This is a genomic window from Homoserinimonas flava (assembly GCF_054969005.1).
Genome location: NZ_JBUEQS010000002.1, coordinates 598,180 through 695,454, shown reverse-complemented (window position 1 = coordinate 695,454; position 97,275 = coordinate 598,180). Strand labels below are relative to the sequence as shown.

General features: G+C 65.1%; 91 protein-coding genes, 1 tRNA gene and 3 rRNA genes (1 of these 95 only partly in view). 16 read left to right on the top strand and 79 right to left on the bottom strand.

Annotation, left to right across the window (positions count from 1 at the left end; all coding sequences use genetic code 11):
* The first annotated feature begins 105 nt into the window (after positions 1–105).
* A complete protein-coding gene (locus ACY48M_RS08740) occupies positions 106–582 on the top strand; it encodes a hypothetical protein (protein WP_462819874.1) in 477 nt (158 codons plus the stop codon).
* Positions 579–2,558: a hypothetical protein gene (locus ACY48M_RS08735; RefSeq protein ID WP_462819873.1), complete on the top strand. Its 1,980-nt coding sequence runs from the start codon at positions 579–581 to the stop codon at positions 2,556–2,558. The genes ACY48M_RS08740 and ACY48M_RS08735 overlap by 4 nt, the downstream gene beginning before the upstream one ends.
* A gap of 224 nt (positions 2,559–2,782) precedes the next feature.
* Here the strand turns inward: ACY48M_RS08735 and ACY48M_RS08730 are convergent.
* Positions 2,783–2,856: transfer RNA gene (locus tag ACY48M_RS08730), tRNA-Pro, on the bottom strand.
* Positions 2,857–3,283: 427 nt separating this feature from the next.
* Between ACY48M_RS08730 and ACY48M_RS08725 the strand changes: the two genes are divergently transcribed.
* Both ACY48M_RS08725 and ACY48M_RS08720 read left to right on the top strand, forming a co-directional pair.
* Positions 3,284–4,498: a TetR/AcrR family transcriptional regulator gene (locus ACY48M_RS08725; protein ID WP_462819872.1), complete on the top strand. Its 1,215-nt coding sequence runs from the start codon at positions 3,284–3,286 to the stop codon at positions 4,496–4,498.
* Positions 4,495–5,613, top strand: a complete 1,119-nt coding sequence (locus ACY48M_RS08720) for a TetR/AcrR family transcriptional regulator (protein WP_462819871.1) — start codon at positions 4,495–4,497, stop codon at positions 5,611–5,613. Before ACY48M_RS08725 ends, ACY48M_RS08720 begins: the two co-directional genes overlap by 4 nt.
* Before the next feature lie 46 nt (positions 5,614–5,659).
* On the opposite strand, the gene ACY48M_RS08715 is transcribed toward ACY48M_RS08720, so the two are convergent.
* The 42 genes from ACY48M_RS08715 to infC all read right to left on the bottom strand — a co-directional run bounded on the left by ACY48M_RS08715 (position 5,660) and on the right by infC (position 52,060).
* Positions 5,660–6,259, bottom strand: a complete 600-nt coding sequence (locus tag ACY48M_RS08715; protein ID WP_462819870.1) for an NUDIX domain-containing protein — start codon at positions 6,257–6,259, stop codon at positions 5,660–5,662.
* Between the two features lie 41 nt (positions 6,260–6,300).
* Positions 6,301–7,380: an LLM class flavin-dependent oxidoreductase gene (locus ACY48M_RS08710; protein WP_462819869.1), complete on the bottom strand. Its 1,080-nt coding sequence runs from the start codon at positions 7,378–7,380 to the stop codon at positions 6,301–6,303.
* Positions 7,381–7,409: 29 nt separating this feature from the next.
* Positions 7,410–8,501: a serine hydrolase domain-containing protein gene (locus ACY48M_RS08705; protein ID WP_462819868.1), complete on the bottom strand. Its 1,092-nt coding sequence runs from the start codon at positions 8,499–8,501 to the stop codon at positions 7,410–7,412.
* Positions 8,502–8,585: 84 nt separating this feature from the next.
* Positions 8,586–10,100 (bottom strand): ribosome biogenesis GTPase Der, encoded by a 1,515-nt coding sequence (der, locus tag ACY48M_RS08700; RefSeq protein WP_462819867.1) that lies wholly within the window; start codon positions 10,098–10,100, stop codon positions 8,586–8,588.
* Positions 10,101–10,140: 40 nt separating this feature from the next.
* Positions 10,141–10,866: a (d)CMP kinase gene (gene cmk, locus ACY48M_RS08695; RefSeq protein ID WP_462819866.1), complete on the bottom strand. Its 726-nt coding sequence runs from the start codon at positions 10,864–10,866 to the stop codon at positions 10,141–10,143.
* Positions 10,839–11,933: a prephenate dehydrogenase gene (locus tag ACY48M_RS08690; RefSeq protein WP_462819865.1), complete on the bottom strand. Its 1,095-nt coding sequence runs from the start codon at positions 11,931–11,933 to the stop codon at positions 10,839–10,841. Before ACY48M_RS08690 ends, cmk begins: the two co-directional genes overlap by 28 nt.
* A complete protein-coding gene (locus ACY48M_RS08685; protein WP_462819864.1) occupies positions 11,930–12,781 on the bottom strand; it encodes a pseudouridine synthase in 852 nt (283 codons plus the stop codon). The genes ACY48M_RS08690 and ACY48M_RS08685 overlap by 4 nt, the downstream gene beginning before the upstream one ends.
* Positions 12,768–13,373, bottom strand: a complete 606-nt coding sequence (gene scpB / locus ACY48M_RS08680; protein ID WP_462819863.1) for an SMC-Scp complex subunit ScpB — start codon at positions 13,371–13,373, stop codon at positions 12,768–12,770. Before scpB ends, ACY48M_RS08685 begins: the two co-directional genes overlap by 14 nt.
* On the bottom strand, positions 13,363–14,190 hold the full coding sequence (locus ACY48M_RS08675) for a segregation and condensation protein A (RefSeq protein WP_462819862.1): 828 nt from the start codon (positions 14,188–14,190) through the stop codon (positions 13,363–13,365). The genes scpB and ACY48M_RS08675 overlap by 11 nt, the downstream gene beginning before the upstream one ends.
* Positions 14,191–14,194: 4 nt before the next feature.
* The gene (locus ACY48M_RS08670; protein WP_462819861.1) at positions 14,195–15,091 is read right to left on the bottom strand and encodes a ParA family protein; all 897 of its coding nucleotides are present in this window, start codon (positions 15,089–15,091) and stop codon (positions 14,195–14,197) included.
* A gap of 129 nt (positions 15,092–15,220) precedes the next feature.
* Positions 15,221–16,138, bottom strand: a complete 918-nt coding sequence (gene xerD, locus ACY48M_RS08665) for a site-specific tyrosine recombinase XerD (RefSeq protein ID WP_462819860.1) — start codon at positions 16,136–16,138, stop codon at positions 15,221–15,223.
* Positions 16,139–16,208: 70 nt separating this feature from the next.
* Positions 16,209–18,011, bottom strand: coding sequence for an outer membrane protein assembly factor BamB family protein (locus tag ACY48M_RS08660; protein WP_462819859.1), 1,803 nt, complete (start codon positions 18,009–18,011; stop codon positions 16,209–16,211).
* Between the two features lie 112 nt (positions 18,012–18,123).
* Complete coding sequence (locus ACY48M_RS08655; protein WP_462819858.1) at positions 18,124–18,711, bottom strand: NUDIX domain-containing protein; 588 nt, start codon at positions 18,709–18,711, stop codon at positions 18,124–18,126.
* A gap of 5 nt (positions 18,712–18,716) precedes the next feature.
* Positions 18,717–20,414: a CTP synthase gene (locus tag ACY48M_RS08650; protein WP_462819857.1), complete on the bottom strand. Its 1,698-nt coding sequence runs from the start codon at positions 20,412–20,414 to the stop codon at positions 18,717–18,719.
* Between the two features lie 28 nt (positions 20,415–20,442).
* On the bottom strand, positions 20,443–22,146 hold the full coding sequence (gene recN, locus ACY48M_RS08645) for a DNA repair protein RecN (protein ID WP_462819901.1): 1,704 nt from the start codon (positions 22,144–22,146) through the stop codon (positions 20,443–20,445).
* A gap of 34 nt (positions 22,147–22,180) precedes the next feature.
* Entirely contained in the window at positions 22,181–23,161 is a 981-nt protein-coding gene (locus tag ACY48M_RS08640) for an NAD kinase (RefSeq protein ID WP_462819856.1), read from the bottom strand.
* A gap of 32 nt (positions 23,162–23,193) precedes the next feature.
* Positions 23,194–23,997 (bottom strand): TlyA family RNA methyltransferase, encoded by an 804-nt coding sequence (locus ACY48M_RS08635; protein ID WP_462819900.1) that lies wholly within the window; start codon positions 23,995–23,997, stop codon positions 23,194–23,196.
* 76 nt (positions 23,998–24,073) lie between these two features.
* The gene (locus tag ACY48M_RS08630) at positions 24,074–24,283 is read right to left on the bottom strand and encodes a hypothetical protein (protein WP_462819855.1); all 210 of its coding nucleotides are present in this window, start codon (positions 24,281–24,283) and stop codon (positions 24,074–24,076) included.
* A 38-nt stretch (positions 24,284–24,321) separates the two neighbouring features.
* Positions 24,322–25,314 carry an HAD-IIA family hydrolase gene (locus ACY48M_RS08625; protein WP_462819899.1) on the bottom strand — a complete coding sequence of 331 codons (993 nt, stop codon included), beginning with the start codon at positions 25,312–25,314 and terminating at the stop codon, positions 24,322–24,324.
* Positions 25,315–25,345: 31 nt separating this feature from the next.
* A complete protein-coding gene (locus tag ACY48M_RS08620; protein WP_462819854.1) occupies positions 25,346–26,350 on the bottom strand; it encodes a hypothetical protein in 1,005 nt (334 codons plus the stop codon).
* Between the two features lie 105 nt (positions 26,351–26,455).
* A 5S ribosomal RNA gene (gene rrf / locus ACY48M_RS08615) occupies positions 26,456–26,572 on the bottom strand.
* 128 nt (positions 26,573–26,700) lie between these two features.
* A 23S ribosomal RNA gene (locus ACY48M_RS08610) occupies positions 26,701–29,816 on the bottom strand.
* Between the two features lie 463 nt (positions 29,817–30,279).
* A 16S ribosomal RNA gene (locus ACY48M_RS08605) occupies positions 30,280–31,804 on the bottom strand.
* The 16S, 23S and 5S rRNA genes sit together here, the layout of an rRNA operon.
* Before the next feature lie 611 nt (positions 31,805–32,415).
* Positions 32,416–33,747, bottom strand: a complete 1,332-nt coding sequence (locus ACY48M_RS08600; protein WP_462819853.1) for a hypothetical protein — start codon at positions 33,745–33,747, stop codon at positions 32,416–32,418.
* A 47-nt stretch (positions 33,748–33,794) separates the two neighbouring features.
* Complete coding sequence (tyrS, locus tag ACY48M_RS08595; RefSeq protein ID WP_462819852.1) at positions 33,795–35,099, bottom strand: tyrosine--tRNA ligase; 1,305 nt, start codon at positions 35,097–35,099, stop codon at positions 33,795–33,797.
* Between the two features lie 56 nt (positions 35,100–35,155).
* On the bottom strand, positions 35,156–35,767 hold the full coding sequence (locus ACY48M_RS08590; protein ID WP_462819851.1) for a DNA-3-methyladenine glycosylase: 612 nt from the start codon (positions 35,765–35,767) through the stop codon (positions 35,156–35,158).
* A 4-nt stretch (positions 35,768–35,771) separates the two neighbouring features.
* Positions 35,772–37,196: an argininosuccinate lyase gene (argH, locus tag ACY48M_RS08585; RefSeq protein ID WP_462819850.1), complete on the bottom strand. Its 1,425-nt coding sequence runs from the start codon at positions 37,194–37,196 to the stop codon at positions 35,772–35,774.
* Positions 37,196–38,137 carry an ornithine carbamoyltransferase gene (gene argF / locus ACY48M_RS08580; RefSeq protein WP_462819898.1) on the bottom strand — a complete coding sequence of 314 codons (942 nt, stop codon included), beginning with the start codon at positions 38,135–38,137 and terminating at the stop codon, positions 37,196–37,198. The genes argH and argF overlap by 1 nt, the downstream gene beginning before the upstream one ends.
* Positions 38,138–38,151: 14 nt before the next feature.
* A complete protein-coding gene (locus tag ACY48M_RS08575; RefSeq protein WP_462819849.1) occupies positions 38,152–39,339 on the bottom strand; it encodes an acetylornithine transaminase in 1,188 nt (395 codons plus the stop codon).
* Positions 39,339–40,286, bottom strand: coding sequence for an acetylglutamate kinase (argB, locus tag ACY48M_RS08570; protein ID WP_462819848.1), 948 nt, complete (start codon positions 40,284–40,286; stop codon positions 39,339–39,341). Before argB ends, ACY48M_RS08575 begins: the two co-directional genes overlap by 1 nt.
* Positions 40,286–41,443, bottom strand: coding sequence for a bifunctional glutamate N-acetyltransferase/amino-acid acetyltransferase ArgJ (argJ, locus tag ACY48M_RS08565; protein WP_462819847.1), 1,158 nt, complete (start codon positions 41,441–41,443; stop codon positions 40,286–40,288). Before argJ ends, argB begins: the two co-directional genes overlap by 1 nt.
* On the bottom strand, positions 41,440–42,486 hold the full coding sequence (gene argC / locus ACY48M_RS08560; RefSeq protein WP_462819846.1) for an N-acetyl-gamma-glutamyl-phosphate reductase: 1,047 nt from the start codon (positions 42,484–42,486) through the stop codon (positions 41,440–41,442). Before argC ends, argJ begins: the two co-directional genes overlap by 4 nt.
* 215 nt (positions 42,487–42,701) lie before the next feature.
* A complete protein-coding gene (gene pheT / locus ACY48M_RS08555) occupies positions 42,702–45,197 on the bottom strand; it encodes a phenylalanine--tRNA ligase subunit beta (RefSeq protein WP_462819845.1) in 2,496 nt (831 codons plus the stop codon).
* Positions 45,197–46,234: a phenylalanine--tRNA ligase subunit alpha gene (pheS, locus tag ACY48M_RS08550; RefSeq protein WP_462819844.1), complete on the bottom strand. Its 1,038-nt coding sequence runs from the start codon at positions 46,232–46,234 to the stop codon at positions 45,197–45,199. The genes pheT and pheS overlap by 1 nt, the downstream gene beginning before the upstream one ends.
* A gap of 44 nt (positions 46,235–46,278) precedes the next feature.
* Positions 46,279–47,205, bottom strand: a complete 927-nt coding sequence (locus tag ACY48M_RS08545; protein ID WP_462819843.1) for an amino acid ABC transporter permease — start codon at positions 47,203–47,205, stop codon at positions 46,279–46,281.
* A complete protein-coding gene (locus ACY48M_RS08540) occupies positions 47,202–47,849 on the bottom strand; it encodes an amino acid ABC transporter permease (RefSeq protein WP_462819842.1) in 648 nt (215 codons plus the stop codon). The genes ACY48M_RS08545 and ACY48M_RS08540 overlap by 4 nt, the downstream gene beginning before the upstream one ends.
* A gap of 105 nt (positions 47,850–47,954) precedes the next feature.
* Positions 47,955–48,830: a glutamate ABC transporter substrate-binding protein gene (locus ACY48M_RS08535; protein WP_462819841.1), complete on the bottom strand. Its 876-nt coding sequence runs from the start codon at positions 48,828–48,830 to the stop codon at positions 47,955–47,957.
* Between the two features lie 37 nt (positions 48,831–48,867).
* On the bottom strand, positions 48,868–49,683 hold the full coding sequence (locus ACY48M_RS08530) for an amino acid ABC transporter ATP-binding protein (RefSeq protein ID WP_462819840.1): 816 nt from the start codon (positions 49,681–49,683) through the stop codon (positions 48,868–48,870).
* 104 nt (positions 49,684–49,787) lie between these two features.
* Positions 49,788–50,603: a TrmH family RNA methyltransferase gene (locus ACY48M_RS08525; protein ID WP_462819839.1), complete on the bottom strand. Its 816-nt coding sequence runs from the start codon at positions 50,601–50,603 to the stop codon at positions 49,788–49,790.
* A 26-nt stretch (positions 50,604–50,629) separates the two neighbouring features.
* Entirely contained in the window at positions 50,630–51,016 is a 387-nt protein-coding gene (gene rplT, locus ACY48M_RS08520; RefSeq protein WP_462819838.1) for a 50S ribosomal protein L20, read from the bottom strand.
* A 33-nt stretch (positions 51,017–51,049) separates the two neighbouring features.
* On the bottom strand, positions 51,050–51,253 hold the full coding sequence (gene rpmI / locus ACY48M_RS08515; RefSeq protein ID WP_462819837.1) for a 50S ribosomal protein L35: 204 nt from the start codon (positions 51,251–51,253) through the stop codon (positions 51,050–51,052).
* A gap of 60 nt (positions 51,254–51,313) precedes the next feature.
* Entirely contained in the window at positions 51,314–52,060 is a 747-nt protein-coding gene (infC, locus tag ACY48M_RS08510; RefSeq protein WP_462819836.1) for a translation initiation factor IF-3, read from the bottom strand.
* Between the two features lie 224 nt (positions 52,061–52,284).
* Here infC and ACY48M_RS08505 point away from each other — a divergent pair, with 224 nt between their 5' ends.
* Positions 52,285–52,656 carry a DUF1844 domain-containing protein gene (locus ACY48M_RS08505; protein ID WP_462819835.1) on the top strand — a complete coding sequence of 124 codons (372 nt, stop codon included), beginning with the start codon at positions 52,285–52,287 and terminating at the stop codon, positions 52,654–52,656.
* A 20-nt stretch (positions 52,657–52,676) separates the two neighbouring features.
* Here ACY48M_RS08505 and ACY48M_RS08500 read toward each other — a convergent pair whose 3' ends face one another.
* The 6 genes from ACY48M_RS08500 to ACY48M_RS08475 form a co-directional block, all read right to left on the bottom strand.
* Entirely contained in the window at positions 52,677–53,459 is a 783-nt protein-coding gene (locus ACY48M_RS08500; RefSeq protein ID WP_462819834.1) for an SseB family protein, read from the bottom strand.
* Positions 53,456–54,205, bottom strand: a complete 750-nt coding sequence (priA, locus tag ACY48M_RS08495; protein WP_462819833.1) for a bifunctional 1-(5-phosphoribosyl)-5-((5-phosphoribosylamino)methylideneamino)imidazole-4-carboxamide isomerase/phosphoribosylanthranilate isomerase PriA — start codon at positions 54,203–54,205, stop codon at positions 53,456–53,458. Before priA ends, ACY48M_RS08500 begins: the two co-directional genes overlap by 4 nt.
* A 131-nt stretch (positions 54,206–54,336) precedes the next feature.
* Positions 54,337–54,975 carry an imidazole glycerol phosphate synthase subunit HisH gene (gene hisH / locus ACY48M_RS08490; protein WP_462819832.1) on the bottom strand — a complete coding sequence of 213 codons (639 nt, stop codon included), beginning with the start codon at positions 54,973–54,975 and terminating at the stop codon, positions 54,337–54,339.
* 40 nt (positions 54,976–55,015) lie between these two features.
* The gene (hisB, locus tag ACY48M_RS08485; RefSeq protein WP_462819831.1) at positions 55,016–55,639 is read right to left on the bottom strand and encodes an imidazoleglycerol-phosphate dehydratase HisB; all 624 of its coding nucleotides are present in this window, start codon (positions 55,637–55,639) and stop codon (positions 55,016–55,018) included.
* A 108-nt stretch (positions 55,640–55,747) separates the two neighbouring features.
* On the bottom strand, positions 55,748–56,857 hold the full coding sequence (locus ACY48M_RS08480) for a histidinol-phosphate transaminase (protein WP_462819830.1): 1,110 nt from the start codon (positions 56,855–56,857) through the stop codon (positions 55,748–55,750).
* Positions 56,858–56,900: 43 nt separating this feature from the next.
* Positions 56,901–57,236 carry a LysM peptidoglycan-binding domain-containing protein gene (locus ACY48M_RS08475; RefSeq protein WP_462819829.1) on the bottom strand — a complete coding sequence of 112 codons (336 nt, stop codon included), beginning with the start codon at positions 57,234–57,236 and terminating at the stop codon, positions 56,901–56,903.
* A 291-nt stretch (positions 57,237–57,527) separates the two neighbouring features.
* On the opposite strand from ACY48M_RS08475, the gene lexA reads away from it, so the two are divergent.
* The 3 genes from lexA to ACY48M_RS08460 all read left to right on the top strand — a co-directional run bounded on the left by lexA (position 57,528) and on the right by ACY48M_RS08460 (position 60,119).
* Complete coding sequence (gene lexA, locus ACY48M_RS08470; protein WP_462819828.1) at positions 57,528–58,208, top strand: transcriptional repressor LexA; 681 nt, start codon at positions 57,528–57,530, stop codon at positions 58,206–58,208.
* Between the two features lie 139 nt (positions 58,209–58,347).
* Complete coding sequence (locus ACY48M_RS08465) at positions 58,348–59,274, top strand: ABC transporter ATP-binding protein (protein WP_462819827.1); 927 nt, start codon at positions 58,348–58,350, stop codon at positions 59,272–59,274.
* Positions 59,271–60,119: an ABC transporter permease subunit gene (locus ACY48M_RS08460; protein WP_462819826.1), complete on the top strand. Its 849-nt coding sequence runs from the start codon at positions 59,271–59,273 to the stop codon at positions 60,117–60,119. The genes ACY48M_RS08465 and ACY48M_RS08460 overlap by 4 nt, the downstream gene beginning before the upstream one ends.
* A gap of 90 nt (positions 60,120–60,209) precedes the next feature.
* Here ACY48M_RS08460 and hflX read toward each other — a convergent pair whose 3' ends face one another.
* Complete coding sequence (hflX, locus tag ACY48M_RS08455) at positions 60,210–61,742, bottom strand: GTPase HflX (RefSeq protein ID WP_462819825.1); 1,533 nt, start codon at positions 61,740–61,742, stop codon at positions 60,210–60,212.
* 42 nt (positions 61,743–61,784) lie between these two features.
* Between hflX and ACY48M_RS08450 the strand changes: the two genes are divergently transcribed.
* Complete coding sequence (locus ACY48M_RS08450) at positions 61,785–62,393, top strand: class I SAM-dependent methyltransferase (protein ID WP_462819824.1); 609 nt, start codon at positions 61,785–61,787, stop codon at positions 62,391–62,393.
* A gap of 13 nt (positions 62,394–62,406) precedes the next feature.
* On the opposite strand, the gene dapF is transcribed toward ACY48M_RS08450, so the two are convergent.
* The 17 genes from dapF to dapB form a co-directional block, all read right to left on the bottom strand.
* A complete protein-coding gene (gene dapF, locus ACY48M_RS08445) occupies positions 62,407–63,282 on the bottom strand; it encodes a diaminopimelate epimerase (protein WP_462819823.1) in 876 nt (291 codons plus the stop codon).
* Positions 63,283–63,330: 48 nt separating this feature from the next.
* Positions 63,331–64,266: a tRNA (adenosine(37)-N6)-dimethylallyltransferase MiaA gene (gene miaA, locus ACY48M_RS08440; RefSeq protein ID WP_462819822.1), complete on the bottom strand. Its 936-nt coding sequence runs from the start codon at positions 64,264–64,266 to the stop codon at positions 63,331–63,333.
* Positions 64,253–65,803: a tRNA (N6-isopentenyl adenosine(37)-C2)-methylthiotransferase MiaB gene (miaB, locus tag ACY48M_RS08435; RefSeq protein ID WP_462819821.1), complete on the bottom strand. Its 1,551-nt coding sequence runs from the start codon at positions 65,801–65,803 to the stop codon at positions 64,253–64,255. Before miaB ends, miaA begins: the two co-directional genes overlap by 14 nt.
* Before the next feature lie 42 nt (positions 65,804–65,845).
* A complete protein-coding gene (locus ACY48M_RS08430) occupies positions 65,846–66,280 on the bottom strand; it encodes a hypothetical protein (RefSeq protein WP_462819820.1) in 435 nt (144 codons plus the stop codon).
* Positions 66,281–66,324: 44 nt separating this feature from the next.
* Positions 66,325–66,978 carry a regulatory protein RecX gene (locus tag ACY48M_RS08425; protein WP_462819819.1) on the bottom strand — a complete coding sequence of 218 codons (654 nt, stop codon included), beginning with the start codon at positions 66,976–66,978 and terminating at the stop codon, positions 66,325–66,327.
* A gap of 4 nt (positions 66,979–66,982) precedes the next feature.
* A complete protein-coding gene (gene recA, locus ACY48M_RS08420; RefSeq protein WP_462819818.1) occupies positions 66,983–68,062 on the bottom strand; it encodes a recombinase RecA in 1,080 nt (359 codons plus the stop codon).
* 291 nt (positions 68,063–68,353) lie between these two features.
* On the bottom strand, positions 68,354–68,575 hold the full coding sequence (locus ACY48M_RS08415) for a DUF3046 domain-containing protein (RefSeq protein WP_462819817.1): 222 nt from the start codon (positions 68,573–68,575) through the stop codon (positions 68,354–68,356).
* Positions 68,576–68,598: 23 nt separating this feature from the next.
* Positions 68,599–68,949, bottom strand: coding sequence for a helix-turn-helix domain-containing protein (locus ACY48M_RS08410; RefSeq protein ID WP_462819816.1), 351 nt, complete (start codon positions 68,947–68,949; stop codon positions 68,599–68,601).
* Between the two features lie 138 nt (positions 68,950–69,087).
* A complete protein-coding gene (locus tag ACY48M_RS08405) occupies positions 69,088–69,567 on the bottom strand; it encodes a CinA family protein (RefSeq protein ID WP_462819815.1) in 480 nt (159 codons plus the stop codon).
* The gene (gene pgsA, locus ACY48M_RS08400) at positions 69,564–70,106 is read right to left on the bottom strand and encodes a CDP-diacylglycerol--glycerol-3-phosphate 3-phosphatidyltransferase (RefSeq protein ID WP_462819814.1); all 543 of its coding nucleotides are present in this window, start codon (positions 70,104–70,106) and stop codon (positions 69,564–69,566) included. Before pgsA ends, ACY48M_RS08405 begins: the two co-directional genes overlap by 4 nt.
* Positions 70,107–70,179: 73 nt before the next feature.
* Entirely contained in the window at positions 70,180–72,882 is a 2,703-nt protein-coding gene (locus tag ACY48M_RS08395) for an FtsK/SpoIIIE family DNA translocase (protein WP_462819813.1), read from the bottom strand.
* A gap of 85 nt (positions 72,883–72,967) precedes the next feature.
* Entirely contained in the window at positions 72,968–74,644 is a 1,677-nt protein-coding gene (locus ACY48M_RS08390; RefSeq protein ID WP_462819812.1) for a ribonuclease J, read from the bottom strand.
* 95 nt (positions 74,645–74,739) lie between these two features.
* Complete coding sequence (gene dapA, locus ACY48M_RS08385) at positions 74,740–75,717, bottom strand: 4-hydroxy-tetrahydrodipicolinate synthase (RefSeq protein WP_462819811.1); 978 nt, start codon at positions 75,715–75,717, stop codon at positions 74,740–74,742.
* A gap of 99 nt (positions 75,718–75,816) precedes the next feature.
* Positions 75,817–76,350 carry a dihydrofolate reductase gene (locus ACY48M_RS08380; RefSeq protein ID WP_462819810.1) on the bottom strand — a complete coding sequence of 178 codons (534 nt, stop codon included), beginning with the start codon at positions 76,348–76,350 and terminating at the stop codon, positions 75,817–75,819.
* Positions 76,347–77,156 carry a thymidylate synthase gene (locus tag ACY48M_RS08375; protein ID WP_462819809.1) on the bottom strand — a complete coding sequence of 270 codons (810 nt, stop codon included), beginning with the start codon at positions 77,154–77,156 and terminating at the stop codon, positions 76,347–76,349. Before ACY48M_RS08375 ends, ACY48M_RS08380 begins: the two co-directional genes overlap by 4 nt.
* 10 nt (positions 77,157–77,166) lie before the next feature.
* Positions 77,167–77,613, bottom strand: coding sequence for a hypothetical protein (locus ACY48M_RS08370; RefSeq protein WP_462819808.1), 447 nt, complete (start codon positions 77,611–77,613; stop codon positions 77,167–77,169).
* A gap of 4 nt (positions 77,614–77,617) precedes the next feature.
* On the bottom strand, positions 77,618–78,379 hold the full coding sequence (gene dapB / locus ACY48M_RS08365; RefSeq protein ID WP_462819807.1) for a 4-hydroxy-tetrahydrodipicolinate reductase: 762 nt from the start codon (positions 78,377–78,379) through the stop codon (positions 77,618–77,620).
* 42 nt (positions 78,380–78,421) lie between these two features.
* On the opposite strand from dapB, the gene ACY48M_RS08360 reads away from it, so the two are divergent.
* Positions 78,422–78,916, top strand: coding sequence for a GNAT family N-acetyltransferase (locus ACY48M_RS08360; protein ID WP_462819806.1), 495 nt, complete (start codon positions 78,422–78,424; stop codon positions 78,914–78,916).
* Here the strand turns inward: ACY48M_RS08360 and ACY48M_RS08355 are convergent.
* Together ACY48M_RS08355 and ACY48M_RS08350 are read right to left on the bottom strand one after the other, a co-directional pair.
* A complete protein-coding gene (locus ACY48M_RS08355) occupies positions 78,913–79,515 on the bottom strand; it encodes a histidine phosphatase family protein (RefSeq protein ID WP_462819805.1) in 603 nt (200 codons plus the stop codon). The genes ACY48M_RS08360 and ACY48M_RS08355 overlap by 4 nt on opposite strands.
* Before the next feature lie 7 nt (positions 79,516–79,522).
* Complete coding sequence (locus tag ACY48M_RS08350; protein ID WP_462819804.1) at positions 79,523–80,863, bottom strand: M16 family metallopeptidase; 1,341 nt, start codon at positions 80,861–80,863, stop codon at positions 79,523–79,525.
* Positions 80,864–81,238: 375 nt separating this feature from the next.
* Here ACY48M_RS08350 and ACY48M_RS08345 point away from each other — a divergent pair, with 375 nt between their 5' ends.
* On the top strand, positions 81,239–81,907 hold the full coding sequence (locus tag ACY48M_RS08345) for a TetR/AcrR family transcriptional regulator (RefSeq protein ID WP_462819803.1): 669 nt from the start codon (positions 81,239–81,241) through the stop codon (positions 81,905–81,907).
* A gap of 54 nt (positions 81,908–81,961) precedes the next feature.
* Here the strand turns inward: ACY48M_RS08345 and ACY48M_RS08340 are convergent, their stop codons facing one another.
* Positions 81,962–82,876 carry an aldo/keto reductase gene (locus ACY48M_RS08340; protein ID WP_462819802.1) on the bottom strand — a complete coding sequence of 305 codons (915 nt, stop codon included), beginning with the start codon at positions 82,874–82,876 and terminating at the stop codon, positions 81,962–81,964.
* A 76-nt stretch (positions 82,877–82,952) separates the two neighbouring features.
* Here ACY48M_RS08340 and ACY48M_RS08335 point away from each other — a divergent pair, with 76 nt between their 5' ends.
* Entirely contained in the window at positions 82,953–83,258 is a 306-nt protein-coding gene (locus tag ACY48M_RS08335) for a hypothetical protein (RefSeq protein ID WP_462819801.1), read from the top strand.
* A gap of 87 nt (positions 83,259–83,345) precedes the next feature.
* Here ACY48M_RS08335 and ACY48M_RS08330 read toward each other — a convergent pair whose 3' ends face one another.
* Positions 83,346–85,601 carry a polyribonucleotide nucleotidyltransferase gene (locus tag ACY48M_RS08330; protein ID WP_462819800.1) on the bottom strand — a complete coding sequence of 752 codons (2,256 nt, stop codon included), beginning with the start codon at positions 85,599–85,601 and terminating at the stop codon, positions 83,346–83,348.
* 354 nt (positions 85,602–85,955) lie between these two features.
* On the opposite strand from ACY48M_RS08330, the gene ACY48M_RS08325 reads away from it, so the two are divergent.
* Positions 85,956–86,999, top strand: coding sequence for an NAD(P)-dependent alcohol dehydrogenase (locus ACY48M_RS08325; protein WP_462819799.1), 1,044 nt, complete (start codon positions 85,956–85,958; stop codon positions 86,997–86,999).
* A gap of 24 nt (positions 87,000–87,023) precedes the next feature.
* Here the strand turns inward: ACY48M_RS08325 and ACY48M_RS08320 are convergent, their stop codons facing one another.
* A complete protein-coding gene (locus tag ACY48M_RS08320) occupies positions 87,024–88,157 on the bottom strand; it encodes an LLM class flavin-dependent oxidoreductase (RefSeq protein ID WP_462819897.1) in 1,134 nt (377 codons plus the stop codon).
* Positions 88,158–88,311: 154 nt separating this feature from the next.
* Here ACY48M_RS08320 and ACY48M_RS08315 point away from each other — a divergent pair, with 154 nt between their 5' ends.
* Together ACY48M_RS08315 and ACY48M_RS08310 are read left to right on the top strand one after the other, a co-directional pair.
* On the top strand, positions 88,312–89,364 hold the full coding sequence (locus ACY48M_RS08315; protein ID WP_462819798.1) for a M4 family metallopeptidase: 1,053 nt from the start codon (positions 88,312–88,314) through the stop codon (positions 89,362–89,364).
* 5 nt (positions 89,365–89,369) lie between these two features.
* Positions 89,370–89,663 carry a protealysin inhibitor emfourin gene (locus ACY48M_RS08310; protein WP_462819896.1) on the top strand — a complete coding sequence of 98 codons (294 nt, stop codon included), beginning with the start codon at positions 89,370–89,372 and terminating at the stop codon, positions 89,661–89,663.
* Between the two features lie 83 nt (positions 89,664–89,746).
* On the opposite strand, the gene rpsO is transcribed toward ACY48M_RS08310, so the two are convergent.
* Complete coding sequence (gene rpsO / locus ACY48M_RS08305; protein ID WP_462819797.1) at positions 89,747–90,016, bottom strand: 30S ribosomal protein S15; 270 nt, start codon at positions 90,014–90,016, stop codon at positions 89,747–89,749.
* A 198-nt stretch (positions 90,017–90,214) separates the two neighbouring features.
* Between rpsO and ACY48M_RS08300 the strand changes: the two genes are divergently transcribed.
* Positions 90,215–90,973 (top strand): lysophospholipid acyltransferase family protein, encoded by a 759-nt coding sequence (locus ACY48M_RS08300; RefSeq protein WP_462819796.1) that lies wholly within the window; start codon positions 90,215–90,217, stop codon positions 90,971–90,973.
* An 11-nt stretch (positions 90,974–90,984) separates the two neighbouring features.
* On the opposite strand, the gene ACY48M_RS08295 is transcribed toward ACY48M_RS08300, so the two are convergent.
* The 6 genes from ACY48M_RS08295 to ACY48M_RS08270 all read right to left on the bottom strand — a co-directional run.
* Positions 90,985–91,761, bottom strand: a complete 777-nt coding sequence (locus tag ACY48M_RS08295) for a lysoplasmalogenase (protein WP_462819795.1) — start codon at positions 91,759–91,761, stop codon at positions 90,985–90,987.
* Positions 91,762–91,854: 93 nt separating this feature from the next.
* On the bottom strand, positions 91,855–92,421 hold the full coding sequence (locus ACY48M_RS08290; RefSeq protein WP_462819794.1) for a type 1 glutamine amidotransferase domain-containing protein: 567 nt from the start codon (positions 92,419–92,421) through the stop codon (positions 91,855–91,857).
* Between the two features lie 122 nt (positions 92,422–92,543).
* Entirely contained in the window at positions 92,544–93,350 is an 807-nt protein-coding gene (locus tag ACY48M_RS08285) for a nuclease-related domain-containing protein (protein ID WP_462819793.1), read from the bottom strand.
* A 254-nt stretch (positions 93,351–93,604) separates the two neighbouring features.
* Positions 93,605–94,282 carry an alpha/beta hydrolase gene (locus ACY48M_RS08280; RefSeq protein ID WP_462819792.1) on the bottom strand — a complete coding sequence of 226 codons (678 nt, stop codon included), beginning with the start codon at positions 94,280–94,282 and terminating at the stop codon, positions 93,605–93,607.
* Entirely contained in the window at positions 94,279–95,457 is a 1,179-nt protein-coding gene (locus tag ACY48M_RS08275; protein ID WP_462819791.1) for an acyl-CoA dehydrogenase family protein, read from the bottom strand. Before ACY48M_RS08275 ends, ACY48M_RS08280 begins: the two co-directional genes overlap by 4 nt.
* Before the next feature lie 37 nt (positions 95,458–95,494).
* On the bottom strand, positions 95,495–97,275 hold the 3' portion of the coding sequence (locus tag ACY48M_RS08270) for a HelD family protein (RefSeq protein ID WP_462819790.1). Its footprint extends 475 nt past the window's final position; only the last 1,781 of its 2,256 coding nucleotides appear in the window; the start codon falls outside the window, past its right edge — the gene reads right to left on this strand; it ends in the stop codon at positions 95,495–95,497.

Here is a 97,275-nt window from a genome sequence, read left to right as displayed (position 1 = left end):
CGGCTCGATCCACGACCTCACACCCGTCGAGTTGGAGCACATCGACTACGCTCTGATCGAACCCCTCGAACGAACGGGTTGACACCAGCAATACGCTCTCCAGACATGCCGGGGCGATTCAGAGCGCTGCTGGCCTTGGCTGCCGGAGCCGGGCTGACCGCGCAACAGATCATGGACGCGCAGGTCAGCGACATCGAGCTCACCGACGGTCGCGCGTTCGTGACCCTTCGCGAACCCATCGAACGTCGAGTACCTGTGCGCGCATCGTGGGTGCAGCCTCTGAGCCAGGCGATCGGCGGTCGAACCGCAGGTGACCTCTTCCACGCCTATCGACTAGACGAGTATCCGCCCCACCAGTTGCAGCAGTTCCTCACCAAGAATCGAGGAGAACTACGACCATCTGTTGCTCGACTGCGCTCAGGGTGGATCGTCTCCCTCATCAACGCGAACCTGCCCATCGACGTGCTTCTGGAGGTCACCGGATTCACGACACCAGCCAGCCTCTCCCCCTACCTTCGCCATACCCAAGCCCATAGCGCCACCGACTGGCTCGCCCCCATCACCGGCGAGGTCAACGCATGATGGCCACAATCGACGACCACGAGGACGAGCGCTTCGGCGGGTTCACCGAGGTCGAAGTCGACCAGCGCGGTCGACTAGAAACAGAGATCAGCCACGCCGATGTCGTTCGCGCCGCGACCAGGATCATGAAGTCCGGTGTCCTGACGCTGCTTGAAGATTGGGATCAGATTGACAATCCGGTGCCCGGACGGGGCGGGCGTCCAACCGAGATCCCCCGCGGCGCGATCCTGGTCGGGATGCTTCTCCTGGCTTCGGAGAAGAACTCCCTGTGGATCCGCAATCTCAACCGCGTTCTCTACCGCCGCCTCACTCAAGAGTCGCGCGACTACCTCGGACTTCCCACTCCGGTCGCATCATTCGGCATTGCTTCACGCGAAGAGAAACGATGGGAGAAAAACGTTGGCAACTCATTCCACCGAATCCTGCGACTCATGGACCCCTACCCGATGAAGCGATACGTGAACCTCGCCTACGGCCAAATCAGAGACGTTCTGGCCGCCCACGACAAGCACCGCGAACATATCGCGCGAGCACGCCTCAACGAGTTCACCAACGCCCTGCTGCACATGACCTACCGCGAGCAGCCACGTCACACACGCAGGGTCAGCAACCAGCTCGACATCTCCTTCGACCAGACCGTCATTCGCTCCGCAAGCCTGGCCAAGCAGTACGCACCAAAGCGCTTGGAGGCGCTGATCGCCGCGGAGGTCGCGGCAATTGCTAGCGGTGACCTCGACGAAATCCAGCGACTCTCGAAAACCAGCACTGTCGACCCGTTCGCCGGATTCCACGCCAAGAGTGAAGACAACCGCTCTGACCTCACTCCCGGCAGCAGAGACGCCACGTCCCCCGTGAAGCGCGGCGGTAAGGACACGGAGTACACCTGGGGATGGGAGGTGAACATCGCTGTCCGGGTGGACTCGGAGGCGCCCGGAGCCAGGCGGTTTCCGCAGCTCGCCGTGGCGGCCACCCTCAGCATGCCTAACGTCGGTGTCTCCGAAGAAGCCGTCGAACTCATGCGCATAGCCGGACAGATCGGACTCACTCCAGGTCTCGCCGACGCCGACAAACAGTACTGGGCCAACGCGCTACCGTCCCGGCTGCACCTTCCCGCACGGGCGTTGGGCTGGACCCCGTCAACCGAATACAGAATCGACCGGCTCGGCCCTCAGGGGAAGCACGGCGAGCTCGGGACGAAGGACGGCGTCATATTCATCGAAGGTCTTCGCTTGTGCCCCGGCACGCCGAAGGCGCTGCAGATGGCCTCGGTTGACCATGAGAAGAAGCAGAATGGCGTCGATGACGAGGTCTATAAGGTCCGAATCGAGAATCGGCGCGCGTTCCAGGTTCGGGCGAAAGAGCGTCCCGATGCCAAGGGGCGCCAACCCGTCAGTTGCCCCGCCCGGAGCAACAGCCCGACCGTCAGCTGCCCAATCTTCGAACTCCTCATGGAACGTGAGGGTAAGACTCTTCCTGCGGTCGCTGAGAAGGAGCGCATTCGCGTTGACGAGGCGGATGCTCCTGACATGAATTTCCTTCCCAAGATCTGCCGCCAGCACTCCGTGACACTGCAGCAGGAGGACGACATTCGAACCAGCCAAGGTTTCCAGTACAAGAGTGACGAGTGGAATGAGTTCCACAAGCACGCTCGGAACAGCATCGAAGGGCTCAACGGCAACAGCAAGGATGACGGCCAGGAGAGCATCGATAGTCCCTCGCGGCGTCGGGTCCGCGGATTCGCAGCAGCTGGGTTCTTCATGGCGTTCCTGCTCACCGTCTACAACCTGCGCGCCATTGCCACCTTCCTGAAAGAAGAAGCCGTCGCAGCGCTGAAGGACCAACCGAGCGAGCCCGGCGAGAAGAAGTGGCGCCGCCGCGACCGCGTGAGCATCAACCGGTACACAGGAACACTCCCGAGCGATCCCATCATCCTGCTCTACCACCAAGGCGCATTAGCGTCTCCACTCAGAACCTAGGCACCCCCGCCCCGAGTTCCCGCACCATACGCCGCATACAGATCGATACAACGCGCCCGGAAACGGGCGCGTTTCGTGGTTTAACCCTCCGGGGCGCCGAAAATCATCAAAGCGGCGAAATCAGACAGTATGAGTCGCTCCGCAAACGACGAAATCCCTCCCGGCATCTGCCAAAAGGGATCTCACTCTGAGTATTTGGGACGGTTTTTGGTTCGACCCTTTTGTCGGGCTGACAGGATTTGAACCTGCGACCCCTTGACCCCCAGTCAAGTGCGCTACCAAGCTGCGCCACAGCCCGTGGCTTGTCGCCATCGACCCTGTGTGGGGTGCGTTGGCAACCGAGATAGCTTATCGCGTTTCGCCGCAGCATCCGCACATCTGACGGAGCCCGGAACCGTGACGCGACCCCGCGGCTCGAGCGCACCGACGGTGTGCGCGGATGGCGGCAAAACAGTGGGGCACGAATACCTACCATTCCGAAGCAAGCTTGTACCCCGTTTCATGGTGAGACAGGCTAGTCTGCTCCCCCGGACTGGGGGACAACGTACCCCCTTTTCCGGCGGTCTGCGTGGTTCACTTGGGCAACGGCATCACCCGGAGGGACGCAACGATGTCAATGACGATTTTTACCCCGCACAGCGCACCGTCCAGCGAGCAGCGCAAGCGCAGTGATGCGCGCGTCACAGAACCCTCCATCGTTACCCGCACGGGTGGGAGGTGATCAGATGTCCGAACTCCGCAACGCCCAGCCCGCACCGCAGCAGGATGCCAGCGCCCCAGACGCGCGTGCGTACATCATCGACGCGGCCGCGACCGTCTTCGCCACCCGCGGCTATCACGGCACCACCCTCGACGAGATATTCGCCGCAGCGCGCGTCGACCGGACCACCTTCGATGCACTCTTCGCCGACAAGTACGAGCTCTTTCGCGAGGTTGCACTCCGCACGACGTTCGCGCTCCTTCGCGCCACCGACGGCATCGAAACCAACGACCCACGCCAGGCTCGCGCCATCCTCACCCGCGTCATCGACCAGTCCGTCGCGGTCACGATTGCCACACGCTCCACAGGGGGCTTCTACCGCTCCGAATACCGCTACCTCACGAGGCCAGATGCGCAGATGTTGAGCGAGCAGATCGGCGAATTGCGCCGCCGCTTCCGTCAACCCTTGATGCTCCACCGCCCGCAGCTCAGCGAAGCCGACGCCAACCTGCTCGCCGCGGCCGCGCAGAGCATCATCGCGAGCATCACCATCCACGAGACAAGCATGCCGGCGCCAAAACTCCAGACGCTGCTCAGCGTCACCGCGCTGCGCCTCCTCGACAGCGAACCGGCCGCGTGTGACCCGTTCGGCTGGGTGGCAACCCACCCGGAATGGCAGAGCGACACGAGTGAGGCCGGTCGCATCCTCGCGGCCGCCGTCGACCTCTTCTACGAACGGGGTTTCTCCACCGTCACCTTCGACGACATCGCGGCGAGCGCCGGTGTCACGCACGACACCATCCGGCGCCACTACGTCAACACGTCAGACCTGCTGAGCACTGCGTGCCGACGCGGCTACGAATCACTCGAGCTCGACACCACACGCGCCATCGCCTCGACCGAGTCACCCCGCGACCGCCTCGGTGCCCTCAACTGCGCCTACGTGCGCCACTACTTCGCCGACTACAAAGTCATGTCGATTTACCTTGCCGATGCCCGCAACCTCGACGACCAGAATCGGCCATCGATGCTGGCGATGCAAGACGACTCCGTGCGCCTCTGGACGAGCGTCATCATGGATGCTCGCCCAGAGCTTTCAGTCACTGAATCTACGTTCCTGGCCTTCGCGGCCCTCAGCCTGGTGAGCGACCTCGGCAGGCTTCTGCGTTGGGTCGACGACGACACGGTCAAAGCAAAGATCGAGAAGTGCACAAGCACGGTCATGGTGTTGGCACGATGAGCGCCATAACCCGCGACCGCACCCTCGATGCCACCATGCCTGCACCCGGAGGCTCCGGAGAGTTCCCCGACAGCTACGAGCGCTTCTCGACCGGCCTGCTCCGCGCCGTCGAAACACTGAAGACCGCGACAGACCACCTCACTTCCCTGCCAAGCGATGCCCGGCAGGCCAGGGCCCAACTCACCGCCATCGTCGAAGCGACCGCACAGGCGACCATCGACCGCGGGAATGTGAGCGGCTTCCACCGGTCACAGGTTCGATACCTCACCGCCGCCGACCGCGACCGTCACCGCGTCATTGTCGACGAAATCCAAGAACGTATCTACCGACCACTCTCCATCATGCGGCCTGAACTCAGCCGCGACGACGCATTGCTCCTCGCTGGTGCGGCACACAGCACCATTGCGAGCATCACGCTGCACCCGACAACCCTGCCTGAGCCGAAAATGCTCACCCTGCTCACCGTCACCGCACTCCGCATCCTCGACAGCAGGATCGGCAGGCCAGACGACCTCGAGGTGGATTACGCGTCCGTCGCGCTCCCCTGGCTCAACAACCCGACCCCGCAACACCGGGCCATCGCGAAGGCTATGCACCTCTTCGCTACGCGCGGATACGCCGCAGTGGCGATCGAAGATATCGCTGCGGCGTCCGACGTGCCGGTCGAGACCATCACGCGCGACGTGGGCTCAAAGTACGACCTCATGCATGCAGGCTGCGTCATCGGCTACTCGTATCTGCGGGCCACCAACGCCGCAATGCTTGCACTGCCGGGCGGGCCGCGCCGGGTGCTCTCGGGGCTGTGTGGCTCGTATGTGCACCACTCCTTCAGGGACCCCAACAGCATCACGGTGTTCGTCAGCGAAGCGCGCGACATCCCCGGAGCGTGGCGCGACGACATCTTCGACCTGCAGCGCGAGTTCTTGGACATCTGGACTCGCGCCCTCTGCGAAGCCCGAGCGGAGCTCACCCAGCCTGAGGCAGCCTTCTTGGCCTTCGCGGCCCTCGGCATCGTCAACGACCTCGGTGGCGCAATCGGCTGGCACGACAGCATCACCATCAGGGCCAAAATCACCCGCGTGCTCATGGTGGCGATGGCCTCCACCGGCCACTAAGCCTCGGCGCGCAAGCCGACAGCACGCACGCCGACAGACGACAAGCTCAGAGGCGGGCCCGCAAGGTTGGCCACGCGTCCGCGAAATACGGATGCAGCGGCAACGCATCGACGGCCTCGAGAGCAACCCAGCGAAGGTCGAGGCTCTCCGGGTCTGCGATGCGCGGCTCGAAGGCTCTCGTCACTGTGACGACAACCGTCGTGTACGACCAAAACCCCAGGTCGAGCACGCTTTCGAACAGCGGGTGGAGCGCGTCGCCCGGCACGGCGGCCTCCTCTGCGGCCTCACGGACTGCGGNGAAGGCTCTCGTCACTGTGACGACAACCGTCGTGTACGACCAAAACCCCAGGTCGAGCACGCTTTCGAACAGCGGGTGGAGCGCGTCGCCCGGCACGGCGGCCTCCTCTGCGGCCTCACGGACTGCGGCGTCGTAGGCGGATTCGCCGTCGTGTCGTGCACCACCCGGCAGCCCCCAGGTGCCACCGAAGTGGCTCCAGCCGGCGCGGTGCTGCAGCAGCACCCCGCGGGCGGGGTCGTGGGCGAGGAGCCCTGCGGCGCCGAAGACACCCCAAAACCGGCTGCCGTCGACGCCTTCGACCCAGCCGTCGCCCGAAGCGCGTGGTCGAAATGGGGGCGTGTGTGTCACCCCTCCACTCTCTCATGCGCGGGCGTGGTGGTTCGGCGTGTTCAGCCGTGTGACGTCAATTGCGCGGCGAGCAGCCGGAGGGCCTCGACCCGTCCAGGTGACGTGTTGTGCGCGTCATCGTCGTGCGCCGACATTCCGGGCACGAGCATGACCTCGTCGACGCCGATCTCCGTCGCCAGCTTCTGGATGCGAGCTGCCGCCGCCACGGGCTCGTCAATGACCCATCGCCCCAGCATCTGGTCGACGAGCTGTTGTTGTGCGGGAGCGAGGGTGATCGCTGCCGCCTCCTCGATGGTGGCGAGCGGGCCGAGCGGCTGCCCGCTGCGCAGCCGTGCCATCTGCTGGAGCGATGGCAGCGCGGCAGCGCTGGCCTCGGCGGCGGTCTGCGCGACCGAGACGTTGAGCGTGAGGAACGTCGTGGGGGTCGCAGCGCCCTCCCCTGGGGTGAAGCCGCTGCGGTACAGCTCGACGATGCGCTTCGTTCCTTCGCCGGAGAAGTGATGCGCAAACACGTACGGCAGCCCGAGCTTCGCCGCGAGCCGCGCCGAATAGTCGCTCGATCCGAGCAGCCAGGTGCTCGGCACGCTCGCCGCCTTCGGGGTCGCACTGAGGGCGTAGTTGCGGCCTCCGGGCAGCTGCAGGTTCGCGCCATCCGCATCGAGCAGCACCTGGATTTCCCCCACGTTGCGCTCGAACTCATCGACGTTGCTGGTGGTGCCGCTCGATCGCAAGAACGAGGTGATGACGGGGTCGCTCCCTGGCGCGCGGCCAAGGCCGAGGTCGATGCGCCCAGGGAACGCGGCCTCGAGAATCGCGAACTGCTCTGCCACGACAAGCGGGGAATGGTTCGGCAGCATGACGCCGCCGGAGCCGACCCTGATGCGCGACGTGTTCGCCGCAAGGATGCCCATGAGCACCGCGGGGTTCGTCGATGCGACGGCCGGCATGTTGTGGTGCTCGGCAACCCAGAATCGCTCGAAGCCGAGCTCATCGGCGACGCGAGCGAGCGTGATCGACGCTGCGATCGCATCCGCCGAGCTCTGCCCGCTTCGCACCGGAATCAGGTCAAGCACAGAGAGGCGAAGCGGATGCTGCGGCATGGTGTCAGTCAACGAGGTCATCCTTCTCGACAACCGTCGAGGGCCGCAACCTATTCCGTCAGGCGGCGGAGCTCGCGTGTGGCGAGCACGAGGCGGGTGACGAGTTCGCGACTTGCCGTCGGGCGCTGGATCTGCCCAAAGGTGCCCGAGATGTAGAGCCCGTCTGCTGGCGACAGGTATAGCACCGATCCGGTCGAGCTTGGGTGGCCGAGCAGCTCGACCGGGCGCGGGCCGGCCTGGAGCGTCGGCACGCGGTGACGGATGAGCCCGATGCCGGCGGAGCTGGTGACGGTGAGGCGGCGCCACTCGCGCGTCATGAGTTCGACTGCGTCGCGGTCGAAGAGCGCCCCGTCGAAGAGGGCGCGGAGAAACACGATGCCGTCTTCTGCCGTCGAGACGATTCCGCCCTGCGCTCGCACTGACGCCATGGTGAGCGGCAGGCGCACCGCTCGGGTGCCGTGGAGCAGGGGCGCGACGCCGTCGTAGCGATCGAGGTCGTTGAGGGAGAACGGCCAAGTGGCGGTGAGTCCGAGCGGGCCGGTGATGCGTTCCACGACCGCGGCCTCCCAGGGCATGGATGTGACGGCATCGATGATGTGGCCGAGGAGCGCATAGTTGGTGTGCGAGAAGTGGGCGCGTCGCGGGGCCCCCGGCGGGAACGCCGGTCGCATCGCCCGTACGACGCCGAGCGCCTGGCCGAAGGTCCACCCGCGGTCTCGCGAGAGCGCATCATCGAAGACCGATCCCCCGTCGTGTCTCGGCTGCATGAGATAGTTCGCGAGCCCCGAGGTGTGCATAAGCAGGTCCCGCACCGTGATGCGCTCAGTGTAGTCGTGTTCGCGGTAGACGTGGATGCCCGCGATGAGGTCCCCGTCGAGATACGCCACGATGGGGTCGTCGAGCCGCAGCATCCCTTCCTGGTGCAGCTGCAGTATGAGTGCCGCGGTGTAGAGCTTGGTGACGGAGCCGATGAAGTACGGCCGAGGCGTCGGGCCGGCCGGTGTAGCTGTGTCGTTGGCGGTGTCATAGAGCATCGACCACCCCGTCTCGGGGAAAGCGAACGCGAACGAGAGCGCGCCGACATCCGAGTGCGCCGCAAAGCGGTCGAGCACCGCGCGAACTCGGGTCTCGACGGCAGTCACGAGCGTGATTCTAGGCCCGCATGACGGTCGCACACCAACCCCCGTTGAGGGGTCCTCACTTCAAGAGGGCGGGCGCGGCGAGGGCTACGAGCGCTTGCGCTTCTCGCGCACGCGCATGTTCACGTTGATCGGGGTGCCCTCGAAGCCGAAGATCTCGCGCAGGCGACGCGTGATGAAGCGGCGATACTGCGGGTCGAGGAACCCGGTGGTGAAGAGCACAAACGTTGGCGGCCGGCTCGAGGCCTGCGTGCCGAAGAGGATGCGGGGCTGCTTGCCACCACGCACGGGGTGCGGATGCTCGGCCGTGAGTTCCGCGACGAGCGCGTTGAACTTGCCGGTCGGAATGCGCGTGTCCCACGATTCGAGCGCCGTTTCGAGCGCCGGGACAAGCTTTTCGAGGTGGCGACCCGTCTTGGCTGAGATGTTGACGCGCGGCGCCCAGGCGACGTGCGACAGATCGCGCTCGATCTCCTTCTCGAGGTAGATGCGACGCTCATCGTCGAGCAGGTCCCACTTGTTGTAGGCGAGCACGAGGGCGCGACCGGATTCGAGCACGAGGTCGATGATCTTGAGGTCTTGCACGCTCACCGGCTCGGTGACATCGAGCACGACGACGGCAACTTCGGCCTTCTCGAGCGCGGCACTCGTGCGCAGCGAGGCGTAGAAGTCGGCACCCTGCGAGAGGTGCACGCGGCGACGGATGCCGGCGGTGTCGACAAAACGCCACACCTTGCCGCCGATCTCCACCTGCTCATCGACGGGGTCGCGCGTTGTGCCGGCGAGCTCGTTGACAACAACGCGCTCCTCCCCCGCTGCCTTGTTCAGCAGACTCGACTTGCCGACGTTGGGGCGGCCAAGGATGGCGACGCGACGCGGGCCACCGACCTCCTCCTTCGCAACGGCAGACACCTTGGGCAGCACGCTGAGGGCGTGATCGAGCAGGTCGGCGACACCGCGGCCGTGCAGCGCCGACACGGGCCATGGCTGCCCCAGCCCGAGGCTCCACAGCTCCGAGGCGTTCGGCTCCTGGCGCACATCGTCGATCTTGTTCGCGACAAGGATGACGGGCTTGTTGGTCTGGCGCAGCATCCGCACGACGTGCTCGTCGGTCGAGGTGGCACCGACGTTCGCATCGACAATGAAGAGCACGGCGTCGGCGAGATCGACAGCGACCTCGGCCTGCATGGCGACGGATGCATCGATGCCGCGAGCATCCGGCTCCCACCCGCCCGTATCGACGAGCGAGAATCGACGCTCGTTCCACTCCGCCTTGTAGGTGACACGGTCACGGGTCACGCCGGGGGTGTCCTCCACGACGGCCTCGCGGCGGCCGAGGATGCGGTTCACGAGCGCGGACTTGCCAACATTCGGCCGGCCGACAATCGCGAGCACTGGCAGCGCCGGGAGGTACACGACCGCGTCGGGGTCGTCGCCGACCGCGTCGAGGATGTCGAGGTCTTCGTCGTCGAGGTCGTAGTCGGTGAGGCCGGCACGCAGCGCGTTGGCGCGGATGATCGCTTCGTCGTCGGTGATGGCGGCGAGGCGTCCGGCGAGCTGCTCATCGAGCTCCGGAAAGTCGTCCTGATCGTGGTCTGCCATTGTGGGGTCCTTTAGGGATTTCGATACGGCCCTGACGGGCCTACTCAATCGGCGTCAGCGTTGCCGGGGGGCCTACCCGACCTGCGCGCTGCACGAGATCGACCACCGCCTGGATGGTCTGATCGAAGTCGAGATCGGTTGAATCGAGGGCGGTCACACCCTCGGCGGCGTTCATGAAGTCCACCACCCGGGAATCCTGGGCGTCGCGCGAACTGAGGTGCTTCGCCACGTCATGAGCCGACTGCCCCGTGATTTCAGCGGAGCGCCGTGCCATTCTAGCTTCTTCGGATGCTGTGAGCAGAATCCGCACGGGGGCATCAGGGCACACCACGGTCGTGATGTCTCTGCCCTCCGTGATGATGCCCGGCTTGTCACTCTCCGCGATGACGTGCCTGAAGAGTTCGACGAGGTACGCGCGCACCGGAAGGATGCGGGCGATCGCGCTCACGACCGACGAGATTCGCGGCTCACGGATCGCCGCCTCGACGTCGACACCGCCGACGCGCACGAAGTAGTCATCGGGGTCGATGCCGATCGCGTAGTCGAAGTCGGCGAGCGCATCGACGACGGCCGCCTCGTCGGCGGGGTCGATGCCGCGGTCGAGCACGAACCATGCGAGCGAACGGTAGGCGGCGCCCGTGTCTTGGTAGTCGAAGCCGAGCTTTCGCGCGGCGGCTTTGCTCACACTGGACTTGCCGCTGCCGGCCGGGCCATCAACGGCCACGATGGTTTTTTCGGTCAACGGTATGCCCCCACAATTTTCCATCCGCGCGATTCGAGCTCGCGCACAAGTCGATCTTCCACCTCAGGCAGCACGGCAATCTCGGCGAGCCCGATTTCGGCGCCAGGCGAATGCTCAAGCCGCAGGTCTTCCATATTCACGCCGGCCTCACCGATCTCGGTGAGCAGCCTCGCGAGCTCGCCAGGGTGGTCGTCGACCTTGACGACGATCTGCGCGAAGCGACGGTCCTGGCCGTGCTTGCCGGGGATCCGCGCCACCCCGGCGTTGCCGCCGGCGAGGATCTGCGCCAGGGAGCGTCGCGCGCCGCTCGCCTCCTGGTCGTCGAGTGAGTGGAGGAGCACATCGAGGTCGGTGCGCAGGTCGCGCAGCACTTCGATGATGAACTTCGAGTTCGCCCCCATGATCTGCACCCAGAGCTCGGGCGCGCTTGAGGCGATGCGCGTCGTGTCTCGCAGGCCCTGGCCTGCGAGCGAGAGCGAACGCTCCTCGGCATCGACGAGGCGGCGCGCGAGCAGCGTCGCGACCGCCTGTGGGGCATGGGAGACGAGGGCGACGGCCCGGTCGTGCTCCTCGGCCGACATCGCCACCGGCACGGCACCGAGGTCGTGCGCGAGGTGTTCGATGATCGCAATCTGCGCCGCCGGGATGCCCGCGTGGGCGGTAATGACCCACGGCCGGCCGATGAACAGGTCCGCGCGCGCCGAAATTGCGCCGCCCCGCTCGCGCCCCGCCATGGGGTGCGAGCCGATGTAGCGGGTAAGGTCGGCCCCCACCATGCTCAACTCGGCGAGCGGCGCGACCTTCACGCTCGCGACATCCGTCACCAGCGCGCTCGGAAACGCCTGAAGCTCCTGCGCGACAACCTCTGCCGTGAGATCAGGGGGCACAGCGACGACAATGAGCGCTGGGCTATCGGTGTCGGCGGCGTTGCGCCCGGCACCGTAGTCGATCGCAAGGCTGAGGTTTGTTGGCGACGCGTCGGCAACGATGACATCAATGCCCTGGGCCCGCAGGCCGAGACCGACGCTCGCCCCGAGCAGGCCAGCCCCAACCACCCGAACCGGGCCGATCGTGCGTGCTGTCGCGTTCACCGCGTGTGTCCGTTCGTTGAATCCGACTCTGTCGCGTCTGCGACTCCCGCCTCTGCGACTCCCGCCTCTGGCGAGGCATCACGAGCGATCGTGAGCAGCTGCCCGAGCTCCGCCTTCGTGAGGTCGCGCAGCTCACCTGACGCCAGCGTTCCGAGGTGCAGTGGCCCGAACTGCCGGCGCACGAGGTCAACCACCGGGTGCCCGACCTCCTCGAGCATGCGACGCACGATGCGATTGCGGCCAGAGTGCAGCGTGATCTCGACGATCGACTCATCGCCACCGCCGCCGCTCGAGAGCAGCCGTGCCTTGTCGGCCGCGATCGGCCCATCCTCAAGGTCCACCCCTCGTGTGAGCTTGCCGATCGTTTGCGGCGTCACCCTTCCCTGCACCTTCGCAATGTACGTCTTCATGACCCCAAACGACGGATGCGCGAGCACGTGGGCAAGTTCACCGTCATTGGTGAGGATGAGCAGGCCAGACGTCTGCGCGTCGAGGCGACCGACGTTGAAAAGCCGCTCGTCGAACTTCGAGACGTAGCGCTGAAGGTCCGGTCGCCCACGTTCGTCCTGCAGCGAACTCACGATGCCGACGGGCTTGTTGAGCATGAGGTAGCGGCGCGAGGTGTCGAGCTGGATCGCGGTGCCATCGACGGCGACGCGATCGTCGGGCATGACCCGTCGGCCGAGCTCGGTGACCACCTCGCCATTGACCTCGACACGGCCCGCCGAGATGAGATCCTCCGACACGCGCCGTGAGGCGACTCCGGCCGCCGCCATGAGCTTCTGCAACCGCACGCCGTCGGGCTGTTCGCCCAGGCCGGGACGCGCCGGACCATTATCGGAGGTCATCGAAACCCTCCGAACCGTCGGCGAGCAGCGGGGAAATCGGCGGCAACTCGTCGAGCGAGTTCACGCCGAGCTGTGTGAGCAACAGGTCGGTCGTGGCGTAGTGGATCGCACCCGTTTCGGCATCAGTAAACGCTTCAGTGATGAGCCCTCGCCCGAGCAGCGTGCGCACAACCGAGTCGACGTTGACGGCGCGGATCGACGCGATCGACCCGCGCGTGATGGGCTGCTTATAGGCGATCACGGCAAGGGTTTCGAGGGCGGCCTGCGAGAGGCGGCTCGGGTTCTGGGTGAGCACGAAGTCCTTCACGATGGCGTCATGCTCTGCCCGCACGTAGATTCGCCAGCCGCCGCCAACCTCGCGGAGTTCGAAGCCGCGACGCGGGGCACCCGCCGTGCCGTCGTAGTCGGCGACGAGAGCCGCGATGGTCTCACGCACGGCGTGGACCGGGGCACCGAGGGCTGTCGCGAGCCCAACAATCCCCTGGGGTTCGTCGACGACCATGAGGATGGCCTCAAGCCGCTCGCGCAACTCCGACGCTGTCGGCGGGGCCACCTCCTGCGTCTCGAGCACATCGTTCGTTTCAGTTGCCATAGTCTGCCCCCAGGTTGGCGAGGTTCTCGTCTGACCAGTGTTCGGCGGTCCAGCGCACCGTGAGCTCACCGAGCGGTTCGATCTGCTCGAACGAGATCGCGGCGCCGCGGTAGAGCTCGAGCACCGCGAGGAAGCGGGCGATGATGACGCCCTTCTGCTCGGCGCCCGCGATGAGCTGCCGGAACGTTTGCGGCTCGCCCCGACGCAGCATCGAGACGACGTATGCCGCCTGCTCGCGGATGCTCACGAGCGGCGCGTGCAGGTGGTCGAGCCCGACGGTCGGCAGCTCGCGCGGCGCAAGCGCGACGGCGGCGAGCGCCGCAAAATCGTCTGGCGAGAGCGTCCACACGAGCTCGGGGGTCGACTGCCGAAACTTCTCTTCGAGTCGCACCGACCGCACCGTGCGGGTCGACTCGGCGAGCAGGTGCTCGTCGAACCACGACGACGCCTCCTTGAACGCGCGGTACTGCAGCAGTCGCGCGAAGAGCAGGTCACGGGCCTCAAGCAGCGCGACATCTTCGGCATCGACGAGTTCGCCCTGCGGCAGCAGCCCGGCGACCTTGAGGTCGAGCAGGGTCGCCGCAACCACGAGAAACTCGCTCGCCTCGTTCATCTCCTCATGCGAATCGAGCGTGCGCAGGTAGGCGATGAACTCAGTCGTCACGAGGCTCAGCGACACCTCGGTGATGTCGAGCTCGTGTTTGCCGATCAGGGTGAGCAGCAGGTCAAAGGGCCCGTCGAAGCCGCCGACCGCGACGGTGAAGACGGGAGCGACGGATGCTGCATCCGCACCATCCGCGTCAGGGACCGCCGGCATGGCGCTAGGCGACCGCGCCACGATGAATCAACTCCCGGGCGAGCTGACGGTACGCCTCCGCTGCCGCATGCTCGGGGGCGAACTGGGTGATCGGGGCTGCCGCTACCGAGGCATCCGGAAACTTGATGGTTCGCCCGATGACGGTCTCGAAGACACGATCGCCGAACGTCTCGACGACACGCTCGAGCACCTCGCGAGAGTGCAGGGTGCGAGCGTCGTACATGGTCGCGAGGATGCCATCGAGTTCGATCGCCGGATTGAGACGGTCGCGCACCTTGTCGATCGTCTCGATGAGCAGGGCGACACCGCGGAGCGCGAAGAACTCGCATTCGAGCGGGATGAGTACACCGTGGCTCGCCGTGAGCGCGTTGACCGTGAGCAGGCCGAGCGAAGGCTGGCAGTCGATGAGCACGACGTCGTAGTCGTCTTTGACCTTGCGCAGCACGCCGGCGAGGATCTGCTCGCGCGCGACCTCGTTGACGAGGTGCACCTCTGCCGCCGACAGGTCGATGTTTGCGGGGATGACGTCGAGGTTGGGCGTGCCCGTCTTCTGGATCGTCTCGCGGGGGTCCTTGATCGTGCCGAGCAGCAGGTCGTAGATGTTCGGCACATCGTGCGTCTGCACGCCGAGGCCGGCCGAGAGGGCGCCCTGCGGGTCGAAGTCGACCGCGAGCACGCGGCGACCGTAGTCTGCGAGCGCGGCGCCGACGCTGATGGTCGTCGTCGTCTTGCCGACGCCACCCTTCTGATTGCAGAGGGCGATGATGCGGGCCGGGCCGTGACCCTTGAGCGGTGCGGGCACATCGAACGACCGCTGCGGGCGACCGGTCGGGCCCGGCTTCTTGCCGGCCGCGAAGTCGACACCGTCGAGTTCGGCCGACTTGTCCCGCTGTGCTGTCATCCCGACATTCCTAACCTCAAGTGACCGGATGAACGCCCGGTCTGCGTGCGTGCCGACGTCCACGATTGTACTGTCCGGTCGCCCCCGCGGCCCGCTGCACGCACCGCGTTCGCAGGAGTCCGTGTGTGGCTATCGCGCCCTGGGGTGGGCCATCGTGTACATGTCGCGAAGCGTGTCGGCGGTCACGAGTGTGTAGAGCTGGGTTGTGGCAACCGAGGAGTGCCCGAGCAGTTCTTGCACGACGCGCACATCGGCACCGCCCTCGAGCAGGTGCGTGGCAAACGAGTGCCGCAGCGTGTGCGGCGACACCTCCGCCGTGATGCCCGCGAGTTCAGCACGGTTCCGGATGATGAGCCACGCGTTCTGGCGAGACACCCGCGACCCTCGCACGCCGAGAAACAGTGCGGGGCTCGCCGCACCCTTCACCGACATGCCCGGCCGCGCGCGCACAAGGTAGGCGGCGATCGCACGTCTGGCATAGCTGCCGAGCGGCACGATGCGCTGCTTGCCGCCCTTGCCGAGCAACCGCACCATGTCGCCATCGCCCGCGTCGAGCACATCATCGACGTTGAGCCCGACCGCCTCCGAGACACGGGCGCCCGTGGCGTACAGCAACTCAAGCAGTGCGCGGTCGCGGAGTGAGACAGGGTCGTCGCCGCCGGCCGCCGCGAGCAGCGCCTCCACGCTGGCGAGAGGGATGGCCTTCGGCAGGCGCAGCGCGAGCTTGGGGGGTTTCGTGTCGGCCGCGACATCCGTCTGCAGGTGCCCCTCCTCGAGGCAGAAGCGGTGGAGGCCGCGCACGGAGGAGATGATGCGTGCCGCCGAGGATGCGCTCCGCCCGCCCAGTGCGAGTGACTGGCTGAACGCTGAAACGTCGGCGCTCGAGACGACCCCGAGCTCCGTCACCCCTCGCGACCCCAAGAAGTCGGCGTAGAGCGCGAGGTCGCGACGGTACGCCGCGATGGTATTCGCTGCGCGCCCGCGCTCGATACCGAGGTGCCGGAGATACCGGTCGACCAGGGTAGCGATGGGCGGTGCAGGGGTCATGCTGGTGACGGACTCCGAGACGGTAGGGCTGACATCGTCAGGCTACCGCCACGGAGTCCGTCGCACCGCGCTACTCGAGCCCGCTGAGCTCGCGCTTGTCGGTGTCGAGCAGGAGCAGTCGATCACCGATGCTTACAACGGTCTGGTCCTCGTCGAGGTCGAACGACCACACGTCGCCCTTCTCGGCCGTCGCCATCGCAACCAACTCGTCTTCGCCCTCGACGTAGAAGTAATCGGTGCCGAACCACACGCCATACACCTCGTCGAACTTGTCGTTGTAGATCTCCTCACCGTTGCCCGCATTGATCACGACGATGCGCTCCGACGGGTTGCCGGCGATGACACGATCGCCCATGACGGCACCGATCCCGGTGAGCTCGTCGCCGTATTCGTCCTCCCACATCGGCTCGCCGTTCGAAGGATTGATGCGCTGGATGTTGTCGTACCCGTCGCTCGTCTCGTCGCCGATGAAGATGGCTCCGTCGACGCTCGTGTACCACTCGGCATCGATCGCGTCGTCCCAGACCGAGTCGCCGGTCTCGAAGGAGAACCCTTCGATCTCGTACTCGTCGCCATCGGTCTCGACTCGGATGAGCTGGTCACCGGCGAAGGTGTAGCTCACACCCTCGTCTCCGATGTCGTCACCCCACTCGGCCGCATCGCCGTCCTCGGCCTGGAACACTTCGCCGCTGTCGGCACCGAAGACGGCGACCCACTCGTTGCGCACGCCGTAGATTCCGTACGGCTCGTCGACGCTCTCCTCCCACGTGGGGTCAGCTTCGAGGTCGCCGACATCGAGTCGCTGCACGGAACCGTCGCCGTCCTCGTCGGTGATGAGGGCGAAGAGCGCACCGCCGACCGCGACGACATCGACGCCACCGTCGACCTCGAGCACGGAGTCGACCGCGCCGGAGTTGCGGTTCACCGATGCGATGATCGACTCGCTCTCCGCGTTGCTCACCGAGACCACAATGTGCGACGAGCCCGTGACGTCGGTCGCGTCAATGACGCTCTCAGCATCCGCGTCAGTCTCGGCCGCGAGATCGAGCGTCCAGAGCGCTTCGCCGTCCGCGAGATCGATCAGGGTGACGACGGGGGTGTAGTCGGGCTCGACTGGAGCCTCGACCTGATTCGCGCCGCGCTCGAGACCGTCCTCGCCGTCGTAGAACCCGTCGATATAGCCGAGGTAGTCTTCGCCCTCGTACCACTCGTCGAGAAAGTAGTCGGCGTAGTCGGGGTACTCGAGGGTGTAGGTCTCGTCGTCCCACCATGCGTCGTAAGCGATCTTGTACTCCGCACCAGCGTCATAGCCAAGGTCGTAGTGCTCCTCGTAGCCCTCATACCAGCCGTAGCTCGAGTCCTGGTCGTCGTAGTACGCGGCGGAGTCGAACTCCGCCCAGACGAGCGCCTGGCCGTCGCCGACATGAGCAACCCCGGGCTGGCCGTAGAGGTAGTCGGCGTCGGCATCTCCCGCGAAGTCGAAGGTCCATGCCTCGTCGGGCTCCTCGGCGATGTCCCGCACGCCGGCAGACGAGGTCGAGCCACCGAAGATCGCCGGCAGCACGAGGACCACTATTGCAACGATCGCGCCGACGAGAAGAAGGAATGCGCCGACGCCGAGCCCGATCCACAGGCCGAGCTTCGACTTCTTCGGCTCCGCAGCGGCCGCAGCAGCGGGCTGGCCGCCATTGGCCGGCGGTGACGGTGGCGTCGGGGCCGCGGGCGCCGCGGATGCCACGGGCACAACTGGTTCCGTCGGCGCAGCAGGCTCCACGGGCGCAACCGGCTCCACGGGCGAGACGGGTGTCACCGGTTCTTTGGGTTCGCTGGGCTCGACCGGCCCTGCACTCGGGTCATCTGGGGTGGCGGACATGGTTCTGCTCCTCAACCGAGCGTGATGCGCTCAACTCCGTGGGTGATGGGAATCTCTGAGTCAGGCTGGTCCCCCCGCACGCGGTCGCACCAACAAAACTCTAGGCAAACGCTCAGAGTGTATCGGAGAGTGCGAGTGCTGCGGCGACGAGAATCCCGTTTCGAACCTTGCCAGCACGGATCGCTGCCAGCACGGTTTCCAACGTGACCCAGCGCAGCTCCATGTCGGCCTCCTCTGCGTCCCGCTCGAAGTCGTGCGCAACCGTGGTCAGACCGCGCGCGAGGTAGACCCGCACCAACTCGTTGCTTCCCCCTGGCGATGTGAAGATTTCGATGAGGTGTGACCAGTCATCCGCCCGGAGGTCGACCTCCTCCTCGAGCTCACGCTTTGCCGCGTCGAGCGGGTCTTCGCCTGCCACATCGAGAAGACCAGCTGGCAGCTCCCAGTCACGCATGCCGATCGGATGACGGTACTGCTTGATGAGCAGCACACGATCGGCGTCGTCAACAGCGAGCACGGCGACAGCACCGGCGTGGGCCACGTACTCGCGCACGATCTCGGTGTCGCCATAGGCGAAACGATCGCGGTGCACATTCCACACCGCACCGTCGAACACCACGTCCGAGCTCACAAGCTGTTGCGGGCTCGGCTCATCAGCGAGCGATGGCTCCTGTGCAATGCCGTGCTGGTCGTCGGCCACGACGCTCAGACCGCCGTGGTCTCAGAAACCTCGAACAGTCTACTCGCGCGCTGGCGATCGAGTGCCGCCGTCACAAGACCAGAGAACAGCGGATGCGCGCGGTTCGGCCGCGACCGCAGCTCCGGGTGCGCCTGCGTGCCCACGTAGTAGGGGTGCACGTCGCGCGGCAGCTCGACGAATTCGACGAGGGTGCCGTCCGGCGAGGTGCCCGAAAACCAAAGCCCTGCGTCGGCGATCTGCTCGCGGTAGGTGTTGTTGACTTCGTAGCGGTGCCTGTGCCGTTCGGAGATGTTCGGGGCGCCGTACACCTCAGCAACGATCGAGCCTTCCGCGAGTGCCGCCTCGTACAGGCCGAGACGCATCGTGCCGCCGAGGTCTCCCCCGGCGATGATGTCGACCTGTTCCGCCATCGTCGCGATAACGGGGAGTGGCGTCCCTGGGTCGAACTCGGTCGACGATGCCCCTTCGAGCCCTGCGACATCCCGCGCGTATTCGATCACCATGCACTGCAGTCCGAGGCACAGTCCGAGTGTCGGGATGCCGTTCTCACGGGCGAATCGCAGGGCGCCGAGCTTGCCCTCGATGCCGCGCACGCCGAAGCCGCCCGGCACGCAGATGCCGTCGAGGTGCGAGAGCATGCGCGCCGCACCCTCCGGCGTCTCGCACTCATCGGAGGGAACCCATTCGATGCGCACCCGTGCGTCGTTCGCAAAGCCCCCGGCCTTGAGCGCCTCTGTCACCGAAAGGTAGGCGTCGGGCAGGTCAATGTACTTGCCGACGAGCCCGATCGTGACGTCGTGCTTGGGGTTGTGCACGGTCTCGAGCAGTTCGCTCCAGCCAGTCCAGTCGACGTCGCGTGCCGAGAGGCCGAGGTGCTCGATGATGTACGCGTCGAGGCCTTGCTCGTGCAGCGTCTCAGGGATGTCGTAGATGCTCGATGCGTCCGGGCAGTTGACGACAGCCTCGGGGTCGACGTCACACATGAGCGCAATCTTGCGGTTCATGGTCTCGGGCACCGGGCGGTCCGAGCGCAACACGATCGCGTCGGGCTGGATACCGATTGATCGCAGCGCAGCCACGGAATGCTGGGTCGGCTTCGTCTTCTGCTCGCCAGCGGCACTGAGGTATGGCACGAGTGAGACGTGCACGAAGAAGCAGTTATTGCGGCCGAGTTCGTGCCGCACCTGGCGCGCCGACTCGATGAACGGCTGCGACTCAATGTCACCGACCGTGCCGCCGATCTCGGTGATGATCACATCGGGGCGGGGGCTGCCATCGGCCGGCTCCTGCGCCTGCAGGCGCATGCGGCGCTTGATCTCGTCGGTGATGTGCGGAATCACCTGCACGGTGTCGCCGAGGTATTCGCCGCGACGCTCCCGCGCAATGACGGTCGAGTAGATCTGACCGGTGGTGACGTTTGCTGCCTGATCGAGGTTGATGTCGAGAAAGCGCTCGTAGTGGCCAATGTCGAGGTCGGTCTCGGCACCATCGTCGGTGACAAACACTTCGCCGTGCTGGAACGGGTTCATGGTGCCCGGATCGACGTTGAGATACGGATCGAGCTTCTGCATGACGACCCGGAGGCCGCGGGCCGTGAGCAGATTGCCCAGACTGGCTGCAGTGAGGCCTTTGCCGAGAGAAGAGACGACACCTCCGGTGACGAAGATGTGCTTGGTTACGCCCGCATTCGAATTGTCCGCCACGGGGTTGCAGCCTATCATCGCCGAACGGCTACGACGCTGCAGACATCCCCAGGAGTTCGCGTGCGTGCTCGAGCCCGCTCTGCGAATCCGGCAGCCCTGAGAGCAGCCGCGCCATTTCGGCCGCACGCTCATCTCCTTCGAGCTGGCGCACACTGCTCGCCGTGACACTGCCGTCACTGTCTTTCACAACCGAGAGGTGGTTGTTGGCGAATGCAGCGACCTGGGCAAGGTGCGTCACGACAATGACTTGCGAACGCTCGGCGAGGCGAGCGAGGCGTCGTCCGATTTCGATTGCAGCGGCGCCACCGACCCCGGCATCAACCTCGTCGAAGACGAAGGTGGGCACCGGGTCGGTGCCGGCGAGCACGACCTCGATGGCGAGCATGACGCGAGAGAGCTCACCGCCGGATGCCCCCCGACCGAGCGGCCGCGGCTCGGAGCCCGCGTGGGGCTGAAGGAGTATTGCGACCTGGTCTTTGCCGCTGTGCCCGAACTCGGCGCGCTCGGTGACGTCGACAGTGAGCGTTGCTTCTGGCATTGCGAGCGCCGAGAGTTCGGCACTCACATCATGTCCAAGCCGGGCCGCAGCATCGACCCGGATCACGTGAAGACGCTCGGCGAGTTGGGCAACGGCCTTCCGGTCGCCATCGACCGAGGCCGTGAGACTCGTGATGCGGTCAGCGTCACCGTCGAGCTCCACGAGCCGACCGCTGCCCTCGTCGAGGAAGGCGATGACCTCGTCGAGGGTCGGGCCGTACTTGCGCATGAGGGTGGTGAGTTCCGCGCGGCGTTCCTGCAGGCGCTCCAGCTCGACAGCACTGTCGACATCGAGCCCACCGAGGTAGCTCGCGAGTTCAGACCCGAGCTCAGAGACAACGAAGGAAGCGTTGGTGATTGCGTCGGCGATGGGGGCGAGACTCACATCGTGCGAGGCGACCCGGTCGAGTTGCCGTCGGGCTGAATCGAGGAGTGTCACGGCGGCCGGCGCGTCATCGACGTCGCCCGAAACGAGCTGACGCGCGGCCTCGGCCGCAAGACGAAGGTCTTCGAGATTGCCGAGCCGCTCGATGCGCTCCTCAAGCTGTCGGTCTTCACCTGGCTGCGGCGCTGCGGCCTCGACCTCCTCAAGAGCGATGCGAAGATTTTCGGCCTCTCGGGCACGGCGGTCACGTTCGGCCACGAGCACCTCGAGCTCGCCCTGGCTCTCCTGCCACCGCTGGAACACCATCTGATACTCATCGAGGGTTGCGGCGAGCGACTCTCCCGCATATCGGTCGAGCGCCTCGCGCTGAGCGGTCGTCGACTTGAGACGAAGCTGCTCAGATTGTCCGTGCACGACGACGAGGTCTGCGCCGATCTCACCGAGCACCCCGATCGGGGCTGAGCGTCCGCCGACGACGGCCCGGCTGCGGCCCTCGGCCGTCACAGTGCGGCCCATGATGAGTTCGGCCTGACCGCCCCCGATCGGGTCGAGATCGCCGCCAGCCTCTCCAACTCTCTCAGCAACGGCACCGTCTGAAGACACCAGCCAGCGCCCCTCCACTACCGCCGAAGCGTGCCCCTTGCGCACGACACCGCTGTCCGCGCGGGCGCCAAGCAAGAGCCCGAGCGCTGTCACCACCATCGTCTTGCCAGCCCCGGTCTCGCCGGTGAGCGCGGTGAACCCTCGACCGAGCGGGAGTGTCGCCTCGCCGATGACGCCGAGGTTGCGAATCTGGATCTCCTCGATCACGGCAGCCACCCCCTGCGCACGCTCGCGGCCCGAGTCACGCGTCGCCACCCTGCACGGGCAGGTCACGCGTGTTCGTATCGAGTTGCTCCGGCCCGCGCCATCCGGCAACGGGAAGCTGGAACTTGTTGACGAGCCGATCAGTGAATGGACCCTGGTGCAGCCTCGCGAGACGGACTGGCAGCGTCGAGCGTCGCACCACGACCCTGGCCCCCGGCGGAAGATCCCACGTGCGCCGCCCGTCGCACCACAGCACCCCGGTGCCCTGCGTCCGGTCGAGCACCTCGACAGCAAACACCGAATCTGGCCCGACCACGAGGGGGCGGGCGAAGAGTGCATGCGCGCTGAGCGGCACGAGAAGCATCGCATCGAGCTCCGGCCACACGATGGGCCCGCCGGCCGAAAACGAGTACGCGGTCGAGCCTGTCGGAGTCGACATCACGATGCCATCGCACCCGAACGATGAGACCGGGCGGCGGTCAACTTCGACAACCACTTCGAGCATCCGCTCGCGACTGGCCTTTTCGACGGTCGCCTCATTGAGCGCCCAGGTCTCGTAGGCGACGCGGTCGCCGACCTTGACCCGCACGTCGAGCGTCATGCGCTCTTCTACGAGGTAGTCGCGCGAGAGTGCCCGTCGCACGGTTTCGGCAAGGCCGTCGCGCTCGCTCTCGGCGAGAAAGCCGACATGGCCGAGATTCACACCGAGGACGGGCGCCGAGCAGCCCCGCAACAACTCCGCGGCCCTGAGAATGGTGCCGTCACCGCCCAGCACAATCGCGAGCTCGAGCGTGTTGGTGGCAACATCGTCGCCGAGCACCCGGATGCTGCTGAGGCTCGCGTCGTAGTCGATAAGGTCGAGCCGCTCGGCGCTGGTCGCGACGGCGTTGACCCCGCCGGCCACAAGCTCGCGACACACTTGTGCAGCGGCGGCGAGCGATTCATCCCGGCCAGTGTGCGACACCACGAGGATGCTGCGCGCGCTCGTCTCTGCCGACGTGCGGTCAAGTGCAGCCACTCAGTCGCTCCTTGCGGGTCTGTCGAGCCGTATCACCGGGTCAATGTCGAAACGTGCTCCAACCATTCTGTCGGATTGACGCCGCTGCCGCTGAGGTGCACAACGTACTCGTGGTTTCCTGCGCCACCAAGAATTGGTGAGGAGATGACGCCGTTCGTGCCAAGGCCTGCATCCCACGCACTCCACAGCACCCCGGTAACGGCATCGGCGCGAAGACCAGCATCACGAACGATGCCCTCCCGGATGCCACCACGCCCAACTTCGAACTGCGGTTTCACCAGCAGCACGAAGTCGGCCGCCGTGCCGACCGTCTCGACGAGCGCGGGGATCACGAGGGGAAGCGAGATGAACGAAAGATCAGCGACAACAAGATTGGGCCGCCCAGTGCCCAGAATGCCGGAAGCGCCGGATGCGTCTGCGAGCGAGCTCTGCGACAGGTCGCGGGCGTTGAAGCCCTCAATCACCGTCACGCGGCGGTCTGCTGCAATCTCGCCCGCGAGCTGACCGTGCCCAACATCGAGCGCGATCACATGCTTCGCCCCACGCTCAAGCAGTACCTGCGTGAACCCGCCGGTCGAGGCCCCAACATCAAGAGCAGAACGGCCGGTCACAGCAATCGCGAACGCGTCGAGGCCCGCGATGAGCTTGTGCGCGGCGCGGCTCACATAGTGATCAGCCGCCTCCACCTCAATGCGACTCGCGGCGGTGACGCGCTGTGATGACCGCAGCGCCGACGCCCCATCCACGCGAACCACACCGTCGGCGATGAGCCGTGCGGCGTGCGTGCGAGAGCGTGCCAGACCCCGACCGGCCAGAGCCGCATCGAGGCGCGTCACAGCACCCGGAGTGGCAGCCGGCGCCGCGGCATCCGGAATCACGCCGGGTTCCACTCCGCTCTGCTCGGATCCCATGTCAGCGATCGCGCGACTCGCCGCCCTCAAGTGTCGACCTCAGCTCGTCATGCACCTGCACGAACGCCTCGGCCCGCCGCTCGAGAGGCTGATCTTCGATGAGTCGCAGGCGTGAGACGAGGCCGTCGGCATCATCATCGGTCGCCAAAGGAGCGTCGAACGGTGCTTCATTCGCCGCGTCTGCAGCGTCGTCGATCGATGCGTCACTCATACGGCAATTTCACCACACCGTCAGCGTCGCAGCGCCCCTCAGCGTGCGATTCGCAGCGCGTCGAGCAGCGCGTCGGTGACGTCAACCGCATAGATTGCCATGCCCGAAGACCACACGGCCGCAGAAGCCGCCCGCACGAGGTCGGTGTGCTCGCCGGCCGCGACGAGCTCCAGGCGGCGCCCGTCGAGTCGAACCGCAGCCTCTCGTACGCGGATCTCCCCCGCAGCGGTGCGCTCGACGGCCGGATACGGAACGCTCAGCTCAGTGAGATCACGAAGGATCAAGTTCGGCCGCATCGTCGCGTCGGCGGCGAGCAACTGCCGTGCCCCATCGATGCCGGTGAGCACGAGCGCAGAGCGGATGCCGGCGCGATTCGCCCCCACGATGTCGGTGTCGAGGCGGTCACCGACAAAGAGCGCGCTCGTCGAAGCGAAGCGCTCAAGCGCCGCTTCAAAGATCGGTGTCTCCGGCTTGCCCGCGACGACCGGCAATCGACCCACCGCGGTGTGCACAGCCGAGACGAGCGTGCCGTTGCCGGGGGCGATCCCGCCCTCGACCGGGATTGTCCAATCGTTGTTTGTTGCAACCCACGGGCGTTCGGAGTTCTCGCCCTGGAGAGCGAACGACGCCTCTGCGAGCTGCTTCCACCCGAGCTCAGGTGAGAAGCCCTGCACGACGGCAGCCGTCGCGGGGCTCGCACTCATCACGGGAGTGAAACCCGCGCGCTCAACCTCGACGATGAGGCCCTCGCCGCCCACGACAAGGATCTCCGCCCCGGCCGGCGCGAGCGAACTGAGCAGTCGCGCGGCGGCCTGCGACGAGGTGACGACGTCAGCTGCGGTCGCCGAAAGCCCGAGACGCCGCAGATGATCGGCTACTGTCTCGGCAGTCCTCGACGCGTTGTTGGTGATGTACCCGACGCGTACTCCAGCGTGGAGGAGACTTTCGATGGCGCCTTCGATTGCGGCATCGCCCTTGTAGACGACACCATCGAGATCGACCAGGAGTGCATCGACACCGTCGAGGGGCACACGGCCATCCTCAGCGGATGCGACGACCGCCTCAGTCGATCGGCCGGCCGTCGCTGTCGGGGTCTGTGACGTCGATCTCTTCTTCAAAAACTTCAATGAAATCCTCATCTGTCTGCTGAGTTCCACCATCGAGCGCGTCGGCGGCGACATCTGCCCGCCCATACCACGTTTCAGCGTCGTCGGTGCGTCCCAGCTCCTCGAGTACTGCAGCGTATGCGGCGAACAGCGTCGGGCTCCAGCTGAATGCCCTGTTGGGGTCGAGCTGCGGAATCTCCAACTCGCTCAGCGCGGCATCCAACTGACCGAGGTCGAAGCGGGCTCCGGACATCGCAATCGCGAGTTCGACCTGCACATCGGTTGGCAGGCTCGCCCGTGGAACAGAGCGGCCAAGCTCGAGGGCACGGTCCGGTCGTCCGAGGCCGTGCTCGGAGTCGACCATCATGGGGAGCTGGTCGTCTCGCCCCGAAATGCGACGATAGGTGCGCAGTTCACGCAGGGTCAGCGCAAAGTCGCCGACGGCGTAGGCCGTGATCGCAAGGGATTCGCGGACGACAGCAATGCGCCCCGCTTTGCGAGCTGCGGATGTCGCATGCCGATGTGCGAGCTCTGGATCTTCGTCGATCAGGCGAGCCGCCATCACAAGGTGCATCGCAACTACGTCTGCGTTCTCCTTCGCCAAGGTTTTAAGCTGCGCGCGGGCGACGCGGTCAAGCTGGTCGGCACGGACGTCGGCTGGGATCTCGGGGTCGTCATGCCGGTTGCGTACAGAGCGGATGCCGTAGGGATCGCGATCTTCGATCGGTTCTTGCTCGCGTGCACTCCGGTCGCCGCGGGCGGGCGTGCCATCGCGCGTCCACACCCGCTGCCCGTCGCGCTGGCCGTCCCGACCACCCTTCTGCCCATCGCGACTCTGACCATCGCGACCACCCTGCGGCGGGCCGCTACGGCGGGGCGCCCCCTTTGCGGGGCCGCCGCGGTCCGGGCGGGCACCTTCAGGCTTGCCGCCCGGGCGCTTGTGACGGTCTGCTTCGCTCACTGTTGCTCCAGTTTTCGTGCTTCTGAACGCGGCTCCGGCGAAGAACGCCGGCTGCTGCGTTAACGCAAAATGGCCACCCCGATGGGGTGGCCATTTCACAAAGAAGTCCGGCGGTGTCCTACTCTCCCACAGGGTCCCCCCTGCAGTACCATCGGCGCAGAGAGTCTTAGCTTCCGGGTTCGGAATGTAACCGGGCGTTTCCCTCTCGCTATGGCCGCCGAAACACTATTGATTTATGTATCAGTTCATAGCCGCACACGCTATCGAGCCGAAGCTCAACCGCGGTGTGCGGGATGATCCCCGACCGTAAATCGGGAACCACAAAGTGGACGCAAGCACCTTTGTAAGGTGTTATCAAGTTATCGGCTTATTAGTACAGGTCAGCTACACGAGTCTTTAGTCCTCGCTTCCACATCCTGCCTATCAACCCAGTAGTCTAGCTGGGAGCCTCTCCCCCTAAGGGATGGAAATCTCATCTTGAAGCTGGCTTCCCGCTTAGATGCTTTCAGCGGTTATCCATTCCGAACGTAGCTAATCAGCGGTGCTCCTGGCGGAACAACTGACACACCAGAGGTTCGTCCATCCCGGTCCTCTCGTACTAGGGATAGATCTTCTCAAATTTCCTGCGCGCGCAGAGGATAGGGACCGAACTGTCTCACGACGTTCTAAACCCAGCTCGCGTACCGCTTTAATGGGCGAACAGCCCAACCCTTGGGACCTACTCCAGCCCCAGGATGCGACGAGCCGACATCGAGGTGCCAAACCATGCCGTCGATATGGACTCTTGGGCAAGATCAGCCTGTTATCCCCGAGGTACCTTTTATCCGTTGAGCGACAGCGCTTCCACAAGCCACTGCCGGATCACTAGTCCCGACTTTCGTCCCTGCTCGACTTGTCAGTCTCACAGTCAAGCTCCCTTGTGCACTTACACTCGACACCTGATTGCCAACCAGGTTGAGGGAACCTTTGGGCGCCTCCGTTACTTTTTGGGAGGCAACCGCCCCAGTTAAACTACCCACCAGGCACTGTCCGAGAACCGGATTACGGTTCATCGTTAGATATCCAATATGACCAGAGTGGTATTTCAACAATGACTCCACCGACACTAGCGTGCCAGCTTCACAGTCTCCCACCTATCCTACACAAGCCACACCGAACACCAATACCAAGCTGTAGTAAAGGTCACGGGGTCTTTCCGTCCTTCTGCGCGTAACGAGCATCTTTACTCGTAGTGCAATTTCGCCGAGTTCGCGGTTGAGACAGCTGGGAAGTCGTTACGCCATTCGTGCAGGTCGGAACTTACCCGACAAGGAATTTCGCTACCTTAGGATGGTTATAGTTACCACCGCCGTTTACTGGGGCTTAAATTCGCAGCTTCGCTTACGCTAACCGCTCCTCTTAACCTTCCAGCACCGGGCAGGCGTCAGTCCGTATACATCGTCTTGCGACTTGGCACGGACCTGTGTTTTTAGTAAACAGTCGCTTCCCACTGGTCTCTGCGGCCTTCAAACGCTTTCGGAGCTAGTCCTAATACGCCTCAGGCCCCCCTTCTCCCGAAGTTACGGGGGCATTTTGCCGAGTTCCTTAACCACGATTCTCTCGATCTCCTTGGTATTCTCTACCTGAACACCTGAGTCGGTTTGGGGTACGGGTGACTAAAACCTCGCGTCGATGCTTTTCTTGGCAGCATAGGATCACTGATTTCGCCCATTCGGGCTACCCATCGGGTCTCAGGCTATATGAGAGACGGATTTGCCTATCTCTCGCCCTACATCCTTAGACCGGGACAACCATCGCCCGGCTCAGCTACCTTCCTGCGTCACACCTGTTAATACGCTAACCGCACCAGAACGGGGTCGAGCGTTAGGCCGGCCGCATCACCCCGAAGGGATCCGTCAGCCGGATTAGGACTCTTAGCACTACTGGATTAGCTTGGGCGGTTTTTCGTCAGTACGGGAATATCAACCCGTTGTCCATCGACTACGCCTGTCGGCCTCGCCTTAGGTCCCGACTTACCCAGGGCGGATTAACCTGGCCCTGGAACCCTTGTTCTTTCGGAGGACGGGTTTCTCACCCGTCTTTCGCTACTCATGCCTGCATTCTCACTCGTGTAGGCTCCACGGCTGGTTTACACCGCCGCTTCACTGCCCACACGACGCTCTCCTACCACTCCGTACGGCTGAACCACGAAGGCTTACCTAAAATACGAAATCTACAACTTCGGTGGTGTGCTTGAGCCCCGTTACATTGTCGGCGCGGAATCACTTGACCAGTGAGCTATTACGCACTCTTTCAAGGGTGGCTGCTTCTAAGCCAACCTCCTGGTTGTCTCTGCAACTCCACATCCTTTTCCACTTAGCACACGCTTGGGGACCTTAGTTGGTAGTCTGGGTTGTTTCCCTCTCGACGATGAAGCTTATCCCCCACCGTCTCACTGCTGCGCTCTCACTTACCGGCATTCGGAGTTTGGCTGACGTCAGTAACCTTTTAGGGCCCATCGGCCATCCAGTAGCTCTACCTCCGGCAAGAAACACGCAACGCTGCACCTAAATGCATTTCGGAGAGAACCAGCTATCACGAAGTTTGATTGGCCTTTCACCCCTATCCACAGCTCATCCCCTCAGTTTTCAACCTAAGTGGGTTCGGTCCTCCACGACGTCTTACCGTCGCTTCAACCTGGCCATGGATAGATCACTTCGCTTCGGGTCTAGGACATGCGACTGAATAGCCCTATTCAGACTCGCTTTCGCTACGGCTTCCCCACTCGGGTTAACCTCGCCACATATCGCTAACTCGCAGGCTCATTCTTCAAAAGGCACGCTGTCACCCCTGCTATGGAGGCTCCAACGGTTTGTATGCAAACGGTTTCAGGTACTATTTCACTCCCCTCCCGGGGTACTTTTCACCTTTCCCTCACGGTACTTGTCCGCTATCGGTCTTCTGGGAGTATTTAGGCTTATCAGGTGGTCCTGACAGATTCACACGGGATTTCTCGGGCCCCGTGATACTTGGGATACTTCTCGCGCCATTGGAACATTTCGACTACGGGGTTCGCACCCTCTATGACCAGGCTTTCAATCCTGTTCGTCTATATTCCTTTGTAACGTTTGCAGTACGGCAGTAACTGCTGAAAAGTCCCGCAACCCCGACCATGCAACGCCTGCCGGCTATCACACATGATCGGTTTGGCCTCTTCCGATTTCGCTCGCCACTACTCACGGAATCACTGTTGTTTTCTCTTCCTGTGGGTACTGAGATGTTTCACTTCCCCACGTTCCCTCTACCCGCCCTATATATTCAGGCGGGAGTCACTAGGTCACATTGCTGCGCCCAGCGGGGTTTCCCCATTCGGAAATCCTCGGATCAAAGTTCGATTATCAACTCCCCGAGGCTTATCGCAGATTTCTACGTCCTTCTTCGGCTCCAGAAGCCAAGGCATTCACCGTTTGCACTTAGAAACTTGATGACAAAAATTACACAAAGATCAGCATTTCGCGTTGAATAAACAACGCTATTGCAAATCAATTGAAGACATCACGCGCTCCACATCGACTCCAGCCCGAAGGCCTTCGTCAAGGTTTTGCGCGAGTGTCTAAGATGCTCGCGTCCACTGTGTAGTTCTCAAAATACGGGCGGTATCCCCTCATCGCGGCCGTTGGCCACTCAGACAGGGATCCAGAGGAGTTCGGTCGACCAGGGTGTTGCCACCCGTGCCGGCCCGGTCCCTCAGGACCCAACAGCGTGCAAAAGACCAGGAGTCAGACTCGAACTGTTCCTTCTCTCCGAAGAGAGCGTACTGAGTTCAAGGCTTTCGCCTGGCCACAATGTCAATGTTCCACCCATGAGCGCCACCGGAGAACGTATGTCTCCGAAATGGCTACGAGGTCATTAGCCCCTGTATACAGAGGGCATCCTCGAGTGCTCCTTAGAAAGGAGGTGATCCAGCCGCACCTTCCGGTACGGCTACCTTGTTACGACTTAGTCCTAATTACCAATCCCACCTTCGACAGCTCCCTCCTTGCGGTTGGGCCACTGGCTTCGGGTGTTACCGACTTTCATGACTTGACGGGCGGTGTGTACAAGGCCCGGGAACGTATTCACCGCAGCGTTGCTGATCTGCGATTACTAGCGACTCCGACTTCATGAGGTCGAGTTGCAGACCTCAATCCGAACTGAGACCGGCTTTTTGGGATTCGCTCCACCTTACGGTATTGCAGCCCTTTGTACCGGCCATTGTAGCATGCGTGAAGCCCAAGACATAAGGGGCATGATGATTTGACGTCATCCCCACCTTCCTCCGAGTTGACCCCGGCAGTCTCCTATGAGTTCCCACCATTACGTGCTGGCAACATAGAACGAGGGTTGCGCTCGTTGCGGGACTTAACCCAACATCTCACGACACGAGCTGACGACAACCATGCACCACCTGTTTACGAGTGTCCAAAGAGTTGACTATTTCTAGCCCGTTCTCGTATATGTCAAGCCTTGGTAAGGTTCTTCGCGTTGCATCGAATTAATCCGCATGCTCCGCCGCTTGTGCGGGCCCCCGTCAATTCCTTTGAGTTTTAGCCTTGCGGCCGTACTCCCCAGGCGGGGAACTTAATGCGTTAGCTGCGACACAGAATCCGTGGAATGGACCCTACATCTAGTTCCCAACGTTTACGGCATGGACTACCAGGGTATCTAATCCTGTTCGCTCCCCATGCTTTCGCTCCTCAGCGTCAGTTACGGCCCAGAGATCTGCCTTCGCCATCGGTGTTCCTCCTGATATCTGCGCATTCCACCGCTACACCAGGAATTCCAATCTCCCCTACCGCACTCTAGTCTGCCCGTACCCACTGCAGGCTGGAGGTTGAGCCTCCAGTTTTCACAGCAGACGCGACAAACCGCCTACGAGCTCTTTACGCCCAATAATTCCGGATAACGCTTGCACCCTACGTATTACCGCGGCTGCTGGCACGTAGTTAGCCGGTGCTTTTTCTGCAGGTACCGTCACTTTCGCTTCTTCCCTACTAAAAGAGGTTTACAACCCGAAGGCCGTCGTCCCTCACGCGGCGTTGCTGCATCAGGCTTTCGCCCATTGTGCAATATTCCCCACTGCTGCCTCCCGTAGGAGTCTGGGCCGTGTCTCAGTCCCAGTGTGGCCGGTCACCCTCTCAGGCCGGCTACCCGTCGTCGCCTTGGTGGGCCGTTACCTCACCAACTAGCTGATAGGCCGCGAGTCCATCCCAGACCGAAATTCTTTCCAGCTCCTAGCCATGCGGCTGAAGCTCGTATCCGGTATTAGACGCCGTTTCCAGCGCTTATCCCAGAGTCTGGGGCAGGTTACTCACGTGTTACTCACCCGTTCGCCACTAATCCAGCCAGAGCAAGCTCCGGCTTTCATCGTTCGACTTGCATGTGTTAAGCACGCCGCCAGCGTTCATCCTGAGCCAGGATCAAACTCTCCGTAAATGTTTGATTGCACGGCGACCGAAGTCGTCGGCACATCTAGTGTGACGAGCCGCCGGAATGGGCGAACACATCACAAGTTTGAAACTGACAAGACAAACATCATTGCTGACATTTGATTTGTTGTTTAATGTTTTTCCAAAGGAATCTCCTCTGTGGTTACCGCTAGAAACGGCACCTACAGACGAGGTTTTTGGCATTTGACATTGTGCACGCTGTTGAGTTCTCAAGGATCGGACGCTCCCGGTGCTGCACCTCTCGGTGTCGCTGCCGGGGCAACTTCTCAAACTTACCACTTTCGTTCCGCTTGTCAAATCGACTCGCCTGTCTTCTCGAGACAGACTCCGGGCGCTCTAATGAGGCCCAGTCGCAGTGACCAGCTCGATCAGCCGAAGCTGATCTGAAAGTGGGTTTTTCATCCTAGACCCGAAGAAATCGTTCTGCAAGAGAACGTCTCCATGAAGGAGTTCTTCGGTGGCTTTCGCCTTTGGATTTAGTCCCTCTTGAGGCCGGGAAGCTCTTCGGCTTTCCGCACCTTTGGGGTGACAAGTAAGTACTTTACGGTCGTCCTGACGGCGGGGCAAATCCCGACTGCATCCCGGGCGTGTCGCGCCCTACTCCCCCGTATTTGCCTCAGCCAAGGCCTCGCCGCAGTACTCCGTCACGTACTCGTCGATGGTCGTGATGTCCGCCTCGGAGTGGAGGTCGAGTATGTCGCCGGGGCGATTCGGGGTCGCCAGGCTACTCGCGAACCCAACCATGCTGTCAATGCGCGCGCTGAACGTTTGCACCGGCTCGGCGATGCCGGCTGGCGCGAGCGGCACGAGACCCTGCCAGATCGCGGCATAGTTCGAGATCGCGGGGACGTAGCCAGCGGGGTCATCGAGCTGCGGCCATCCGTAGTCAGGATCGCCAGAGTCGAACAGCGTTGGGTATGCCGCAAGCGCAGTGCAGAACTCAACACTCTCGGCGACAATGCCTGCCCTCGCCGCCGCAGCCTCATCGGCGACCCGCTGAGCCTCGATTGCCTCCTGACGCTCGAACCACAGCACCGTGCCCGCGATCACGAAGACGAACGTCATGGCCACGGAGATCCATACCGCCGCCCGGGACTTCGCCGACGACCAGCCGCGGTAGGCGCGGCCTCGTGCTGCAGCGACGAGGCCGAGCACGAATCCAACAGGCGGCAGCAGAAAGGCGAGGACGAATGCGGACCAGTCGACGACCGCCAAGTCTCGAGGTGGCTCGACGGCAACGGGACGGAGCGTGCCAAGCACAGGATGCCCTCCCCCGCTGCGATCAGGCTCTGCGCGAGAGTCGGGCACAGAAGACTCGCTCACGAACGGTGCCGAACCGTTTTGCTGTGGCACGAAGGTTTCGGGAGTGAAGGCCTGCGTGACCGGCATTGCCGAGGAAGGGCTCGGCTCGGCAGCGGGCTGCGAGAGAACGGAAGTCGGCTGCCCCGAACTCTCGTCTGCCTCGGATGCGGTGTTCGGCACGAAAAGATCGGCGGTGCTGAAGGCATGAGTGACGCGGGGAACCTCACGCCCAGGCGGCTCAGCGAGCGGCGGAGGTGTGTAGACGGGGGTGGGATCGGCGATCGGCGCCGACGCTGGCCCCGCGTCTGCAGGCTCGGGCTGTGGCACATCTGCTGACGCCGAACGGAAGCGCGAGTCATCGACGTGGGGCGCCTCCGGCTCGGCAGGCTCGAACGAGCGCGGCTCGAAGCCGAGGCTCTCGAAGGCGCTCAGGCCTCCGGTGTCGAGGCTCGGGCTGCCGGGCTCTGGCGTTGCCGATGCCGATGCCGGCGCCGCAGCATCCGCCTGCTCTGCTTCGAGTCGCTGCGCCTCGTCCCGCGCAGACTCACGGAGACGGCGGCGGTCGCGCCGCAACTCTCCGCCGACGCCCGCGTTGGTGGCCCCGCCACCATCAGACTGCTCGTTCACACGTTCCCCTCGATATTCCGGCCCCAGTGTAACGAGGCAGGCTGCGCCTAACCCGCGATGACCCCAGCGAGCGTCTTCTTGCCACGGCGGAGGACAGCGAAACGCTCGAAGAGCAAGCGCCCATCGACCGACTCGGCGGCATCCGTCACCTTGGCGTTGTTGAGGTAGACCCCACCCTGCTCGATTGCGCGCCGCGACTCACCGAGGCTCTTCGTGAGCCCGGCATCGACCAGCAGCTGTGCCACGGTCACCCCCGGCGACGCAACGGCCTTCGGGAGCTCTGCCAGCGCAGACTCGAGCGTCGAAGCATCCAAGGCCGAAAGATCGCCCTGGCCGAACAGGGCGTCCGCCGCAGCGATCGCCGACTCGGTCGCGGCGACCCCGTGCACGAGCGACGTGACCTCGAAGGCGAGCCGTCGCTGCCCCTCCCTCTTGAACGGCGCGGAAGCGACCGCCTCAGCAACCGCCTCGATCTCGGCCCTGGAGAGGAACGTGAACACCTTGAGCCGATCGACCACGTCGGCGTCGTCGGTATTGAGCCAAAACTGATACATCGCATACGGGCTCGTAAGCGCCGGATCGAGCCAGACCGCGTTGCCCTCACTCTTGCCGAACTTTGTGCCGTCAGAATTCGTGATGAGGGGCGTGCCGATCGCATGAACACTCACCCCTTCGGCCTTGTGTACGAGATCGGAGCCGCTCGTGAGATTGCCCCACTGGTCTGAGCCACCGGTCTGGAGGACGCACCCGTAGGTGCGGTACAACTCGAGGAAGTCCATGCCCTGGAGCACCTGGTAGCTGAACTCGGTGAAGCTGATGCCGGCATCCGAATTGAGCCGGGCGCTCACTGCATCCTTCTTCAGCATCGTGCCAACCCGAAAGTACTTGCCGACGTCGCGAAGGAAATCGATCGCCGAAAGCGGCGCGGTCCAGTCGAGATTGTTGACCAGGCGCGCGGCGCTCTCGCCCTCAAAGTCGAGGAACTTCGAGACCTGCCCCTGGAGGTAGCCGACCCACTCGGCGACCACCTCTGGAGTGTTGAGGGTGCGCTCTGCGGTCGGCTTCGGATCGCCGATGAGACCTGTAGAACCGCCGACCAGCGCAAGCGGGCGATGGCCGGCGAGTTGAATGCGGCGCAAGAGCAGCAACTGCACAAGATTGCCGAGATGCAAACTCGGCGCCGTCGGGTCGAACCCGCAGTAATAGACAATCGGAGGCCCGGCGAGGAGATCCCTCAGCGCCGCCTCATCGGTTGAGACGTGGATCAGACCGCGCCACCGCAGCTCATCCCAAAGGGTCCCGAACGAGTCATCGTTGCGTTGCTGACGGAGGATCTCGGCGGGCGTTGACACCGGACCAACTTATCAGCGCCCCCACGGCACTCCGTGCAGGCACACGACATGCGCAATCAGGGGCGAACCCTCGGCACATGAGCGCGGTATGGCGACACCGAGGTCTCACCAGGAACCCAGAAGCGCCAGGGGAAGGCCTCGGTGCCGCCGGGACCTGAAACGCCCGTCCGCGGGCCCGAGGCCGGCTCGGGCGGTGCGTCGGCGAGCGTGAGCTGGACGCGAGAGCGGTCGAGATCTGCTCCTCCATCGGCGAGCGTAATGCCAAGCGCCACCGTGAGCCGCGCCGGACCCCTCGCCAGCTCATGGTCGGCTCGAGCGGTGGGACGGCGCGCACGCGCGAGCCCCACGCCCTCCACTATTTCTCCCGCCCGGATAAGACACGCGGAGGCCACTCCCTCCGACGAGCAGACGATATTCGCGCACGTGTGCATCCCGTAGGTGAAGTAGGTATAGAGGCGACCGGGCGGGCCGAACATGACCGCATTGCGGGGAGTCTGGCCCCGGAACGCATGCGACCCCGGATCGTCCTCTCCGCGATACGCCTCCACCTCGGTAATCCGTAGCGCCACCCGGCCATCGTCGCCCTCGACTGAGAGCAGCGAGCCCAGTAGCCGTGGCGCGACCGTGAGCGCATCGTCGGAGAGGATCTGCGCGAGCGGCGACGCCATCGGGTCAGCGCTCCGCGAGCACCCGGACGCGCTCGGTGAGGAGTGCGAGCTGCTCGGCCACCCGCGCCGGTGCCGTGCCGCCAACACCGTTGCGACTCGAGACCGCACCCTCGATCGTGAGCACCTCGCGAACCGCGGGAGTGAGGCGCGCATCGATCGACGCGTAGTCCTCGTCGCTCGGCTCATGCAGTTCGACACCCTGGCGTTCGCAGTGGGCGACGAGGGCACCGCTGATCTCGTGGGCTTCTCGGAACGGCACGTGCTGCCGCACAAGCCACTCCGCAACATCCGTCGCGAGCGAAAACCCCTGCGGCGCGAGCTCGGCCATGCGTGCGGTATTGAACCGCAGCGTCGCCACCATGCCCGTGAAGGCGGGGAGCAGCACCTCCAGCGTCTCGACCGAATCGAACACCGGCTCCTTGTCTTCTTGAAGGTCGCGGTTGTACGCGAGCGGAAGCCCCTTCAAGGTTGCCAGCAGGCCCGTGAGATTGCCGATGAGCCTGCCCGACTTGCCGCGTGCGAGTTCCGCAATGTCGGGGTTCTTCTTCTGCGGCATGATCGATGAGCCCGTCGAATAGCCATCGTGAAGCGTAACGAAGTCGAACTCTCGCGTGTTCCAGAGGATGATCTCCTCCGCCAGCCTGGAGAGGTTGATGCCAATCGTCGAGGCAACGAAGGCGAACTCTGCCACCACGTCGCGACTCGCGGTCGCATCGATCGAATTCTCTGATGGCCCCGACAAGCCGAGCTCGGCAGCGACGAGCGCCGGGTCGAGCCCGAGCGAACTGCCGGCAAGCGCGCCGGAGCCATACGGCGACACCGAAGCCCGTGCCGACCAGTCGCGGAGCCGCTCGAGGTCGCGCACCAGCGGCCACGCGTGTGCGAGAAGGTGGTGTGCGAGGAGCACGGGCTGTGCGTGCTGAAGATGGGTGCGGCCCGGCATGATCGCATCCGGGTGCGCGTCGGCCTGCGCGGCAATCGCGTCGATCAACTGCACGACGTGGTGCCGGATGACCGCGGCATGGTCGAGCAGGTAGAGGCGAACGAGCGTGGCAATCTGGTCGTTGCGGCTGCGGCCCGCCCGGAGACGGCCGCCGAGCTCCGGCCCCGCGATCTCGATGAGATGGCGCTCAAGGGCACCGTGGACGTCTTCATCGGACTCATCCGCGATGATCGCCCCTGACTCGACATCAGCTGCGAGCCGATCGAGTGCCGCGTGCATCGCATCCAGTTGGGTCTCGCTGAGATATCCGGCGGCGGCGAGCGCCTTGGCATGGGCTCGCGAACCGAGGATGTCGTAGGGTGCGAGCTGCCAGTCGAAATGAGTCGACTTGCTCAGCCGTGAGAGCTCCGGCGACGGGCCGTCGCTGAAGCGGCCGCCCCAGAGGGAACCCGCGTTGGTCGAGCCTGTCGAACCATGCTCGGTCATCACGACACCGCCCCCTGGCCACTGCGTTCGAACAACCACACCATGAGGGCCTTCTGCGCATGCAGTCGGTTCTCTGCCTCATCCCAGATGACGCTCTGCTCACCGTCGATCACCTCGGCGGTCACCTCATAGCCACGGTCGGCCGGCAGGCAATGGAGGAAGATCGCGTCCTTCTTTGCGAGGGCCATGAGTTCTGCATCGACACGATACCCACCGAGGGTCGCAACGCGCTTCGCCTTCTCCTCCTCCTTGCCCATCGACACCCACGTATCGGTGACGACGACATCGACACCGGCGACCGCGGCACGGGGATCGGTGAACAGCTCGATCGAACCACCGGTGGTCGCCGCGATGCGCTCGGCATCTGCGACGACGGATGCCGCTGGCTGAAAGCCTTCTGGCGAGGCGATGCGCACGTGCATCCCGGCGGTAGCACCTGCGAGCAGGTACGACTGGGCCATGTTGCAGGCACCATCGCCAAGGAACGTGACGGTCTGTCCCTCGAGTGCGCCGCGATGTTCACGAATCGTGAGGAGGTCCGCGAGGAGCTGGCACGGGTGGAAGTCATCCGAGAGCGCGTTGATCACCGGCACCGTCGTGCCCTCGGCCATCTCTTCCAGCCCCGCCTGACCGTAGGTACGCCAGACGATCGCGGCGACCATCCGTTCGAGCACGCGCGCGGTGTCTGACGCTGTCTCTTTGCCACCGAGCTGGCTGCTCGCCGTGCTGATGATGAGCGGCACGCCGCCGAGGTCGGCGATTCCGACCGCGAACGAGACCCGAGTGCGCGTCGATGACTTGTCGAAGATTACGGCCACGGTCTGCGGCCCCTCCAGCGGGCGGCGCGAGAAGCGCTCCGCCTTGAGGGTGACGGCGAGGTCGAGGATCTCGAGCTGCTCCGCCTGGCTGAGGTCGTCATCGCGAAGAAAGTGTCGTGTCACTGTGCTGTTCTGATTCACTGGGCCGCCTCCAACGCGGTGGTGAAGAGCGTGGCGAACTCCTCGAGCTCGACGTCGCCCACGATGAGCGGCGGAGCGATACGGATGCTGGACTCATTGGCCGCATTAATGATGAGGCCAGCATCAAGGGCAGCGGCGGAGACCTTGTTTGCGATGGGCTCCGTGAGCCCGACGCCGATGAGGAGCCCACGACCGCGGACCTCCTCGACGAGCGGCGAGCCAATGCCGCGGATGATCTCGCGCAGTTCGTCGCCGCGGCGCGCTGCGTTGGCCACAAGCCCCGACGCCTCGATCTCGCCGAGCACAGCGTTCGCCGCCGCGGTTGCGAGCGGGTTGCCGCCGAAGGTGCTGCCGTGGTGGCCGCGTTTGAACAGTTCGGATGCTTCACCGAACGTCACGAGGGCCGCGATCGGCACACCACCGGCGATGCCCTTCGCGATCGCCACAGCGTCAGGAACGATGTCGAACTGCTCATAGGTGAACCACGTGCCGGTGCGGCCGACCCCGGTCTGAATCTCGTCGAGGATGAGCAGGGCGCCGTGCTCGGTGGCGAGTTCGCGGGCGCGCCGGATGAAACCGTCTGGCAGGTCGACAACGCCGGCCTCGCCCTTGATGGGTTCGAAGATGACGGCCGCGACGGTGTCATCCATCGCGTGTTCGAGTGCTTCAACCGTGCTGTCGATGTGCTCAACGCCGGCGAGGAGAGGCCCGAAGGGATCGCGCAGCGCGGCCTTGCCCGTGAGCGAAAGCGCGCCCATCGTGCGGCCGTGGAACGCGTTCGTGAGCGCAAGGATGCGCGTGCGGCGGCCACCGTCGTTGTTGAGCCTCGCGAGCTTGACCGCTGCCTCCATCGACTCGGCGCCGGAGTTGCAGAAGTAGACCCTGCCCTGCTCCCCCGCACCAGTGATGCGCTTGAGGCGCTCGGCGAGTTCGATTTGCGGGGGCGTTGCGAAATAGTTCGACACGTGCGCGAGCGTCGAGATCTGGCTCGTCACGGCATCGACGAGGGCGGGGTGGGCGTGGCCGAGTGAGTTCACAGCAATCCCGGCGAGGAAGTCGAGATACCGCTTGCCGTTTGTGCCCCACACGTAGCAGCCTTCGCCTCGCTCGAGCATCGTGAGGGGTGTCGCATGCGAGCCCATCATGGCTGCGCTGAACCGGCTGCTCCAGTCGTGATTGTTCACTACTTCGCCTTCACTGTCGTTGTTGTTGTCTCTCCGTGCCCCGCTGCTGCCTCGACGCGGTCGTCGCGGATGACCTCCGTGCCGACACCGCTGCTTCGAAACACTTCGAGGAGGATGGAGTGCGGCACACGGCCGTCGATGATCGCGGCCTTATCGACGCCGCCATCGACGGCCTCAAGGCACGCTGTCATCTTGGGGATCATGCCGGATTCGAGGCTCGGCAGCAGCGCCATGAGCTCGGTCGTGGTGATCTGGGACACGAGCGAGTCGCGATTCGGCCAGTCGGAGTAGAGCCCCGCGACATCCGTCAGCACCACCAGTTTTACCGCGGCGAGCGCGACCGCGACCGATGCTGCGGCCGAGTCGGCGTTGACGTTGAGCACCTGCCCCGCCACATCATCGTCTGGCGCGACCGAGGAGACGACAGGGATTTTGCCCGCGTCGAGCAGCGCGTGAAGCACGGCCGGGTCAACACCGACGACCTCGCCGACGAGGCCGAGATCGACGGGTTCCCCATCGACGATCGTGCCGCGCCGGTGGCCCCGAAAGAGCCCCTGTGTCTCACCGGAGACCGCCTGCGCAAGATCACCGTGCTGATTGATGAGTTCGACGAGTTCGCCGCTCACCTCGCGGGTGAGCACCTCGCGCACAACCTCCATCGCGTCGGGGCTCGTGACCCTGAGGCCACCCCGGAACTCGCTCTCGATGCCGCGCTCAGCCAGCGCCCGCGAGATCTGCGGCCCGCCACCGTGCACGACGACGGGACGGACGCCGACATGGTGCAGATACACCATGTCCTCCGCGAAGGCGCGCTTCAGTTCGTCATCGACCATCGCATTGCCGCCGAACTTGACAACAATGATGCGACCGCGAAACAGGGTGAGCCACGGCAGTGACTCGATGAGCGTCTGCGCCTGCACGGCGTTGAGATCGGTAGGCTCGCCCATCAGCTTGAGTATGCGCTGTTCTCGTGCACGTAGTCGTGCGTGAGGTCGTTGGTGCGGATCGTCGCGGTGGCGTCGCCCACTTTGAGGTCGATCAACACGTGCGTCTGCCGCGGACTGAGATCGACGCTCTCCGAAGGCTCATCGGGTTCGCCGGCACGGCAGACCCGCACGCCGTTCATCGACACATCCACCGCGTATGGGTCAAACTCGGCAGCCGTGGTGCCGATCGCCGCAAGCACGCGACCCCAGTTGGGATCGTTGCCAAACACGGCGGCCTTGAAGAGGTTGTTGCGCGCGACCGAACGGCCGACCTCGACAGCGTCATCCTCGCTTGCGGCATGGACAACCTCGATCGAGATCTCGTGACTCGCGCCCTCTGCATCACCGTGGAGCAGGCTCGCAAGCCCGTCACACACCTCGGTGAGACGAGCGGTGAACTCCTCGACATCCGGCGAGACTCCGGATGCACCGCTCGCCATGACCGTCACCTGGTCGTTGGTTGACATGCAGCCATCAGAGTCAAGCCGATCGAAGCTGACTCGCGTCGCACGGCGCAGCGCAGCATCCAGCGTGGAAGCCTCGACGCTCGCATCGGTCGTGATGACGACGAGCATGGTCGCGAGGCCCGGCGCGAGCATCCCGGCCCCCTTTGCCATGCCACCGATGCTCCAGCCTTCGGCCTCGACGACAATCTCTTTGGGGCGCGAGTCTGTTGTCATGATCGCGAGGGCCGCATCATGCCCTCCCTCGGGGCTCAGCGCGGGAGCCGCCGCAGCGACCCCCGCGAGCACGCCGTCGCGGAACGACTGGTCGCCGACCCCGATGAGCCCGGTCGAGCACACGAGCACGTCACCGGCGGAGATGCCGAGCACGGAACCAACCGCCTCGGCCGTGTGATGGGTGGTCTGGAAACCGAACGTGCCCGTGTAGCAGTTGGCCCCGCCGGAGTTGAGCACAACGGCCGACACAACACCATCAGCTACCGCTTGCTGCGACCAGAGGATGGGGTTGGCCTTCGCCCGGTTGCTCGTGAAGACGGCAGCCCCCGCGAACTCGGGGCCAAGGTTCTGCACGAGCGCGACATCGAGGGCGCCCGTCGATTTGAGACCAGCGGCGACACCGGCAGCGACGAAGCCCTTGGGGGCGGTGACACTCACGGGGCGACTCCGTCCACGACGAGGCCGGTCGCTTCTGGCAGGCCGAGGGCGATGTTCATGGATTGGATTGCCGCGCCCGCCGTGCCCTTGACGAGGTTATCGATCGCACTGATCACGACCAGCCGGTCCGCGGCCTCGTCGATGCCGAGCCCGATGAGCGCGGTGTTCGCGCCGAGCACGTCGGCGGTCTTGGGGAACTCCCCCCGCGGCAACAGGTGCACGAACTGCTCCTGCCCGTAGGCGTACTCCCATGCGGCCGTCACATCATCGATGCCGACACCGGGTTCGAGTGTCGCGGTCGAGGTCGCAAGAATTCCGCGCGACATCGGCACAAGCACCGGCGTGAACGAGATGGTCGCGCCCTCCGCGCCGGCCGCTGTGAGGTTCTGCACGATCTCGGGCGTGTGACGGTGCGTACCGCCGACCGCGTACGGCATCGCAGAGCCGTGGATCTCACTCGCAAGAAGGTGTGGTTTGAGGCTCTTTCCGGCACCCGAGGTACCGACCGCGAGCACGGCCACAAGGTCTGCCGGCTGAATGATGCCAGCCTGGATGCCGGGGGCAAGCCCCAGCGTGATCGCGGTCACGTTGCATCCGGGCACCGCGATGCGGCGGGCGCCGACGAGGTGCTCGCGCTGGCGTGAACCGTCGGCGAGCAGGAGTTCGGGAAGGCCGTAGGCCCAAGCACCGTAGAACTCGCCACCGTAAAACTTGGCCCAGTCGGCCTCGGAGGTGAGCCGGTGGTCGGCCCCGCAGTCAATGACCAGCGCACCGTCGCCGAGATGGTCGGTGAGCGCACCGGACTTGCCGTGCGGGAGGGCGACGAAGACGACATCGTGACCCGCGAGATTCTCTGGCGTCGTCTCGGTGAGCGTGAGGTGTTGGAGCGAGCGCAGGTGCGGCTGGGCTGCGACGAGCGGCTGCCCCGCATTCGAGTGCGCAGTCACCGTGGTGATGGTGACCTCAGGGTGGGTTGCGAGGATGCGGAGAAGCTCTCCACCCGCGTAACCGCTGGCGCCAGCGACGGCAACGGAAATGGTCATGGGTTCTACCTTAAATGAGGAACGGACGAAGCAGGACCTTCAGGCGGCGACGCGGCGACAGAGCGGAACGCTCAGCGGGGCGACGTCGCCGAGAGTCGGCGCGCGCGGAAGAGCTCGAGGCGACGCTCGCCGAGCACGGTTCCACGGATCATGTCCACGGCAACACTGTAGCGCCTGCCGGGGCGCGACACTACCCGAGCGCTCTTCGCGTCTTGCTACTCCCGAAGTGTCGCGCCGAAACGCTCCGCCGCGAGCGCGACTCCCGCGAGCCGAGCCTCGGATGCCTCGGCCGCCGTGAGCGTGCGATCCGGTCCCCTGAAGCGCAGTGCGAAGGTGAGCGACTTGTCGCCGACCTCGATGCCCTGGCCCCGGTAGTCATCGACGAGATACGCGTGCTCGAGCAGCGCACCCGCGCCCTCCGTGACGGCAGCGAGCACGTCAGCGGCCGGAATCTCCTCCGGCACGACGAGCGACACGTCTTGCGTCGCGGCGGGGAATGACGAGATCGGCCTCGTGGCGACCTCGGTCGCACCGAGCTCAATAAGCGCGTCGAGATCGATTTCGAGGAGCGCGACAACGCGCGGCAGATCGAGATCATCGGCAATCGCCGGGAGCAGCTCGCCCGCGATGCCGACGACGCGGTCGCCCGCAAAGAGCTCCGCCGTGCGGCCGGGGTGGAAGGCCGGATGGTTGCCCTGCTCGACCCGGAGCGTCACCGCGAGGCCGGAGGCAAGCTGGCGCGCCGCCGCAATCGCATCCGTGAGCGACGATGGCACAGCCGCGACACCGGGCTGGCGCACAATACGGTCGCCGATGAAGAGCGCACCGACGTGCCACGGCTGCGGCGGAATGCCGTCATTGAGCTCGGCAAGCGCGGCGTCACCCGGATGCGCGGTGCCGACAGGCAGCGGACCGCTCCCGTAGCGGCGACCCGACTCGGGCAAAAACACTGTGCCGACCTCGAAGAGTGCGAGCTCCGTGAGCCCGCGGGAGAGGTTGCGGCGCGCGGCATCGAGCAGCCCAGGGATGACCGAGCGGCGCAGCAGCGGCACCTCGGCGTCGAGCGGGTTCGCAAGGCGCATGGCCGGGGCATCCGAGGAGAACCGCTCGTGGGTTGTCGTCGAGACAAAAGGATAGGACTGCACCTCGGTGAGGCCATTCGCCGCGAGCATGTTCGCGGCCGAACGGCGAAGCACCTGCGCACGCGAGAGTCCGCGACCCGGCGGGGCGACGGGAAGCACCGAGGGGATGCGGTCGTAGCCGACAAGGCGTGCGACCTCCTCCGCAAGCGTCGGCTCATCGTCAAGATCGGGGCGCCACGAAGGCGGGGTGACCGCGAGGCCCCCAGCGGCGGGCTCGACCGTGGCACCGATCGCTTCGAGCGACGTGCGGACCTCGTCTGGGGTGTACTCGACACCGAGCAGCGAAGAGACGAAGCCGTCACGAAGGGTGATCGCCTGCGGTGCGGGCGCAGAGTGCAGGGCCGAACCGAGCTCGTCGAGCGTGCCGCCCCCGAGTTCGACGAGGAGCTGGGCGACACGCGCCGCCGCGGCCTCCGCCACGAGCGGATCGACGCCGCGCTCGAAGCGCTTCGATGCTTCGCTCGGGAGCTTGTGGCGCCGGGCAGTGCGCGCGATCGAGACGGGGTCGAAGTTTGCGGCCTCGATGAGCACATCGCTCGTGGCATCCGAAATCTCGGTCGTCGCGCCGCCCATGACGCCGGCGAGACCGATGGGACCGGACTCGTCGGTGATGAGGAGGTCCTCTGGGCTGAGCATGCGGGTCTGATCGTCGAGCGTCGTGAGCGTCTCCCCCGCGCTCGCGCGGCGCACCGTGATGCCGCCAGTGAGCTTGCCGAGATCGTAGCCGTGGATGGGCTGGCCGAGCTCAAACATGACGTAGTTGGTGATGTCGACCGCGAGCGAAATCGAGCGCACACCAGCGAGAGTGAGGCGCGAGAGCATCCACGCCGGGGTCGGTCGGGTCGGGTCGATGCCGCGGACGACGCGGGTGACGAACACCGAGCACCCGACGTTGTCGCGGATCGGTGCATCATCGGCGACAGTGACGGAGAAGCCCGTGTGGGGCTTTGCAACGAGCCCGACGAGCGCAGGGGTCACGGCGGGGTCACGGAAGGCGGCGCCCGTCGAATTGGAGAACTCTCGAGCGATGCCCCGGATGGAGAAGGCGTAGCCGCGGTCGGGGGTCACGTTGACCTCGACCGCGAAATCGTCGAGCCCGAGCAGCGCAATCGCATCCGTACCCGGCGCTGGGTCAAGCCCCAGCTCGGCGAGACGCAGGATGCCCGCATGCTCGTCGCCGAGACCGAGTTCTTTCGCCGAGGCGATCATGCCATCGCTCACGTGACCGTAGGTCTTGCGCGCCGCGATCGGGAACGGCCCCGGCAGCACGGCACCGGGCAGAGACACAACGACGTTGTCGCCCGCGAAGAAGTTGTGGGCTCCGCAGACGATGCCGCGTGGCTCGGCCTCACCGACGTCGACCTGGCACCAACGGATCGTTTTGCCATTCGACTGCGGCTCGTCGACGAATTCGAGCACCGTGCCAACGACGATCGGGCCGCTCAGTTCGCTGCGATGCACATCTTCTTCTTCGAGGCCGACACGCACGAGCGCGGCGTGGATGTCCTCCGCCGTCGCATCCGCCGGGACCTCGACGAACTCGCGAAGCCACGAGACTGGGACGCGCATCAGACCACCATTCCGAACTGCTGCGAGAAGCGGATATCGCCCTCGACCATGTCACGCATGTCATTCATGTCGTTGCGGAACTGCAGGGTGCGCTCGATGCCCATGCCGAACGCGAAGCCCTGATACTCCTCGGGATCGATGCCCGCCGCGCGGAGCACATTGCGGTTCACCATGCCGCAGCCACCCCACTCAACCCAGCGCGCGCCGCCCTTTGCATTCGGCTGCCAGACATCCATTTCGGCGCTCGGCTCCGTGAAGGGGAAGTAGTTGGGGCGCAGGCGGATCTTCGCCTCCGCGCCGAACATCGCGCGGGCGAGGTGTTCGAGCGTGCCGCGGAGGTGCGCCATCGTGAGGCCCTTGTCGATCGCGATGCCCTCGATCTGGTTGAAGACGGGGGTGTGCGTCGCATCGAGCTCATCCGTGCGGTACGTGCGACCGGGGGCCACGACGTAGACGGGCAGCGGGCGCTCGAGCAGCGAACGGATCTGCACGGGCGAGGTGTGCGTGCGCATCACGAGATGCGACTCGACGGGGTCGATAAAGAAGGTGTCTTGCATCGCGCGTGCCGGGTGATCTTCATCGAAGTTCAGCGCGTCGAAGTTGAACCACTCGTTCTCGAGTTGCGGCCCCTCGGCCACCTCCCAGCCCATGCCGACGAAAACATCCGACATCTGCTCCATGAGGAGGGTGAGCGGATGCCGCGCGCCGGGGTTCCAGCGTGAGGCGAGGGCCGTGACATCCACCGCCTCGGCCGCGAGCCGCGCAGTCTCTTCCGCGGCGGCGACCTCGTGCTCGCGGGCCGCGAAGGCCTGCGTCACGCGGCCGCGGGCCTGGCCGACGAGCTTGCCGAGGGATGCCTTCTGGTCGTTCGGCACGTCGCGCAGGCCTGCGTTGAGCCTCGCGAGCGTCGATCCTTCACCGAGGTGGGCGGAGCGGACGGTCTTGAGCGCCGCGGTGTCGCCAGCGTCGGCGATCGCCGCAAGCGCAGCATCCACCGCCTCGGTGACGCGGGCTTCAGTGATGAGGGGATCTGACACGAGAAACGAGTCTACCGGCGTGGGCGCATGCCTCCGCCGTCACCTCATCTCGGTGCTTGGCTGGCCCCGAACCCCTGCCCTGCGAGCCGTTGCCGGATGAACTCCGGGTCGTCCTCGCCCGTCGGGGCGGCGGGACCGGCGATCGTCTTGCCGAGCTTCGGCCCACTGCGGCGCGCGATGAGACGTGCGATGTACGACAGGCTCATGTTCATGACGATGTAGATCGCGAGGGCGACGAAGAACAGTGAGAAGACGTAGCGGCTGCCGACGTTGTTCGCGATGTACTGCGTCGTCACGCGGAGCAGCTCCGGATAGCCGACGATGTAGGCGAGCGCCGTGTCCTTGAGCAGCACCACGAGCTGCGCGATGATGATCGGCAACATTTGGCGCCACGCCTGAGGGAACTCGATGATGAAGCGCGTCGCAAGTGGAGTGAGCCCAATCGACAGGCCACCCTCGCGCTGGCCCTTCGGCAGCGACTGGATGCCAGCGCGGAGCGCCTCACCGATGATCGCGCCGTTGTACACAGCGAGTGCTCCAACGCCGGCCCAGAACGGCTCGACGCCGAAGACCAGCAGGATGAAGAGGATCATTAGCAGCACTGGCATACCGCGGAAGAACTCAAGCAGCACCGAGGTCGGAACTCTGACCCACGGAGTGATGGCCGCGCGACCGAACGAGAACAGTATGCCGACCACGATCGCGAGGACCGCGGCGACGCCAGCCATGCGCAGGGTCGCGACGAGTCCTTCGCCGATGAACCGCCACACCTGCACATCGAGGAAGATGTCCCAGCGCGACGCGTCGAGAAGTCCGGGCTGTTCTGCACCGTTCGCCGAGACCCGAGGTGCCGCGAGGCCAGCGACGAGCGCGGCAAAGCCGCCGACGATCACGATCAAGCCGACGATCGAGATGATGAGGGAACGGCGTTGAGCTTTTGGTCCGGGAGCGTCGTAGAGCACCGAGGTCATCGCAGCACCGCCAGCTTCTTCTCGACCCGACCGGCAATGAGACCGAGGGGAATGGTGATCAGGAGGTAGAGCACCGCAGCCGCGAGGAGGATCGGGATAACGGCGTCGCCGCGCTCATTGGCCCCCGTACGAGCAACGGAGAAGATCTCGACGACGAAGAACGCGCCGGCGACCGAGGTGTTCTTCGTCAGCGCGATGAAGACGTTGATGAGCGGCGGAATGACCATGCGGAACGCCTGGGGCAGCACGACGAGCGTGACGACCTGCCCGAACGGGAGTCCGATGCTCCGCGCCGCCTCGGCCTGGCCGACCGCGACACCGTTGATGCCGGAGCGGAGGGCCTCGGCGACGAACGGCGAAGTGTAGGCCGTGAGGCCGAGGAGCGCGAGGGTGTAGTAGCCCGGGAAGAAGTCGAGGTACGGCAGCACGTTCGCGCAGAAGAACAGCACGAGTGTGAGCGGTGTGTTCCGCAGGATCTCGGTGTACGCCGTCGCGAAGCCTCGCAGCGAGGCAACCGGCGAGATGCGCATCGCGGCGACGACGAACCCGATCACGAGCGCGCCGAGCCCCGCGAAGAGCAGCAGGCTCAGTGTGACGAGGAAAGCATCACCGAACTGCGGCAGGAACTGGATGATCGCATCCACAGATGGAGCCTCCTCGGGGGCCTCGACAGGTGTTGTCAGGATCGAACTGGGGTGGGCCGGCACCCCGCCGCAGAATCGCGACAGGGCACCGGCACCGTTGAGTGCTTAGTAACGATCGACGGCTGGCGGCTCGGGAAGGTCGAGCACCGTGCCGGCGGTCGCCTCCCACGCGTCGGCCCAGCGGCCGTCTTCGTAGGCTGCCTCAAGCGTGTCGTTGATGAACGTGCGGAACGCGTCATCGCCCAACTCGAGACCGATGCCGTATGGCTCCTCCGTGAACGGGTTGTTCACGACTTCGAACTCGCCCGCGTTCTGATCGGCGAGACCGGCAAGGATCACGTTGTCGGTTGTGACTGCGGCAACCTCTCCGCGGCGAAGCGGCTCGAGGCACGCGGAATACGTCTCCGCCTGCAGCACGTTGGAGGTGTACTCGGTGATGTTGACGAGCGACGTCGAACCGGTGACGGTGCAGACCGCGAGATCCGGGTTCTCCTCGAACGACTCGGGGCCTTCGATGCCGTCGGGGTTGCCCTCAAGAACGAGAAGGTCCTGACCTGCGGAGTAGTACGGTCCGGCGAAGTCGATGACCTCCTTGCGAGTGTCGTTGATCGTGTAGGTGGCGATGACGATGTCGACCTGGCCGTCCTGGATGAACGGCTCACGGTTGGCGGAGACCGTCTCGACCCACTCGATGTTCTCTGCCTCGATGCCAAGCTCGGCGGCGATGATCTTGCCGATCTCGACGTCGAAGCCGACAGGCGTGCCGTCGAGGCCCTGGAGGCCGAACAGTGGCTGATCGAACTTCGTGCCGATCGTGATGGTGCCGGCCTCGTTGAGCTCTGCCATCGTCGTGCCGGCCTCAAACTCAACTTCGGTCTCGACCTCGGGCGCGTCATCCGCACCAGAGTCACTACATCCGCTCAGGACGAGCGCCGCGGCGATCGCCGCCGCACCGAAAGTCATGCTCTTGGTAATTCGCATGCCTGTCTCCTTCATTGCTGTGTCAACTCGCCACCGGTTAGTGGTCGAGGATCTTCGAGAGGAATTCCTTCGCTCTCGGAGTCTGGGGGTTGTTGAAGAACTCTTCTGGCGTTGCCTCTTCGACGATCTCGCCCTCCGCCATGAACACCACGCGGTCAGCCGCCTTGCGCGCAAAGCCCATCTCGTGGGTTACGACGACCATCGTCATGCCCTCTTTGGCGAGGCCGACCATGACATCGAGGACCTCGTTGATCATCTCGGGGTCGAGGGCAGAGGTGGGCTCGTCAAAGAGCATGACCTTTGGCTTCATCGCGAGCGCGCGCGCGATCGCGACGCGCTGCTGCTGACCGCCGGAGAGCTGCGATGGCATCTTCTCCGCCTGCACACCGACGCCGACTCGATCGAGGATCGCCTCGGCATCTTTCTTCGCCTCCGCCTTAGACCGGCGGCGCACCTTGATGGGGCCGAGGGTGACGTTCTCGAGGATCGTCTTATGGGCGAAAAGATTGAATGACTGGAAGACCATGCCGACATCGGCCCGAAGCGCGGCGAGGCCCTTGCCCTCCTCCGGCAGCTTCTTGCCGTCGATGCGGATCTCGCCAGACGTGATGGTCTCGAGGCGGTTGATCGCCCGACACAGCGTCGACTTGCCCGAACCTGACGGGCCGATGACGACAACGACCTCGCCCTTGTTCACGGTGAGGTTGATGTTCTTCAGGGCCTGGAAGTCGCCATAAAACTTGTCAACATTCTCGACTACGACAAGGGGTTCGCCCTTGGCCGCATGGATCGGATTGCTCGTCGTCTCAAATGCCGGCGCCTGGCTCGCGGCCACACCATCGCTCGATGTCATGGGGACAAACCTACTGGGCGAATCGGCGGTGTGCGCGATGCACGTCTGCTGTTACCTGTTCGTAACGCGGCGCTGACACGGGGCGCACATCCGCAAATCTCGGATCAGGAACGCTGGGCGAACGCACTCTCATACAGGCAGACGGATGCCGCGGTCGCGAGGTTCATCGACTCGGCACGGCCGTAGATCGGCACCGAGATGGCGCGATCGGCCAGCGCGAGGTACTCATCGCTCAGCCCGCGAGCCTCGTTGCCGAAGAGCCAGGCGGTCGGCGCCGCAAGCACGCCGTCAGTGCGCGCCGTGAGCAGATCATCGCCCTTGATGTCGGCCGCAAGGATTTGCAGATCCGCAGAACGGAGTCGCTCGCGCAGCGACGGAAAGTCGGCGACAATCGCGATCGGCATGTGGAACAGCGAGCCAGTCGTCGAGCGAACCACCTTGGGGTTATAAACATCGACGGTGCGGCCACTGAAGATCACGCCATCGGCGCCAGCGGCATCCGCAGTTCGGATGATCGTGCCGGCGTTGCCCGGATCACGCACCTCCTCGAGCACCACGATGAGGCGCGGGCCGTCGTCACCCTCCCCCGGCGCGAGGAGGTCACGCACTGAGACGGGGAACTGCCGGCAGACGGCCACCACGCCCTGGGGGGTCACCGTGTCGGCCATCGTCTCGATGACCTGCTCGGAGACGAACTCCACCTCAAGGCCGGCGTCGGCCGCCATCGTGGCAATTTCTGGGTGGCGGTCGAGCGCCGTCGGGGTCACGAACAGGTCAGCGAGCAGTTCGGGGCGCCACTGAAGCGCCTCCGAAACTGCCTGCGGACCCTCCAAAAGAAAGAGCCCGGTCTCAGACCGGGCATCTCTCTTGCGAAGTTTCGCAACGCCACGCACACGAGGTGAACGAGGGTTGTCAAGCATGGCCCAATTCTAGGCCGGGTGGATGACTATGCCGACACCTTCGGGGCCGACGTGTCAGACGGCAGTGCCGCCTTTGCCGTCGCGACGATGGCCGCAAACGTCTTGGGGTCGGTCACCGCGAGGTCTGCGAGCATACGACGGTCAACCTGCACGCCAGCAAGGCCAAGACCCTGGATGAGGCGGTTGTAGGTGAGGCCGTTCGCACGCGACGCCGCGTTGATGCGCTGAATCCACAGGCGACGGAAGTCACCCTTGCGGCTGCGACGGTCGCGGTACGAGTAGACGAACGAGTGGATGAGCTGCTCTTTTGCCTTGCGGTACAAGCGCGAACGCTGTCCGCGGTAGCCGCTCGCGCGCTCGAGGATGACCCGACGCTTCTTGTGGGCGTTGACTGCCCGCTTTACTCTTGCCATGTTCTTTGATCCTTAGTTCTGAATGCGGGCGGCTCAGCGGCCGGCTTTGCCAAGAAGGCGCTTGATGACCTTCGCGTCCTGGGGTGCCAGAACCTGGTCGGCGTTGAGGCGACGCTTGCGCGCACCCGACTTGACCTCGAGGTTGTGGCGCATACCGGCCTGCTGCTTCATGACCTTGCCGGTGCCGGTGACCTTGAAACGCTTCTTGGCCCCTGAGTGGCTCTTCTGCTTAGGCATTTCTCTCCTTGTTTACTGTCGTGCTCCATCACGCCCGTGCGGGCGAAACCTGTGTGCGGACTACTCCGCGGCCTCCGCGGCCGGCTCGGCCTCGGCCTTCGGCGCCTCGGCTTTTGCTGCCTCGGCTTTCGGTGCGTCGGCCTTCGGCGCGGCAGCCTGCGGCTCGCGCGGCTCCTTCGTGGCGGCCTTGCGGGCGTCAGTCTCGATCTTGACCTCGGCCTTCGTCTTGAGTGGACCGATCACCATGACCATGTTGCGGCCATCAATCATCGGCGTCGACTCGACCGAACCCAGCTCCGCGACATCCTCTGCGAAACGCTGCAGCAGACGCACGCCCTGCTCGGGACGCGACTGCTCACGGCCACGGAACAGGATCATGGCCTTGACCTTGTCACCCTGCTTGAGGAAGCCCTCGGCGCGCTTGCGCTTGGTCTCGTAGTCGTGCTTGTCAATCTTGAGCCGGAACCGGACCTCTTTGAGGATCGTGTTCGACTGGTTGCGCTTGGCCTCCTTGGCCTTCTGCGCGGTCTCGTACTTGAACTTGCCGAAGTCCATGATCTTCACAACCGGCGGCCGGGAATTGGGAGCAACCTCAACCAAATCCAGGTCAGCCTCCTGAGCGAGGCGAAGCGCGTCTTCAATGCGGACGACACCGACCTGCTCGCCCCCGGGGCCAACGAGACGGACTTCCGGGACGCGGATTCGGTCATTCGTTCTGGGATCGCTGATGCGGTCCTCCTCATAGATCGTGGCGAAAACTATGCCTGGCCTGCGGCGGATGCCGTGGCGACGAAGAGGAGGATTCATGCCCGATTGCGACACGAGTCCCGTGACACAACACTTGGCACGGCACCCTTCAGTACTACCTTCGCGCACTGACGTGCACGTCGGCGGGGTGCCAACAACCCGGTAACCTTGAGTGTCGAACGGCAACACTATGGCGGTCAAGCGCGGGTGGGAGAATCTCCACTTTCGTATCTGGAATCGCTATCGATCCCAGAGCCCGGACGATTCTAACAGAGGAAACCCTGATGAGCGATACCACCACCACAACTGGGCTCAACCCCGAGAACTCGGGCGCCGACGACGCAGCTCGCGACATCGCCGACGTCCCCGCCGTTGAAGTCATCAACACTGTCGCCGTGCACCTGCTGAGTGCCGCGGCCGTGAAGTGCGGGCTCGCCGACGACCCGGAATCCCAGACCGACCTTGACGAGGCGCGCAAGCTCATCAACGCGCTCGCCGGGCTCGTCACCGCCGCCGCCCCAGACCTCTCCGACTCTCACGCGCGCCCACTGCGCGACGGGCTCCGCTCGGTGCAACTCGCCTTCCGCGAGGCATCGCACATTCCGGATGCCCTCGGCAAAGGCCCGGGCGAAAAACTCACCGGGCCGGTCACCTAACGCAGCGCGCCGGCCGGAACTCAGGCCGGAAGGAGCCGCACGGCGAGCGAATCAACACGCTGCGCGATCACCTCGTGCGTAGCCCAGCGCTCCTGCACCCGCGCCACAAGCTCGTCGAGCCGGGTCTGATCGAGGCCCGGACGCAGGCGGAGCTCCGCAATCACCTCGGGGCCGCGGAGGCGCGCTAACGCGTCACCCGCGTGCAGGCTGATGCCCGCGACATCCGCCTCACTCTCGACCGCGGCAGCAAACGCCGCCAACACTTCGCCATCATCGAGCGGCGACTGCCACGGCAGCGACTGCGCCATCGCCCAGAGGGCCGGCCGGCGGATCGCGAACTCCGACTCACTCGTCGCATCGACGACAACGAGCTCGGTCGATTCATCAGCCGCGGCCAGCGCGACGCGAACGGCGTCGGCAGGCACCGGGCGTGCGACCGGGTTCCAAGCCTGCATCGCAGCGACCGAACTGAACACGGGGAGAACCGCGCGGCCGTCAGGCCCCGCGACCGTCACAATGGCGAGATCTGCGCTCTTGTCGACCGTGACCCCATGGTCGTTCACGCCCGCCTCGCCGAGCGACGCAACGAGCGGAATCAAGAGTCGGATGTCACGCAGCGCGTCGACCACCACCGATTCACCGACCGTGCCGGAACGAAAGGCCGTAATCGCCTCGAGAAAACCTGCGGGCGCCGAACCGTCGTCATCAGCGAACGGCGTCTGCCCGAAGGAGCGACCAGCCCAGGGCTGGCCCGCCGAGTCGGCGCCGCCCGAAGCGTGGTCGTTCGAGGAGGCTGAGGTCAATTGCCCGCGATGTCGAGCGCTTCAGCGAGCGTGAACTCCCCGTTGTAGAGCGCCTTGCCAACGATCGCGCCCTCGAGGCCGAGTGGCACGAGCTCGCGCAGGGCAACGAGGTCATCGAGGCTTGAAACTCCACCCGAAGCAATCACCGGCTTCTGCGTGTGATCGAGCACCTCGCGGAGCAGCGACACGTTCGGCCCCTGCAATGTGCCGTCTTTCGTGACGTCGGTGACGACGTAGCGCGAACATCCGGCCTCCTCGAGACGCTCCATGACCGTCCAGAGGTCGCCACCCTCCTGCGTCCAGCCGCGCGTGGCGAGGGTCGTGCCGCGAACATCGAGCCCGACCGCGATGGCCTCGCCGTATTCGGCGATGACGTGGGCGGCCCACTCCGGGTTCTCGAGTGCCGCAGTACCGAGGTTCAGACGCTTGGCGCCGGTCGCGAGCGCCGCCTCGAGCGAACGGTCATCGCGGATGCCACCGGAAAGCTCGATGTTGAGCCCGCCACGCACCTGTCGGATGACCTTCTTGATGACGCCGTGATTCGAGCCGCGACCGAACGCAGCATCGAGGTCGACGAGGTGGATCCAGTCGGCGCCCTGCTCAGCCCACGACTCCGCGGCCGCGACCGGATCGCCATAGCTGGTCTCGGTGCCCGCTTCGCCGCGGGTGAGACGGACCGCCTTGCCATCGGAGACATCGACCGCCGGGAACAGAGTCAGGCTGGGGGTCGTGTTGAACTCGCTCATCATGAACTTTCTCAGCGGGGATGCCGTGGGTTGAGATGGAGTATTCGCGCGAAGGCGCACAACAAGAAACAGATACTACTCGCGATTGCGGTTGCGGCGAATTCGACCGCTCTCGCGCGGTTGATCCTGCCTCAGAGCGTGCCGAGCCAGTTCGAGAGCAGGCGGATGCCGGGCGCTCCAGACTTCTCCGGGTGAAACTGTGTTGCGCTCAAGGGGCCATTCTCAACGGCCGCGAGAAAGCGACCGCCGTGCTCTGCCCAGGTGAGCTTCGCGGCCGGGAACGGCGGCATCGCGTCGATGCCCCACGTCGTCGCGGCATAGGAATGCACGAAGTAGAAACGCTCTTCGGCGATACCGTCGAACAGGGCAGACCCGTCAGGCGACTCGACCGTGTTCCAGCCCATGTGCGGCACGACCGGGGCAGTGAGCTCCTCGACCGTGCCCGGCCACTCCCCCAGGCCGTCGGTGGTCACACCGCGCTCAATGCCGCGCTCGAACATCACCTGCATGCCCACACAAATGCCGAGAACAGGGCGCCCCCCGGCCAAGCGACGATCGATGAGCTCAGCGCCATTGACACCGTCGAGCGCCCGCATGACAGCGGAGAATGCGCCCACCCCCGGCACCAGCAGACCATCAGCCGAAGCGACCGCTTTGGGGTCGGCCGTGAGCTCCACCTCGGCGCCCGCGAGCTCCATCGCCTTGACCGCGGAGTGGACGTTGCCACTGCCGTAGTCGAGCACGACGACCTTCGGTCTCGCGTCGCTCATGCTGAGCCTCGCCACGAGACCGCGTCGATGCGCTCGTCTGTCACAGTGCACCCTTCGTCGACGGGATGCCGCGCACGCGAGCATCCGGCTCGATGGCCTTGCGCATCGCCCTGGCAAATGCCTTGAACTCCGCCTCCGCGATGTGGTGGGGGTCGCGACCGCCAAGCACGCGGATGTGGACGGTGAGGCCGGCGTGGAAGGTGATCGCTTCGAAGACGTGGCGCACCATCGAGCCGGTGAAGTGACCGCCGATGAGGTGGAACTCAAAGCCAGCAGGTTCACCTTCGTGCACAAGGAAGGGCCGGCCAGAAACATCGACGACAGCACTCACGAGCGCCTCGTCGAGGGGCACCATGGCGTCACCGAAGCGGGAGATGCCGGACTTGTCGCCGAGCGCCTGCGCGAGCGCCTTGCCGAGGACGATACCGATGTCCTCGACCGTGTGGTGGACATCAATTTCGACATCGCCGGTCGCGCGCACTGTCAGGTCGATGAGTGAGTGCTTCGCGAAGGCGGTGAGCATGTGGTCGAAGAACGGCACCGAGGTCGAGATGTCAGCGCGCCCAGTGCCGTCGAGGTCGAGCGAGAGCTCGATGCTCGACTCGCTCGTCTCGCGGCTCAGCTGCGCGACCCTGCGCCCGCTCGTCGTGGCCTGCTCTGCCATGGGGAATCCTTCTGTCGCGAGAACATCGACACCTCGTCGGAGTCGGTGCGGGCGGCCCGGCCGCCCTCCGTCAAGCTTAGCGACGCGCTACGCCCCGAAGCTCGGAGGTCAGGCAGCGCCGGATGCCGCGCCGCCGAATCCTGCACCGCCAAGCTGCTCGAGCGCGTCGAGGAAGACTGTCGTCTCCTCCTCGGTGCCTGCAGTAACGCGCAGGTGGTGCGGGATGCCGAGATCGCGGATGATGATGTCGCGCTCAAGCAGGGCTTCGAACAGCGCGTGCGGATGGTGCACCCCACCGAACAGCACAAAGTTTGCTTCGCTCGGCCACACCGTGAAGCCAAGCTTTGGCAGCTCGAGGAGCAGTCGGTCACGCTGGCGGCGGATATCGTCGACCATCGCGAGCATCTCGCTCGTGTGATCGAGCGCAGCGATCGCGGCCGCCTGGGTCAGCGCCGACAGGTGATATGGCAGGCGCACGAGCCTGATGGCATCACACACCGCCGGGTCGGCGACCATGTAGCCGACACGAGCGCCGGCGAAAGCAAACGCCTTGCTCATTGTGCGCGACACGATGAGCCGCTCACGGCCTTCGAGGAGTGTTAGCGCGGAATCGGTGCCCTCCGGGGCAAACTCCGCATACGCCTCATCGACGACGACCATGCCATCGGTCGCGTCGTACGCAGCAACGATTGTCTCGAGGGTCATCGGCGTGCCGGTCGGATTGTTCGGCGCACAGAGAAACACAAGGTCAGGTTTCGTCTTGGTCACCCACTCCCGGACGAGCTCGGGTGAGAGCTCGTAGCCTGCATCCCGCTCCCCCGCGATCCACGTCGTATCGGTGCCAGCCGCGATGATCGAATGCATCGAGTAGGTGGGAGGGAACCCCAGCACGCTGCGACCGGGCCCACCGAATGCCTGGAGGATCTGCTGCAGAACCTCATTGGACCCATTCGCCGCCCAGATGTGGTCCGCGGATGCCCCGTGGCCGACGTAGCGAGCAAGACTCTCGCGCAGTGTTGTGAACTCGCGATCGGGGTAACGATTGATGCCGAGCAGGGCCTGCGCGAGCGAGGTCACGACGTCGTGGGCAACCGCCTCGGGGATTGCATGCGTGTTCTCGTTGACGTTGAGCGCATATCGAACCTGCTTCTGCGGGGCACCGTAAGGGGTGAGCCCGCGAAGGTTGTCGCGGATGGGAAGGTCTGACAGTGAAGCCACCCCTCCATCTTAGGAGCCGAGCACGCCGGACTCAGGAGCCGAGCTAGTCGGAGTACTTGGCAGGAACCAGCAGCGGCTGTCCGGGAACGACATCGGCGGAATCGAGTTGATTGACCTGCACGAAGTCGGCGATCACCTCGCGCGGGTCTTCGTCTGGCGCGACAGCACTCGCAAGGGCCCACATGGACTGCCCAGCGCTGACCGTCACGGAATCGAGTGGCGCTCCAGCGGCACCGGTGGCCGTGGCCATTCCGCCGTTCAGGCCGAGGATGAGCGCGACGACGACGAGAGGTGAGGCTGCGAGCGTCGTGAAGACAACGCGGCCACGCCGGGTAAGGCGGAGTCGGGGACGGGGCTGGTGTGCTGCGGTGTTGCTCATGTCTGGTGCTCCTTTCGCCTGCGTGCTGCTCGAAATCCGTCGACCTGTGATCATCCGGAGAAAGAATCCGCACCCGGGATTCGGCCGGGAACCCCGGGGTGCGGATCTTTGTACCGAACATATCTTCGATTGTCTTCGAACGCAAGTGCGCATTTCTGGAGAAATACGCACCGAATTCGCCGACACACTCGAACAGATGTTTGTTCTCGAGCCCTGAGGCGGATACAGTTTCGATTGTCTGGTTGAAAGCAAAGCAGCAGCCACCGACATTCGGTTTAAGCGAGGAGCCCCATGGACGAGAAGCCTTCGACTCGACGGCGCAGGAACCTGAGCGAGAAGCAGCTCGCGATCCTGGAGTTCATCCAGCGCGCCGTTGCCAACCACGGCTACCCGCCGAGCATGCGGGAGATCGGCGACGCAGTCGGCCTCGCCTCGCTATCGAGCGTCACCCATCAGCTCGGTCAGCTTGAGCTCAGCGGCTACCTCCGCCGTGACCCCAATCGGCCGCGGGCGATCGAGGTGCTTATCGACGTGCCGCAGAGCGACCGTCTCGACTCCGAGTCGATGCCGGAAGCCGGCACCGCAACGCCCATTGGCGATGCCGCCATGGTGCCCCTCGTTGGCCGCATCGCCGCCGGCATCCCCATCACGGCGGAGGAACAGGTGGATGAGGTCTTTCCCATCCCCCGCCAGCTCGTCGGCAAGGGCGACCTCTTCATGCTCAAGGTCGTCGGCGATTCGATGATCGACGCCGCCATCTGCGACGGCGACTGGATCGTCGTGCGCCAGCAGAAGACGGCGGAGAACGGCGACATCGTCGCGGCCATGCTCGATGACGAAGCAACCGTCAAGGTGTTCCAGCAACGAGACGGTCACACCTGGCTTCTGCCACGCAACAGTGCCTTTGCGCCTATCCTTGGTGACTTCGCCGACGTGCTCGGCAAGGTCGTCGCCGTGCTCCGGGCCGTCTAGCCCAGAGCCGCGCGTCGGACTCGCCCCGACGATTATCATCCCGCGAATATCATCCCGACGACGGATGCCTATGACGCCGCGCATGCCCTAGCGTCGCAGCGGTGGGGCGATTGCCTCATGACGCAACGGAAGGGCAGGCATGATCGAGGCGACAGCGCTGAGCAAGCGCTACGGGAGCAAGATTGCAGTCGACAACGTCGACTTCACCGTGCGACCCGGCATGGTCACAGGATTTCTGGGGCCAAACGGTGCCGGAAAATCGACGACGATGCGGATGATCGTGGGATTGGACCGCCCGACCGGCGGCTCCGTCACGGTGAATGGCAAGGAGTACCGCCAGCACAAGGCCCCGCTGCGCGAGGTGGGTGTGCTGCTCGACGCCAAAGCGGTGCACACCGGTCGCTCCGCATACCAGCACCTCCTCGCGATGGCAGCGACCCACGGCATCGGCAAGACCCGCGTGCGTGAGGTCATCGAACTCACAGGGCTCTCGGCAGTCGCTCGCAAGCGTGTCGGCGGCTTCTCCCTCGGCATGGGACAGCGCCTCGGTATCGCGGCCGCCCTCCTCGGTGACCCCGCGACCCTCATCCTCGATGAGCCGGTGAACGGGCTCGATCCCGAGGGTGTGCAGTGGGTGAGAAGGCTCGTACGCCACCTGGCGAGCGAGGGGCGCACCGTGCTCCTCTCGTCACATCTCATGAGCGAGATGGCTCAGACCGCTGACCACATCATTGTGCTCGGGCGCGGGCGCATCCTCGCTGACGCCAAGGTTGACGAGATCATCGCCGGTGCCGGTGGGGCCACAGTCCGCGTGCGCACCCCGCGACCGGATCTCCTCGCCACGATACTCCCAAACGCGCAGCACACTCCGCTGCACGATGGGGCGACAAGCCTCAGTGGCGTGACTGCGGAACAGGTCGGTGACGCCGCCGCCGCGAGCGGCCTCGTGCTTCACGAATTGACACCAGTGGCGAGCTCGCTCGAAGAGGCCTACATGGCCCTCACACAGGACGAGGTTGAGTACCGCGCTGGCGGAGCCGACGCAACGACGGGAGCAACACGATGACCACGACGACCGCCCCCTCAGTGCGAACCGACGCCCACCTCACGCTGGCGCGCGTCGTGCGCTCCGAGTGGATCAAGTTCACCAGCCTGCGCTCGACCTACTGGACGAGCGGCATCATCCTCTTGCTCTGGCTCGCAATCGCGCTCCTCGTTGCGGTGAGTGCCGATTTCATGCAGGTCGACGCGAGCGGCCAGCCGATCGCGGCGACCGACGATATGAAGCAGTACATCACTATGGCTGCCGTGACCTCGGGGGTGACCTTCGGGGTGCTCGTCGCGGGCATCCAGGGCGTGCTTGTCATCACTGGTGAGTACTCGACCGGCATGATCCGCTCGAGTTTTGCCGCCGTGCCAGGGCGACTGCCCGTCTTCATCGGCAAAGGCGTTGTGCTGTTCGCCTGGATGTTCCTGCTCGGCGCCGTGAGCTCACTCGGAGCGTACCTCGTCGCATACCCGTTCCTCGCGGCCGATGAGTTGGCAGTGCCGCTGGGAGGCGAGGAACTCTTGGTGATGCTCGGGGCCTCGGTGTTCCTTGGCATTGTGGCGCTCGTCGGTCTCGGATTCGGAACCCTCGTGCGCTCAGGGGCCGGCGGCATCGCAATCGTCGTGGGGCTCCTGCTCGTATTGCCAGGAGTGCTCGCGCTCCTGTCGATCTGGATCGAGGAGATTGTGGAGTTCACCCCCTACCTGCTCGACTCCGCAGGCAACGCAATGATGGCGCTGTCTGGCAACGAGATTGCCCAGCAGTACGAGCTCTCCCCAGGCATTGCGACGCTCGTCGCCGTCGCCTGGGCCGCTGCAGCGCTCATCGCGGGGGCTGCCGCGTTGAAGACGCGAGACGCCTAACACGAAGCGAAGGGATGGTCCCACACGCCGAAGCGTGCGGGACCATCCCCTCGAAGTCTGCGCTGTCGGCAGCCGACTACTGAGTGCCGACTACTCAGCGCCGATCGACACGAACTCGCGCAGCCCCGCGACATCCTGTTCACGGATCTTCGCGTGGATGCGGGTGCCAGACTCCTCATACGTCGTCGACTCGATGACCGCGCGATCGTGCAGTGACGCGACGACGTCCCCGCGGTCATAGGGAACAAGGAGATCAACCTCGACAGAGGGTGACGGCAGCAGCTGTGCGATGCGCTCCAACAGCTCATCGATGCCCTCCCCCGTGCGAGCGGAGACGAAGATACCGTGCGGCTCAAGCCCGCGGATGAGGAGACGCTGGTCGTCGTCTGCGAGATCGGCCTTGTTGAACGCGACGATCTCGGGGATATCTCGCGCGCCAACCTCACCGATGACATCGCGCACCGTCGCGAGTTGGCTCGCCGGATCGGGGTGCGAGGCATCGACGACGTGCACGATGACGTCGGCCTCAGCGACCTCTTCGAGCGTCGAACGGAACGCCTCGACCAGCTGGTGCGGGAGATTGCGCACAAAGCCGACCGTGTCGGTGAGTGTGTAGTGTCGTCCGTCGTCGGTCACCGACTTGCGCACCGTCGCATCGAGTGTGGCGAAGAGCGCATTCTCGACGAGCACACCGGCCCGCGTAATGCGATTGAGCAGGCTTGACTTGCCCGCGTTCGTGTAGCCGGTGATCGCGACGCTCGGCACCTCGAAGCGGTTGCGGTTCGCCCGCTTCGCCTCGCGCGCCGGCGTGAAGTCTTTGATCTGACGGCGCAGCTTCGCCATGCGGGTATGGATGCGGCGGCGATCGAGTTCGATCTTCGTCTCACCCGGTCCACGGCTGCCCATACCGGCCCCCGCGCCACCCACCTGGCCACCGGCCTGGCGGGACATCGACTCACCCCAGCCTCGGAGCCTCGGCAGCAGGTATTCGAGCTGGGCGAGCTCAACCTGAGCCTTGCCCTCCCGGCTCTTGGCGTGCTGGCTAAAAATGTCGAGGATCACGGCGGTGCGGTCGATGACCTTGACCTTGATGACGTCTTCAAGCGCGCGTCGCTGGCTTGGCGCGAGCTCGCCATCGACGATGACCGTGTCGGCGCCAACCGCGGCGACAACATCGCGCAGTTCGTGGGCCTTGCCCTTGCCGAAATAGGTGCTCGGGTCGGGGGTCGCCCGTTTTTGAAGGAGACCGTCGAGCACGACCGCTCCTGCGGTCTCGGCGAGAGCAAACAACTCTCGCATTGAGTTCTCGGCGTCGCGGACAGCACCCTGCGCGTAGATGCCGATGAGGACGACCTGTTCGAGACGGAGCTGGCGATATTCGACCTCGGTGACATCGTCGAGTTCGGTTGAGAGACCGGTGACGCGACGGAGTGCCTGTCGGTCGTCGCGATCGAACTGCTCGCCGTCGGAGTCGTCGCGCGTGCCGAATGCTTCGCCGGCCTGCAGGGCTTCAGCGCGGCCGCTCGTGAAGATCGTGGAGCCGGCCGGACGCTTGGACGCGCTCGCGAGCACACGCTCAATGACGTCATCGTCACGACGCTCTTCTGATTCAGCTTCAGTCATTGGGTTAACCCTAGCTCCTCGCTATTCGATAGGTTTCTCTGCATGGCAAATGAGCACTACTTCTCCGCGCTCCCGGAGAGTGAGCTCAAACTTCGCCCGCTCAGCGTGTCGCTCGCAGGCCGTCCAGTCACCCTCACGACCGCGAGTGGCATCTTCAGCCCCGATCGCGTCGATGCGGGAACCCAGGTGCTGCTCGCCAACACCCCACCATCGCCTCCGGGCGGCAACCTGCTCGACCTTGGCTGCGGGTGGGGACCGATCGCCTTGACCATGGCCATCGAGTCACCGCACGCGACCATCTGGGCTGTCGACGTGAACGAACGGGCCCTCGACCTCGTTCGTCGCAACACCGAGATTCTTGGGCTCACCAATGTCAACGCCGTGCAGCCGGAGAATGTTCCCGCGGATGTGGTCTTCATGGGCATCCGATCAAACCCGCCGATCAGGGTGGGCAAGAGCGTGCTGCACGACATGCTGCTCGAATGGCTGCCACGACTCGACTCCGCGACCGATGCCTGGCTTGTCGTCCAGCGCAATCTTGGCTCTGATTCACTCCACCGTTGGATGGAGGGCGCGCTGCCTGAGGGCTTCACCGTGTCGCGTGCCGTGACGAACAAGGGGTATCGCGTGCTGCGGGTGCGCCGGCGCTGACGCTGGCACCGATTTAGAGGGTGACGACACCCTCATAGACCAGCACCGCCGGCCCACTGAGCGACACGTGCTCGCCGTCTTCAGCCGCCCACATCCGCACCCCGAGGGTGCCGCCCGGCACCTCGACCCGCCAGTGATCTGGCGCTCCAGCACCCGCCCAGTGTCGCGTCGCGAGGGCCGCGGCAGCTGCCCCGGTGCCACACGAGAGGGTCTCGCCACTCCCGCGCTCGTGCACCCGCATCGTGATGTGCCCCACCCCGTCAACGACGAGGGGGTCATGCGGCACGACGAACTCGACATTCGCACCATCCGGGGCGAACGGATCAAGCTCGGGTGCCTCCGTGAGGTCAGCGGAGGCGAGCTCCTCGCGGCTCGAGAGCGCCACCACGACGTGGGGGTTGCCGACGTTGATGCCAAGGCCTGGTCGCGCGACCGCGACGCCGCGGGTGTGCACGAGAGGCTCGACACCGTCGAGCCGCCAGCGGCCAAGATCGACCTGGAAGCCGCGCTGGTTTCGCTGAAGATCGCGCACACCGGCGCGGGTGCCGACCGTCAACGTATCCGAGCGATCGAGCTCGACCAGACCGGTGCTCGTGAGGTACTCGGCAAACACCCGGATGCCATTGCCACACATCTCAGACGGCGAACCATCGGCGTTGTGATAGTCCATGTACCACTCGGCGCCGTCGTCTTCCGCAAGCGCCGCAGCACCCTCGGGAAGGTTGGCGGACCGCACCGCACGAATCACGCCGTCCGCCCCCACCCCGAAACGCCGGTCTGCGATGGCCGCGAGTTGCTCGCTGGAGAGGTCAAGGGCACCATCGGGATCGGCGATGAGCACAAAGTCATTGCCAGTGCCCTGTCCCTTAGTGAAATGGATGTGAGGCATGCTTCAAGGATAGGGGCGGCCGCTGTGGCATCCGCCCTGTCGCTCGCGTCAGCGCAGCCCCGCAGCGCGGAGGGCGGCGGCGAGCCTCTCGGGGGCGTCGTGCTCGATCCACGCTGCGCTGCGATAGCGACGGAACCAGCCGACCTGGCGCCGGGCATATTTGCGGGTCAGCGCCTGCGTTTGCTCGATCGCGGCATCCTCCGAGAGGGCGCCATGGTGCTGGGCGATGGCCTGTGCGTAGCCGATCGCCCGATGCGCAGTCACCCCGCGCTCGATCCCAGCGTCGATGAGCCGCTCGACCTCGTCGAGGAGCCCGGAGCGCCACATCTGCTCCACCCGCGCGTCGAGACGTGCGACGAGTGCCTCGCGAGGCGCGGTAAGGCCGAGGATGCGCGTATCCGGCCACCACGGAGCATCCTCTGGGAGTCCGGCGCCGAAGGGCTCCCCAGTGATCTCGAACACTTCGAGCGCCCTGACAATGCGACGACCATTGTGCGGCCCGATCGACGCGGCCGCCGCGGGATCGACCGCGGAGAGGCGACGAAAGAGCAAGCCGGGACCGCCACCTTCGAGCTCCGCCTCGAGACGAGCGCGCACCACGGCGTCGGTGCCGGGAAAGCGGAAGTCGAAGAGCACCGACGAGATGTAGAGCCCCGAGCCGCCCACCATGATGGGTGTCGCACCGCGGTCGAGAATCGACCGGATGGCCGCGCGCGCCTGGTCCTGGTATGCCGCAACGCTCGCCTCCTCTGTGACGTCGAGCACGTCAAAGAGGTGATGCGGGATGCCGCGGCGCTCGTCGACCGGCAGCTTCGCCGTGCCGATGTCCATGCCGCGATACAACTGCATGGCGTCGGCGTTTACCACCTCTGCCCGACCACCCGCCGCCGCGATGTGCTCGGCGAGATCGAGCGACAGTGCGCTCTTGCCGGTGCCCGTCGCGCCGACGACGACGATGAGGGGGTGCGGGTTAGCGCTCGCCATCGGCCGCGTCGTAGATCGGCGCGGTCGCAACCCGGAGACTCGGCAGGCCGAGCGACACCCGGCCGGGCGTGGAAGAACCGGCGGCGACCGGAGTGCCGCACGAGGCTGCCTCGGCGCGATCCCAGGCATCCCCCGCCCGCGTGCGACGGATGACCGGCGCAACACCCGGCGCAGGATCAGCAATGAGGTAGAAGGGCTTGGCATCGCTCACAGTCACGGTGACGATGTCGCCGGGGCGCGGTTGGGTCGCACCGTCGTGGAGCGAGAAATGCACGAGCCGACTGTCTTCGGCGCGACCAGAGATACGGTGCGTCGCGGCATCCTTCGTGCCCTCAGCCGACACCATGACGTTGACTTCAGTGCCAACGAGCCGCTGGTTCTCCTCCCACGAGATGCGATCCTGCAACGCCATAAGGCGTTCGTAGCGCTCCTGGACTACCGCCTTTGGCACCTGGTCGTCCATCGTGGCGGCCGGCGTGCCTGGCCTGATCGAGTACTGGAATGTGAACGCTGAGGCGAAGCGAGCCTGCTCAACGACACGGAGGGTCTCCGCGAAGTCAGCTTCGGTCTCGCCGGGGAACCCGACAATGATGTCGGTCGAGATCGCCGCGTTCGGAATCTTCGCCCGCACGCGATCGAGGATGCCAAGGAAGCGCTCGGAACGGTAGCTGCGCCGCATCGACTTGAGGATGCGATCGGAGCCGGACTGCAAAGGCATGTGGAGCTGCGGCATGACGGACGGCGTTTCAGCCATCGCATCGATGACGTCGTCGGTAAACGCCGCGGGGTGCGGGCTCGTGAACCTGATGCGCTCGAGCCCCTCGATTTGCCCTGCTGCGCGGAGAAGCTTGCTGAACGCTTGACGGTCACCGAATTCGACGCCGTAAGAATTGACGTTCTGCCCGAGCAACGTCACCTCGATGGCACCGTCATCGACAAGGGCCTGCAGTTCGGTGAGGATGTCACCGGGACGACGATCTTTCTCCTTGCCCCGCAGCGCCGGCACGATGCAGAACGTACACGTGTTGTTGCAGCCCACGGAGATCGATACCCAGCCGCTGTGGGTCGACTCGCGTCGGGTCGGCAGTGTCGAGGGGAACACCTCGAGCGACTCAAGGATCTCGATCTCGGCGCTGCCATTGTGCCGTGCGCGCTCGAGCAGCGCCGGTAGGGAGCCCATGTTGTGCGTGCCGAAGACGACATCGACCCACGGAGCCTTCTCGAGGATGACGTTCTTGTCTTTCTGCGCGAGACAGCCACCAACCGCGATCTGCATACCGTCGTGCTTGCGCTTGACCGAGGCAAGCTGGCCAAGGTTGCCGTAGAGCTTGTTGTCGGCATTCTCGCGTACCGCGCACGTATTGATGACGACGACGTCAGCCTGGCCGTCGAGCGCACGAGCATAGCCAGCGGCCTCGAGGGCCCCACTCAGCCGCTCGGAATCATGGACATTCATCTGGCAGCCGTAGGTGCGCACCTCGTAGGTGCGCTGGGGTGGCGCGTGGAGTGGCGCATCGGCGGGTGCAAGGGTCGTCATGATGCCATCAAGACTACCGCCAGGGCCTGGGCGGGGCCTCGATCAGGATCGTGTGAGCGTGACTGTGAGGGTGCGTCCGCTCACACTCGCCATGACGGCGGCGTCAAGGGTTGAGGCCCCGTCTTCGTAGGCGGCCGTGTACACGAGCTCACCGTGCACGCTGTCGACGTGCACCGTGATTGTGAGCACACCGTCTTCGAGCGACCAGGTGTCGGATGCTTCATCCCACCGCTTCTCGTTGTACTCGACATCGACGGTGTGGTCGGCGCTCAACGTGAAAATTGTGGTGTCACCCGCACTGTCGAGTCCGCTCCAGGTCGAATCGATGAGGGCCTGCTCCGCGCGATCTTGCGGTGTGAGCGGGGTCGAGGTAGGCGGAGCGGGACTCGGCGCCGTTTGCTGATCAGACGCCGCACAGCCAGCGAGGAGGAGGACAGCGATGGCGAGCGTTGCGAGACGGCCGCTCTGGGATCGCATGCCCCCATGGTAGCGGCGTAGTGCGGCGACGTGACGGAACGGGCTCAGCGAAAGCGAACGCCACCAGGGCTCGCCCGCGGTGATCCGAGCGCGTGGTCAACCGCGTCACGAACGAGCCCCGAGTTGTAGCCCTTGCGCTGCAGGTACCCGGTAAGCCGACGCTGTGCCGTCTCATGGTCGTATGACGACAGCTTCCCGGCGCGCTTCTCAGCGAGCTCGAACGCACGATCGCGTTCATCGTCGCCGTCGAGGCCCGTTATGGCCGCGTCGATCACCGCTTGATCGATGTGTCGCCGGCGGAGTTCACCGATGATCGCCTGACGGCCAAGCCCCTTGCGTTCGTGTTGGGTGCGGACAAGCGTCTCTGCGAGTGCCTCGTCGTCGATGAGACCGACCCCTTCGAGTCGCGCGATCTCAAACGCGACGGTCTCATCGTCGAGGTCTCGAGATTTCAGCAGGTTCTCAAGCTCCCACCGTGAGAGGTTGCGGCGGCTGAGCCCCGAGAGACTCACGTTGGAGGCCCGCTTGACCTGGCGCTTGGGAAGCTCTGGTTCGATTGCCGCCGCGGACTCGCCGGCACCCTCTCCTGACTCCGCGTCGAGCCCGGGAACCGCCCACTCTGCTGCGGGCTGGGCGATTCCGGGGAGGTAGGTGACGGGGGCGAGACGCTCGCCCCCGTCACTCGATGCGTGTGGCAACGGATCAGGCCCCGACGGCCTTGCGACTTGCGAGCTTCGGAGCGATCGGCTCGACCTTGGCTTCGGGTGCCGCGACCGCATTCGGGTCTTTGGTGATGCCGAGCTTCACGAGGATCTTGTCCTCGATCTCCTGCGCCACCTCGGGGTGCTCGATGAGGTAGCGGCGCGAGTTCTCTTTGCCCTGACCCAGCTGGTCACCGTCGTAGGTGTACCAGGCACCCGACTTGCGGACGATCTCGTGCTCGACACCGAAGTCGAGCAGACTGCCCTCGCGCGAGATGCCGACGCCGTAGAGGATGTCGAACTCCGCCTGCTTGAACGGCGGCGCCATCTTGTTCTTGACGACCTTGACTCGCGTGCGGTTGCCGACGGCGTCAGTGCCCTCCTTGAGGGTCTCGATGCGTCGGATGTCGAGGCGCACGGAGGCGTAGAACTTGAGCGCCTTGCCGCCGGCCGTGGTTTCGGGGCTGCCGAAGAAGACACCGATCTTCTCGCGAAGCTGGTTGATGAAGATCATCGTGGTGCCCGTGGTGTTGAGACCACCAGTGAGCTTGCGGAGCGCCTGCGACATGAGCCGGGCCTGAAGACCAACATGTGAGTCACCCATCTCACCCTCGATCTCTGCGCGCGGCACGAGCGCTGCGACAGAGTCGATGACGATCAGGTCAATTGAGCCTGAGCGCACGAGCATGTCGGCGATCTCGAGCGCCTGCTCACCCGTGTCTGGCTGCGATACAAGCAGCGCATCGATGTCGACACCGAGCGACTTCGCATACTCGGGGTCGAGCGCGTGCTCAGCGTCGATGAACGCGGCAATGCCCCCGGCCTTTTGTGCGTTGGCGATCGCGTGGAGCGTCAACGTGGTCTTGCCCGAAGACTCTGGGCCGTAAATCTCCACGATGCGGCCCCGCGGGAGCCCACCAATACCGAGCGCAACATCCAGGGCGATGGAACCCGTCGGGATCGTCTGCACCGGTGCGCGGTCATCGCTGCCCAGGCGCATAACCGAGCCCTTGCCGAACTGCCGGTCGATCTGTGCGAGGGCGGTGTCGAGTGCCTTCTCGCGGTCAGCTGCTGATGCCATTTCGTAGCTCCTGTCGTTGCGCACTCCCGGGCGTTGCACGGTCGTGACGGGTGATGTGCCTGTCTTCTGTCGCCTGACGGATCGACCGGTGGTGCAAGGTCTGACCGCGTACGACAAGGCTGGATTGACGGCTCTCGCCAGCAGCTCACACAGTAGGTCGCACCCCCGACATCGTGTCGATGTTGGTGGCGTACCTGTGAGAACTGCCTTCGATCTCCGCTGTGCAGGAGCCTACTCGCATCCGAACACATGTTCGAAGCTATTCGTGCGGCGTGTCGAACACGCGGCAACTCAGCCCTCGCGAAGAAGCCCGACGCCGTGCTGGCGCGAGTGCGGAACATCCGAAGCCCGGCACAGGGCACGCCACACCTCGCGCGGAGCAGCGCCCGAGGCGAGCGCCTGCTCCCCCGTGACATCGCCGAGATCGGTCAGCACGAGATCGTGGACGAGCGTTCGCCCATAGGCGTCGCCGAACTCAGTGCCGACCGCGATCCAAAACTCACTCAGGCGCATGGTTCACCCCGCGTGCGAGGGATTCAGCGGACTGCCATCCCCGCCTCGACAGACGGCTCAAAGCCGTCGCGGGGAAACTCGCGCTTCGCGAACGTCGTCGCGAAGTCTTCGGGAACCGTGTCGGGGAAGGCAGCGAGACCCTCGATGATCGCCATGCGATCACCAACCTCGTGCATGATGACGGAGATGGGGGTGTCGAGCGCTTCAGCAACTGACGCGAGGATCTCAGAACTGGCCTCTTTTTGGCCACGCTCCACCTCGCTCAGATATCCGAGCGCGACACTGGCACGGCTTGCGACCTGGCGGAGTGTGTGACCCTTCTGCAGGCGAAAGTCCCGCAGAACGTCCCCGATTTCCTGACGAACGAGAACCATTGGACCCTCCCCAATTCTTATGACCGGATGCCTAGCGTGGGTGAAACTCTAGTCATTTTCGTCTGTGCAGTGCTTGTGAATGTACTGCCTGTAACACGATCGTAGCGCGAAGCATTCCCGCACCCCGCTGTGATGCGTTCAAGCAAGTCGCTCTGCCATCACCGAGACGGCCGCCGCGACGGTCGCGTGCCGGATCGATGCGCGGTCGCCCTCGAACTCGAACGCCGAGACCCGCACGTCGCCCGCGATCGCGACAGCAATGAACACTGTTCCCGGAGCGTGGCCATCCTGCGGGTCTGGCCCGGCAACACCCGTGGTCGCCACTCCGATGTCAGCGGCTGCCCCACCGACTGCGAGCACATCGCGAACCCGCGATGCCATCTGCGCCGCGACATCCGGATGCACCGCGCCGTGCACGTTGAGGATGGAGGCATCGACCCCGAGCACCGAGTGCTTGAGCTGAGTGTTGTAGGCGACGACGCCGCCGAGCACGGCAGCCGATGCCCCCGGAGTCGCAATGAGCTCGGAGACGAGGAGACCGCCGGTGAGCGACTCCGCAACCGCGATCGTCAGGTGACGATCAATGAGCAGCCTGACAAGGTCGTCAGCCGCCGTCACGCGCGCTCCCCGTGGCGCACGGCCTTCACGACGTAGTCGAGGCCGGACAAGAGCGTTGCGGCGACCGCTGCGGTCATGAGAGCCCCATTGAGCCAGTGCACCCAGTCGCCGAGGATGAGCCAAAGCGGGGTGAGGAAGAACGAGATCGCCACCGACTGCAGCACCGTTTTGAGCTTGCCCCCTCGCGAGGCCGGGATAACCCTGTTGCGGAGCATCGCCACGCGGTAGAGGGTGATGCCAACCTCCCGGAGGAGGATGACGGCGACGACCCACCACGCCAACTCATCAAGCAGGGCGAGGCAGACGAGTGCGCCGCCGGTAAGGAGCTTGTCGGCAATCGGATCCATGAGCTTGCCGAAGTCGGTGACGAGGTTGCGACTCCGTGCAATGTGGCCGTCAATGCTGTCGGTCGCGATGCCGACGATAAAGAACGCGGCGGCGATCCACCGCAGAAGCTCGAGCTCACCGCCGTCGGCGAGCATCATCCAGAAGAAGATCGGCGCCATGAGGATGCGCACGATCGTGATCATGTTGGGCACGTTCAGGATGCTCGAAGGCGAGTCGCCCGCGCTGATCACACGACCGCGCAACGAATTGGGGAGCCCCACTCGCCTACTCCCTGTCGGTCAGTTGCCAGGCATCTTCGGAATCGGATGCCTCAACCTCATCGTAGCCGCTCGTCATCGCCGACACGGGGTCGCCCGAGGCGGAGGCCGCCGAGGATGCGGCCGGAGCATCGTCACCACGGAGCCGCGCAAGCACGCCGGGAAGCTGCTCCGGGCTGACGAGCACATCGCGAGCCTTCGACCCCTCGGAAGGTCCGACAATCTCGCGGGACTCCAGGAGGTCCATGAGTCGGCCGGCCTTGGCAAACCCGACCCTGAGCTTGCGTTGCAGCATCGAGGTTGAGCCGAACTGGGTGCTCACAACGAGCTCGGCGGCCGCGAGGAGCACCTCGAGGTCGTCACCGATGTCGCTATCGATCTGCTTCTTCTCTGCGACGACCGCGACATCGTCGCGATAATCGGGACGAGCCTGCTGCGTCACGTGTTTGACGATGGCATTGACCTCTTCTTCGCCAACCCAGGCACCCTGCACGCGAATCGCCTTCGAGGCCCCCATCGGCAAGAAGAGAGCGTCGCCCTGGCCGATGAGCTTGTCGGCGCCCGGCTGGTCAAGGATGACGCGCGAGTCGGTCATGCTACTCACCGCGAAGGCGAGACGGCTCGGAACATTGGCCTTGATGAGGCCGGTTACGACGTCGACCGAGGGGCGCTGGGTTGCGAGCACAAGATGAATGCCGGATGCCCGCGCGAGCTGCGTGATGCGCACGATCGAATCCTCGACATCGCGCGGCGCGACCATCATGAGGTCGGCGAGCTCGTCGACGACGACAAGGAGGTACGGGTAGGCCTTGAGCTTGCGCTGACTCCCCTCCGGCAGCACGATCTCGTTGTTCACGACGGCGGCGTTGAAGTCATCGACGTGCCGGTAGCCGAAGCTCGCGAGATCGTCGTAGCGCATGTCCATCTCTTTCACGACCCAGGCGAGTGCTTCTGCCGCCTTCTTCGGGTTCGTGATGATGGGCGTGATGAGGTGCGGGATGCCGGCATATGGCGCGAGCTCGACACGCTTGGGGTCGATAAGCACCATGCGAACCTCGGAAGGCTTCGCCCGCATGAGAAGCGAGGTGATCATCGAGTTGACGAACACGGACTTGCCCGACCCGGTCGAGCCAGCGACGAGGAGGTGCGGCATCTTGGCGAGATTCGCGACAACGAAGCCACCCTCGACATCTTTGCCGACGCCGATCGTCATGGGGTGTGCGCTGCTCGTGCTGGCTTTGGACCGCAACACGTCGCCGAGCGAGACGATCTCTCGATCGGTGTTCGGGATCTCGATGCCGATCGCACTCTTGCCGGGAATGGGCGAGAGGATGCGCACCTCGTTGCTCGCGACGGCATAGGAGAGGTTCTTGCTGAGTGCGGTGACACGCTCGACCTTGACCCCCGGGCCGAGCTCGATCTCGTACCGCGTGACCGTTGGGCCGCGGCTGAAGCCCGTGACCTTGGCATCGACGGCGAACTGTTTGAGCACCTCGGTGATGGCGGCAACGACGTCGTCGTTCACCTTGGAGCGAGACTTGGGCGGTGTGCCCTGTTTCAGCGCTGATGACGCCGGAAGCCGGTATGGCGACTCGGGCCGCTCGGCGGACTCGAATTCGCCCTTGCGCCCCTTCTCCGATGCAGTGCCGGCGAAACCGGGCAGCAGGTCGGCGACCGGTTGCTCGCCGTCACCGCGGATGCCGGTGCCGTGCTGGTTCGCTGGCTCAACCTCGCCCGTGAAGCGCTTCACCGCATCTTCGGCTTTCACGAGCTCTTCGAGAAGCTCAACGCCAAAGTGTGACGGGACCGGCTCAACCACCTCGGTCTCGTCTCCGCGGGACAGCACCGGGCTATCGAAGGCCGGATCGGTCTCACGCTGTGTCTTGTTGCGACGCCACCATGGCAGGGTCGCCGCCTCGTCTGGATCAATGCCGAGATCGCCGAAGTCGCCGAGCGCCTCGGTCTCGCGCTTCGTGCGACGCTCGGCACCCTCTGGAAGCTGTTCGCCGAAGAGGTAGGTGTAGAGCTCACCGAAACGGCGACCGACCCGGTTGGGCGGCGTCTTGGTGATGATGAAGGCCGAAAGCACGAGAAGCAATGAGGCGACGATGACACCGAGCCAGATCACCCCGAAGTACACGAATGGTTGCCCGGCGACCCACCCGACGATGCCGCCGGCGCGCGCCAGACCAACCGCGCCGTCTGAAGGCTGAGGCGCGCCGCCGAAGAGGTGGCTGAGGCCGCTCACGCTGACGAGGAGCACGGCGAGTCCAACCCCGATGCGACCGTTGTCGTTGACGGACGCAGGATGGCGGAAGAGCCAGATCGCGAACAGGAGCATGATCACGGGCAGCGCATACGCGACCCGGCCGAATAGCCCGCCGAAGGTCCACGCATCGAGGGCAACTGCGACAGGATCATTCGGGTTGAACCACTCGACCACGGCTCCCGCAATGGCGAGGAGAAAGACAAAGAAGGGTACGCCGTCACGCCGCTCGTCTTTTGCGAGAGATTCGCGGCCGAAGAGTCGTGCTGCACCGCCAACGACGTGGGCCGCCCCCAGCCAGGCGCTCGTGAGGAGACCGTGCTCCGGCGCCGGCGCTGCGGCCTTCGTGGGAAGCTTCTTCGTTGCCGCGGTGCGCGCAGGCACCTTCGCGGTGCGCGTCGAACCCGAACGCGCGCGCGAATTCGACCTGGTGCTCGTAGCCATGCGACCACGGTACCCGCGGGCACCGACGATGCGTGGTAGCCGGGCGGCGTGGCTGGTTTGCCGACAGCCGCCCGGCGAGAGGCGATCAGGCCTCGATAACCACCGGAACGATCATGGGGCGACGGCGGTGCTGCGTGTTCACCCAGCGGCCGACCGTGCGGCGGATCACCTGACTGAACGCGTGGGAATCCCGCGTGCCATTCTCAGCGGCCTCGAGCAGCGCCTTCACGATCTGCGGCTTGACGGCATCGAACACCCCGTCATCTTCGGCAAAGCCGCGCGACTGAATCTCTGGCCCCACAATCACGCGCCCCGTCTGCGCATCAATCGCGACGAAGATCGAGATGAAGCCTTCTTCTGCCAGGATGCGGCGATCCTTGAGGTCTGCATCGGTGATCTCGCCGACGGTGGCGCCATCGACGTAGACATAGCCGAGGTCGAGCTGGCCGACAACCGTCGCCTCGCCGTCGCGGAGGTCGATCACGGTGCCGTCCTCCGCGATGATCGTGTTTTCCTCTGGCACCCCCGTTTGGATCGCAAGCTGCTGGTTCGCGACGAGATGGCGCTGCTCACCGTGCACCGGGACAACGTTCTTGGGCCTGATGATGTTGTAGCAGTAGAGCAGTTCGCCCGCGCTCGCGTGCCCAGAGACATGCACCTTGGCATTGCCCTTGTGCACGACATTCGCACCGAGCTTCATGAGGCCGTTGATCACGCGGTAGACCGCGTTCTCGTTGCCGGGAATGAGGCTCGAGGCGAGGATGACGGTGTCGCCCTTGCCAACCTCAATCTTGTGCTCGAGATTCGCCATGCGCGCGAGCACGGCCATCGGCTCACCCTGCGAGCCCGTGCTCATATAGACAATCTTTTCATCGGGCAGGCTGTCAGCCTTCTTCTGGTCGATGAGCACGCCCTCAGGCACCTTGAGGTAGCCGAGCTCGGCCGCGATGGTCATGTTCCGCACCATCGAGCGACCCATGAAGGCGACCCGACGCCCGTTGGCATGGGCCGCGTCCAGCACCTGCTGCACACGGTGGACGTGGCTCGAGAAGCTCGCGACAATAACACGGCGCGGTGCCTTCGCCATCACTGCCTCGAGCACCGGCCCGATATTGCGCTCTGGGGAGGTGAATCCCGGGACATCTGCATTCGTAGAGTCGCAGAGCAAGAGATCCACCCCTGCCTCGCCAAGACGCCCGAACGCCCGCAGATCGGTGATTCGGTCATCGAGCGGGAGCTGATCCATTTTGAAGTCACCCGTGTGCAGCACGACGCCGGCACTCGTCTTGATCGCGACGGCGAGTGCATCGGGAATCGAGTGGTTGACGGCGATGAACTCCAGGTCGAATGGCCCGAACGACTCGGTCTGACCTTCGGCGACCGTGAGCGTGTACGGCGTGATGCGATGCTCTTTGAGCTTTGCCTCGATGAGCGCGAGCGTGAGGTTCGATCCGATAATCGGGATGTCCTGCCGCAGGCGGAGGAGGTAGGGCACGGCCCCAATGTGGTCTTCATGCCCGTGCGTGAGCACGATACCGAGCACGTCATCGAGGCGGTCGCGGATGGGCGTGAAGTCGGGGAGGATGAGATCGACTCCGGGCTGGTGCTCCTCGGGAAACAGCACGCCGCAGTCGACGATGAGGAGCTTGCCCTCGAATTCGAAGACCGTCATATTGCGGCCGATTTCGCCGAGCCCCCCGATGGGGATGACACGGAGCGTGCCGGGTTGCAGTGGTGCGGGCTGATAGATGTGTGCGTTCATAGCGTCCTGAATGTCGCGGCCGGGGTGCGGCCGATCGGTGGAAGGGTCCTGAGCCCTCGGTGTGAAGTTTGTGGAGGATCGTGCGCCGATGCCGCTTAGCGCGTGGTGCCGGCGACCTTCGGCAGGGCACCGCCGGCGGCAGCATTGCGGTCTGGGCGGAAGTTTGTGAGGTCAAGGCCGGGGATCGACCCGACAAGGGCAAGCTCGTCCTCGATCACGGCGGCTTCGAAGTCCTCCGGGCCGACAAGCGGGAGCCGCACTCGCGGCGACCCGATGCGGCCAAGCCCGTGGAGGATGTACTTTGCCGCCACCGTGCCGGGAACATGCGTCATGACGGCGCGCACGAGCGGCTCAAGGGACTTGTGGGCGGCCGTTGCGGTGGCAAGGTCGCCGGCGTTCACCGCATCGACGATGACGCGGTACGGGCTCGTCGCGATGTTGGCCGTGACGCCGATGAGTCCGCTCGCACCGATCGCAAGATGCGGAAGCACGTTGGCGTCATCACCAGAGAAATACAACAGGTCGGTCTGGTTGAGCACGCGGCTCACCTCACTGAAATCACCCTTGGCGTCTTTGACCGCGAGGATGTTCGGATGCTTCGCCGCCCGCAAGATCGTCTCGTAGCGAATCGGCACGCCGGTGCGCCCAGGGATGTCGTAAAGGATGACCGGCAGATCGGTTGCGTCGGCAATCATGCGGAAATGCGTGAGGATGCCGGCCTGCGTTGGCTTGTTGTAGTACGGCGTCACGATCATGACGCCATCGGCGCCCGCCTTCTCGCTCGCCTTGTAGAGCTCGATCGCGTGAGCGGTCTCGTTGGAACCACCGCCCGTGATGATCTTGGCCCGGTCACCCGCGACCGCCTTCGCAACCTCGACGAGGCGAATCTTCTCCGGGTCGGTGAGTGTGCTGGTCTCCCCCGTCGTGCCGGTCACGACGATGCCGTCGGCCCCCGCGGAGACCACGTCATCGATGTGCTTCTCGACATCGCTCCATGCGACCTCGCCGTCAGCCGTAAACGGCGTGACGAGGGCGACAAGAACCTGGCCGAAGGGATTGTTGCGTGCGCTCACGTATCGAGGGTACCGCGCACAGGCTTCTGCAGCGGTCGCTGACTGCCCGCGGCGCAACATTCGCGGGCACATGGCGCGCCCTCACGTGCTGGCAGTCGCTCAGGCCCGCTCATAGCTGACAAAGCGGTATGAGAGGCCCGACCGGGACTCAAGCCACCCCGACTCCGGCTCCCTGGCAACTTCGCGCCACTCCGCACCGATGACCGGCGCACGCGCGTCACCCTCAAACACGGCCAAGATCTCGGTGACCTCGAGCCGGGACGCCATGTCGATGACCGCCGCGTAAATCTCGCCGCCGCCGATGACCCACACCGTTTGGCCGGCATCGACACCCTCAGCAGCAATCGCGAGGGCATTGGCGACCGAAGGGGTCGGCTCCGCGCCATCCTCACTCCAGCGCGCCTGGCGCGTCACCACAATGTTGCGGCGCCCTGGCAGAGGGCGGAACCGCGGCGGAAGTGAATCCCACGTCTTGCGGCCCATGATCACCGGGCCGCCGAGCGTGGTCTGTTTGAAGTGCGCGAGGTCTTCTGGCACGTTCCACGGCATGATGCCATTGCGGCCGATGATGCCACCATCGGCCTCGGCCCAGATCAGGCCGATCGATGGGCCCTCGATTGCTGACGTCGTCATACTGCCACCGCCCCACGAATGGCGGGATGGTGCTCATAGCCCTCGATAGCGAAATCCTCGAACTCGTAGTCGAAGATGCTCTCGCGCGACGCCATGATGGCGAGCGTCGGCGGCGCGAAGGGCGCTCGCGTGAGCTGCTCCGTCACCTGCTCAACGTGATTGTCGTAAATGTGGCAGTCGCCACCCGTCCAGACGAAGTCGCCAACCTCGAGCCCCGCCTGCGCCGCCACCAAGTGGGTGAGCAGCGCGTAGCTCGCGATGTTGAACGGCACGCCCAAAAAGAGGTCAGCGCTGCGCTGGTAGAGCTGGCACGAAAGCTTGCCGTCGGCGACATAAAACTGGAACAGGGCGTGGCAGGGCGCGAGTGCCATGTTCGGGATGTCGGCCGGATTCCACGCCGAGACGATGAGGCGGCGAGAGTCAGGATTCGTGCGGATCTGTTCGATGACGTCAGAGATCTGATCGATCTGCTCGCCACTCGGCGTCGGCCACGAACGCCACTGCACGCCGTAGACGGGGCCGAGCTCGCCCGCGGCATCCGCCCACTCGTCCCAAATGGTCACGCCGTGATCGCGAAGCCAGCCGACATTGCTTTCGCCGCGGAGGAACCACAGCAGCTCATAGGCGATCGACTTGAAATGCACCCGCTTTGTCGTGACGAGCGGAAAGCCCGTCGCGAGATCGAAGCGGAGCTGCCGGCCGAACACGCTGCGGGTGCCGGTGCCCGTGCGGTCAGACTTGTGGGTGCCTGCAGCGAGCACCTCTCTGAGGAGGTCTTCGTAGGGAGTTTCAATCGTCGCGCTCATCGGCATGATGCTACCTCGCCTCGCTTCGATCGAGCGCGATCGCGCGCCGTACGGCATGACGCGCCCGACGACGGTCACCACTCGCGTCGTAGGCGAGCGCGAGCCGCAACCACGACTGCCATGACTCCGGATGCTGTTCGACTTCGGCGCGATAGCGCGGGAAGGCGGCGTCGGATGCTGCGCGCTCCGGCCGCCCGCTCGCGCGCACCGGCACCGACTCCTCCGGCAGAAGCCCCTGCTCTTCGAGGCGGACCATGAGTCGTTCGCTCCGCACCCCGAACTGGAGCTCGCTGATGAGCCCCCACACCGCGAGCAGTGGCAGCACCGCGAGGGCTACCCCCATCGCTACGGCGACCGCATCGCCTCCCGTGAGGAGAGCGAATGCGAGCTGCCCGACCGCGACGACATAGAGCACGAGAAGCGCCGTCATGACGACGACACCGATCTTCTTGGTCACGCGATCAACTCGCAGCCGTGGCATTCGGCGACAACGGGCCGAGATCGAGCAGCGTTTCAAGCCCCACCTTCAGTCCCACCGTCGTCGGCAGGGCGCGCAAGGCGAGCAGGATGCCGTGTTCATACGCCGCCGGGGAGATCGTGTCGTGCACGACGGAGAGCAGCTCGCCGGTGCCGCCGAAGACGACCTCCTGGCGAGCGACGACACCCCGGAGGCGCAGGCTGTGCACGGGGATGCCAGCCACCTGCTGTCCGCGCGCGAGCTGGTCCACATGCGGCGCCTCGACCGGTCCGAGCTCGCCGCGGGCATCCGCCATGAGCTCGGCCGTGCGCACCGCCGTGCCCGACGGCGAGTCGACCTTGCCGCCGTGGTGCGCCTCGATGATCTCGATCGAGTCGAAGAACCGCGCCGCAACCGTCGAGAGCCGCGTCGCGAGCACCGACCCGAGCGAAAAATTCGGCACGATGATGACACCGACTTCGGGAAGATTGATGAGCGTGCGCTGCAGCTCGATGATGCGGTCGGCGGTCCACCCCGAGGTGCCAACGAGCACATTGAGCCCACGCGCAATAGCAAACTCGACGACATCGTGGCTGACCCCTGGCCTGGTCACATCGATGACGAGGTCGGCGGCGAGCATCTCATCAAATGACGACGATGAGCTCAGGCTCGCGACAAGCTCGAATTCGGGGTCTGCCTCGACCAGTCGCGCGATGAGCGCGCCCATCCTGCCGTTTGCGCCGACAACGGCGACCTTGAATGCCATGCTGCAAACCTACCAACGACGCGCGCGACGTACGCTGAGGGCATGGCAGTCTTTCGCGAATCCGGTGTCGCCGACGACGACGCACTCGCCCTCTTGGTCGAGTATTTCTCCGCCCGTGCCGAGAGCTTTCCGGCCGGGCACAAGGCCTATCGCACCGTCTTCCCCGCTCCAGAAGACTTCGTGCCGCCGCGGGGCGTGTTCCTCATTGTCGAGGGCGAAGACCTGGCCGGTGACGCCGCAGATGTCGGATGCGGCGGCATCCGTCGTATCGAAGCATCCGACACCGGTGCCGTTCGCTTCGAAGTGAAGCACCTCTGGGTGCAGCCGCACACGCGCGGCCTCGGGCTCGGCGCGACCCTGCTTGCGGAGCTGGAGCGACGCGCAGCCGAACTCGGAGGGGACGAGGTCGTGCTCGACACCAATGCGAGCCTCGAATCTGCCGCTCGGCTCTATGCTCGCGCCGGCTACGAGTCGATACCGCCGTACAACGACAACCCCAACGCGACGAACTGGTATCGCAAAGTGCTCGGCGCCTAGTAGGGCTGCTCGATCGGAAGCCCCGTGCGGAGCTCCGGCGGGAGATGCCCGAGATCGTTGTGCGTGATGAGCTCCGGAGCCTTGACGGTGCGTACCCGGATGATCGTGAGCCCGCAGTTTGCCTGATTGATGCCCATCCAGCGCCAGACGGGGGCTGCGAACACCTCCCGAACGAACCACCCGATCACAAAGTTGTGGGTGATGAGCAGGGTGTGACGGTCATCGAGCGATGGTGTCATCCATTCGGCGATCGCGTCGGTCATCTGTGCTTCGCCCGCCTCGATCTGCGCCTCCGTCACCGAACCAAAGAACGGCTCGAACGCGACGGGAAGATCTGCGGTCGGGCCAGACGGGATGCAGTCGAACAGCAGCGCAGACGGCTCGGACACGATGCCGGGCAGTCGCTCGGTGATCGTGTGTGCGGTGTCGGCCGCGCGCTGCAAGGGCGAATGCCACGCCTGAGTGAACGGGACGCCGCTGAGCCGGTCGGCGATGCGCGTCGCCTGGCGGTGGCCCCGTGCCGAGAGTGGGCCATCTGGCAAACCGTGCTCAGCGTCTTGCTGCTCGCCGTGGCGGACAAGGTAGATGAAGTGGGACATCGTTGTCCTACGCTCCTTCGATTGCGGTGAACGCGTTGTCGTCGATAGCGCCGACGGCAGTGATGGTGAGAGGGCCAGCGACGAGCTCGCGCGCGAGCGCTGCAACATCGTCTTGGGTCACGAGATCGAGCCTGCGGAGCGCCTCATCGAGGTCGACGAACTCACCGAGCGTGATCTCTGCCCGCCCGAGCCGCGACATGCGGGTATCCGAATCTTCGAGCGCGAGGGCGGAACCACCGGCGAGCTGGCCTCGAGCCCTCCGCAGTTCATCGGCCGTAATGCCGCCGCTCGCGATGCCTCGAAATTCTTCGAGCATGAGCTCGGCGACCTCGCCCGCGCGGCCGGGAGCACAGCCGGCATAGAGACCGAGCACGCCCGCATCTGAAAACGTCGGAGTGAAGGAGTACACGGAGTAGGCGAGCCCACGGCGCTCGCGCACCTGCTGGAACAGCCTCGACGACATTCCGCCACCGAGCACGGCATTGAGGATGGTGAGCACGCTGCGCCGGTGGTCGGTGGCCGTGAGCCCTGGCACTCCGAGGTACACGTTGGCCTGCTCGCTTGGCCTGTGCACCACCACGGTCGACCCGGATCCCGGTGCAGACCCCGCGCCCGTGCGGCGGGCGGCCGGCGGAGCGCTGGCGGAGAGATCCCAGCCGCCGGAGCCAAGGTGCCGCTCGACTGACGAGAGTAACGCATCGTGGTCGATGGCTCCGGCAACCGTGATCACGAGATCATGCGGCGCATAGTTCGCACGGTAGTGCTCGGCGACAGCATCACGCTGGACGGCCGCAATCGTCGTTGGGTCACCGCCGATCGGGCGCCCGAGAGGATGATCGCCGAACATTGCCTCGAAGAATCGCTCGCTTGCAAAGTCGGCGACGTCGTCCTCAGCCATTGCGAGCTCTTCGAGGATGACGCCCCGCTCAGTCTCGAATTCGCCGCGGTCAAGTCGGGACGACGTGATCATGTCTGCCAGCACATCGACCGCCATCGGAACATCACGATCGCGCACCTTGGCGTAGTAGCAGGTGTACTCCTTCGCGGTCGCGGCGTTGTGCTCGCCCCCGACCTCGTCAAAGCTCACCGCGATCTCGAGCGCCGTTCGCCGTGCCGTGCCCTTAAACAGAAGGTGCTCAAGGAAGTGCGTTGAGCCGTATGCCGCAGGATGCTCATCGCGAGAGCCAACCGCGACCCACATGCCGATCGTGGCGCTCCGTGCGCCGGGGACCTGCTCGGTGAGGATGCGCACCCCACTGGGGAGCACGCTCCTCCGCACGACGCAATCGCCGGCGGCCAGAACGGTCTGCTCGCATGGATCGAGGGGAAGCTGCATTGCGCCGTTCATCACCGTTGAGCCTAGGCCACGGCGCTGATGGGAGCGCCCCGTACCGGGATCTCCCAGGCGCGCTATCGATCGCAAAAATGCCCCCCGGATTGAGCGAAATGTACCCCAAATAGCCGACATACAGAGCTGTCTGTCCCTGGCCCGATTGATACTCTTGTATATACCGGCGCACGAGGGTCACCCAGCCCGACGGCACCGGTTCCATCACCCGAAGATGGTCCATCGCCCGAAGATGGAAGCCTGCACCAAGGCACGCACCACGAAGACCGAACAACGCGAACCCGAATCGCGGAGTGCTCCGGCGGATGACCCGAAATCCGCCGGAGCCTGGTCTGGCGCAGTGAACACCCGATCAAAAACCTCGAAGGAGTCACTGTGGCGGAAGAAGACACCGGTCGCGCCGCGCAGCGCGGCACCACAAGCCAGACGACCGCGACTCCCCCACGCGGCGTCACTGTGCCGGCCGATTCGACGGCTCCGGTCTTTGCTTCCGGCCCCGGCGCACGATCACGCATCCTCGCGACCGCCATGCGGCTCTTCTACTTCGAAGGCATCCGCGCCGTGGGGATCGACCGCCTCATTGCCGAGTCGAGCGTCACCAAGGCGACCTTCTACAAGCACTTCGGCTCGAAAGACGCGCTCATTCTCACCTACATGCGCGCCGTGCACGATGACACGGTTGCGCGAGTCAACAGCATCGAAGTCGAATCGGCGGATGCGGCGGCCACCCTTCGCGCGCTCGTCGCCGGCATCCAGCTCGAGGCGCATCGCAGCGACTTTAGGGGCTGCGCCTTCATCAATGCCGCCACCGAGTTTCCCGAGACGATGCACCCGCTGCGCGCGATCGTGACTGCACACCGCGACTGGTACGCAGCATTCATCGCCGAGCAGTTCCGCCTCGCAGGCCACCCTCTGGCCGGCGACGCCGCCGATGAGTTCATCGTGCTGCGCGACGGTGCGATGGTCGGTGGGTATGTCGGCGATCACATCGCGACCGCCGCCGCGCTCGCTCGCCTCAGCGATCGCTGCCTCGCCGCACTCTGACGGCCACACACTCTGACCGCCACCGCGGGCTGAAGGCGATGCTGCTGCGCTGCGTCAGGCCGAAACGTCATCGAGTGTCGCCACCTGTTGACGCGTGAGGGTGAGCGCGCGGGCCTCGACAACATCGAGGAGTTCTGCGATCGACTGCGCCGAGACGAGTGCCGCCGTGACCCCTGGTTTGGAGATGACCCACGCCGCGGCGACTCGCGCGAGCGACACGTCGTGTTCTGCGGCGACACCGGCGAGGCGATCGAGCACACGCAGCCCGCGCCGATCAATATGTTCGAGCGCCTGATGCCAGACCGGGCGATCATGCTGAGCATTGCGATCGCGATACGCCCCAGTGAGAAACCCGTGCGCGAGCGGACGACGAGCGAAGAAGGCGGCACCGGACTCCTTGAGCGCCGGCGCGAGCTCGTGCTCGAAGACGTTGCGCGTCATGAGGGAGTACTCCTGCAGCGCCGCACGCACGCGCGGATACTTCGCCTCATCGCTGCGGGCCTGGAACGCCCGAAGGCGAGCTGAGGTGTGACCGAGGGCCGCGAGGTGGCGCACCTTGCCCGCCCGCTGGAGCTGGTCGACGGCCTCGAGCGTGTCATCGATCGGCACACTCGGGTCTTCGCCGTCGAGCACCAGGACGTCGATGTGGTCGGTGTCGAGCCTCCTGAGCGACGCATCGGTGGCTCGCACCACCGTGCGGTGTTCGAGACCACGAGCATCCGGATGCCGGCCGATCGTCGTCGCAATGACGACCGCCGAACGCTCGGGCACGCTCTTGAGCCAGGCGCCGATCATGACCTCGCTCCGCCCACCGGCATAGTGATCGGCCGTGTAGACGAGCGACCCGCCCGCGCCGTGGAAGGCGTCGAGCATCGCAGCGGTCTCTCGCGACCCCGACACCAGCCCAAACGCACTGCCGTCGATGCCAATAGGGGCGACGGCGAGGCCTGTGTTACTGATCTCGCGCATCGATCCACGGTATTCCCGCAAGGGAACCTGGCCACCCCTCAATATTCCGGCGTAGCGTGGTATGAGGAGGAACGCCATGTCAGAATCACCACGCGTTACGCGCCAGGAGGCCCTTACGAGCGACTCCGGGCGACTGTGGCTCATCGTCGGCGGCATTATCTCGGCGCTCTGCCTCGCCATGCTCTGGGCGATGCGAGACCTGCCGCCCCTCGGGGCCGCGACGATCGGCATCGTCGGCACGATCGTCACCTACCTCGCGATGGTGGCCGTACGCTTCGGCGTGCGACACCTGCGGTGGAGGCTCGGTCTGCTCGCGGCGCTCACCATAGTGATCGTCATCATCTTTGCGGTTGTTGCATGGACGACCATCATGTCCGCCTGAGCCAGAGACTCCCCGCGCAACGACGGATGCCCGCCCCACGCTCGCAGTGAGCGCGGAACGGGCATCCGATGAAGCGTGCGGTGGAGGCTAGTCCTCCGTCGACTCTTCCGCGGCGCCTTCGGCACCCTCGGCCTCGTCGATGACGGGCTCGAGCGAGAGCTTTCCGCGGTCGTCGATCTTCGTGATCTGAACCTGGATCTTCTGGCCGACGCCGAGCACGTCTTCGACGTTCTCGACACGCTTGCCACCGGCAAGCTTGCGCACCTCAGAGATGTGCAGGAGGCCATCGCGACCCGGCATGAGCGACACGAAGGCGCCGAACGTGGCGATCTTCACGACCGTGCCGAGGAATCGCTCGCCGACCTCAGGGTTGAGCGGGTTCGCGATGGCGTTGACCGCCATGCGAGCCGCCTCGGCCGAAGGACCGTCGACCGCACCGATGTAGACCGTGCCATCATCTTCGATCGAGATGTCGGCGCCCGTGTCATCCTGGATCTGGTTGATCGTCTTGCCCTTCGGGCCGATGAGCTCGCCGATCTTGTCGATCGGGATCTGCACCGAGATCACGCGCGGCGCGGTGGGCGCCATCTCATCCGGGGTGTCGATCGCCGAGGTGAGCACCGAGAGGATCGCCGTGCGAGCCTCCTTCGCCTGCTTCAGCGCACCATCGAGCACCGACGACGGGAGCCCGGAGAGCTTCGTGTCGAGCTGGATGGCCGTGATGAACTCGCTCGTGCCGGCAACCTTGAAGTCCATGTCGCCGAGTGCATCTTCAGCACCGAGAATGTCGGTGAGGGCCGCGTAGCGCGTCTCCCCGTCGACCTCGTCAGAGACAAGACCCATCGCGATGCCCGCAACCGGGGCGCGCAGCGGCACACCGGCGTTGAGGAGCGACAGGGTCGAGGCACAGACAGAGCCCATCGACGTCGAACCGTTGGAGCCAAGCGCCTCAGACACCTGGCGGATCGCGTACGGGAACTCCTCGCGGCTCGGCAGCACCGGCGCAATGGCACGCTCGGCGAGGAACCCGTGCCCGATCTCGCGGCGCTTCGGCGAACCTACGCGGCCGGTCTCACCGGTCGAGTAGGGCGGGAAGTTGTAGTGGTGCATGTACCGCTTCTTGGTGACCGGGCTCAGCGAGTCGATCTGCTGCTCCAGCTTGAGCATGTTCAGCGTCGTGACACCCATGATCTGGGTCTCGCCGCGCTGGAAGATCGCCGAACCGTGGACGCGAGGCAGAACCTGCACCTCGGCGTCGAGCGGACGGATGTCGGCGAGCCCACGGCCGTCCATGCGGACGCCCTCCGTGAGGATGCGGCCGCGCACAATCTTCTTCGTAACCGACTTGTAGGCGGCAGACACCTGACCGTTGGCCTCGGCGGGCAACTCGCCAGCCTCAACCTTGGCCGCGATGACCTCCTTGACTTCGGCCTTGAGTGCGTCATCCGCATCCTGGCGCTCAGTCTTTGCCGCGATCTTGTAGATCGACGAGAGACGGTCGTAGGCGAGGCCCGCGACAGCGTCGTAGGTCGACTGGTCGTAGGCAGTGAAGACCGGGAAGTGTTGGATCTCCTTCGCCGATTGTGCCGCCATTTCGGCCTGAGCCTTCACGAGCTGCATGAGGAACGGCTTCGAGGCCTCGAGGCCTTGCGCGACGACAGCCTCATCGGGCTTGGTCGCACCGCCCTGGATGAGGTTCCATGAACCCTCGGTGGCTTCGGCCTCGACCATCATGATGGCAATGTCTTCATTGCCATCTTTATCGGTAACAAGGCGGCCCGCGACGGTGAGGTCAAACACAGCGCGCTCGAGCTGCTCCACGTTCGGGAACGCGACCCACTGGTCGTCGATGAACGCAAGTCGGATGCCACCAATGGGACCGTTGAACGGCAGACCCGAGATCTGGGTTGACGCGGATGCCGCGTTGATCGCGAGGGCGTCGTAGAACTCGCCGGGGGCGATGCTCAGGACGGTGATGACGATCTGGACCTCATTGCGAAGGCCGTCGACGAACGTCGGACGCAGGGGCCGGTCGATGAGGCGGCACACAAGGATGGCCTCGGTCGAGGGGCGTCCCTCGCGACGGAAGAACGAGCCGGGGATCTTGCCGGCGGCGTAGGAACGCTCTTCGACATCGACCGTCAGCGGGAAGAAGTCGAAACCTTCACGCGGGTGCTTGCCGGCGCTCGTGGCGCTGAGCAGCATGGTGTCTTCGTCGAGGTACGCGGCGACGGCGCCCTGTGCCTGCTGCGCGAGGCGACCGGTCTCGAAACGGACCGTGCGCTTGCCGAACTTGCCGTTGTCGAGAACGGCTTCGGCGAACTTAATTTCTGGACCCTCCATTAAGGGTTTCTCCTTTGTTTTACGTCGCCCCCCGTGTGGGCGCGACTGCATACATCGGAGCAGGAGCGGGCAGTCAGGGGCGCGCGCGATATGCGCGAGCGCCGGGCTCTGGCCAACAGTAGAAATACACCGTCTCGCGTGTTCGATACGGGGAATCACCACCGGTGACCAGCCTCATGCCGGCCTGCTCCGTTTGGTTCTTGCTCTGGGTGCATCACTGCAGCCGCAGCGAGTCTACCAGTGGACGGCTGAACGGACCGCGAAGCGCCACGCGGAGTTCACGCTGGCGCTGGCCTTCTCACCCGCAACGGAGTGGAATGGGAGTACGCATTTCCTCTGAGAGAAAGGCACGCCATGAAGGCACTGCAGTACCGCACGATCGGCTCACCACCCGAGGTCGTCGAAATTCCGACCCCGACTCCTGGCCCAGGCCAGGTCCTTCTCAAAGTCACCGCTGCGGGCGTGTGCCATTCTGACGCGTTCGTGATGGGGCTCGATGCCGAGACCTACAGCGCCTACGGCTGGTCACTCCCCCTCACCCTCGGGCACGAAGGCGCCGGTGTCGTGCACGAGCTCGGTGACGGCGTGACCGGCGTTGCTGTCGGCGACGCTGTCGCGGTCTACGGGCCGTGGGGCTGTGGCAACTGCCACAACTGCGCGCAGGGCAAAGAACAAATCTGCCTCAACGCCGCCGCGCTCGGCATCCAACCCCCCGGGCTTGGCGCACCGGGGGCGATGGCGGAGTACCTGCTCATCGACAACGCCAGACACCTCGTGCCACTTGGGGACCTGGATCCGATCGCCAATGTCTCGCTCACCGACGCAGGGCTCACGCCGTATCACGCGATCAAGCGCAGCATCCACAAACTCGGAGCCGGCAGCACCGCCGTCGTGATCGGGACCGGCGGGCTCGGTCATGTCGCCATCCAGATCCTCCGCGCGATCACCGGCGCCACGGTCGTGGCACTCGATGTCGCAGAAGACAAGCTCGCGCTCGCGAAGGATGTCGGCGCGCACCACACCGCGCTGAGCAACGCGGACGCGGTCGCGACTGTGAGGGAACTCACCGGCGGGTTCGGCGCTGATGCGATCTTCGACTGCGTCGGCATCCAGGCGACTGCCGATCTTGCGGGACCGATGGCGGCCCACGAGGCAGAGATCAGCATGATCGGTGTCGGCGGTGGCGCCGTGCCTGTCGGGTTCGGAACAACCGCCTACGACGTGGCCGTGCGCGCACCGTACTGGGGCACGAGAGACGAGCTCATCGAAGTGCTCGAACTCGCCAAGCGGGGGCAGATCCACGTCGAAACAGAGACCTTCAGTCTCGACGACGCCCCCACCGCGTATGAGCGCCTCCATGAGGGGAGCCTGCGGGGACGCGCCGTCATCGTGCCATGACCTGGCGCTAGTCGCGTCTGCTCGCTAACCCCGGCCGGGCACTCCGGCGTCAGCCATCGACTCCGCACGCTCTGCCGCGGCAGCGACCGTGGCAGCTGCCCTGCGGGCATCGTGCGTTGGAGCATCCGGAACCGACGCCGGGCGCTGCTTCGCAAACTCCGCGCGCAGCACCGGCACGACCTCGCCGCCGAGAATGTCGAGCTGCTCGAGCACCGTCTTGAGCGGCAGGCCGGCGTGATCCATGAGCCAGAGCTGTCGCTGGTAGTCGCCGACGTAGTCGCGGAAGCCGAGCGTGCGGTCGATGACCTCCTGGGGGCTGCCGACCGTCAACGGGGTCTGCTCCGTGAACTCCTCAAGGCTCGGACCGTGGCCATAGACGGGAGCATTGTCGAAGTACGGCCGGAACTCGCGCATCGCATCCTGCGAGTTCTTGCGCATGAACACCTGCCCGCCGAGGCCGACGATCGCCTGCTCGGACGTGCCGTGGCCGTGGTGCGCATAGCGCTGGCGGTAGAACTGCACCATTTTTTGTGTGTGCGAGGCGGGCCAGAAAATATGGTTCGAGAAGAAGCCATCGCCGTAGTACGCCGCCTGCTCGGCGATTTCTGGGCTGCGGATGCTGCCGTGCCAGACGAAGGGCGGCACACCGTCGAGCGGGCGCGGCGTCGACTGGAAGCCCTGCAGCGGGGTGCGGAACTCTCCGCTCCAATCGACGTAGTCCTCGCGCCAGAGACGGCGCAGCAGCGCGTATTTCTCGAGCGCGAGCGGGATGCCCTGTCGGATGTCCTCACCGAACCACGGGTACACGGGACCGGTGTTGCCGCGGCCGAGGGTGAGGTCCATGCGGCCGCCGGAGAGATGCTGCAGGGTCGCGTAGTCTTCCGCGAGACGAACCGGGTCGTTGGTCGTGATGAGGGTCGTCGCGGTCGAGAGGATGAGCCGCTCGGTCTTGGCGGCGAGCCAGCTGTTGATGGCGACAGGGCTCGAGGGGAAGAACGGCGGGTTGTGGTGCTCCCCCATCGCGAAGACGTCAAGGCCGACCGCCTCGGCATGCTGGGCAATGGTGAGGACGTCGCGGAGTCGCGAGGCGTCGCTAGGGGTGTGCCCTGTCGTGGGATCTGTGGTGATGTCACCGACACTGAAGATGCCGAACTGCATTGCGCTCATCGCGAATCCTTTTTGATGCGTTTGTATGTATTGTATGCAACGCTGGCATCCAACGAGTATTCCCGGGCTCGAAACCTGGTCGCGCTGCCTGAGCATGTGCGGGGAACCCGGTGTGGGCGACGGTGGCCGGTGTGAGGATCGGTGCATGCGCTCCTCCGTCGTCCCCCCGTATCTCCTCGCTCGCATCGCCGAAACGGCAGACCCGAGGTATGCCGTTGCGGCCGCCGCCGCGCGCCGCGCCCTCGTGATCGACGCCCCCATCCGCGAACAACGCTGCGAGGTGCCCGCATCCGGGACTGGCGCGACGACCTCCCCCGGCGCGCTCGGCGTCGTCGGCCCTCGTCGCACGATCTATGACGCAGACAACGCCACGACCCTCCCCGGTCGCCAGGTGCGGGATGAGGGCGACGGCCCCACCGGCGACCTCGCCGCCGACGAGGCATACGACGGACTCGGCGACACGCATCGCCTGCTGCTCGACGTGTATGGGCGTGCATCGATCGACGGCCGGAACATGCGGCTCGACGCCGTCGTGCACTACGGCGATCGCTATGACAACGCATTCTGGGACGGGAGTCGCATGGTCTTCGGCGACGGCGACGGCGAGGTCTTCGGCCGATTCACCCGCTCACTCAGCGTGATCGGCCACGAACTCACCCACGGCATGACCCAGTACAGCGCTGGCCTCGAATACCAGGGACAGAGCGGCGCGCTCGCCGAATCGATCTCCGACGTCTTCGGTGCCCTCGTCGAACAGTATTCAGCTGGCCAGTCGGCCGCCGAGGCAACCTGGCTCATCGGCGAAGGGCTCTTCACCGAAGTCGTGCAGGGCCGCGCGCTCCGCTCGATGCTCGAACCCGGCACCGCCTACGACGACGATGTCATCGGCCGCGACCCGCAACCCGCCCACATGGACGACTACATCGAGACGACAGACGACAACGGCGGTGTGCATCTCAACTCCGGAATTCCGAATCGCGCGTTCGCGCTTGCAGCACAGTCGCTCGGCGGCACGGCATGGGACCGCGCAGGGCAGGTCTGGTACGACACCCTCACGGGAGGGCAACTCGCACGCACCGCCTCGTTCGAGGATTTCGCGGTGATCACGATTGAGGCCGCCTCGCAGCGCTTCGGCGGCACCAGCGCAGAACAGAACGCCGTCGTAAATGGCTGGACAGCGGTGGGAGTCCTGCCGTGACCACAATGACCGTCACGATCCGCCGCACGGGCGGAATCGCGGGCATGAGTCGCCGGTGGAGCGTCACCGTCGACCCCGATGAGCCGTCGTGGCGCGAGTTGCTCGCGCGACTCCCCTGGGACGAGCATCCTGCCCCAGCCGACAGCGTCGATCGCTACGTCTACATCGTCACGTGTGAACCGAAGAGCGTTGAAATTCCGGAGCAGGGCTTCACCGGGCCCTGGCAGGACCTGCTCGAGCGCGTGCGCGCCGAGAACGACGGTGGAGGGCACGAAAAACGGGCCGCCACCCGAAGGTGACGGCCCGTCCAAGAAGATCGCGGTGTCATCGAGACCCTCAGAAACTGAGGAACCGACGAACGACTCCCGTGATTATCGACAGGTCAACGACGCAGGCCGAGGCGCTCGATGAGCGCACGGTAGCGGTTGATGTCGACATCCTGCAGGTAGCCGAGCAGTCGACGACGCTGGCCGACCAGGAGGAGCAGGCCACGACGCGAGTGGTGGTCGTGCTTGTGCTCCTTGAGGTGCTCCGTGAGGTCCTTGATGCGACGCGTCAGCATCGCAACCTGAACCTCGGGGGAACCCGTGTCGCCCGGGTGGGTAGCGTACTCATCGATGATCGCCTTCTTGACGTCTGCTTCGAGTGCCATAGATGGGATCCCCTTTCTGTCGTTGCGCGGTGCCGGTCACAGGATGTGCCGGCTCTCTTGATCCGCGGCCGTTCTAACGGCAACTGACAGAGTCTACCACCCGTGGAGGGCCAGTTCCGGGCCCGATCGAGACCAACAGCACAGCGAGGCCGCGAGCGCACTCAGGCAGCACCGAGCGCGCCGCAATATTCTGGTGCCGTGACCCGCGAGCCGATATATACGACCGCCATCGTGGCTGGGCGCGCCCTCTTCGGTGCGCTGCGGCTCGCGCCAACCATCACGGGCGGCAAGCACCTGCCCGCCACCGGCGGCGCCGTCATCGCGATGACCCACTTCGGCTACCTCGACTTCGCGCTCGTCGAGTGGGCCATGTGGCACGAGAATCGGCGACGCATCCGTTTCATGGCAAAGAAGTCGGTCTTTGAGAAGCCCGTCGTCGGGTGGCTCATGCGCGGCATGCGTCACATCAGCGTCGACATGCAGGCCGGAGCAGACGCCTACGCGAATGCGGTCGACGCGCTGCGGCGCGGCGAGCTCATCGGGGTCTTTCCAGAAGCCGGGGTCAGCGCCTCGTTCACGGTGCGTGAACTCAAGACTGGCGCCGCCCGCCTCGCCGCCGAAGCGGGAGTGCCCCTCGTGCCCGTCGCCGTCTGGGGTGGGCACCGACTGCTGACCAAGAATCGTCGCATCCGACTCCGGGATCGCTTCGACGTGCCCATCAGGTTCACCGTCGGAGCCCCCATGCTGGTTAGCGCCGCCGACGACGCCCGCGTCGTCACAGACCGACTCCGCGACATCATGCAAGACCTCGTCGACACGTCGCAGAAGACGTACCCCCACGACGGCAACGGTGCCTGGTGGCAGCCACGGCATCTGGGCGGCACGGCCCCGACCCCCGACGAGGCAGCCGCTGCCGACGCGGAACGCGACCGGCGACGACGCGCCGCCGACCGCTAGCGAGACCGCGCTCAGGACGGGACGGGCGCGTCGGCGTCGAGCACCGGAACGGGCACGGACACCGGCACGGAACCGGATGCCACACCATCAGCCTGCGGCGCCTCGCGGGTCATCGCAGCGCCCGCTCGCAGGTGGAGCACCGCACCGACGATGAGGAAGCCCTGAGCGGCAATGTAGGTCACCATGATGACGACATCCGCCTGCCAGAAATCGATACTCGGCATGAAGCGGTCCACCCCGAGCACCGTGTCAGAAATCAGGAACAGCAACCCGCCGATGACCACCGGCCCGATGCTGCGGGCCGCCGTCGCCGCCATCACTCCCAGCACGACTCCGTATGTCGCAAGAGGCCACACGAGCAGCCCGACGTGCGGGGCAAGCAGCGCCATAAGGGCGATCCACCAGCCGAGATACGCCAGCGACGCGAGCGGCAGACGGCGCACAGCGAGATGGCGTGCGATGAGGAGCACAAAAAAGACATGGGCAACGAAAAACGCCCCCAGGCCGAAAAGGAACATCAGTTCGCCAGGGACCAGCAGCACCAAGTCACCGATCCACGAAAAGAGCAGCGCGGCACCCCCGAGCGCCGTGGCCGAACTCCGGCGCACGGGCACCCCGGCGATGAACCCGAGCGTGAGTGCCGGCATGAGCAACGTCTTGCTGGCTGCGGCGAGCGCGGCAGCATCCGGCCAGAATGCCGTCGAGGCGAGCGCGAGAACATGAATGACCCCGACGACCCCATACGGGAGGAAGGCGAGCCACAGTCGGGCCGACGGCGAGGAATGCATGGGCGAAAGCGTAGTGCCGATAGGCCGCAGGGTGTGCACGGCGCACGTCGGGGCGCGCCGAGCGGGGACCCGTCATCCCGTTGCTGCGCTACCTCACGTCGTTTGGCCGGCGTGCGTGCCCTCGAGCACCTCCTCGACCAGTTTCGCGTTGAACGCGGCGAGATCGTCTGGAGTGCGACTCGTCACGAGGCCGTGGTCGACGACAACCTCCTCGTCGACCCACTCCGCGCCGGCATTCGCCAGATCGGTGCGCAGGGATGGGTATGAGGTGACGGTGCGCCCACCGAGCACACCTGCCTCGGCGAGCATCCAGGGGGCGTGACAGATTGCGGCGACAGGCTTGTGCTGCTCGAAGAACGCACGAACCAGATCGACGGATGCCTCATCCATTCTCAGGTGGTCGGCATTCACCACACCGCCCGGCAGCACGAGGGCGTCGAAGTCTGCGGCGTCGACCGAACCTGGTGCGGCATCGACTGTGAACGTGTCCGCGGGTGTTGTGCCCTCGAACCCTTGCACTGATTCACCGGCGGGCGAGACCAGGGTGGGGAGACCACCGGCATCGTGCACGGCCTCCCACGGGCTTGTGAGTTCGATCTGCTCGACACCATCGGTGAGCAAGAAGGCAATGCGCTTGCCAATAAGCGTCGTCGTGGTCATGTCCGCTCCTTCGTCTCGACGGGTCCGGGATCGGCCCGCCATTCGATGGTGGTGACGCTACGTCCGACGAAGAAGACGGGCATGGAGTCTCGGCGAACGCACACCCAACCTGCTGCTCGCGGTCAGGGGGCACTGCTGGCAGTCATCGCGCCCCACACCACGAGAACGGCGAGACCAGCCATCAGCGCAATAATCCACAGGTGTCGGATGACGCGGGCCCGCGCATGCTCGCGGTGGATCGCCCCGAACTGATCGCTGAGCTCTCGGCTCATGCATTCCTCCGACGCTGTTCCGAACCAGGTCGAGTCACGCTTGGCCGTCGCCGAGAGTGTCGCGACGGCCCTGTCGGAAAGTGTTGTCGGCTGTCGGTGCACCCACCGGACAAGCGCCGCCGGCCCGAGCACATTCACATCCTTGGGCGGGTCGCCGATCGTCAGTGTTTTTGGCGCCGAGACGACGAGCACACCTGACGCCCTCACCTCGATCGTGCCAGCCTCTGAGAGGCAGCGCTCCACGACGCCGATCGCCTGCTCCAGCAGGCGGAGATCTGGCCGACGATGCCCGTCGACAACGAATGCCCGCGCAGTGACCGTGACATCCTCACCCCTCGTGCGCGCCGAATGCACAGCGAAGACCCCGGTGGGGCCGATGATGACGTGATCTATCGTGCCGCCGTGCAGTGTCGTCGGCACCGCGTGCAGCACCGTGTAGGGCGGGCCGAGCCGCGAGAGCTCCCAGCAGACCTCGAACTCTTCGAGTGCGGCATCAAGCCAGGAGCAGCTCGCGTGGCGGAGTGGGCTCCGACCGAATACCCGCGCGATGCGACCCCTCGCCGGCGCTTCCCGTTGGGCCCGTACGAACTCGGCAATGGCCGCATCGCGCCGCGCGCCCCTCTGCTCGGGTGACGTGCGCGGTGCATCGTCGTCCATGAAGTCCGTCTCTGGCAGGTCGGGTCCCTCCGCAGGGAGTCGGTGGCTCGGGTCGGCAGCGAAGGGGCAGTGGGGCCGGTCGGTCTAGCATCCACCCGCTGCGGCGACCTCGGTATCCCCAGCACGGGGGCGGTCGCGAGCAGCGTTTTTTGGGCCAAGGCTTGATTTCTAGGGCCGCACCGGCGCATCCTAGAGACAGATCAACTCATCGTCCGGGAGAGCCGCACTCAGTGCCGCACCGGGCGATGAGTCCGTTACGGGCCGGTCGTGCGCTCAGCCATGGCGATCTCCGCGTCGAAGACGGATTCGAGGAACGAGCGCACGTCGAGCACTTCCTCCATCGAAATGCTGTGGCCGATGCCCTCGTACCGGCGACGCGTCAGGGTGGAGTGCTCGGGCAACCAGAGTTCCGTAGCATCCGTCGCGGCGGTAGGAATGACGGGGTCGGCGACATCGCGCCCCCAAAAGACCTGCGGTCGGATTTCGCTGAGACGCTCGTCGGCCGGGGCGTCGGCCGGGATGACGAACCCCGAGAGATTCACGAAGCCGACGAACCGCTCGGGAGCGAAGCGCATGAGATGGGTGGCGAGCGCTCCCCCTTGGCTGAATCCGACGACCGCGACGGGCCCTGACGGCGCAATGCGATCAAGCCAGGCGAGAATTCCGCGGGTAGCAGCGGCAGCGGCATCCGGATCTGGAAGCCCGGGCTCCGCTGGCGGGAACCAGGTGAAGCTCGCCCCCGGAATGAACGACAGCGGCGCCCTCGGTGAGGCGTACACAGCGTCGGGGACCAGCAGCGGCGCGAGCTGCATGAGATCGCGCTCATTGGAGCCGCGCCCGTGCAGCAGCACAATGAGCGGCCGCGGCCCCAGCGTGTCTGCCGGCTCGGACCAGGCCACCGCGGCGTCGTCGAGATCTAGCACTTCAGTCATGAGGTCGCTCCTTCGTCGTTGGTCGCCACCGAGGGGTCAACGATGGGCCCGAGCAACGCCGTGGCGACTGTGGAGTGCACAGCATCCTCGTTGCTGGGGTGGAAGGCACCAGCGAGCACGTCGCGCGAGAGTCTGCCAAGCTCGCTGCCGTTGCGATATGCGGCACCGCCCGCCACGCGCACCGACTGATCCACCACGAAGCGCGCCGTCTCAGTCGCGCGGAGCTTGAGCCCAGTGAGCATCCTGAACCACTGGTCGTCGTGATCGACACGATCATCGACATCGCGGGCGAGCGACTCCAACTGCGGCAGCAGCCCGTCGAGTGCGATCGCCGCGTCGGCAAGTTTCCAACGGGTCTCTGGTTGCTGATCGGCCGTGAGCCCCGTACGCGCCGACCTTCGCGCGCGAGCCGCCTCCACGCCCAGCTCGAGCGCACGCTGCGCGACGCCCGTGTAGACGGCAGAGACGAGCACGAGAAAATTCGCGAAGATCGCAAACACGAGCGGATGCGGTGTCGCACCCTGCGGTCGGTGACCGAACACGCGGTCGGCGGCCGCCCGTGCGCCGGTGAGCCGCGTGGTGTTGCTTTGGCTCGCACGCATGCCGATCGTGTCCCAGTCATCGAGGATTTCGATTCCCTCGGCATCGCGGTCGAGAAAGGCGTGAACGAGCTGCGGGATCTCCCCGGAATCGTCGAGGCCAAAGACTCCGAGCCGAGTCCACACTGGTGACAGGCTCGTGAAGATCTTGGTTCCTGTGAACGCGTATCCACCGTCGCCGAGCGGGCTCACAACCGTCGTGCTGTCGAAGAGCACGAGATCATTGCCGGGCTCACTGATGCCGAAGGCGAAGATCTCTCCCGCCGCTGCCTCGCGGAGGACAAAGTCGAGCGAATCGTCGCCGCGATCGTGCAGCATCCGCGCCACCCCGGTCCACACGAGGTGCATGTTCACAGCGAGCGCCGTCGCGGGTGCCGCGCCAGCGAGCGCTGACTGTTCGCTGGCGATTTCACGAAGGCTGAGTCCGGCCCCGCCGAACTCGACCGGCACGAAGGCGGCGAGGTAACCCGCGTCAGCCAAATCTTGCACGTCGCCGTGGGGAAAGGTGTTGTCTCGGTCGTGCGCGTCGGCACGACTCCGGATGCGCTCGAGCAGCGTTTGCGTGAGGATTGGCACTCCCCCAGCATCGCATGAGGGCGGGGTGCCGAGCCGCTCAGCTGCCGTGCGCTCCCGCGGGCTGTACGTCGGCGGGCAAGGCACCCACAAGGGTCAATCGCTGCGTCGCGCGGGTCATGGCGACATACAGCGCATTGGCCCCACGCGGGGCCGCGGCGATCGCTGCCGGGTCGACGATGATGACACCATCGAACTCGAGCCCCTTCGCATCCTGGGGGCTGATCACGACGATCGAGGCGAGAAGACTGTCAGCCCCGAACGCAACGAGATCGCCGAAGCGCTCGCGCACGACGCCGAAGACCTCGCCGAGCTGCTCGCTCGGCGCGATGAGTGCGAGCGTGCCGGAAGCTCCCCCCGCCCGCTGCTGCTCGATCGCGGTGAGGATGTCGTCGGAATGGTCGACCGGCCATTCCGTGCTCCGCACTGCGGTCGATGGGGTGACCGGCAGGCCACGGTCGATGGCAAAGCGCTCCGCGACCTCCGCGATCTGACTCGGCGTGCGGTAGTTGACCGTGAGCTCTTCGAGGCGCCAGCGTCCAGCCTCGGGCGTGCGCCCAACGAGCGGGCGGAGCGCCTGCTGCCATGTCGATGACGCGGTCGCTGCGGATGCCTGTGCGATGTCCCCGACGATCGTGAACGACCGCAGAGGGCAGCGACGCAGCAGCACGCGCCACTGCATGGGCGAGAGCTCCTGCGCCTCATCGACCACAATGTGTCCATAGGTCCACGACCGGTCACCCGCGGCCCGCTCGGAGGTTGTCGAGCGAATGCCCGTCTCAGCAAAGTTCGCTGCGAGCGACTTGGCATCGATCATGCCGCCGACCTGCATGTTCTCGATCGCCGCCTCGGCGTTCTCGACATCGCGTTTGCGCTGCTGCTTCGCTTCGCGACGCCGGGCGGCGTCGACCGCGTCGTACTCTCCAAGAAGTTCGGCGGCCTCGTCGAGGAGCGGCACGTCGTCGATTGTGAACGGCGCCTCGCGGGGGCGGCGCAGCAGCGCACGCTGCGCATCCGACCAGCCCGGTGTGAGCTCGGCGAGCCATTGCGGCCTGGCATAGAGGTCTTGCACCAGCTTGTGGGGCGTGAGGGGCAGCCACGCCGTGTTGAGCGCGACCCGCACGTCATGAGCCGTGCGAAGGTCCTCCTGGAGCATTGGCAGGTCGGCGCCGTCAATCGTGTTGCCCTGTGCCCGAAGCTGGTCTGCCCACGAGCGGGTCAACTCGGCGAGCGCCGTTCGCACGAACGTCACCCGCGCCTCATTGTGCGGTTTGCGCGTCTCGCGAGCCCGCGCGATGGCACGTTCGACGGTTGCGGGGTCGAGCATGACGGTGTCGCCGTTCACGATCATCGGCACCGGCGCATCCGGGACTCGCTGGCGGGAACGCACCGCCTTCGCGATGAGATCCGCCACAGAAGAACGCCCCTTGATCGCCGACACGGCAGGGATATCGCTCGTGGTCGCCGCGGTGTCTGGCACGAGCGAACCGAGGCTCGCGAGCACGACGCCTGTCTCGCCAAGCGACGGCAACACCGATTCGATGTAGTGGAGGAACGATGGCGATGGGCCGACAATGAGCACGCCGGAATTTCCGAGCCGCTTGCGGTGCGTATAGAGCAGATAGGCGGCACGGTGCAGTGCGACCGCGGTCTTGCCGGTGCCAGGGCCACCCTGCACAACGAGGATGCCCGGGAGATCCGACCGGATGATGCGGTCCTGCTCCGCCTGAATCGTCGCGACAATATCGTTCATCCGACCCGTGCGCTCGGCTCCGAGCGCCGCAAGCAGCGCACCCTCACCCTGGTGACCGTTGTCACCCT

Bases quoted from the DNA above. Each gene is read 5' to 3' on its own strand.
- ACY48M_RS08740 (WP_462819874.1), top strand. From the start codon at position 106: ATGCCGGGGCGATTCAGAGCGCTGCTGGCCTTGGCTGCCGGAGCCGGG.
- ACY48M_RS08735 (WP_462819873.1), top strand. From the start codon at position 579: ATGATGGCCACAATCGACGACCACGAGGACGAGCGCTTCGGCGGGTTC.
- ACY48M_RS08725 (WP_462819872.1), top strand. From the start codon at position 3,284: ATGTCCGAACTCCGCAACGCCCAGCCCGCACCGCAGCAGGATGCCAGC.
- ACY48M_RS08720 (WP_462819871.1), top strand. From the start codon at position 4,495: ATGAGCGCCATAACCCGCGACCGCACCCTCGATGCCACCATGCCTGCA.
- ACY48M_RS08710 (WP_462819869.1), bottom strand. From the start codon at position 7,380: ATGACCTCGTTGACTGACACCATGCCGCAGCATCCGCTTCGCCTCTCT.
- der (WP_462819867.1), bottom strand. From the start codon at position 10,100: ATGGCAGACCACGATCAGGACGACTTTCCGGAGCTCGATGAGCAGCTC.
- cmk (WP_462819866.1), bottom strand. From the start codon at position 10,866: ATGGAAAATTGTGGGGGCATACCGTTGACCGAAAAAACCATCGTGGCC.
- ACY48M_RS08685 (WP_462819864.1), bottom strand. From the start codon at position 12,781: ATGACCTCCGATAATGGTCCGGCGCGTCCCGGCCTGGGCGAACAGCCC.
- scpB (WP_462819863.1), bottom strand. From the start codon at position 13,373: ATGGCAACTGAAACGAACGATGTGCTCGAGACGCAGGAGGTGGCCCCG.
- ACY48M_RS08675 (WP_462819862.1), bottom strand. From the start codon at position 14,190: ATGCCGGCGGTCCCTGACGCGGATGGTGCGGATGCAGCATCCGTCGCT.
- ACY48M_RS08670 (WP_462819861.1), bottom strand. From the start codon at position 15,091: ATGACAGCACAGCGGGACAAGTCGGCCGAACTCGACGGTGTCGACTTC.
- xerD (WP_462819860.1), bottom strand. From the start codon at position 16,138: ATGACCCCTGCACCGCCCATCGCTACCCTGGTCGACCGGTATCTCCGG.
- ACY48M_RS08660 (WP_462819859.1), bottom strand. From the start codon at position 18,011: ATGTCCGCCACCCCAGATGACCCGAGTGCAGGGCCGGTCGAGCCCAGC.
- ACY48M_RS08630 (WP_462819855.1), bottom strand. From the start codon at position 24,283: ATGAGTGACGCATCGATCGACGACGCTGCAGACGCGGCGAATGAAGCA.
- ACY48M_RS08590 (WP_462819851.1), bottom strand. From the start codon at position 35,767: ATGGCGTCGCCGCTCGCGCAGATCCTCTCCGACGATGCGCTCACGGTC.
- argH (WP_462819850.1), bottom strand. From the start codon at position 37,196: ATGACCGAGCATGGTTCGACAGGCTCGACCAACGCGGGTTCCCTCTGG.
- argB (WP_462819848.1), bottom strand. From the start codon at position 40,286: ATGGGCGAGCCTACCGATCTCAACGCCGTGCAGGCGCAGACGCTCATC.
- argC (WP_462819846.1), bottom strand. From the start codon at position 42,486: ATGACCATTTCCGTTGCCGTCGCTGGCGCCAGCGGTTACGCGGGTGGA.
- pheT (WP_462819845.1), bottom strand. From the start codon at position 45,197: ATGCGCGTCCCAGTCTCGTGGCTTCGCGAGTTCGTCGAGGTCCCGGCG.
- ACY48M_RS08545 (WP_462819843.1), bottom strand. From the start codon at position 47,205: ATGACCTCGGTGCTCTACGACGCTCCCGGACCAAAAGCTCAACGCCGT.
- ACY48M_RS08535 (WP_462819841.1), bottom strand. From the start codon at position 48,830: ATGCGAATTACCAAGAGCATGACTTTCGGTGCGGCGGCGATCGCCGCG.
- ACY48M_RS08530 (WP_462819840.1), bottom strand. From the start codon at position 49,683: ATGACATCGAGCGATGGTGTGGCCGCGAGCCAGGCGCCGGCATTTGAG.
- ACY48M_RS08525 (WP_462819839.1), bottom strand. From the start codon at position 50,603: ATGCTTGACAACCCTCGTTCACCTCGTGTGCGTGGCGTTGCGAAACTT.
- rplT (WP_462819838.1), bottom strand. From the start codon at position 51,016: ATGGCAAGAGTAAAGCGGGCAGTCAACGCCCACAAGAAGCGTCGGGTC.
- rpmI (WP_462819837.1), bottom strand. From the start codon at position 51,253: ATGCCTAAGCAGAAGAGCCACTCAGGGGCCAAGAAGCGTTTCAAGGTC.
- infC (WP_462819836.1), bottom strand. From the start codon at position 52,060: ATGAATCCTCCTCTTCGTCGCCACGGCATCCGCCGCAGGCCAGGCATA.
- ACY48M_RS08505 (WP_462819835.1), top strand. From the start codon at position 52,285: ATGAGCGATACCACCACCACAACTGGGCTCAACCCCGAGAACTCGGGC.
- priA (WP_462819833.1), bottom strand. From the start codon at position 54,205: ATGAGCGAGTTCAACACGACCCCCAGCCTGACTCTGTTCCCGGCGGTC.
- hisH (WP_462819832.1), bottom strand. From the start codon at position 54,975: ATGAGCGACGCGAGACCGAAGGTCGTCGTGCTCGACTACGGCAGTGGC.
- hisB (WP_462819831.1), bottom strand. From the start codon at position 55,639: ATGGCAGAGCAGGCCACGACGAGCGGGCGCAGGGTCGCGCAGCTGAGC.
- ACY48M_RS08475 (WP_462819829.1), bottom strand. From the start codon at position 57,236: ATGAGCAACACCGCAGCACACCAGCCCCGTCCCCGACTCCGCCTTACC.
- lexA (WP_462819828.1), top strand. From the start codon at position 57,528: ATGGACGAGAAGCCTTCGACTCGACGGCGCAGGAACCTGAGCGAGAAG.
- ACY48M_RS08465 (WP_462819827.1), top strand. From the start codon at position 58,348: ATGATCGAGGCGACAGCGCTGAGCAAGCGCTACGGGAGCAAGATTGCA.
- ACY48M_RS08460 (WP_462819826.1), top strand. From the start codon at position 59,271: ATGACCACGACGACCGCCCCCTCAGTGCGAACCGACGCCCACCTCACG.
- hflX (WP_462819825.1), bottom strand. From the start codon at position 61,742: ATGACTGAAGCTGAATCAGAAGAGCGTCGTGACGATGACGTCATTGAG.
- ACY48M_RS08450 (WP_462819824.1), top strand. From the start codon at position 61,785: ATGGCAAATGAGCACTACTTCTCCGCGCTCCCGGAGAGTGAGCTCAAA.
- dapF (WP_462819823.1), bottom strand. From the start codon at position 63,282: ATGCCTCACATCCATTTCACTAAGGGACAGGGCACTGGCAATGACTTT.
- miaA (WP_462819822.1), bottom strand. From the start codon at position 64,266: ATGGCGAGCGCTAACCCGCACCCCCTCATCGTCGTCGTCGGCGCGACG.
- miaB (WP_462819821.1), bottom strand. From the start codon at position 65,803: ATGACGACCCTTGCACCCGCCGATGCGCCACTCCACGCGCCACCCCAG.
- ACY48M_RS08430 (WP_462819820.1), bottom strand. From the start codon at position 66,280: ATGCGATCCCAGAGCGGCCGTCTCGCAACGCTCGCCATCGCTGTCCTC.
- recA (WP_462819818.1), bottom strand. From the start codon at position 68,062: ATGGCATCAGCAGCTGACCGCGAGAAGGCACTCGACACCGCCCTCGCA.
- ACY48M_RS08415 (WP_462819817.1), bottom strand. From the start codon at position 68,575: ATGCGCCTGAGTGAGTTTTGGATCGCGGTCGGCACTGAGTTCGGCGAC.
- ACY48M_RS08410 (WP_462819816.1), bottom strand. From the start codon at position 68,949: ATGGTTCTCGTTCGTCAGGAAATCGGGGACGTTCTGCGGGACTTTCGC.
- ACY48M_RS08395 (WP_462819813.1), bottom strand. From the start codon at position 72,882: ATGGCTACGAGCACCAGGTCGAATTCGCGCGCGCGTTCGGGTTCGACG.
- ACY48M_RS08390 (WP_462819812.1), bottom strand. From the start codon at position 74,644: ATGAACGCACACATCTATCAGCCCGCACCACTGCAACCCGGCACGCTC.
- ACY48M_RS08380 (WP_462819810.1), bottom strand. From the start codon at position 76,350: ATGACGACGTCAGCAATCGAGGGCCCATCGATCGGCCTGATCTGGGCC.
- ACY48M_RS08375 (WP_462819809.1), bottom strand. From the start codon at position 77,156: ATGAGCGCGACGATTGAAACTCCCTACGAAGACCTCCTCAGAGAGGTG.
- dapB (WP_462819807.1), bottom strand. From the start codon at position 78,379: ATGGCATTCAAGGTCGCCGTTGTCGGCGCAAACGGCAGGATGGGCGCG.
- ACY48M_RS08360 (WP_462819806.1), top strand. From the start codon at position 78,422: ATGGCAGTCTTTCGCGAATCCGGTGTCGCCGACGACGACGCACTCGCC.
- ACY48M_RS08355 (WP_462819805.1), bottom strand. From the start codon at position 79,515: ATGTCCCACTTCATCTACCTTGTCCGCCACGGCGAGCAGCAAGACGCT.
- ACY48M_RS08350 (WP_462819804.1), bottom strand. From the start codon at position 80,863: ATGAACGGCGCAATGCAGCTTCCCCTCGATCCATGCGAGCAGACCGTT.
- ACY48M_RS08340 (WP_462819802.1), bottom strand. From the start codon at position 82,876: ATGCGCGAGATCAGTAACACAGGCCTCGCCGTCGCCCCTATTGGCATC.
- ACY48M_RS08335 (WP_462819801.1), top strand. From the start codon at position 82,953: ATGTCAGAATCACCACGCGTTACGCGCCAGGAGGCCCTTACGAGCGAC.
- ACY48M_RS08330 (WP_462819800.1), bottom strand. From the start codon at position 85,601: ATGGAGGGTCCAGAAATTAAGTTCGCCGAAGCCGTTCTCGACAACGGC.
- ACY48M_RS08325 (WP_462819799.1), top strand. From the start codon at position 85,956: ATGAAGGCACTGCAGTACCGCACGATCGGCTCACCACCCGAGGTCGTC.
- ACY48M_RS08320 (WP_462819897.1), bottom strand. From the start codon at position 88,157: ATGCAGTTCGGCATCTTCAGTGTCGGTGACATCACCACAGATCCCACG.
- ACY48M_RS08315 (WP_462819798.1), top strand. From the start codon at position 88,312: ATGCGCTCCTCCGTCGTCCCCCCGTATCTCCTCGCTCGCATCGCCGAA.
- ACY48M_RS08310 (WP_462819896.1), top strand. From the start codon at position 89,370: ATGACCGTCACGATCCGCCGCACGGGCGGAATCGCGGGCATGAGTCGC.
- rpsO (WP_462819797.1), bottom strand. From the start codon at position 90,016: ATGGCACTCGAAGCAGACGTCAAGAAGGCGATCATCGATGAGTACGCT.
- ACY48M_RS08295 (WP_462819795.1), bottom strand. From the start codon at position 91,761: ATGCATTCCTCGCCGTCGGCCCGACTGTGGCTCGCCTTCCTCCCGTAT.
- ACY48M_RS08290 (WP_462819794.1), bottom strand. From the start codon at position 92,421: ATGACCACGACGACGCTTATTGGCAAGCGCATTGCCTTCTTGCTCACC.
- ACY48M_RS08285 (WP_462819793.1), bottom strand. From the start codon at position 93,350: ATGGACGACGATGCACCGCGCACGTCACCCGAGCAGAGGGGCGCGCGG.
- ACY48M_RS08280 (WP_462819792.1), bottom strand. From the start codon at position 94,282: ATGACTGAAGTGCTAGATCTCGACGACGCCGCGGTGGCCTGGTCCGAG.